The sequence below is a fragment of the Sinorhizobium meliloti genome (assembly GCF_017876815.1).
In the GTDB taxonomy this organism is placed as follows: domain Bacteria; phylum Pseudomonadota; class Alphaproteobacteria; order Rhizobiales; family Rhizobiaceae; genus Sinorhizobium; species Sinorhizobium meliloti.
The window spans coordinates 1,529,669-1,645,011 of the sequence record NZ_JAGIOS010000002.1; the positions used below are offsets into that span (position 1 = coordinate 1,529,669).

Annotated in this window: 94 protein-coding genes (2 of these 94 running past the window's edge); 59 read left to right on the plus strand and 35 right to left on the minus strand. The window is 62.3% G+C overall.

Annotated features, from left to right (window positions below; genetic code table 11):
* The 6 genes from JOH52_RS26065 to JOH52_RS26090 all read right to left on the minus strand — a co-directional run.
* Positions 1-1,356: the 5' portion of an FAD-binding oxidoreductase gene (locus tag JOH52_RS26065; RefSeq protein ID WP_017272316.1), read on the minus strand. The gene continues 15 nt to the left of window position 1, outside the view; only the first 1,356 of its 1,371 coding nucleotides appear in the window; it begins with the start codon at positions 1,354-1,356; its stop codon lies off the left edge, out of view.
* Positions 1,357-1,467: 111 nt separating this feature from the next.
* Positions 1,468-2,574, minus strand: coding sequence for a sulfate/molybdate ABC transporter ATP-binding protein (locus JOH52_RS26070; RefSeq protein ID WP_015008366.1), 1,107 nt, complete (start codon positions 2,572-2,574; stop codon positions 1,468-1,470).
* Positions 2,575-2,589: 15 nt separating this feature from the next.
* A complete protein-coding gene (gene cysW, locus JOH52_RS26075) occupies positions 2,590-3,465 on the minus strand; it encodes a sulfate ABC transporter permease subunit CysW (RefSeq protein ID WP_013850796.1) in 876 nt (291 codons plus the stop codon).
* The gene (gene cysT, locus JOH52_RS26080) at positions 3,455-4,321 is read right to left on the minus strand and encodes a sulfate ABC transporter permease subunit CysT (protein ID WP_015008365.1); all 867 of its coding nucleotides are present in this window, start codon (positions 4,319-4,321) and stop codon (positions 3,455-3,457) included. Before cysT ends, cysW begins: the two co-directional genes overlap by 11 nt.
* Complete coding sequence (locus tag JOH52_RS26085) at positions 4,318-5,343, minus strand: sulfate ABC transporter substrate-binding protein (protein WP_020479537.1); 1,026 nt, start codon at positions 5,341-5,343, stop codon at positions 4,318-4,320. The genes cysT and JOH52_RS26085 overlap by 4 nt, the downstream gene beginning before the upstream one ends.
* A 263-nt stretch (positions 5,344-5,606) precedes the next feature.
* A complete protein-coding gene (locus tag JOH52_RS26090; protein ID WP_017272314.1) occupies positions 5,607-6,665 on the minus strand; it encodes a D-TA family PLP-dependent enzyme in 1,059 nt (352 codons plus the stop codon).
* A gap of 158 nt (positions 6,666-6,823) precedes the next feature.
* Between JOH52_RS26090 and JOH52_RS26095 the strand changes: the two genes are divergently transcribed.
* From JOH52_RS26095 to JOH52_RS26120, 6 genes are all read left to right on the plus strand, one after another.
* Positions 6,824-7,666, plus strand: a complete 843-nt coding sequence (locus JOH52_RS26095; protein WP_017272313.1) for a transporter substrate-binding domain-containing protein — start codon at positions 6,824-6,826, stop codon at positions 7,664-7,666.
* A 62-nt stretch (positions 7,667-7,728) separates the two neighbouring features.
* Positions 7,729-8,391, plus strand: coding sequence for an amino acid ABC transporter permease (locus JOH52_RS26100; RefSeq protein ID WP_017272312.1), 663 nt, complete (start codon positions 7,729-7,731; stop codon positions 8,389-8,391).
* Between the two features lie 5 nt (positions 8,392-8,396).
* Complete coding sequence (locus JOH52_RS26105; protein WP_017272311.1) at positions 8,397-9,056, plus strand: amino acid ABC transporter permease; 660 nt, start codon at positions 8,397-8,399, stop codon at positions 9,054-9,056.
* Positions 9,057-9,070: 14 nt separating this feature from the next.
* Complete coding sequence (locus JOH52_RS26110; protein ID WP_020479536.1) at positions 9,071-9,838, plus strand: amino acid ABC transporter ATP-binding protein; 768 nt, start codon at positions 9,071-9,073, stop codon at positions 9,836-9,838.
* Positions 9,839-9,874: 36 nt separating this feature from the next.
* A complete protein-coding gene (locus tag JOH52_RS26115; RefSeq protein WP_017272309.1) occupies positions 9,875-10,258 on the plus strand; it encodes a RidA family protein in 384 nt (127 codons plus the stop codon).
* Positions 10,255-11,115, plus strand: a complete 861-nt coding sequence (locus JOH52_RS26120) for an IclR family transcriptional regulator (RefSeq protein WP_017272308.1) — start codon at positions 10,255-10,257, stop codon at positions 11,113-11,115. Before JOH52_RS26115 ends, JOH52_RS26120 begins: the two co-directional genes overlap by 4 nt.
* Positions 11,116-11,156: 41 nt before the next feature.
* On the opposite strand, the gene JOH52_RS26125 is transcribed toward JOH52_RS26120, so the two are convergent.
* The 6 genes from JOH52_RS26125 to JOH52_RS26150 all read right to left on the minus strand — a co-directional run bounded on the left by JOH52_RS26125 (position 11,157) and on the right by JOH52_RS26150 (position 17,405).
* Positions 11,157-12,239: an ABC transporter ATP-binding protein gene (locus JOH52_RS26125; RefSeq protein ID WP_088195183.1), complete on the minus strand. Its 1,083-nt coding sequence runs from the start codon at positions 12,237-12,239 to the stop codon at positions 11,157-11,159.
* Positions 12,236-13,177: a PfkB family carbohydrate kinase gene (locus JOH52_RS26130; RefSeq protein ID WP_017272306.1), complete on the minus strand. Its 942-nt coding sequence runs from the start codon at positions 13,175-13,177 to the stop codon at positions 12,236-12,238. The genes JOH52_RS26125 and JOH52_RS26130 overlap by 4 nt, the downstream gene beginning before the upstream one ends.
* Positions 13,174-14,199: an SIS domain-containing protein gene (locus tag JOH52_RS26135; RefSeq protein ID WP_017272305.1), complete on the minus strand. Its 1,026-nt coding sequence runs from the start codon at positions 14,197-14,199 to the stop codon at positions 13,174-13,176. The genes JOH52_RS26130 and JOH52_RS26135 overlap by 4 nt, the downstream gene beginning before the upstream one ends.
* Complete coding sequence (locus JOH52_RS26140) at positions 14,196-15,041, minus strand: carbohydrate ABC transporter permease (RefSeq protein WP_015243141.1); 846 nt, start codon at positions 15,039-15,041, stop codon at positions 14,196-14,198. The genes JOH52_RS26135 and JOH52_RS26140 overlap by 4 nt, the downstream gene beginning before the upstream one ends.
* The gene (locus JOH52_RS26145) at positions 15,041-15,922 is read right to left on the minus strand and encodes a carbohydrate ABC transporter permease (protein ID WP_015008353.1); all 882 of its coding nucleotides are present in this window, start codon (positions 15,920-15,922) and stop codon (positions 15,041-15,043) included. Before JOH52_RS26145 ends, JOH52_RS26140 begins: the two co-directional genes overlap by 1 nt.
* A gap of 244 nt (positions 15,923-16,166) precedes the next feature.
* Complete coding sequence (locus JOH52_RS26150; protein ID WP_003536038.1) at positions 16,167-17,405, minus strand: extracellular solute-binding protein; 1,239 nt, start codon at positions 17,403-17,405, stop codon at positions 16,167-16,169.
* 224 nt (positions 17,406-17,629) lie between these two features.
* On the opposite strand from JOH52_RS26150, the gene JOH52_RS26155 reads away from it, so the two are divergent.
* From JOH52_RS26155 to JOH52_RS26185, 7 genes are all read left to right on the plus strand, one after another.
* On the plus strand, positions 17,630-18,859 hold the full coding sequence (locus tag JOH52_RS26155) for an ROK family transcriptional regulator (protein WP_017272303.1): 1,230 nt from the start codon (positions 17,630-17,632) through the stop codon (positions 18,857-18,859).
* Between the two features lie 207 nt (positions 18,860-19,066).
* Positions 19,067-19,966 carry a sulfate adenylyltransferase subunit CysD gene (gene cysD / locus JOH52_RS26160; RefSeq protein WP_010967449.1) on the plus strand — a complete coding sequence of 300 codons (900 nt, stop codon included), beginning with the start codon at positions 19,067-19,069 and terminating at the stop codon, positions 19,964-19,966.
* On the plus strand, positions 19,966-21,867 hold the full coding sequence (gene nodQ, locus JOH52_RS26165) for a bifunctional sulfate adenylyltransferase/adenylyl-sulfate kinase NodQ (protein ID WP_088195185.1): 1,902 nt from the start codon (positions 19,966-19,968) through the stop codon (positions 21,865-21,867). Before cysD ends, nodQ begins: the two co-directional genes overlap by 1 nt.
* A complete protein-coding gene (gene cysQ / locus JOH52_RS26170) occupies positions 21,864-22,703 on the plus strand; it encodes a 3'(2'),5'-bisphosphate nucleotidase CysQ (RefSeq protein WP_088195186.1) in 840 nt (279 codons plus the stop codon). Before nodQ ends, cysQ begins: the two co-directional genes overlap by 4 nt.
* A gap of 46 nt (positions 22,704-22,749) precedes the next feature.
* Positions 22,750-23,490 (plus strand): PHP domain-containing protein, encoded by a 741-nt coding sequence (locus JOH52_RS26175; RefSeq protein WP_010975594.1) that lies wholly within the window; start codon positions 22,750-22,752, stop codon positions 23,488-23,490.
* Positions 23,487-24,479, plus strand: coding sequence for an ATP-grasp domain-containing protein (locus JOH52_RS26180; RefSeq protein WP_088195187.1), 993 nt, complete (start codon positions 23,487-23,489; stop codon positions 24,477-24,479). The genes JOH52_RS26175 and JOH52_RS26180 overlap by 4 nt, the downstream gene beginning before the upstream one ends.
* A 5-nt stretch (positions 24,480-24,484) precedes the next feature.
* On the plus strand, positions 24,485-25,420 hold the full coding sequence (locus JOH52_RS26185) for an NAD-dependent epimerase/dehydratase family protein (RefSeq protein WP_003536051.1): 936 nt from the start codon (positions 24,485-24,487) through the stop codon (positions 25,418-25,420).
* Between the two features lie 85 nt (positions 25,421-25,505).
* Here the strand turns inward: JOH52_RS26185 and JOH52_RS26190 are convergent, their stop codons facing one another.
* The 4 genes from JOH52_RS26190 to JOH52_RS26205 all read right to left on the minus strand — a co-directional run bounded on the left by JOH52_RS26190 (position 25,506) and on the right by JOH52_RS26205 (position 31,591).
* Positions 25,506-26,669, minus strand: coding sequence for a calcium-binding protein (locus JOH52_RS26190; protein WP_088195189.1), 1,164 nt, complete (start codon positions 26,667-26,669; stop codon positions 25,506-25,508).
* A 263-nt stretch (positions 26,670-26,932) separates the two neighbouring features.
* Entirely contained in the window at positions 26,933-28,015 is a 1,083-nt protein-coding gene (locus JOH52_RS26195) for a glycosyltransferase family 4 protein (protein ID WP_088195190.1), read from the minus strand.
* 68 nt (positions 28,016-28,083) lie between these two features.
* The gene (locus tag JOH52_RS26200) at positions 28,084-29,310 is read right to left on the minus strand and encodes a glycosyltransferase family 4 protein (protein WP_088195191.1); all 1,227 of its coding nucleotides are present in this window, start codon (positions 29,308-29,310) and stop codon (positions 28,084-28,086) included.
* A gap of 181 nt (positions 29,311-29,491) precedes the next feature.
* Entirely contained in the window at positions 29,492-31,591 is a 2,100-nt protein-coding gene (locus tag JOH52_RS26205; RefSeq protein WP_017272719.1) for a polysaccharide biosynthesis protein, read from the minus strand.
* A gap of 251 nt (positions 31,592-31,842) precedes the next feature.
* Here JOH52_RS26205 and JOH52_RS26210 point away from each other — a divergent pair, with 251 nt between their 5' ends.
* Positions 31,843-32,676, plus strand: a complete 834-nt coding sequence (locus tag JOH52_RS26210; RefSeq protein ID WP_013851057.1) for an IS5-like element ISRm4-1 family transposase — start codon at positions 31,843-31,845, stop codon at positions 32,674-32,676.
* A 233-nt stretch (positions 32,677-32,909) separates the two neighbouring features.
* Here JOH52_RS26210 and JOH52_RS26215 read toward each other — a convergent pair whose 3' ends face one another.
* Positions 32,910-33,848 carry a methionyl-tRNA formyltransferase gene (locus JOH52_RS26215; protein WP_088194930.1) on the minus strand — a complete coding sequence of 313 codons (939 nt, stop codon included), beginning with the start codon at positions 33,846-33,848 and terminating at the stop codon, positions 32,910-32,912.
* A gap of 425 nt (positions 33,849-34,273) precedes the next feature.
* Between JOH52_RS26215 and JOH52_RS26220 the strand changes: the two genes are divergently transcribed.
* The 3 genes from JOH52_RS26220 (at position 34,274) to JOH52_RS26230 (ending at position 37,641) form a co-directional block, all read left to right on the plus strand.
* On the plus strand, positions 34,274-35,146 hold the full coding sequence (locus tag JOH52_RS26220; RefSeq protein ID WP_017275913.1) for a hypothetical protein: 873 nt from the start codon (positions 34,274-34,276) through the stop codon (positions 35,144-35,146).
* Positions 35,147-35,213: 67 nt separating this feature from the next.
* Positions 35,214-36,152, plus strand: coding sequence for a sulfotransferase family protein (locus JOH52_RS26225; RefSeq protein ID WP_017272722.1), 939 nt, complete (start codon positions 35,214-35,216; stop codon positions 36,150-36,152).
* Positions 36,153-36,192: 40 nt separating this feature from the next.
* On the plus strand, positions 36,193-37,641 hold the full coding sequence (locus JOH52_RS26230) for a thrombospondin type 3 repeat-containing protein (protein ID WP_017275915.1): 1,449 nt from the start codon (positions 36,193-36,195) through the stop codon (positions 37,639-37,641).
* Between the two features lie 154 nt (positions 37,642-37,795).
* Here the strand turns inward: JOH52_RS26230 and JOH52_RS26235 are convergent, their stop codons facing one another.
* From JOH52_RS26235 to JOH52_RS26255, 5 genes are all read right to left on the minus strand, one after another.
* Positions 37,796-39,784, minus strand: coding sequence for a polysaccharide biosynthesis tyrosine autokinase (locus JOH52_RS26235; protein WP_088194931.1), 1,989 nt, complete (start codon positions 39,782-39,784; stop codon positions 37,796-37,798).
* Positions 39,785-40,097: 313 nt separating this feature from the next.
* Positions 40,098-41,390, minus strand: coding sequence for an O-antigen ligase family protein (locus JOH52_RS26240; RefSeq protein ID WP_010975606.1), 1,293 nt, complete (start codon positions 41,388-41,390; stop codon positions 40,098-40,100).
* A gap of 35 nt (positions 41,391-41,425) precedes the next feature.
* Complete coding sequence (locus tag JOH52_RS26245; RefSeq protein ID WP_017272661.1) at positions 41,426-42,664, minus strand: glycosyltransferase family 4 protein; 1,239 nt, start codon at positions 42,662-42,664, stop codon at positions 41,426-41,428.
* A gap of 61 nt (positions 42,665-42,725) precedes the next feature.
* Positions 42,726-43,565, minus strand: coding sequence for a sulfotransferase family protein (locus tag JOH52_RS26250; RefSeq protein ID WP_013850770.1), 840 nt, complete (start codon positions 43,563-43,565; stop codon positions 42,726-42,728).
* Between the two features lie 324 nt (positions 43,566-43,889).
* Positions 43,890-45,242, minus strand: coding sequence for a lipopolysaccharide biosynthesis protein (locus JOH52_RS26255; protein ID WP_040121020.1), 1,353 nt, complete (start codon positions 45,240-45,242; stop codon positions 43,890-43,892).
* Positions 45,243-45,661: 419 nt separating this feature from the next.
* Here JOH52_RS26255 and JOH52_RS26260 point away from each other — a divergent pair, with 419 nt between their 5' ends.
* The 4 genes from JOH52_RS26260 to JOH52_RS26275 all read left to right on the plus strand — a co-directional run bounded on the left by JOH52_RS26260 (position 45,662) and on the right by JOH52_RS26275 (position 49,653).
* Positions 45,662-46,912, plus strand: a complete 1,251-nt coding sequence (locus JOH52_RS26260) for a polysaccharide biosynthesis/export family protein (protein WP_013850768.1) — start codon at positions 45,662-45,664, stop codon at positions 46,910-46,912.
* A gap of 62 nt (positions 46,913-46,974) precedes the next feature.
* Positions 46,975-47,655, plus strand: coding sequence for a sugar transferase (locus tag JOH52_RS26265; protein WP_013850767.1), 681 nt, complete (start codon positions 46,975-46,977; stop codon positions 47,653-47,655).
* 52 nt (positions 47,656-47,707) lie between these two features.
* Complete coding sequence (locus JOH52_RS26270) at positions 47,708-48,394, plus strand: PIG-L deacetylase family protein (RefSeq protein WP_003531355.1); 687 nt, start codon at positions 47,708-47,710, stop codon at positions 48,392-48,394.
* Between the two features lie 68 nt (positions 48,395-48,462).
* Complete coding sequence (locus JOH52_RS26275; protein ID WP_013850766.1) at positions 48,463-49,653, plus strand: DegT/DnrJ/EryC1/StrS aminotransferase family protein; 1,191 nt, start codon at positions 48,463-48,465, stop codon at positions 49,651-49,653.
* A gap of 37 nt (positions 49,654-49,690) precedes the next feature.
* Here JOH52_RS26275 and JOH52_RS26280 read toward each other — a convergent pair whose 3' ends face one another.
* Positions 49,691-50,533 (minus strand): sulfotransferase domain-containing protein, encoded by an 843-nt coding sequence (locus JOH52_RS26280; RefSeq protein WP_017272364.1) that lies wholly within the window; start codon positions 50,531-50,533, stop codon positions 49,691-49,693.
* Between the two features lie 502 nt (positions 50,534-51,035).
* Here JOH52_RS26280 and JOH52_RS26285 point away from each other — a divergent pair.
* The 4 genes from JOH52_RS26285 to JOH52_RS26300 all read left to right on the plus strand — a co-directional run bounded on the left by JOH52_RS26285 (position 51,036) and on the right by JOH52_RS26300 (position 56,481).
* Entirely contained in the window at positions 51,036-52,217 is a 1,182-nt protein-coding gene (locus tag JOH52_RS26285) for a glycosyltransferase family 4 protein (RefSeq protein ID WP_013850764.1), read from the plus strand.
* A 201-nt stretch (positions 52,218-52,418) separates the two neighbouring features.
* A complete protein-coding gene (locus tag JOH52_RS26290) occupies positions 52,419-54,539 on the plus strand; it encodes a mechanosensitive ion channel family protein (RefSeq protein WP_164850056.1) in 2,121 nt (706 codons plus the stop codon).
* A 77-nt stretch (positions 54,540-54,616) separates the two neighbouring features.
* Entirely contained in the window at positions 54,617-55,714 is a 1,098-nt protein-coding gene (locus JOH52_RS26295; protein ID WP_017272025.1) for a glycosyltransferase family 4 protein, read from the plus strand.
* Complete coding sequence (locus JOH52_RS26300) at positions 55,711-56,481, plus strand: polysaccharide deacetylase family protein (protein WP_014527260.1); 771 nt, start codon at positions 55,711-55,713, stop codon at positions 56,479-56,481. The genes JOH52_RS26295 and JOH52_RS26300 overlap by 4 nt, the downstream gene beginning before the upstream one ends.
* On the opposite strand, the gene JOH52_RS26305 is transcribed toward JOH52_RS26300, so the two are convergent.
* Positions 56,468-57,298: an MBL fold metallo-hydrolase gene (locus JOH52_RS26305; RefSeq protein ID WP_010975618.1), complete on the minus strand. Its 831-nt coding sequence runs from the start codon at positions 57,296-57,298 to the stop codon at positions 56,468-56,470. The two genes, JOH52_RS26300 and JOH52_RS26305, sit on opposite strands and share 14 nt — an antisense overlap.
* Before the next feature lie 228 nt (positions 57,299-57,526).
* Here JOH52_RS26305 and JOH52_RS26310 point away from each other — a divergent pair, with 228 nt between their 5' ends.
* Entirely contained in the window at positions 57,527-58,729 is a 1,203-nt protein-coding gene (locus JOH52_RS26310; protein WP_014527259.1) for a DUF3095 domain-containing protein, read from the plus strand.
* Here JOH52_RS26310 and JOH52_RS26315 read toward each other — a convergent pair.
* A complete protein-coding gene (locus JOH52_RS26315) occupies positions 58,719-60,056 on the minus strand; it encodes a nucleotide sugar dehydrogenase (RefSeq protein WP_017272024.1) in 1,338 nt (445 codons plus the stop codon). The two genes, JOH52_RS26310 and JOH52_RS26315, sit on opposite strands and share 11 nt — an antisense overlap.
* Positions 60,057-60,503: 447 nt before the next feature.
* On the opposite strand from JOH52_RS26315, the gene JOH52_RS26320 reads away from it, so the two are divergent.
* The 9 genes from JOH52_RS26320 to JOH52_RS26360 all read left to right on the plus strand — a co-directional run bounded on the left by JOH52_RS26320 (position 60,504) and on the right by JOH52_RS26360 (position 72,833).
* A complete protein-coding gene (locus JOH52_RS26320) occupies positions 60,504-61,853 on the plus strand; it encodes an adenylate/guanylate cyclase domain-containing protein (protein WP_003531320.1) in 1,350 nt (449 codons plus the stop codon).
* Between the two features lie 8 nt (positions 61,854-61,861).
* Positions 61,862-62,830, plus strand: a complete 969-nt coding sequence (locus tag JOH52_RS26325) for a polysaccharide lyase family 20 protein (protein ID WP_013850756.1) — start codon at positions 61,862-61,864, stop codon at positions 62,828-62,830.
* 308 nt (positions 62,831-63,138) lie between these two features.
* Positions 63,139-65,031, plus strand: a complete 1,893-nt coding sequence (locus JOH52_RS26330) for an ABC transporter ATP-binding protein (RefSeq protein ID WP_003531316.1) — start codon at positions 63,139-63,141, stop codon at positions 65,029-65,031.
* Positions 65,028-66,929: an ABC transporter substrate-binding protein gene (locus JOH52_RS26335; RefSeq protein ID WP_010975625.1), complete on the plus strand. Its 1,902-nt coding sequence runs from the start codon at positions 65,028-65,030 to the stop codon at positions 66,927-66,929. Before JOH52_RS26330 ends, JOH52_RS26335 begins: the two co-directional genes overlap by 4 nt.
* Before the next feature lies 1 nt (position 66,930).
* Positions 66,931-67,929, plus strand: a complete 999-nt coding sequence (locus JOH52_RS26340; RefSeq protein ID WP_003531312.1) for an ABC transporter permease — start codon at positions 66,931-66,933, stop codon at positions 67,927-67,929.
* The gene (locus JOH52_RS26345) at positions 67,926-69,101 is read left to right on the plus strand and encodes an ABC transporter permease (RefSeq protein ID WP_013850755.1); all 1,176 of its coding nucleotides are present in this window, start codon (positions 67,926-67,928) and stop codon (positions 69,099-69,101) included. The genes JOH52_RS26340 and JOH52_RS26345 overlap by 4 nt, the downstream gene beginning before the upstream one ends.
* A 79-nt stretch (positions 69,102-69,180) precedes the next feature.
* Positions 69,181-70,395 (plus strand): glycosyltransferase family protein, encoded by a 1,215-nt coding sequence (locus JOH52_RS26350; RefSeq protein WP_017268316.1) that lies wholly within the window; start codon positions 69,181-69,183, stop codon positions 70,393-70,395.
* 6 nt (positions 70,396-70,401) lie between these two features.
* Positions 70,402-71,649, plus strand: a complete 1,248-nt coding sequence (locus tag JOH52_RS26355; protein WP_010975627.1) for a glycosyltransferase family 4 protein — start codon at positions 70,402-70,404, stop codon at positions 71,647-71,649.
* Complete coding sequence (locus JOH52_RS26360) at positions 71,631-72,833, plus strand: glycosyltransferase family protein (RefSeq protein ID WP_017272022.1); 1,203 nt, start codon at positions 71,631-71,633, stop codon at positions 72,831-72,833. The genes JOH52_RS26355 and JOH52_RS26360 overlap by 19 nt, the downstream gene beginning before the upstream one ends.
* Here the strand turns inward: JOH52_RS26360 and JOH52_RS26365 are convergent.
* Complete coding sequence (locus JOH52_RS26365; protein WP_013850753.1) at positions 72,811-73,485, minus strand: hypothetical protein; 675 nt, start codon at positions 73,483-73,485, stop codon at positions 72,811-72,813. The two genes, JOH52_RS26360 and JOH52_RS26365, sit on opposite strands and share 23 nt — an antisense overlap.
* Positions 73,486-73,760: 275 nt before the next feature.
* Here JOH52_RS26365 and JOH52_RS26370 point away from each other — a divergent pair, with 275 nt between their 5' ends.
* The 10 genes from JOH52_RS26370 (at position 73,761) to JOH52_RS26415 (ending at position 85,524) form a co-directional block, all read left to right on the plus strand.
* Entirely contained in the window at positions 73,761-76,472 is a 2,712-nt protein-coding gene (locus JOH52_RS26370; protein WP_014527254.1) for an ABC transporter ATP-binding protein, read from the plus strand.
* Positions 76,473-76,568: 96 nt separating this feature from the next.
* Entirely contained in the window at positions 76,569-77,033 is a 465-nt protein-coding gene (locus JOH52_RS26375; protein ID WP_003531302.1) for a cyclic nucleotide-binding domain-containing protein, read from the plus strand.
* 83 nt (positions 77,034-77,116) lie between these two features.
* On the plus strand, positions 77,117-77,866 hold the full coding sequence (locus JOH52_RS26380; RefSeq protein ID WP_010975632.1) for an FkbM family methyltransferase: 750 nt from the start codon (positions 77,117-77,119) through the stop codon (positions 77,864-77,866).
* Positions 77,867-78,013: 147 nt separating this feature from the next.
* Positions 78,014-79,084 carry a LacI family DNA-binding transcriptional regulator gene (locus tag JOH52_RS26385; protein ID WP_013850751.1) on the plus strand — a complete coding sequence of 357 codons (1,071 nt, stop codon included), beginning with the start codon at positions 78,014-78,016 and terminating at the stop codon, positions 79,082-79,084.
* Positions 79,081-80,103 carry an ABC transporter substrate-binding protein gene (locus tag JOH52_RS26390; RefSeq protein ID WP_017268319.1) on the plus strand — a complete coding sequence of 341 codons (1,023 nt, stop codon included), beginning with the start codon at positions 79,081-79,083 and terminating at the stop codon, positions 80,101-80,103. Before JOH52_RS26385 ends, JOH52_RS26390 begins: the two co-directional genes overlap by 4 nt.
* Positions 80,104-80,191: 88 nt before the next feature.
* The gene (locus JOH52_RS26395) at positions 80,192-81,019 is read left to right on the plus strand and encodes an ABC transporter permease (RefSeq protein ID WP_017272021.1); all 828 of its coding nucleotides are present in this window, start codon (positions 80,192-80,194) and stop codon (positions 81,017-81,019) included.
* The gene (locus tag JOH52_RS26400; RefSeq protein ID WP_003534075.1) at positions 81,016-81,795 is read left to right on the plus strand and encodes an ABC transporter permease; all 780 of its coding nucleotides are present in this window, start codon (positions 81,016-81,018) and stop codon (positions 81,793-81,795) included. The genes JOH52_RS26395 and JOH52_RS26400 overlap by 4 nt, the downstream gene beginning before the upstream one ends.
* Entirely contained in the window at positions 81,788-82,816 is a 1,029-nt protein-coding gene (locus tag JOH52_RS26405) for an ABC transporter ATP-binding protein (protein ID WP_003534073.1), read from the plus strand. Before JOH52_RS26400 ends, JOH52_RS26405 begins: the two co-directional genes overlap by 8 nt.
* Positions 82,817-82,822: 6 nt before the next feature.
* Positions 82,823-83,746 carry a nucleoside hydrolase gene (locus JOH52_RS26410; RefSeq protein WP_017272019.1) on the plus strand — a complete coding sequence of 308 codons (924 nt, stop codon included), beginning with the start codon at positions 82,823-82,825 and terminating at the stop codon, positions 83,744-83,746.
* Positions 83,743-85,524: an adenine deaminase gene (locus JOH52_RS26415; RefSeq protein ID WP_017272018.1), complete on the plus strand. Its 1,782-nt coding sequence runs from the start codon at positions 83,743-83,745 to the stop codon at positions 85,522-85,524. The genes JOH52_RS26410 and JOH52_RS26415 overlap by 4 nt, the downstream gene beginning before the upstream one ends.
* Before the next feature lie 6 nt (positions 85,525-85,530).
* Here JOH52_RS26415 and JOH52_RS26420 read toward each other — a convergent pair whose 3' ends face one another.
* On the minus strand, positions 85,531-86,700 hold the full coding sequence (locus tag JOH52_RS26420; protein ID WP_017272017.1) for a M20 aminoacylase family protein: 1,170 nt from the start codon (positions 86,698-86,700) through the stop codon (positions 85,531-85,533).
* 151 nt (positions 86,701-86,851) lie between these two features.
* Between JOH52_RS26420 and JOH52_RS26425 the strand changes: the two genes are divergently transcribed.
* The 3 genes from JOH52_RS26425 to JOH52_RS26435 all read left to right on the plus strand — a co-directional run bounded on the left by JOH52_RS26425 (position 86,852) and on the right by JOH52_RS26435 (position 89,815).
* The gene (locus tag JOH52_RS26425; RefSeq protein WP_015008325.1) at positions 86,852-87,562 is read left to right on the plus strand and encodes a phosphoribosyltransferase; all 711 of its coding nucleotides are present in this window, start codon (positions 86,852-86,854) and stop codon (positions 87,560-87,562) included.
* Between the two features lie 280 nt (positions 87,563-87,842).
* Entirely contained in the window at positions 87,843-89,135 is a 1,293-nt protein-coding gene (locus JOH52_RS26430) for an NCS2 family permease (RefSeq protein ID WP_014527246.1), read from the plus strand.
* Positions 89,136-89,407: 272 nt separating this feature from the next.
* The gene (locus JOH52_RS26435; RefSeq protein ID WP_014527245.1) at positions 89,408-89,815 is read left to right on the plus strand and encodes a DUF2442 domain-containing protein; all 408 of its coding nucleotides are present in this window, start codon (positions 89,408-89,410) and stop codon (positions 89,813-89,815) included.
* Between the two features lie 93 nt (positions 89,816-89,908).
* Here the strand turns inward: JOH52_RS26435 and alc are convergent, their stop codons facing one another.
* Positions 89,909-90,931, minus strand: coding sequence for an allantoicase (gene alc, locus JOH52_RS26440; protein ID WP_010975643.1), 1,023 nt, complete (start codon positions 90,929-90,931; stop codon positions 89,909-89,911).
* 9 nt (positions 90,932-90,940) lie between these two features.
* Positions 90,941-92,356, minus strand: coding sequence for an allantoinase PuuE (gene puuE, locus JOH52_RS26445; protein WP_017272016.1), 1,416 nt, complete (start codon positions 92,354-92,356; stop codon positions 90,941-90,943).
* Between the two features lie 167 nt (positions 92,357-92,523).
* Here puuE and uraH point away from each other — a divergent pair, with 167 nt between their 5' ends.
* Genes uraH through xdhC form a run of 4 tightly spaced genes read left to right on the plus strand, consistent with a single transcriptional unit; the run spans position 92,524 to position 97,622 of the window.
* Positions 92,524-92,895: a hydroxyisourate hydrolase gene (gene uraH / locus JOH52_RS26450; RefSeq protein ID WP_010975645.1), complete on the plus strand. Its 372-nt coding sequence runs from the start codon at positions 92,524-92,526 to the stop codon at positions 92,893-92,895.
* Positions 92,896-92,900: 5 nt separating this feature from the next.
* Positions 92,901-94,382, plus strand: a complete 1,482-nt coding sequence (gene xdhA, locus JOH52_RS26455) for a xanthine dehydrogenase small subunit (protein ID WP_014527242.1) — start codon at positions 92,901-92,903, stop codon at positions 94,380-94,382.
* 13 nt (positions 94,383-94,395) lie between these two features.
* On the plus strand, positions 94,396-96,729 hold the full coding sequence (gene xdhB, locus JOH52_RS26460) for a xanthine dehydrogenase molybdopterin binding subunit (RefSeq protein WP_017272015.1): 2,334 nt from the start codon (positions 94,396-94,398) through the stop codon (positions 96,727-96,729).
* Positions 96,730-96,764: 35 nt separating this feature from the next.
* The gene (xdhC, locus tag JOH52_RS26465) at positions 96,765-97,622 is read left to right on the plus strand and encodes a xanthine dehydrogenase accessory protein XdhC (RefSeq protein ID WP_013850744.1); all 858 of its coding nucleotides are present in this window, start codon (positions 96,765-96,767) and stop codon (positions 97,620-97,622) included.
* Here the strand turns inward: xdhC and JOH52_RS26470 are convergent.
* Complete coding sequence (locus JOH52_RS26470) at positions 97,612-98,004, minus strand: winged helix-turn-helix transcriptional regulator (RefSeq protein WP_014527240.1); 393 nt, start codon at positions 98,002-98,004, stop codon at positions 97,612-97,614. The two genes, xdhC and JOH52_RS26470, sit on opposite strands and share 11 nt — an antisense overlap.
* A 100-nt stretch (positions 98,005-98,104) precedes the next feature.
* On the opposite strand from JOH52_RS26470, the gene JOH52_RS26475 reads away from it, so the two are divergent.
* Entirely contained in the window at positions 98,105-99,085 is a 981-nt protein-coding gene (locus JOH52_RS26475) for a quinone oxidoreductase family protein (protein WP_017272014.1), read from the plus strand.
* Between the two features lie 11 nt (positions 99,086-99,096).
* On the opposite strand, the gene JOH52_RS26480 is transcribed toward JOH52_RS26475, so the two are convergent.
* Positions 99,097-100,044 (minus strand): LysR family transcriptional regulator, encoded by a 948-nt coding sequence (locus JOH52_RS26480; protein ID WP_010975651.1) that lies wholly within the window; start codon positions 100,042-100,044, stop codon positions 99,097-99,099.
* A gap of 149 nt (positions 100,045-100,193) precedes the next feature.
* Here JOH52_RS26480 and JOH52_RS26485 point away from each other — a divergent pair, with 149 nt between their 5' ends.
* The 3 genes from JOH52_RS26485 to JOH52_RS26495 all read left to right on the plus strand — a co-directional run bounded on the left by JOH52_RS26485 (position 100,194) and on the right by JOH52_RS26495 (position 104,202).
* Entirely contained in the window at positions 100,194-101,432 is a 1,239-nt protein-coding gene (locus JOH52_RS26485; RefSeq protein WP_017272013.1) for a urate hydroxylase PuuD, read from the plus strand.
* A complete protein-coding gene (gene guaD, locus JOH52_RS26490) occupies positions 101,429-102,772 on the plus strand; it encodes a guanine deaminase (RefSeq protein WP_017272012.1) in 1,344 nt (447 codons plus the stop codon). The genes JOH52_RS26485 and guaD overlap by 4 nt, the downstream gene beginning before the upstream one ends.
* 266 nt (positions 102,773-103,038) lie before the next feature.
* On the plus strand, positions 103,039-104,202 hold the full coding sequence (locus JOH52_RS26495; RefSeq protein ID WP_003537933.1) for an IS4-like element ISRm16 family transposase: 1,164 nt from the start codon (positions 103,039-103,041) through the stop codon (positions 104,200-104,202).
* Between the two features lie 90 nt (positions 104,203-104,292).
* Here the strand turns inward: JOH52_RS26495 and JOH52_RS26500 are convergent, their stop codons facing one another.
* Together JOH52_RS26500 and JOH52_RS26505 are read right to left on the minus strand one after the other, a co-directional pair.
* Positions 104,293-104,799, minus strand: coding sequence for an Hsp20/alpha crystallin family protein (locus JOH52_RS26500; protein ID WP_014527237.1), 507 nt, complete (start codon positions 104,797-104,799; stop codon positions 104,293-104,295).
* 123 nt (positions 104,800-104,922) lie between these two features.
* Positions 104,923-105,402: an Hsp20 family protein gene (locus JOH52_RS26505; RefSeq protein WP_013850739.1), complete on the minus strand. Its 480-nt coding sequence runs from the start codon at positions 105,400-105,402 to the stop codon at positions 104,923-104,925.
* Positions 105,403-105,777: 375 nt separating this feature from the next.
* Here JOH52_RS26505 and JOH52_RS26510 point away from each other — a divergent pair, with 375 nt between their 5' ends.
* Positions 105,778-106,083, plus strand: coding sequence for a DUF982 domain-containing protein (locus JOH52_RS26510; RefSeq protein ID WP_010975656.1), 306 nt, complete (start codon positions 105,778-105,780; stop codon positions 106,081-106,083).
* A gap of 39 nt (positions 106,084-106,122) precedes the next feature.
* Here JOH52_RS26510 and pbpC read toward each other — a convergent pair whose 3' ends face one another.
* Together pbpC and JOH52_RS26520 are read right to left on the minus strand one after the other, a co-directional pair.
* Entirely contained in the window at positions 106,123-108,264 is a 2,142-nt protein-coding gene (pbpC, locus tag JOH52_RS26515) for a penicillin-binding protein 1C (RefSeq protein WP_017271855.1), read from the minus strand.
* An 8-nt stretch (positions 108,265-108,272) separates the two neighbouring features.
* Positions 108,273-113,720, minus strand: a complete 5,448-nt coding sequence (locus tag JOH52_RS26520) for an alpha-2-macroglobulin family protein (protein ID WP_017271856.1) — start codon at positions 113,718-113,720, stop codon at positions 108,273-108,275.
* 241 nt (positions 113,721-113,961) lie between these two features.
* Here JOH52_RS26520 and JOH52_RS26525 point away from each other — a divergent pair, with 241 nt between their 5' ends.
* Entirely contained in the window at positions 113,962-114,753 is a 792-nt protein-coding gene (locus JOH52_RS26525) for a DeoR/GlpR family DNA-binding transcription regulator (protein ID WP_017271857.1), read from the plus strand.
* Positions 114,754-114,847: 94 nt separating this feature from the next.
* Positions 114,848-115,343 carry the 5' end (the start) of a deoxyribose-phosphate aldolase gene (deoC, locus tag JOH52_RS26530; RefSeq protein WP_017271858.1) on the plus strand. It continues 509 nt past the right edge of the window, so the window shows 496 of its 1,005 coding nt (coding positions 1-496); its start codon is at positions 114,848-114,850; its stop codon lies beyond the right edge, outside the window.

Here is a 115,343-nt window from a genome sequence, read left to right on the forward strand (position 1 = left end):
CACCTTGCCGGGATTGAGAATGCCGTTCGGGTCGAGCGCATTCTTGATGCGCCGCATGAGTTCGAGTTCCGCCGGACTGCGGGAGCGATCGAGAAAGTCGCGCTTCACGAGGCCGATCCCGTGCTCGGCCGATACCGAGCCGCTATAGATGCCGACCAGTCCGTAGACGACGGCGTCGACCGCGTGCGCCGTTTCCTCGGTTGCGCCCGGAACGGAAAAGGCGATGTGAAGGTTGCTGTCGCCGACATGGCCGAAGAACGACACGTGCGCTTCGGGGAACTTGGCCCGAAGCGCCTTGCCGCATTCGTCGGCGAAGCGGCCGATTTCGCCGATCGGCAGGCTGACATCGAAGTTGAGGAGCAGGGGCAGCCGGTCCAGCGCGTGGCCCTCGCGGATACGCCAGAAGGTTTGAACCTCCTTTTGCGATTGCGCGATCAGCGCGTCGTCGATCACGCCGTCCTCCAGGGCTCGCCCGAGAAACGCTTCGAACCGTTCGCGTTCCGCTTCATGGCCTTGCAGGTCCTCTTCCACGATGACTGCGAAAGCGGGAGTGGCTTCGAAGAGCCTGAGCCCTTCGGCCACACAATTGAAACGGAAATAGCTCTCCCATATTGCCTCATATGCGGAGAGGCCGGCGAGTTCCTTCTGTGCCCGCTTGAGCAGGGCGACGACATTCTCATAGCTGTCGAGCGCGCAGAGCGCCGTCAGCCGCCCGGCCGGTAGCGGGCGCAGGCGCAGCACCGCCCGCGTGATAATGCCGAGCGTGCCTTCCGAACCGATGAAGAGCTGCCGCAGGTCGTAGCCGGTGTTGTTCTTGATCATCTTGTTCATCGACGAAAGCACGGTTCCGTCGGCAAGAACGGCCTCGAGCCCCAGCACATTGTCGCGCGCCACACCGTTGCGGATGACCCGGATGCCGCCGGCATTCGTGGCCAGATTGCCGCCGACCTGGCAGGAGCCGCGGGCCCCTAGATCGATCGGCAACAGGAAACCCGCATCCTCGGCCGCGCGCTGGGCGACTTCGAGAGGTGTTCCGGCGAGAACCGTCATCGTACCCGCCGCAGCATCGATCTCCTCGATGCCGGAAAGTCTCTCCAGCGAAATGGCAACGTCGCCAGCGCACGGATTGGCGCCGCCGGCGAGCCCGGTCAAGCCGCCCTGCGGCACCACGGCCTGGCGATGCGCGTTGCAGATCCTCAGCGCGTCGGCGACCTCGGCAACGCTCGCCGGGCGAACGACCGCCAAAGGGAGAATCCGGCCCGTGAGGCTCGCATCACCGCGGTGACGTTCGGCGATCCGGTCGCCGGTGAGCACGGCATCGCCGAGTGCGCTCGTGAGATCATCGATAACAGACATGGAACGGTTTCTACCGCAGGATTCATTTGATCGGAACCGATTAATTCGGCAGATCAAAGCCCGGCGTGTAGACCGCGCGTAACCGCGCTTCCGCAGCCCAGGTTCACCGCCTCACGTGCCGGTGGCTGCGAGCACGGGCGCCTCCGCCTCTATCGGCGGTGCCGCCGCCTTCTGTCCCCCCTTGCGGAATAGCTTCCATCGCGTCGGCCGGAAGGCGATGCGCGTGTGGTCGGTGGAGGCGGCGCGTTCCGGCGGGAGTTCGATCTCGACCGGAGGGTGGGTACGTCCGAGATCGAGTTCCAGATGCCGGGTGCCAGCCACGCGCCGGCTGGCCGTGACCAGGCCGGCGAGGCAACCGCCGCAGCCGTCGATGAGTTCCACGTCGTGCGGGCGGAAATAGAGGGTTGCGGGGCCGTCCGGCTCGTTCCCGGCACGAAGGCCGATCGGGCGGTCCTCGTGCCAGATTTCACCATTGGCGAGGGTGACGTCGAGGCAGTTCGACTGGCCGATGAAGCCGTAGACGAAGGGCGAGACCGGATGGTCATAGATCTCGTCGGGCGTGCCGACCTGCTCGATCGCGCCCTTGCTCATCACGACGACGCGGTCGGCAAGCTCGAGTGCTTCCTCCTGGTCGTGGGTGACGAAGATCGTCGTGTGGCCGGTGCGGTCGTGGATTTCGCGCAGCCACCGCCTCAGCTCCTTGCGCACCTGCGCATCGAGCGCGCCGAAAGGCTCGTCGAGGAGCAGAACGTTGGGTTCGACGGCCATGGCGCGGGCGAGTGCGACGCGTTGGCGCTGCCCGCCGGAAAGCTGGGCCGGGTAGCGTTTCTCCAGCCCGGAGAGCTGCACCAGTTCCAGCAGGTCGAGCGCCCTGCGGCGGATGTCGGCAGCCGCCGGCCGCAGTTTGGCGGGCCGCACCTTCAGACCGAAGGCGACGTTGTCGAGCACCGTCATGTGGCGGAAAAGCGCGTAATGCTGGAAAACGAAGCCGATGTTGCGTTCCTGCACGGTCTTTTTCGACGCATCCTCGTCGCCGAAGAAAATCGTACCTTCGGTCGGGCTTTCGAGCCCGGCGACCAGCCTCAGCAGCGTGGTCTTGCCGGAGCCGGAGGGGCCGAGGAGCGCGATCAGTTCACCCGACCGGATGTCGAGGGAAACGTCTTCGAGTGCGGGAAAGCGGCCGAATTCCTTGCGTATGTTCTGGACGCGGACTTCCATGGAGGTCTGGACCTTTCAGTGCCTGCGGCTGGCAGCGATCTCGTCGCTGTAGCGAAGTTCAAGAGCAGTCTTCAAAACGAGCGTTACCAGCGCCAGGAGCGCGAGGAGCGCTGCCACCGCAAATGCGGCGACGAAATTATATTCATTATAGAGGATTTCGACCTGCAACGGCATGGTGTTCGTTTGGCCGCGAATATGGCCGGACACGACCGAGACCGCACCGAACTCGCCCATGGCGCGGGCATTGCAAAGAAGCACGCCGTAGAGCAGGCCCCATTTTATATTGGGAAGCGTCACATGCCAGAAGGTCTGCCAGCCGGTGGCCCCGAGCGAGAGTGCCGCTTCCTCGTCGGCCGTTCCCTGTTCCTGCATCAGCGGAATCAATTCACGCGCGACGAAGGGGAAGGTCACGAAGACGGTGGCGAGCACGAGGCCGGGAACGGCAAAGAGGATCTGGATGCCGTAGCTCTGCAGGATCGGTCCGAGCACGCTGTGGGAGCTGAAAAGCAGCACGAAAACGAGGCCGGAGATCACAGGCGAAACGGAGAAGGGAAGGTCGATCAGCGTCGTCAGGAACGCCTTGCCCTTGAACTCGAATTTCGCGATGGCCCAGGCAGCCGCCACCCCGAAGACGAGATTGAGCGGCACGGCGATCCCCGCGACGAGCAGTGTCAACCGGATTGCGGAAAAGGTCTCGGGATCGCCAAGCGCCGTGACGAACTCCATCGCTCCTTTGCGGAACGCCTCGATGAACACCGTGGCGAGCGGCAGAAGCAGGAAGAGCGCGACGAAACCGAGCGCTACGATGGTCAGGACCACGCGCGAAAGCCGCGTTTCCGACGTTGCGGCCGTCACAAGCGTATTAGAGGCGTAGCCGGCATCATGCGCCATAACCATATCTCCGTCTGCTCCACGCCTGGATCACATTGATGACCAGCAGCATCATGAAGGAAAGCAGGAGCATCACCGCGGCGATCGCAGTTGCTGCCGGATAGTTGAACTCCTCCAGGCGGATGACGATCAGAAGCGGCGCGATCTCCGAGACATAGGGTAGGTTGCCGGCGATGAAGATCACCGAACCATATTCGCCGACGCCGCGGGCAAAGGCGAGTGCGAAGCCGGTCAACCCGGCAGGCAGGAGACCGGGCAACAAGACCCGGCTGATCGTCTGGAAGCGGGTGGCGCCGAGGGTCGCAGCCGCCTCTTCGACTTCCTTGTCGATCTCTTCCATGATCGGCTGCACGGTACGCACGACGAAGGGCAAGCCGACGAAGATCAGCGCCACGACGATCCCGGCAGGGGTGAAGGCGATCTTGATGCCGAGCGGAGCGAGCAGCGAGCCGATCCAGCCGTTCGGCGCATAAAGCGTCGTCAGTGCAATGCCGGCGACCGCTGTCGGCAGGGCGAAGGGCAGATCGACCATGGCGTCGATCACGCGCTTGCCGGGGAAGCGATAGCGCACGAGAACCCAGGCGAGGAGCACGCCGAAGACGAGGTTGACGACGGCTGCGATGAAGGCCGTGCCGAAGCTGATCGTCAATGCGTTGACCGTGCGCTCGTCAAGCGCCAGCTCCATGAATTTCGACCATCCGAGGCCACTGGAGCGCCACAGCAGACCGGAGAGAGGAATGAGGACGATGATGGTGAGCCATGCCAGCGTGACGCCGAGCGCCAATCCGAAACCCGGAATGACGCTCGGCTGCCGGAACCGCCATCGCGTGCTGCTGCGAGCGGCCATGGATATCATTGCCCCGGTCTGTAGATCTGGTCGAAGACCCCGCCATCGCCGAAGAATTTCGGCTGAGCTTCCTTCCAGCCGCCGAAATCGTCGATCGATACGAGCTTCAATTCGGTGAAGCGCGCGGTGTCCTTGGGATCCGCCAGTTCAGGCTTGAACGGCCGGTAGTAGTGCTTGGCCGCGATCTTCTGCCCGACATCGCTGTAGAGATAGTCGAGATAGGCCTCGGCGACCTTGCGCGTGCCCTTGCTGTCGACGTTGCCATCGACCAGCGCAACGGGGGGCTCGGCCTTGATCGAGATCGACGGCGTGACGATGTCGAAATTATCGGGGCCCAGCTCTTCCAGTGACAGATAGGCTTCGTTCTCCCAGGCCAGCAACACATCGCCAAGGCCGCGCTGGACGAAGGTGGTCGTCGCGCCGCGCGCGCCGGTGTCGAGAACCGGCACATGCTTGAAGAGCTGCGCCACATATTCTTGCGCCTTCGCATCGTCTCCGTTATTGGCGGCACGTGCCCAGGCCCAGGCGGCCAGGAAATTCCAGCGAGCGCCGCCCGAAGTCTTCGGGTTGGGCGTGATCACCTGCACATCCTCCCTGACGAGATCGCCCCAATCCTTGATGCCTTTGGGGTTGCCCTTGCGGACGAGGAAGACGATGGTCGAGGTGTAGGGCGCGCTGTTGTTATCGAAGCGGGACTTCCAATCGACGGGGATCTTGCCGCTTTCCTTGGCGATCGCGTCGATATCCGCTTCGAGTGCCAGCGTCACGACGTCCGCCTCCAGGCCGTCGATGACCGAACGGGCCTGCTTGCCGGAACCGCCATGCGATGTCTGGATCGTCACGGTTTCGCCGGTGTCGGCCTGCCATTTTTCGGCAAAGGCCGCATTGAATTCCTTGTAAAGCTCCCGAGTCGGGTCGTAGGACACGTTCAGAATTGTCGTGTCCGCATGCGCGAGGCTAATCGAGCCAAGTTGCAGGCTTCCGACGATAAGCGCCAATTTCACTATTCCGGCAAGACTATTCGAGCTCATTTCGACCTCCATCTTTTGCCAGATAAAGCTACCGATTTGGTAGACTACGGCAACGCAAACTTATGATGCTTCGAGGTGGATTCTTGAAAAGTCCTATCAATATGCGAGCTGCTGAAAGAATGCCGTGCCTGTCATCGGTCTTGGGCCACATCGCCGATAAGATAGCACGACATTTTAGAAATGCACTGAAATAGTGGACTAATAGTTTTCGGCTGACGACAGGCCCTGAGCTCTCCCTTTGCGGCGTCGTGACCGGGCGCCGATCAGAGGACGCGGCCGCGGGCGACAACCGGCCATGTCCCTTTTGGCCCCCCGCTCTCGATGACGTGGACTGCGTCGACCATGTTGGTCACGACGCAGGCATGGTTCGGAACGATGCGGACCAGTTCGCCGACATGGAGACCGATCGGACCGTCCGAGACAAGGCGGCCATGCTCCTCGGAGAGCTGGTCGATACGTATGTCGTCGCGGCCGAGCACGTGGCCGTAGCCGGTGAGACCTAGCAGGTCGGATGTCAGGACCTTGCTGCCGGCGTCGATGATCGCCCGGTTTTCGCTGGGAACCGAGACCACGGTCGCGAGCACTGTGAGGGCACAGTCTTCCCATGATGCCACGCCACGGGCAACCAGCGACCGATCGTTGTAGATGTACGTGCCCGGCCTGTGCTCGCTTGCTATCGGCGCTTCGGCTGCCTGCATCATACCGGGCGTGCCCCCTGATGTAATGCACGGAACTTCGAGCCCCTCTGCCTCGATCAGCCGCTTCGCCTCGCTCATGAAGGCCTGGACGCGTGCGGCGCCATCGGCCGGCGGATAGGTCATCAATCCGCCGAAGCGCAGTCCCGGTGCCTCGGCGATGCGCCGGGCAAGGCGCGCCGCCTCGGACGGAGTCCCGACGCCGCAGCGATCTGCCCCGGTGTTGCATTCGACGAGCACGGTCAAGGGCTTACCGGCATCGGCGAAGAAAGCTGCGAGCCCGTCGACGACGGTCGCATTGTCCCCAACGACGCTGACCGTCACCCTCTCGTTGAGCCGCGCCAGCCGCGCGAGCTTCTCCTCGCCGAGGAGGTTGTAGGTGATCAGCACGTCCTTGATCCGGGCGCTGCCGTCGACCATCGCCTCCGCCTCCGTCACCTTCTGGCAGGTGATGCCGATCGCCCCTGCATCGAGCTGCAGCTCCGCCATCTGCGGAAGCTTGTGGGTCTTTATGTGCGGGCGCACGCGGATGCCGTGCCGGTCGGCATAGGCCTGAAACGCAACGACATTGCGACGGGCGATATCGAGATCGACCAGCACGGCGGGAGTTTCGATCGGCAGGGTCATGCGGGCGTTTCCTCAATGCGAATTGGATCGGCGGCGAATGTAGCCGATCCTGCTTGACAAGTAATGGCCCAAGGCATTTGATGGGTCAATCCGTTATTCAGGACGCATGTCCAATATACCGGAAATCTATGCGTGGGAACAAAAGGGGAGATCTTTCGATGATCAGCAAATTCACGGTCGCCGCGAGCTTCGTCGCCGCCGTGCTGGCGGCAATGCCGGCGCAAGCGCAACAGGCATCGAGCAAGCTCGACGAAGTTCTGAGCCGCGGCCATCTGATACTCGGTACCGGCAGCACAAACGCGCCGTGGCACTTCAAGAGCGCCGAAGACAAGCTCCAGGGTTTCGACGTCGACATGGGCCGTATCATCGCAAAGGCGCTGTTCGGCGATCCGGAGAAGATCGAGTTCGTCAACCAGTCGTCCGATGCCCGTATTCCGAACATCACCACCGGCAAGGTGGATATCACCTGCCAATTCATGACGGTTACCGGGGAACGCGCTCAGCAGATCGCCTTCACAATTCCCTATTACCGTGAAGGCGTCGGCCTAATGCTGAAGGCGGACGGCAAGTATGCCGATTATGACGGGCTGAAAGCTGCCGGCTCGTCGGTAAAGATTTCCGTGCTGCAGAACGTCTATGCCGAGGACATGGTCCATGCGGCCTTGCCGGAGGCGACGGTCGACCAGTACGAATCCGTCGACCTGATCTATCAGGCGCTCGAATCCGGACGCGCCGATGCCGCCGCCACCGACCAGTCCTCGCTCGCCTGGTACATGACCCAGAACTCCGGGCGCTACAAGGACGCAGGCTATGGCTGGAATCCGCAGACCTATGCTTGCGGCGTCCGGCGCGGTGATCAGGACTGGCTGAACTTCGTCAACACGGCGCTGCACGAAGCCATGACCGGTGTCGAATTCGATTTCTATGCCAAGTCGTTCAAGACCTGGTTCGGCAAGGACCTCACCCCGCCGCAGATCGGTTTCCCCATCGAGTACAAGTGAGCCCTGCCAATGGCGGCTCCGCCTGTTGGCGGAGCTGCCTGTACCATGAAACGGCTGCTTCCATGACATATTCCTTGAACTTCGCGGCTGTGTGGCGCTCGTTCGACCTACTTCTCGAAGGCCTGGCGCTCAGCCTCGGCCTGGCATTTGTCGCGATCCTCGCCGGTTGCGTGATCGGGCTGATCACGGCTTTTGGGCTCGTTTCCAGGAGGGCGTTGCTGCGCAAGCCTGCCGGGCTCTACGTCACCGTGATCCGCAACACGCCGGTCCTTGTCCTCGTCCTCTTCAGCTATTTCGCGCTCCCAGAGCTCGGGGTCCGGCTCGGCAAGATCGAGAGCTTCGTGGCGACGCTTGCAATGTATTCGGGGGCCTATCTTGCCGAAGTGTTTCGCGGCGGTCTCATCGCCATACCGCCGGGACAGCGGGAGGCGGGGCTCGCGATCGGGCTTACGGAGATGCAGATCCGCACGTCGATCATCATTCCGCTGATGCTGCGCAGCGTCCTGCCGTCGCTCGGCAGTACGATGATCTCGCTTTTCAAGGATACCTCGCTCGCCGCCGCGATCGCCGTTCCGGAACTCACCTTCGAGGCACGCAAGATCAACGTCGAGACCTTCCGCGTCATCGAGACCTGGATCGTTGCGAGCTGCCTCTATGTCGCAACCTGTTCGCTGCTGGCCGCGCTGATGCGCGCCGCCGAGCGGCGTCTTGCAGTGCCGAGGTGACCGTCATGGATTTCTCTTTTCTCGATCAGCTCTGGCTTGCCCGCATTCCGCTCCTAAAGGGGCTCGGCGTCTCCGTCTCGATATCGCTTCTCTCGATCGTCCTCGGCACCGTGCTGGGCGTTTTCGTCGGTCTGGCGCTCGTCTACGGATTTCGTCCCGTCAGGTGGATCGTGCGCGGTTACACCGATTTTATCCGCGGCACGCCGGTGCTCGTCCTGGTGCTCGCGAGCTACTACGTCCTGAGCACAATCGGCATCGATCTCGGGCCGTTCCAGGCCGGTGTTCTGGCGCTTGCCGTCTTCTGCAGCTCGCATGTAGGCGAACTGGTGCGCGGCGCGCTGCAATCGATCCCCAAGGGACAGACCGAAGCCGCCAAGGCGATCGGTTTGACCTTCGCGCAAACCTTCACCTATGTGCTCGGCCCGCAGGCGTTGCGGCAGGCACTTCCTGCCTGGGTCAACACTGCGGCCGAGATGGTCAAGGCATCGACGCTACTTTCGATCATCGGCGTGAGCGAGTTGCTGCTGCGGACGCAGGAGGTGATCTCCCGCACCTTCATGAGCCTCGAATTCTATTTCTTCGCGGGCTTTCTCTATTTCGTCATCAATTACGGCATCGAGCGCTTCGGCCGTTACGTCGAGCGCAAGACCGCCGTTCCATCGTGAGGCTTCGCAATCCGATGACCAATCTTCTCGAAATCCGCGATCTTCACAAACGCTACGGCACGGTCGAGGTGCTGAAGGGGGTCGATTGCTCGATGCGCCAGGGGGAGGTGATCAGCATCATCGGCTCCAGCGGCTCCGGCAAGACGACGATGCTTCGCTGCATCAACATGCTGGAGGAGTTTCAGGGCGGCACGATCGCCATCGACGGCCAGGAGATCGGCTACGAGACTGCAGGAGGCGCTCGCCGGCGCAAGCCTGAGCGGGAGATCGCCCGCCAGCGCGCGCTGACCGGCATGGCCTTCCAGCAGTTCAACCTGTTTCCGCACATGACCGCCGCCGCCAATGTCATGCTCGGGCTCGTCAAGGTGAAAAAGATGAGCCGCGACGAGGCGATGGTGCTTGCCGAGAAATGGCTCGATCGGGTCGGCCTGCTCTCGCGCAAAGATCATTATCCGGGGCAGCTTTCCGGCGGCCAGCAGCAACGCGTGGCGATCGCCCGTGCCATCGCCATGAATCCGAAGCTCATGCTCTTTGACGAGGTCACTTCGGCGCTCGATCCGGAGCTCGTCAACGAGGTACTGCAGGTCATCAAGGGGCTCGCCGAGGATGGGATGAGCATGCTGATCGTCACCCACGAGATGCGCTTCGCCTACGAGGTCTCGTCCCGGGTGATCTTCATGAACCAGGGGCGCATCGGCGAGGAGGGGGATCCGCGCGAGATGTTCCTGAAACCGAGGACCGAACGCCTGGCGGAGTTTCTGAAGACCTCGACGTTCAACTGAGCAACCAATGAATTTGAAGAAGAAGTGGAGTGAAGCGTGACGATCAAGCGTTATGGAACGGGCGAAACCGGTGCGGGCAAGCAGCACCTTCCATTTGCACGCGCCGTGGAGGCGAACGGGTGGCTCTATCTTTCCGGTCAGGTCGCCATGGAGGCGGGCGAGATCGTCGGCGGCGGGATCGTCGCGGAAAGCCGCAAGGCGATCGAGAACATGATCGCAATCCTGCACGAAGCCGGCTATGGGCTCGAAGATGTGGTGCGTGTCGGCGTCTGGCTCGACGACCCGCGTGACTTCTGGACCTTCAACGGCGTCTATGCGGAGTATTTCGGCGCCAACCCGCCGGCCCGCGCCTGCGTCCAGTCACGCATGATGGTCGACTGCAAGGTCGAAGTTGACTGCGTCGCCTACAAGGCTAAATGAGGTCAATTCTCAAGGACCGGAACGGAAGCGGCAAGGAGGGCGCGGTGGCGGAGGCGGAAGACACGATCAATCGCAGGGCAAGGGGTCTCGACCGGGCCTTCGAGATCCTCGATTTCCTGCGTTTGCAGCGTCAACCCTTGCGCCCCAACGAAATCGCGCAAGGGATCGGCGCGCCGCGGTCGTCGATCTATGAGCTCGTCAACCTGCTCGTCCGCCAGGGGATCATCGAATATCGCGGCGATGACGGCCGCGTCTTTCTCGGGCGCAAGCTCTATTTCCTCGGCGCGGCCTATGCCGAACAGTTCGACCTGATGCGCGAAAGCGAGCATCTTCTGGCGCGCATCGCCGAGGAGACGCGCGAGACGGCGCAGATGTGCCAGCTCGAAGGCAACAAATATGCCGTCGTTCTGATGAACGAGGGGAGCCGTCCGTTCCGCATCTCCACCAATATCGGCGAGCCCGTCGCCATTCCGTGGACCGCGTCCGGCCGTCTCCTCGTCGATCACATGAGCGACGAGGAAATACTGGCATTCATACCGCAGGAGGATTTCGTCCTGCCGGATGGCACGCGTCTCGAGCCCTCCGAATTCATCGCCCAGGTCCGCAATGCCAAGAAGGAAGGCTATTTCACCTTCAACAGCATCGTCGACAGCTTCACCCATTGCTTCGCCGTGCCGGTCTACGACGCCGAAGCGATCTGCATCGCGACGCTCTGCCTCGTTGCCCCGAAAGAGGACGGTCTGCGCAATCGAGACGCCTATCTTCGCGTGCTGATCGAGGGAGCTGGCGAGCTTTCCGAGAAGCTTGGCTATCGCAGCGACCGGAAGGCTTCGGCACGGGCGGCTGCCGGCCGGTGACAGGCGCCTCCGCTTCTGGTGGTGGTAGATCGTCCTTCTCTCTATTCCATTCTAAGCGAGCGGCCGCTTTCCGGATCGAACAGATGCAGGGCCGTCTCGTCGAAGGTGAAGGCTTGAGCCGATCCCATTCCAACTGCCGTGCGCGGCGGCAGGCAGGCAGTGATGCGCTGGCTGCCGACCGTGGCCGTGGTCACGAGTTCCGGCCCTGTGAGTTCCACCACCTCGACATGCGCAGTCAATCGCTGGCCCTCTGACCCGGCTGCGAGCCGCAATGCCTCCGGCCGAATGCCGACCTTCACGCGCCGTCCCGCCGAGGCGGCCCCGTTGAAGGCTGCCGGCAGGGGAAGCACCTCCTCGCAGCCCTCGAGCTTCAGGCCGCTTGCGGTCATCTCGGCATCGAGAATGTTCATCGGCGGCGAGCCGACGAAGCCGGCGACATAGAGCGTCGCGGGGCGATCGTAGACCTCTTCCGGCGTGGCGAGCTGCTCGATGCGGCCGTCGCGCATCACGGCGATGCGGCTTGCGAGCGTCATCGCCTCGATCTGGTCATGGGTCACATAGACGACCGTCGTTCTCAGCATCTGGTGCAGGCGTTTGAGTTCGGTGCGCATTTCCATCCGGAGCTTGGCGTCGAGGTTCGACAGCGGCTCGTCGAAGAGGAACACCTGGGGGTTGCGCACCAGGGCCCTGCCGATCGCGACGCGCTGACGCTGGCCGCCGGAAAGCTGGCTCGGCTTCCGGTCGAGCAGGTTCTCGATCTGCAGCAGCCTTGCGGTATCGCGCACCGCCTTGTCGCGCTCCGCCGGCGACACCCGGCGCATTTCGAGGCCGAAGCCGATGTTTCGGGCGACGCTCAGGTTCGGATAGAGCGCATAGGACTGAAACACCATCGCGATGTCGCGGTCCTTGGGATGGACCCCCAGGACCGAACGCTCGCCGATCAGGATGTCGCCGCTGCTCGGTTCGGCAAGCCCGGCAATGATGTTGAGCAGCGTGGACTTGCCGCAGCCGGAAGAACCGAGCAGCACGAGGAACTCGCCGCCTTCGAGCGCGATGTCGATTCCCTTCAGCGTTTCCACTTCGCCGTAGCGCTTGTGGACGTTGCGGATTTCGAGAGCGCTCATCGCCTGGATTCCTCGAGGAAGGCCGAAAGGGGCTTGCCGTAGCGGCGCGGAAGGGTGGAGATCGCCTCCGAGGCGATCATGACCCCGGTCTTGAGGCAGGCTTCGAGCGGCATTTCGGCGGCGAGTGCCGCCAGGAAGCCCGCATTGAAGACGTCGCCTGCACCGATCGTGTCGACGACCTGAACCTGCGGCGCCGGCACGGAAAAAGTTCCGCCGTCCCGATCGATGGCGAGCGCTCCATGGGGCCCGCGCTTGACGACGACGATGGCATCGGCAGGCATTTCGTCCTTCAGACTCAGCGCGGCTTCTGCCGGATCGGACAGACCCGTCAGCGTGGTCGTCTCTACCTCGTTGAAAAGGGCGCAATGACAGCGTTTCAGCCAGCCGAGCGTCCTGAGCCTGTTGGTCTCCGTCCAGCCATCGAGCGGCCACCCGGTGTCGAGTGCCACGGCGATCTCGTAGGCGTCCGCCCAGTCGAAAAGCGCGTCATAGGCAAGGGTAAGGGCATCGGTCAGGAAGGAACCGGAAAGCAGCGCATAGCCGCCTCGAAGTCGGTTGCCGTCGAGCATCGAGTGCACTTCCGGGAAGCTGAACAGCGGCAGATGGCCGCGCGTGGTGAAGAAGGTGCGTTCGCCATCCGGGTGGGTGATGCCCACCGAAAGCGTCGTGCCGGCCGCTTCCACCGGCCAGTTACGGGAACGCTCCCCGAAAGCCTCCTTCAGCCAGGTGCCGAACTGATCGTTGCCAACATTGGCGGCAATCACATAGTCCACGCCGAGCGAATCCCAGGCAAGAGCGTTGTTGCCGGCGCAGCCGCCGACGCGCAGTTCGTCATGGTCGACGATGGCCTCGGTGCCGGGTTTCGGCCAGGGTTCGGCCGGGCCGAGTATGAGATCGACGTTGACGTTGCCGATGGCTGCGAGCGGACGCATCGTCATTCGCTCCGGGTGACCTTGGTGGATCGCACCGGCGTGCCGGCGTTTTCGACGCGGGCGTCGGCAAAGGCGATCATCAGGGATTGCGCGACCGGAAGCATAGCGAGGATCGCGGCCATGCCCGCCGCCGGCTTGAAGCGGATCGTCGTGGCACCCGCGGCCGCAGGCTCGTCCGATGCGTCGAAGACGATAACCGGCGAGCGGGCTTCGGCTGCGGAGGTTGCCATGGCTCCGACGAGCTTGGCGGTCGGATCGGCGGCGCGGAACAGGACGACGCCGACAGAAGCCCCCAGCATTTCCATTGGGCCGTGGCGCAACTGCCCGCCCTCTAGCGAAAAGCAGGGAAGACGGGAGAGTTCCGTAAGCCCAAGGGCGATCGCTTCGGCGAGACCCTGCAGTTTGCGGCCGGAGGTGACGATCGCGCCGACATCGGCGAGAGCTGCAAGTGCCCCATCGATTACCGGCGCTTCGGGATCCCTGAGGGCGCGAAGTGCGTCGGCCGAGTCGGCGCCGAGGGCGGCGAGGACCGCCAGGTGCAGCGCAAAGGTGACCGTCAGGCTGCGCGTGGCCGCAAATGCCCGCTCCCTCCCGCCTGATCCGACGAGCGAAGGCACGGCCTTGGCCAGGAATGCGTCTTCCTCGAGCGTCAGCCCGAATGTCTCGCTTGTACCGCCGTCCGTTTCGCGGAACCAGCGCAGCACTTCCGCGCTTTCGCCTGATTGCGAAGTGACGAGGATGGTCTTGCCTTCGATCGAAAGCGGCTCACCGAGTTGTTCGGAAAGCGGCACGGCGACCGCCTCGATGCCAAGGGCGCGATAGAGCGGTTCGACGGCGCGGCCGACGGCGTGCGAGCCGCCCATGCCGAGAAGCAGAAGCCGGCCCGTCGACTTCAGCGATGCGGCGATCCGCTGCGCCGTGGCCGTCGCTCCCTCGTAGGAAGCGATCGCGTCGGCATGCTGGCGCGCCATCTCCCGGTCGATTGCAATGAGCCCCGCCGGGCGGTCCTTCGATATGCTCATGGTCATCCCTTGACGCCGCCGCTGGTGAGCCCGGAAATCAGGGCTCTCTGCATGATAAGGCCGATCAGCACCGGGGGCAGGGCGGCAAGGACCCCGGCGGTTGCGATCAGTCCGTAGTCGGAAACACGGCCGCCGGCGAGGTCGGCGATGGCGACCGTGAGGGTCTTGGCGCGCTGGTCGGAGGTGAAGAGCAGCGCGTAGAAGAATTCGTCCCAGGCGAGCAGGAAGGCGAAGAGCGCCGAGGTTGCCATGACAGGGGCGGCAAGCGGCAGCGTCAGTATCCTCAGGATCTGGTCCAGCCGCGCGCCGTCGATCATCGCCGCGCTCTCGATCTCCCGCGGTATCGAATCGAAGCCCGATTTCAGGAGCCAGGTCGTGAAAGGGGCGAGAATGGTGAGATAGACGAGCGCCAGGCCGAAGACGGAATTGAGCAGGCCGAAATAGGCAAGACCCATATAGAGTGGCACGGCCAGGGCGACAGGCGGCAGCATATAGGTGGCGATTACCGCGTAGAGCGACCAGGCGACGGCCGGCGTGCGCGACACGGCCCAGGCGGCCGGAACGGCGACCACCACAGCGGCAAGCGTCGCCATTCCGGCGACTTTGATGCTGTTCAGGAGCGAGGCGATGAAGGCCGCACCGGCACTGTTCTCGATAGCCGACAAAAGGGTCCGGTACCGCGAGAGGTCGATGTCGCTCGGCCACCAGGCAAGCGGCTTGGCACTGAGGTCCGCGGCAGGCGAAATGCTCATGATCAACAGCCAGGCGACAGGCGCGAGGATGACGACGGCGAGAAGCAGGGCACTCGCATGGATGAAGACGGAGAAGAGGGGGCTTTGGCGTTCCATCACGAAGCTCCGGCGGCCTTTCGGAGGAGCGCCGCGTATGCGGCGGCAAGAATTGTCACGAGCAGGGTGACGATGAGTGCCAGCGACGCGCCGGAACCAGCTCGCTGGAAGGAAAACGCTTCCTGATAGACGAGGATCGAGAGCGTGCGCGTGCTGTTCGCCGGTCCGCCGCGCGTCATCACCCAGATGATGTCGAAGACCTTGAATGCTTCGATGGTACGCAGTACCAGCGCCACCAGCAGCGGGCCGGCGAGATAGGGCATAATGACGAAGCGGAAACGGTTGAACGGACCGGCCCCATCGACGAGCGATGCAGCAGTGATGTCGCGCGGCACGGCCTGGAGCGCGGCGAGTGCGATCAGCGCCACCAGCGGGAAGTTCTTCCAGCAATCCGCGACGATCAGCGCGGCAAGCGCCGTTCCCGGCTCGCCGAGCCAGGAGCGATAGCTGTCAAGGAGGCCAAGCTGCGTCAGCGCGGCATTGAGCGCGCCGTATTCCGGATTGTAGATGAGGCGCCAGAGCGTCGCGTTGACCACCGTCGGCAGCGCCCACGGCAGGATCATCAATGCACGAAGCGCCGCTCGCCCGCGGAATTGCTGGTTGAGAAGGAGCGCGGCAAGGACCCCGAGCACCATTTCGGCGGCAACCGAAATGACTGCGAACCAGGTCGTGGTGACAAGTGCCCTCTGAAAATTCGATCCGCCCAGCATCTTGATGTAGTTGGCCGTTCCCACGAAACCGCCCTCGGTGCCGACGAGCTTCGCATCGGTGAAGGAGAGCCGAACGGTGTCGACCAGCGGCCAGCCGATGACGGCGGTCATCACCACGAGGAGCGGCAACATCAGAAGCCACGCGCGGGTCGAAATCCAGGTGCCGGTCATGAATGGAAACCTCTTCTTCGGTAGCGGCCGGCAATACTCACTCAAGGATCCTCATTCCTGTGCCTGTCACAGGAAACCAGCCAGCCCAAGTCCTTGGGCTGGAAAGCTCCCTTCCGCGCCGCAGACGCGGCGCTGCTGGATCCCTGTGACAAGCACAGGGATGAGGGAGGGAACGCGCCGCACCGACCAAGCGCGGGGACGCAGTGCCGGACGGTGAGCCCGTCCGGTACGGACCCGACCCGTCTTAGAGACCGCTATTCTCGGCGGCACTCTTCAAGGCATCTTCCGCAGAAGACTGGCCGAGCAGTGCTTCCTGGATCGCCTGCTGCAGGGCGGTCGAAAGCTCCTGATATTTCGGCGTCGTCGGGCGCGGATACATGGCGGCAAGTCCACGCTTGGCGGCGGCGATCAGCTCCTCCTGGCCCTTCGTCACATTCGGGTCCTCATAGGAAGAGGCCCAGATCGGGAGGCTCAGCTTGGCATAGGCGTTCTGCGTCTCCTGCGAGGTCATATGGACGATATATTTCCAGGCCTCTTCAGGGTGCTTGCTGGTCGCGGTGATGCCGAGCCCCATGGAGCCGTTGACGGCCGAAACCTCGCTCTTGCCGGCAGCGCCCGGAGCCGGAACGACGCCGACCTTGCCGGCCACCTTGCTCTCCTTGGGATCGTTGGCGAGATTGTACATGTAGGTCCAGTTGAGCGCGAAGGCGGCTTCGCCGTTCTGGAAAACCTTCCGTACATCCTCTTCGAGGAATTCCTTCGAGTTCGGGTTGGTGAGCCCCGACGTGTAGCTCGTCACCATGTAGTTCAGCGCATCGAGCCCGCCGCCGGTCGTGAAGGCCGGCTTGCCGCCGTCGAGGAATTTGCCGCCATAGGCGCTGACCAGCGTCGTGTAGTCGCAGATCGCCGCTTCCGCCTGAGACCAGCTCCAGGCGATCGGGCTTTCGAGCAACCCCTTGTCCTTGATCGCCTTGGCCTGCTCGGCAAGTTCCTCCCAGGTCTTCGGCGGTTGCTTGATACCGGCTTTCTCAAGGATTTCCTTGTTGTAGAAGAGATACTTCGTGTCGAGGATCCACGGCATTCCGTAACGTTTGCCGTCATATTCCACGGTCGTCCATGCTCCCGGCAGGACGCCTTTGTTCATCTCGTCCGTGACGCGGTCGGTCACGTCTAGGAGAACGTTGTTGGCCGCGTATTCGGCAGGCCAGATCACGTCGAAGAGGACGACGTCATAGCCGCCGCCGGAACCCTGGGCGAGCACCGTCTTGTCGTGCAGTCCCTCATAGGGAACGAATTCGAGATTGACCTTGATGTCCGGGTTGGCCTTGGCGAAAGCATCCGTCATAGCGCGGACATCGGCCTCGCTATAGGCGGCCTGCGCCATGAACAGCGCATTCAGCGTCGTTTCAGCCTGAGCATGACCGGTGAAGCCGGCCCCGATGAGCGTCGCGCCGATCAAAGCGTTGCGGGTGGATTTCAACATTGTCGCCTCCAGTAGCTGACCGTTGCAGTCTTCGCGGCGCGCCTGGCGCGCGCCGAACAGGAATTCCGCCGCTTCTCGCGGCCGCCTTCGACAAATCAAACCGGAGCGTTCGCGGGCATTTTCGGGCCGCTTTCGTTCCCCCGAGGTTCTTCGACCTCTTATTAAGTCAATTGTCTTGACTTATTTCTTGTTCAATAGTCCAGATGTGTCAAGAGGGTTTGTTCATGAACGAGATCCGCCCGATCCGGGCCAAGAGCGGCACCAATCAGGAGGGCGCGAGCGCACACAACCGCCGTGTCATGATCGACGCTCTGCGGCTGAACGGGCATCTGTCCCGGGCCGATCTGGCGCGTGCGACCGCACTCACCAAGCAGGCCGTTTCCAACATCATCGAGGAGCTCGAGAACGACGGGCTCGTGGCGTCGCTTGCCGCGGTGCGCAAGGGGCGGGGACAGCCATCGACGCCCTATCGGCTGGTACCGGAAGGCGCCTTTGCCATCGGCCTTCAGATCGACCGGCACGTGACGCGCACGGTCGCCGTCGACCTGATCGGCACAGTCCTCGCCCGCAACGAGGTGATCCTGCCGGCCGGCGGTCCTGAGACGGGTGTCGAGGCCATACTCACCCTGATCGACGAAACACGGCAGGAACTTTCGGCCATGGCACCGCAATCCAGGGACCGTCTGGTGGGTCTGGGTGTGGCGATGCCGGGCCCGTTCGGCGTCGACGCCGACGCCGACGATCCCTGGATGATGGCTGCCTGGCAGAGCTTTCCCTTGCTTGAAAGGCTCGCGGCCGGGACTGGTCTCGACGTGCGCCTCCAGAACGACGCGGCGGCGGCCGCGACCGCGGAAAAGATGGTCGGCGCTGCCCATGGAGTCGACCACGCCCTCTGCGTCTATCTCGGTTACGGTCTTGGAGCGGGACTGATCCTCAATGGCGAACTCTATCGTGGCGCGCATGGCAATGCCGGCGAGATCGGCATGATTTTGAGCAGGCCGCGTGGCGGCGCCGACGACGGGAGGGCACCGCTGGAGCACCGGATATCGATCGCCTCTCTGTGCAAGATTCTCGAGATCGATCCCGCCGATGGCGATCTCTACGGCCGCATCGACGCCGTCGCTCACTTGAAGGATCGTCGCGTAGCTGCCTGGATCGCAGAGGCGGCGTTCGAATTGCGGGCGACGATCCAGTTGCTCGAAACGGTTTTCGATCCGCAGATGATCATTCTATGCGGCGGCATGCCATCCGGGCTCGCTCGCCTTCTCATGGACGCTCTCCACCCGCTGCTGCCGTCGATCGCCGAGCGGCGGCAACGCAGCGCGCCGCGGCTGCAACTGGGTTTCACGGACCCGTGGGCGGTTGCGATCGGTGCCGCGGCCGAGCCGATCAGCCGGACCTTCGATCCGCGCTTTTCAGCGATCCTAAAGACGCGGGCCGCGGGGCCGCCCTGAGCGCTAACGGCGTGGCGAATCGCTCGCGAAAATACGGATTGTTATTCTTACTTGAAATATTGCCGATATAGCGCTTAAATGCGCACCAGTCGGCGGGATCACATTTAACTGCTGCATGATTATTTGATTGCGTCTGCAACATTTCGCAGGCGGCTACATTTTTATTTGCATACCATTTTTATTATCTAAAATCAGAGGGATTGCGATATGTCTCTTCCCCATCTTCGGCGGCTTGAAGCCGAAGCGATCCATGTCATTCGAGAAGTTGTTGCGACATTCTCCAATCCGGTCGTGCTTTACTCGATCGGCAAAGACTCCTCGGTACTGCTGCACCTGGCGATGAAGGCGTTCTACCCCGCCAAGCCGCCATTTCCATTCCTGCATGTAGATACCAAATGGAAGTTCCGGGAGATGATCGAGTTTCGCGACCGGATGGCGCGAGAGCTCGGCTTCGATCTCCTCGTCCACGTCAATCAGGACGGGGTCGAGCAGGGCATCGGGCCATTCACGCACGGTTCCAACGTGCACACCCATGTCATGAAGACGATGGGGCTCCGGCAGGCGCTCGAGAAATACGGTTTCGACGCGGCGCTCGCAGGCGCGCGGCGCGACGAGGAGAAGTCGCGCGCCAAGGAACGCATCTTCTCGATTCGCAGCGCCCAGCACGGCTGGGATCCGCAGCGCCAGCGGCCCGAGATGTGGAAGACTTACAATACGCGGGTCGGACAAGGCGAGACGATGCGAGTCTTCCCGCTTTCCAACTGGACCGAATTCGACATCTGGCAGTACATCCTGCGCGAGGAAATTCCGATCGTGCCGCTTTATTTCGCGGCCAGGCGCCCGGTCGTGAAGCGAGAGGGTATGCTGATCATGGTCGACGACGACCGCATGCCCATCCAACCCGAAGAGGAGGTTACCGAACAGCTCGTGCGTTTCCGCACGCTTGGCTGCTATCCGCTGACCGGGGCGGTCGAGTCCGACGCTGTCACCGTTCCCGAGATATTGCGGGAAATGCTGACGGTGCGCACGTCCGAACGGCAGAGCCGGCTGATCGACACGGATGAGGTCGGGGCGATGGAGAAAAAGAAGCGGGAGGGCTACTTCTGATGTCGTATGTTCAATCCATACCACCGCATGACATTGAAGCGCATCTGGCCGAGCACGACAACAAGTCGATCCTGAGATTCATCACTTGCGGCTCGGTCGACGACGGCAAATCGACCCTGATCGGGCGACTGCTTTACGATGCGAAGCTGGTCTTCGAAGACCAGCTCGCAAACCTCGGGCGGGTCGGCTCTCCCGGCACCGCCAACGGTAAGGAGATCGATCTCGCCTTGCTTCTCGACGGGCTTGAGGCCGAGCGCGAGCAGGGCATCACCATCGACGTGGCCTATCGCTACTTCGCCACGTCCAAACGCAAGTTCATCGTCGCCGATACGCCCGGCCACGAGGAATATACGCGCAACATGGTGACCGGCGCTTCTACGGCGGATCTCGCCATCATCCTCATCGACAGCCGGCAGGGCATTCTCCAGCAGACCCGGCGCCACTCCTATATCGCCTCACTCCTCGGCATCCGCCATGTCGTGCTGGCCGTCAACAAGATCGATCTGGTTGATTATCAACAACAGGTGTACGAGGAAATCGTCGCCGACTACATGGCTTTCGCCAAAGAGCTCGGTTTTGCCAGCATACGGCCAATCCCGATCTCGGCGCGAGACGGCGACAACGTCATCTCGGCTTCCACCAATACGCCCTGGTACAGAGGGGCGGCGCTGCTCGAATATCTGGAAACGGTCGAACTCGAGCCAACGGACGAGGCAAGGCCTTTCCGCTTCCCGGTTCAGATGGTCATGCGGCCGAACGCGGATTTTCGCGGCTATGCCGGGCAGATCTCCTGCGGGAGGATTTCCGTGGGCGATCCGGTCGCCGTCGCGAAGACCGGGCAGCGCACATCGGTCAAGGCGATCGTGACCTTTGACGGGGAGCTTGCGACGGCAGAGGAAGGCGAAGCGGTGACACTGGTCCTCTCTGACGAGGTGGATGCGTCCCGCGGCAATATGCTCGTCGCCCCCGGTGCCCGGCCCTTCGTGGCGGACCAGTTCCAGGCGCATGTGATCTGGTTCGATGCGAACCCGATGATGCCGGGACGAAGCTATATCCTGCGCACGGAGACCGACAGCGTCAGCGCGACGGTCACCACGCTCAAGCACCAGGTCAACATCAACAGCTTCATCCGTGAGGCGGCGAAGTCGCTGCAGATGAATGAAGTGGGTGTCTGCAACATCTCGACACAGGCGCCGATCGCCTTCGACGCCTACAAGGACAACCGGGCGACGGGCAATTTCATCATCGTCGACCGGGTGACGAATGCCACGGTTGGTGCGGGGTTGATCGATTTTCCGCTCCGGCGCGCAGACAACGTCCACTGGCATGCGCTCGAGGTTAACAAGAGCGCGCGCAGCGCCATGAAAAATCAGCTCCCTGCAGTTCTCTGGTTCACCGGGCTTTCCGGCTCCGGAAAATCGACCATCGCGAACGAGCTCGACAGGATCCTCCACGCTCAGGGCAAGCATACCTACCTGCTCGACGGCGACAATGTGCGTCACGGCCTTAACCGGGACCTCGGCTTTACCGAGGAGGACCGGGTAGAGAACATCCGCCGCGTGGCGGAGGTGGCCAAGCTCATGGCCGATGCCGGTCTGATCGTTCTCGTCTCCTTCATCTCGCCGTTCCGAGACGAGCGGCGGATGGCGCGGGAATTGATGGCGGAGGGCGAGTTCATCGAGATATTCGTCGACACGCCGCTCGACGAGTGTGCGCGCCGCGATCCGAAGGGGCTCTACGAGAAGGCGCTCGCCGGCAAGATCGCGAACTTCACCGGCGTATCCTCGCCCTATGAGGCCCCGGAAAATCCGGAACTCCATATACGCACCGTCGGCCATGAACCGACCGACCTGGCGCTCGCGATCGAGGAATTCCTTGACCGCAGGATGGAGGACAAATGACGCCCCTTTGCAAAATGCTGGAGCGCATAGCGCTCGATGCGGGAGCGGCAATTCTCGAGGTCTACGACGCCGGTCCCCAAGTCTGCTACAAGGACGATCACTCGCCCGTCACCGAAGCCGACGAGCGGGCCGAAGCGATCATTCTCGAGAGACTTGCGGCGGCGTTTCCGCACATCCCCGTGGTTGCCGAGGAGTCTGTTTCCTCGGGCCGCGTTCCGGATATCAGCGGCGGCACGTTCTTTCTCGTCGATCCGCTCGACGGCACGAAGGAATTCATCAATCGCCGAAACGACTTCACCGTCAACATTGCCCTCATCGAGGGCAATGTGCCGGTTGCCGGCATCGTCTATGCACCCGCGCAGCGCTGCGCCTATGTCGCCGACGGCGGCAGGGCGGAAAAGCTTCTGCTCGATCCGGCATGGGCACTCGAACACCGGCAGTCGATCCGCGTGAGGATGCGGGGTGTGGAACTGACGGCGGTTGCCAGCCGCTCGCACAACAGTTCCGAGACCGAGGCCTTCCTCAACGGCCACGGCGTCATGAACTACGCTTCCGTGGGCTCGTCGCTGAAATTCTGCCTGCTGGCTGAGGGCAAGGCGGACGTCTATCCGCGGTTCGGCCGCACGATGGAGTGGGATACGGCCGCCGGCGACGCGGTGCTGAAAGCTGCCGGCGGATCGGTCGTCCGCTTGGACGGCTCGCGCCTCCTCTACGGCAAGACGGTGCAGGAGGAGGACAGCGCCTTCGCAAACCCGCACTTCATCGCCTGGGCGGATATGTCCTCGCTCCACCTGTCCGGCGCCGAGGGTCTTCAGCCTGCTTACGCGCTGTCGTGAACAGTGAGATGTCCGCCGCAGCTTTTGTCAAAGGGCCGAGTGACGCATGAATGGACAGGAGAAGATACGTGCTGGCAGGCCTGTGTTCTGCCGCTATCGGGACATCAGCCGAGAGCAACTGAACGTGGAGTTCCAGGTTCACACGAGTTGGACCGACGGGCAGGCGACTGCGCTTGAAATCCTGCAAACGGCCAGTGAACGCGGTCTCGCAGAGCTGGCTTTCACGGAGCACGTACGCGAAGACACGTCATGGTTTCCTGAGTTCAGAGACGAGATCCGCTCCGCTGCGCGTGGTTTTGATCATATGAGCGTCTATGTCGGCTGCGAGACGAAAGCGATGGATGACGACGGCAGGCTGGATGTGTCGCAGGACGTGCTGGACGGATGCGATATCGTTCTCGGCGTCGTTCACAGGCTCCCGGACGGACGCGGCGGCTATCTGGATTTCAAGCGGCTTTCCTATGAAGAGACCGCCGGGATCGAGTTTCGCCTGTCGATGGGAATGGTCAAAAACGCGCCCATCGACGTCCTGGCGCATCCGGGCGGCATGAGCCTGAGGCGGCACGGGCGTTTTCCGGAAACCTATTTCAGGGACTTGATGAGAGCGACCGTCGAACGGCGGATCGCGATCGAGATCAACTCCTCCTACCTCGTCGACATGCCGGCGTTTCTGGCCCTGTGCGAGGAGGTCAATCCGTTCGTTTCGATCGGTTCCGATGCGCACCGGTTGAGCGAACTGGGCCATTGCAGAGATCAGCTAATCGAATTGGGAGCAGGGCGGTCATGAAGGTCTTTATCACCGGGGCAGGTGCCCTGCTCGGGCAAGGCATCATTCGCGCTCTACGGCGCTCGACCTTGAACGCGAGGATAATCGTGGGAGACCCAAGTCCGCTCTCGGCCGGGCTTTACTGGGGGGATGCCGCCTATCTCGTGCCGATGGCCAAGGACCCTTCATATCTGGACCGGCTTGGCGAACTCCTGCATGCCGAACGGCCCGACATCCTCATTCCGGGAACCGACGTGGAACTTCCGATCCTCGCGGCGAACAGGAACGCGATCGAGAGAACCTACGGAACCAAGGTGATCATCAGTTCGCCGCGGGTGGTGTCGATCGCCAACGACAAGTGGCTGACCTCCGAGTTCTTTCGCGAGCGCGGCCTGGGATATGTTCCCTCCTGTCTGCCGGGCGATGAAGACGCTCTGATTCAGGAATGCGGATTTCCGCTCGTCATCAAACCGAGAGTCGGGGCACGTTCGATCGGCTTCAGCGTCGTTCGCAACCGCGAGCAGTTGGCGCGCGCAATTGAGGAGCAGCCCGGGATCGTGATCCAGAAACATGTCGGCTCCGAAACGAGCGAGTACACCGCCGGCACGCTGACCTTCAACGGGAAGTGCCGTGCGACGATCGTCATGCGCCGGGACCTTCGGGACGGCAATACCTACAGGGCATTTGCAGAGCCTTTCCCCGCACTGAACAAGGCCATGGCAGAAGCTGCCGATGCCCTCGGTGCCTATGGTCCGGCGAACTTCCAGTTCCGTCTGGACGACGGTGTCCCCCGCATCTTCGAGATCAATGCGCGGTTCTCCGGAACCACGGCGGTCAGGATCCATGCGGGCTTCAACGAGGTGGAGATGTGCATCCGCCATCTTCTCTTCGACGAGCCGATCGAGCAGCCGCAGATCACGCCGGTGACGATATTGCGGCACTGGTCTGAAACCGTGGTGAGCCCCGGCGACCTGGTCACTGCGCCCGCGAAACTCGACGAGACGGTGTGAGGAAGATGCGGCTGGTGGTTACCGGCGCGACCGGCTTCATCGGTGCCAGATTGATCGATCGTGCCCTGTCGAGAGGGTACGAGGTCACTGCACTTGCGCGCGATCCGGAGCGGGCCGCAGCCAGAATCGGCGCGCGTCTCGGCGTCGAGAAATGGTCGATCGGCGATCCTCTCCCGCCGCTAGGTCAATCCGATGCCGTTCTTCATCTTGCCGCCTACATTCCCGCCGATCTCAGCGATGCGCGTCAGGCCGCCCGATGCTTCGAGATCAACACGAACGGGGCCATCCAGATCGCGATGGAAGCGGCATCGCAGGGCGTGAAGCGTTTTGTCCTGTTCGGATCCGCGCAGGTCTATGCTCCCGGCACGGAGCCCGCTTCGGAAGCGAGCCCGGCCTATCCCGTGCACCGGGCGAGCTACTATCTGGCGAGCAAGCTCGCGGCCGAAATCTGTGTGCTGGCCTTCGGCAAATCCAGCGCCATGCCGGTCACGGTGCTCCGCCTCGCATCGGTGTACGGTCCCGGCATGCACGATACCGGAATGGTGCCCACCTTCGTACGAACACTCGGAAGCGGGCGTTCCCTCGTCATTCAGGACGGGGGGCGATACAGTGTCGACCTAGTCTATGTCGACGATGTCGTGACGCTGGCGCTGCAGGCGGTGGAGACAGCCGAAGGCGGCGTATTCAATGCGGGGAGCGGGCGTGCTTGCACGTCGCTGGAAGCCGCCCAGATCGTCGCCGATGCAGTCGGGGCAGAACGGCACCTCATTGCCGTGGAGGGCGACAGCACCGATGCGGCGCCGCGCGGTTTCAGGGTCCTCAACGTTTCCAAGGCCGCAAACGAACTGAGCTACGCGCCGCTCTCCTTCCGGGAAGGGATCGAAGCATGGAAATCGATGACGGGCCTGACGGATTTTCAGGACGGGAGCGTGAACGCGTAGTAGGCTTCGAAACAGGCAATTGGTTCGAAGCGCAGCGACGCGCGTCCATAGACGCGCTGCGCTGCGCCGACGCTTCCTTCACCGATCAGGCGAAAAGGAAATCGCTGCTCGAAAAGTTCGCGGCGCTAAGGGTGCCGTTGGGATCGTCCAGCAGAATGGAGAAGGCTTTGCCGGAGGAGTCGTAGCCTTTTACCAGCACGTCGCCGCCCGTGGCATCATAGGCGTAGACGGTGCCTGCAGCGCCTGAGCTGGAGTATTGCTTAATCCCGAGCTTCTCTATGACGAGGAAATCGACGCCATCCTGGAAATCCATGACGGTATCCTGACCACTGAGCACCGGGGCACCTTTGAAGACGAAACGATCGGAATCGGCTCCGCCCCATAGAATATCGGTTCCCGCCTCGCCGATGAGGACATCCCGGCCGGCGTCGCCGCGCAGGGTATCGTTGCCGTCGCCGCCGAAAATGCGATCGTAGTTGTTGCCGCCGCTCAAGGAATCGTTGCCGGCTTCGCCGTACAGCATGTCGTCACCGTCATCCCCGAAGACCCGATCGTCGCCGGCACCGACGACGATCTTGTCATTGCCGATGCCGCCGTGGGCCTCGTCGATGCCGCCCTCGGAATCCAGCACGTCATTACCGTCGCCACCGTCGAGATAGTTGTTCCCGTCGCCGCCATCGACGATGTCGTTGCCGATGCCGCCATAAACCCAATCATTGCCGGATTGGCCCTTGAGAGCGTCATTGCCGTCTTCACCATATATCCTGTCGTGGCCGGCGCCGCCGGCGACCGCTTGCTGCGTGACCTGCCCGGTTGCGGGATTTACCCGGTTGTTGAAGCCGTCGTCTCCCGAACCGGCATAGATGATGTCGTCGCCATCCCCTGCGTCGATGTATTCTTCGCCTGCGCCGCCAAAAATCTTGTCGTGGCCCCGGCCGCCCAGGATCTGGTCATGGCCGTCGCCGCCATCGAGAATGTCGCTGCCGTCACCGCCGTCTAAGATGTCGTTCCCTAGTCCGCCCTTCAGCGTGTCATGGCCAAGGCCGCCGTCGAACCGGTCGTTACCCGCGCCACCTTCGGCATAGTCGTCGCCGAGCCCGCCGACGATGAAGTCATTGCCATCGCCGCCAAAAAGCTTGTCATTGCCCTCGGCGCCATCGAGATAGTCGTCGCCCGCGTAGCCCCAGAGCTCATCGTCGCTCAGAGCGCCGCGGATCGTGTCGGAAAGATTGGTTCCCTTCAGAATCATTTTGATTTCCTCTAGCTGTAGGCCGGAGGGCGGGTAAATTGAGAATAGGGCGCAAAGTGATCCTCAGCCTATAGTCGCTTGCCGCCACCAGGAATTAATTCACTTTCAAATAAAAACTATATATACTACTTATCTTAGAAACCATCAATTACTTTCAACTGAACAGGAAAGTTTGGGAAAGTCACATGTGGTTGTATGATGCAACCGAAAAGCACCATATGTTGGACAGGGTTGCATCAATTAGTTGTGGGCAATTCATTCATTTAAGCCATTAGGAATTCCGAATATTTGGTGGTCACTGCAGCAATCGCATACTCATTCTCGATGCGTTCCCGCGCCGTGCGCGCATAGCGCGCATACTCCGCCTCCGGCAGGTCGAGAAAGGCGCGCATTGCATCGGCGAGCGCTTGGGGATCGCGCGCCGGTACGGCGATACCGGCCTTTCCGGCGACCGCGGCTGCGTCACCGACATCCGTCGTGACGATCGGCTTGCCGAAACTCATGGCCTCCGCGATGACGTTCGGGAAACCTTCGGTCCGCGATGAGAGGACCAAGAGATCGATGCCTTGATAGAATTCAGGCATGTCGCTGACCTCCCCCCGGAGATCGACGGCGTGGGCCGGAAGACCGGCTTGTGCCATCAGCTCGATGACCGCCGGGTTGTCACGGACGAGTCCGTTGCCGGCTGCGGAAAAGACCGCCTGCGGGTGGGTCTTCACCACCTGAGCGGCCGCCTTGAAGAAAGTTCCGTGATCTTTCTGCGGGTGGAAGCGGCCCACAATACCTATTCGCCGAGCCGTTCGCGGTTCGGGAGCCGCGAGCTGCGGAAGGTCAAAGCCATTGGGAATGACGACCGCGTTCCGGTTTGCATAGCCGTACGCGCGATGCAGATCGAGCGCGCGGGCGCTGTTGTAGATGATGCCGCTCGGCCGCTGCGACAACAGTTTCGCGGCCGCAATCGCGACGCGGGAACTGCGCGTAAGGGAAGCGGGATCGTCCAGAGACTGGCGCACGTTCCAGAAAACCGGCGCCCGATGCCGCGCCATGCCCGCCGCCAGGGTGCCGGCGACCATCGCGTGGTACATCCAGCAGAGGATCACGTCAGGCTGCTCCTTCCGGATCAGTCGGGCAAGCCGCAGGATCGCGCCGGGAAGCGCCGCGAGCGAAGCCGCTCCTAACGGGACATAGGCGACCCTCGGATTGTCGGCGAGGCGACGGTTCCGCTCGGAAACGCCGATGAGAGAGACCACGACGATGCGCTCGTCCGTCGCACCGCGCAGCAGCCGCGCCAGCATCGTTTCGGCGCCGGCGCTCGCGGTGAAATTGGTGATGACATGCATTATCATCGCAGCGACCCATGTCTGCCGCTCCGGCGACGTTCTCGGTGGCTGATCTGCGGCACGATGAAAATCCCTCACTCGGCCAGGTGCATGCCGGCAAACAGCATCCTGTTGATCATGTGGACGTCAAACTTGGTTTCCGCGAGCTCTCGCGACCGCGTTCCCATTTTCTCTGACAGGTCCGGGTCCTGCGCAAAGGCGACCATGGCGTCGGCGAGCGCGGCGACGTCGCGCGGCTTCACGACCATACCATTGGTTCCCGGCTGCACGGTGTCTCGGCAGCCCGGCAAATCCGTCGTGATCACTGGCCGTCCCGTCGCCAGGGCCTCGAGAATGCTCCGCGGAATTCCTTCGCGGTAATAGGAAGGCAGAACGAAAACACTACACGCCGCGAGATAAGGCCGCACGTCCACTGTCGTGCCAAGGTAGTCGAGTATTCCCTCGCGTACCCAGCCGTCGATTTCCTCGCGGGAAATCGCCGTCGGGTTGCTGTCGAAATGGCCGAGCAGCTGAAATCTGGCATGCGGGAAAGAGCGACGCACGATCCGTGCGGCTTCGACATATTCGACGACGCCCTTGTCGCGCAGCAGCCGGGCGACCATCAGGAAAGTCGGCCCGCCGCGAGGCGGCTTCGAGAATTCGAAATGGTCGAGATCGACGCCCGATCCGGAGATCATCGTAGGCGAGAGGCCGGCCTGCAACATTCGGTAGCGGCGAATGTCGTCGTCGTCCGCGTCGTTGTAGACGAAGACGACGCGGGCGCCCCGCAGCGCAGTACGGTATAGGCGGACGCACAGGTGGCGGATTGCCCGCGCCTTGAGCGAAGCACCGGCGGCCTCCGAGAATATATGGCCGAGCCCCGTGACGAGAAAGCAGCGCTCCTTTATCCCGAGCGTCCTGGCCGCGATCCCGGCATAGATGATCGGCTTCATGGTATAGGGAAGGACGACGTCAGGCTGCAGCCGTGCGAAGTGTCGCCGCAGCGTGCACAAGGTCCGCAGATCCTCCAGCGGGTTGAGCCCGGTGCGCGCCATGGGGATCTGGATGAAGCGCACGCCGATGCATGCAAGCTCCTGCTCGACCCGGGCGTCGTGTTCGGGTGCGAAGGCTATGACATCGTGCCCGGCGGCGACCAACCGCTTCAGCAGCTCGAGCCGAAAGATCACGAGAGATGCCGTTAGGCTGGCGACGACGGCAATAACGCGCTTCTGCCGAGACGGGCGCGCCACTCCGCCGTGTTTTGCCAAATGGTCCGTAAAGTGCTCGGCTTCGGTGCGAGAAACCTTTTCAACAAGATTCACTGCTCGTCTCCCGGGATCGGCTCCACCGTCGAGCGGTGGTATTCAACGTTCAATTTCTCACTGCGTCGGCTGTATACGCGGGCCGCGCGGGGGGCGCCGACTGGTCTGCTGCAATATCGGCGCGCGGCACGGCTTCCGATCGGCGGGCTTTCGCAGGCGGCCGCACCGATCGTGTAGGTCGTCACCTTCCGGGCAGGCGGAACTCCGCGCGGTAGCCGCGTGGTGATTTCGCTTCCTTGGCCTTGATCCGGCTCTTCGGCCGCAACGGTGTGCGTTTGCTCGCGGCCGCCATCTTGCGATCCGCCTCGTGCTCATATCGAGGAAGCAATTCGCGCATGACCGCCACGACGCTGGCCTCGTTCCCCCGTTCCGAATGGCGCTGCAGGCGCGCGAAAGCGTCCCTCAGCGTCGGCAGCGGAATGGGTTCGGGGACCGCTCCGAGGACGCCTGGGACCGGCGAGCTCGTGCGCTTGTCGGTCTCGTCGAAAAGCTCCTCGAAGAGCTTTTCGCCCGGCCGGCAGCCGATGATCTTGATTTCGATCTCCTGGTCCGGCGTGAAGCCGGCAAGCCGGATCATCCGGCGGGCGATATCGATGATCTTGATCGGTTCACCCATGTCCAGCACGAAGATCTCGCCCTGGCCGAGCTGCTTTTCGAAGCCGTAGGCGGAAGCCTGCAGGGTGAGTTCCACCGCCTCGCGGATCGTCATGAAGAACCGAGTCATATTCGCGTCGGTCACGGTCAGGGGGCCGCCCCGGGCCAATTGACGCTTGAAGAGCGGAATCAGCGAACCGCTGGAACCCAGCACGTTGCCGAAGCGGACGGTCATGAAGCGCGGGCCGAGGCCTGTTTCGAGCCCGTTCAGGTCGAGCGCCTGACAGTAGAGCTCGGCAAGACGCTTCGTCGCGCCCATGACGCTCGTCGAGTTGACGACCTTGTCGGTCGACACCTGGACCATCGCGAGCGTGCCGTATTTCTTGGCGGCGTTGGCGACATTCATGGTGCCGACGACATTGGTGAGTACGCCCTCGCAAGGATTCATCTGGACCATCGGCACATGTTTCAAAGCCGCGGCGTGAAAGACGAGCTCAGGCCGGTGCCGCTCGAATATCTCCTCGACCCGCTGACTGCGGCGGACGCTGCAAAGATAGCTCCACCGCGGAAGTTCGGGGAAGCTTTCCGTGAGCGTCATGTCGATTGCGTAGAGATTGTATTCCGTGTTGTCGATCAGGACGATCTCCGCCGGTTCGCAGGCGGCGACCTGGGCCGTCAACTCGCTGCCGATCGAGCCGCCGGCTCCGGTGATGAGCACCCGGCGCCCGCGAACGAGGCGACCGATCGCCTCCCGGTCGAGCGCTGCCTGCGGCCGTTCCAGGAGGTCGGTCAATTCGATCGAGCGCAGCTCGTACGGGTTGTCACCCTTGGCGCGCTTCAGCTCCGTCATCTGCGACAGGCGCGAAACGGCAATGCCTAGTCTTTCGGCCGATCTCAAAAGGCCGTCGGATGCCTCCTCTCCAAAGGCCGCGGGGGCCTCGGTGAAGACGATGTGACGCGGCTGCTTGCCCTGTTGCTGCAACTCTGCAACCACCCGCTCGAAGTCTTGAATACGGCCGGCGATCGGCACGCCGCGCAGGCTCATGCCGGTTTGATCCTCACTCCTGTCGAGGCATGCGACGGGCGTATAGGTCGCGTTGGGATCGCGTGCGAGAGCCCGAAGGTAAAGGTCGGCGGCATCGCTCGCGCCGATGAGCAGCAGCGGAATTCGCTTATCGTCCTGTGCGTCCTTGCTGCGCCCGGACTTGAAAACGGGCCGCCTCAGAGCGAGTTCCTCAGCACGGAAGCTCAGCCGCGCAGCTGCCAGGAAGGCGATGAGCAGGAGCGACTGCATCGGGACGACGGTGCGCGGGATGTCGGTGAGCCTGGTCGAGAAAAACAGCAGCGAGACGAGCAGCAGCGAGGTCAGCAACACCGCCCGCAAAATGATGAAAAGGTCGGAAATGGACCCATATTTCCAATTTCGGCTGTAGAGGCCGGAGAGGGGGAAAACGAGTGCGCATATGGTGAGGTATTGCGCACCCGACCATAGCAGCACCGAGGCGGTCTCTGGTCGTGCGGAAAGTTCTTCGACGCCGTAGCGTAGCAATAATGCCATCGCGAGCGCGACGCCGACCGATGCCAGGTCGGTGAGATAGAGGGCAGGATATTTCTGAACGCTGCGGACCGCTCCCCTTATCCGCCTGAAGCCGATATCGAGGGCGGCTCCGCAGATCGCCCAGAACATTCTGGCCGGTGCTCTGCTGCCCCCCTCTCTTCCCAAAATAGTCGGTAACGCCAGGAAATGATTACGAACTGCCTTCGCGGCGGCGTGTATACGCTGCATGACGGCCCCTTCCAATACTTTTAAGCCCTACAGCTCCGCCGAACGACGAACGCACGACCCCCCAAAGCTCTTAGAGGCTGCCTCAAAAAGAATTGAGTGATTTCAGCCAGTTGTGATTCCGTCGGATTTGCAAAGATTCGATGGAGATCACGATGGCCTGGACTGAAACCACCCGGCGCAATTATGTCCGGCGGACGAGCGGATATGCAAGCGATGTCACGGATCGCGAATGGGATTTTGTTGCACCGTTCATGCCTGCGCCACGGCGTCTGGGTCGTCCGCGCAAGACTGATTTGCGCGATGTTTTAAACGCCCTTCTCTATATCGCTTCGACAGGCTGCCAGTGGCGGATGCTGCCGAAGGACTTTCCGCCCTGTTCGACGGTGCAGCGATATTTCTATGAATGGCGGGCAATGGGTCTTTGGCCACGGATCAACCATCACCTCGTCATGGAGGCGCGGGAATTGGAGGGGAAAGAAGCCTCGCCGACAGCGGGCGCGATCGACAGCCAAAGCGTTAAAACGACGGAAAGCGGCGGTATCCGTGGCTTTGATGCAGGCAAGAAGATTAAGGGCCGCAAGCGCCACATCATTGTCGACACGCTCGGGCTGATGGTCGGCCTCATGGTGCACAGCGCCGATATTCAGGATCGCGACGGCGCTCCCGATCTCCTGAAATCCATCAAAAACCGGTGGCCGTGGTTGCTTCATGTCTTCGCTGATGGCGGCTATGCGGGCGACAAGCTCAAAAAGCGGCTGCAGAAAATCGGGAAATGGACACTCGAAATCATCAAACGTTCCGACAAGGCCAAGGGTTTTGAAATCCTGCCGCGCCGCTGGGTCGTCGAGCGGACCTTCGCCTGGCTGGGTCGATGCCGCAGACTGGCCAAGGACTTCGAAAAATCCGTCGCTTCAGCAGAAGCGTGGATCACCATCGCTCACATCCGCATGCTCACCAGACGCCTTGCAAGATATGGATATCGTTGAAACCTTTTCGAGTCCGACTCTTATGGTGGCTAAGAACAGTGCGTCTGTTGTGTGTCTATTCGACCTGCTCGAAAGGCTAGATAAAATGAATTCAACAAAAATAGGCGTTCGCGATCATTCCAACCGCAACGCAAAATTCCTTGGCATATTCGAATACCGTAATAAAAAAGCACGTCTTTAGTGGGTTGTAAACAGTTTTCCAGTATTGGCCCAATTATAGTTTTCTACTGTTCTTATGTATTTTGCGTAGAAGCCTGAACCAGGTCAGACCCGCCGAGCTTGCCGTGATTCGGAGGCCGCCTGTCAGAGGCCCATGCCCATGCGTATGCCTCGATGCATTCCCCGTCACCGCAAAGCACGATGAACCCGCGCTCAGTATGCGCCTGAATCTGCCCTTTCAGGCCGATATATTGCCTGGAATTTTCGACCGGGGTTGCCGCATCAATGCGTATTTTCTGGCCTTTGTAGAATGTAAAGGCGCCCGGATAGGGATCTCCGACCGCGCGGATCAGCCGCAAGATGGATGCGGCCGGGTCATGCCAATCGATCCGGCCGTCCTCCGCGGTGCGCTTCGCGCAATAGCTCGCCTCCGCCTCGTTCTGTTCCGTACGCGCCGCGTTTCCGGCTTCGACCTGTGCCGCCGCCTCGACAACCATCTCAGCTAGGTTTTCGGTGTGCTTTGTATAAAGACTGCGCGCTGTCTCGTCCGGGGCAACGGGAAATTGCCGCTGTAACAGGATCGGTCCCGAGTCGATGCCGTCGTCCAGCCAGAAAAGGGTCGAGCCAGTTCGTTCCTCACCCCGGAGGATGGTCCAGGGGATGACGCCGCGGCCCCGCAGACGCGGCAAGGCTGCCGGATGAAAACCAACGGTGCCCGCGCGCGCGATCTCCCGGAACGCCTGCCGGCAGACCTGCGACCAGCCTATGACGAGTGACAAATCCGGGGCGGCTGCTGCAACGGCCTCCAGCGTCGCCTGGGAATTTATGTCCGTCGTGTAATGGATCGCGCTTCCGGCCGCCCGGCCTATTTCCCCGAGGCCCACGAAATCGGAATGGCGCCCGGCTGCTTCGGGCGGCAGCGTTATTACAAGCACCGGAGTGCGCTTTGCCCTTATCAGCGCGTTCAAGGCGATTTTGGAACTCTCGACGGCGCCGACGAATACGATGCGCATGGTCACACCATAAAGCTGAATGTGAAATGAGTGACTGCCGGCGAGCCGACGGCATATAAATGCAAGAACAGTATCAGCCTATCGAACACAACTAAGGTGCGGAAGTCCAGTGCGGGATGAGGAAAACTGCGTGGGATTTCCGGGCCGCATTCCGGTCACGTCGTGTTTTAGGGCCGACCCGACCTAAAATCATCGTGATCTAACGCCGAAAATACGGCACCACCAGCTAACGTTGCAAATTGATGCGCCTCGGAAATTATGATAGGTCTTGCCTGAGCGGATGATGCCGCCAGTCATTAGATTAGATTTTTGAATAGTAACAACGCATATTAAGACGCCACGTCGTGGCAATTTTTTAAGAGGGCGACTCCCGCCCTGCAACGGAACGGTATTTCAAGTTCTGAAAAATATTCGCTTTTGGTTGAATGGATACGGATTCTCACGCCATGACCGTAAGTGCCAAGAAATTTTATTCATTGAATTCAAACACGATTGACCTGGTATCGGAATCAGCTTTTTTCGCCCGGTTGAAGATGCGCAATGGCACCTTCAAACTGACTCAGCCGTCCCGATTTCGGGAGTTGGAGGTCGCGTTCCGGCCGTTCATCGCGAAGCGCGCGACATCGCTCCATGACATCCTGGATGTGGGCGTCTCCACCGGATTGACGACGGTGGAACTGTCCAAGTTCCTCGAAAGTTGCGGCGCCACGGTCCACATTACAGCGACCGATCTCTTTGTAGAGGCCCACATCGTCGAATTTGCTCCCGGGGTCACGGTCTTTTGCGATCCGGAAGGCTGGCCGCTACAATATGATCTGCGCGGCGTCGCTGTTCGTCCTTGGATCAGAAGGCTGGACTATGTGACGCTCGCATTTGCCCCGCTCGTGTTGGCGCGTGTCCTGTTGCAACCGCGCCTGCGCGCCCGTGTACGGGCAGGCAAGAGCAGGCAGGTGCAGATGATCACGCGATCCTTACCCGAGAACGGCAAAATAAACTTCGTCGAAGACGATATTATGAGCCGGTCGCAGCACCTGGCCGGCCGGTTCGATCTCGTGAGAGCCGCAAACATTTTAAATACGAACTACTTCTCGCTGGACCAGATCCGGATCGCAATCGAAAACATCCACTCCTATCTCCGCGGCCCGGGCGCCTTGGTCGTGGTGACCCGTACGAACCGCGCGCAGGAAAACGCCGGAACCTTGTTCGAACTCAAGGAGGATGGTTCGTTCGCCGCGCTGGAGCGCGTCGGGGGCGGATCGGAGATCGAAAAGCTTCTGCTGGATTTCCGTGCATCGTGAGGCGGAGCCATACACGGCCGGAATGGAACGTCGCGGTCTCCCGAAGCGGAAATCAAACTTCTAGAGAATGGAAGGCTTCATGATGCCCTCGCAACCAGTTCGCATCGCTTATATCGCAGGTTACGGACGCAGCGGGTCGACCATACTCGACATTGCGCTGGGGCAGCATGCTGCCGTGGTGGGAGCCGGAGAGATAACGTCGCTCACACGTCACGTCTGGCGTCACAACGAATATTGTGCATGCGGCAATGCAATTCGCGACTGCTCCTTCTGGAGCTCGGTCCGCAGGGAGTGGTCCGACGGCCAGGATCCCGGGCTGATGGAGGAGTATTGCGCCCTTCAGCAAAAGTTCGAAGGGCTGTCGATGATGACGAGACTGCTCAGCGGCATGGGTCTCGGAAAACAATTTTCTCTGTATATACTTCATACGAAGCGCCTGTTCAGCGCAATGCAGTCATGTTCGGGCCGGCAGGTGATCGTCGATTCCTCGAAGCTGCCGGGGAGAGCGATGGCCGTTGCGCAGATCCCCGGGATCGACATGCGCGTCATTCATCTGGTGCGTGACGGGCGCGGTGTAGCCTGGTCGTTGCTGAAGGGTTACGAGCGCGATGCCAAATCGGGCTTGCAGAAGGAAATCAAGCCGAAATCGGTATTCAGGACAGCCTTGCGCTGGAGCATGGTCAATCTTGCGGTTGAATATCTCTCGCGAAAATTGGGCTCTGAAAAGGTCATGCGTGTCAGATACGAGGATTTCGCCTCTGACCCTGTTGCCGTTATGCAGCAAATCGGGACGTTCCTCGAGCTTGACCTGAGTCAGGTGGGTACATCGCTGCAGAATGGCGAGGCCATGGGGCCGGGACATCAGGTGGCTGGCAATCGGCTGCGCATGAACGCATCGATCGCGCTCAACAAGGACGAAACGTGGCGAACACGGATGCCGGCCCGTCAGCAGGTTTCCTTCCAGCGGCTGGGCGGCTGGATGCTCCGACGCTACGGCTATCTGTGAAGGTCGGTGTCATATTTCTGCAGGATGGCGGCACAAGAGCATGACGGTAATCTACCACTCGCGTGATGTGAGGGCATTTGGTTTCACGATAGCGCGTTGCCTGATATTGGCGGGGTTGGTCTGCGGATCATGGGTCGGCCTCTCGCGGCAAGCTCTGGCGCAGGCAGCACTGGCCGAGCCTCTTTCACCCAAGCTTCCAGACGGCAGACAACGCGCCTTTCCCACGGCCGAAGGCTTCGGCGCCGGCTCTCTTGGAGGCCGGGGGGGTAAGGTGATCTATGTCGTCAACACGGACGAGTCAGGGCAGGGCTCCTTGCGTGCGTGCATCGAGGCATCCGGACCGCGCATTTGTATTTTCCGCACGGGCGGCACCATTGTTCTTCGCGAAAGATCGCTGGTCGTTCGACATCCATTCCTGACGATTGCCGGAGAGACGGCGCCGGGCGGCGGGATTGCCATCCGGAACGGTGAGACGCAAACTCGCCCTTCGATCGAAATCGTGACCAATGACGTGATCATCAGGCACATTCGTCTTCGCCCCGGTCCGCATGCCGTGAAGGCTTGTTGTTCCGGAGGCCTCGGAATGTACTCCAGCTCGGCGAAGGACATCATGCTCGATCATATCTCCGCCAGCTGGGGATCAGACGAGACGATCGATTCGGAAGACGCGAGCAACTTCACCTGGCAGTGGGGTATTACGAGCGAACCGCTGCTGCGGGGCGGCCCCGGGAAAGACAAGCGTGCGCGCAACATGTTGTTCACGAAGGGCGGCAACGTCTCCGTGCATCACTCTCTCTTCGCTTTCGGCCAGTTCAGAAATCCGCTGATAAAGATGAAGATTCCCGGCGCCGTCGCCGATGTCGTGAACAACGTGTTTTTCTCGCCGAAGTGGCAATATGTCCTAAGCTTCGGCGATGAATGGGCGCGGATCCAGGCTAATGTGGTCGGCAACTACAAGATCGCGGGGGAAAAGCTGCGAAACGACCATTTGGTTCATCTCTTCGAAGAAAGCGGACGCGGGCACGCGATCTATTTGAAGGACAATTACGACGAACCATATCGCACTGGCGCCAGCGAGGATGACACCCTCGTTCTGGCCGAGAAACAAAGAAGGTTCGTTTCAGTGTCGGCATTCGATGCACCGGCGGTCCGCGCTTCTGCGCCCGAAATTGCTTACGAGGACGTCCTGGCAGGTGCGGGTGCGACGAAGCCTCGGCGCGACGCCGTCGATCGCCGCATCACCGAGGCGGTCAGAAATCGCAGCGGACGGCTGCTCGTGAACGATCCGCAGGACGTCGGCGGTTGGCCGCAACTCGATGCCGGGGTGCCGTACCCGGACAGCGACATGGACGGTATCTCGGATGACTGGGAGGTCGAAAGCGGCACCGATCCGGCAGATGCCAGCGATGGGCGACAGGACTTGGATGGCGACGGATGGACAAATCTCGAAGCGTTTCTCCATTTCATGGCGGGCGATACCGCGGATTAAGTCCCGTTGAGATTTGGATATCCGCCGCGGCTTGCTTGACTTCCTCATCCCTGTGCTCGTCACAGGTATCCGGCCAGACCAAGTCCGTTTGTCACAGAGATCCAGCAGCGCCGCGTCTGCGGCGCGGGAAGAGTTTCTTTCACCCTATGGTGTTCTAAGCGACATTCGACGGGCGCGTGATCGAAGGTCTCGCCGCGGGAGCATGAAGCGTGTTGACGTCCGCGTCCGCCCGTTCGGGGAATGCTCCATTGCCGCGGACGCGATGCCAGCGGCCAGCCGGGATGCGCTTGGACGTGATGACGAAGCCGCCATAGTGGTGGCGCCTGTGGATTTCCGGATTGACCTGATTGATCACTGTGCCGATCAGATGCGCATGGTTCATCCGGAGCTGTGCAGCGGCTTCCAGCAACTGCTCTTCAGTCGTTTTACCCCAATTGGCTATAAGGACCACGCCATCGACAAAGGGTGCCAGCCAAGTCGCATCGCCGGAGGCGAGCACAGGCGGAGCATGCAGCACGATGAAGTCGTATCCACTTTGCTTGAGGTCCATGATGAGTTCGCAGAGCTTGTCAGAGTCCAGCGATCTGAATGGCTCCATCATCACATGCGTCGCGTCGATGAACCCGAAACCGGGCAAGGTCGGGATGGACTGCACGATCTCGCCAATGACCGCTTGATTTCTGAGATAGCGTTCGATTGGTTCCGGTGAACGTTCGATGCTTTTCAGATAGGGAACGTTGTGGCGATTGAAATCGAGATTGACGAAGGCGGTAGGGCGGCCATCCGCTGCTGCGGCTGTCGCGATGCCCCAAGCTGTCGACGCGTTTGCGATGTTGTGAACGCAGGAGGTGACCATCACGATGCGCCGCAGTTGCTTTGCGTCGGAATAGCGACCGGCCATATAGACCGCCCGCTCCGCTTCGGCGGACGTGAAATTGCTCCAGTCCGGAATGCACGAGGATCGCTTCGCGCCCGGAGAGGTGAGATGCTTCGGAATCTTCGGTACATAGCCAAGATTCGGGATCCGCAGCAGTTGCGCCGCGCGCTGTCCGCTACGGACACGGGTGTCGGTCGTTTCCAGCAGGAGCGCGAGCACGCAGGCCAGCAGCGTGGAGCCGGCGAATGCGGCCGGAATGATAAGTCCGGGCTTAGGAAACGACGGTGAATTGGGGAGTTCCGCTGTCGATACAATTCGTGCGCTGGGTTTCAGGGACTCGGCTTCGAGATCGGACAGAATACGCTGAACTTCATCCTCGATCATGCTGCGGATGCCTGCTATCTGCGAATCCGCATCGATCATCTGAGGATGATTCTTGCCGTATTTGGCAGCGAGTTCGGCCTTGCTCTGCAGCAACCGGGCCTCTTCGTTCCGCAACGTGATAAGAAGCGGCTGCGTCATGCTCTGCCGAAGAAAAGCCACTGCACCGCCGGTGTTGAGTGCGCGTTCCTTGTCCGCGACCCGCTCGTCCTGCTTGAATTCGAGCGAAGCTTCGACATAGAGGGTGGCGATCGTGTTTGCGATTTCCTGGGCGAGTTTCGGATTCTGGTTGGTTACGACAAGCCGCACGGCGAGGCTTTCGCCGGTCCGGCTCACCTCGAACTGGGACAACAGCGCGGAGATCGCGTGATCCCGTTGCGTCCTCACATCCGGTACGACCCGAACGGTTGTCGAAGAACTGCCAATACCGATGAATTCCTTGATGTCGTCAACCAGGCCCTGGTCGCCCGACTTGTCCCCGCCCGGCGCATAAGGATTGAAACTGGGATCACCGATGAGGTTCAACCGGTCCACGATGCGGCCGGCGAACTTGCGCGACTGCAACACGTCCATCTCGGTTTCCGCCGCCGAACGGTCGCGGTCGATGGATGTCAGAGCTGCATCGGTGGCAAATGGCCGGACATCTTTGCGCTCCAGCACCACTTCCGAGCTAGCGGTATAAGTTTTGGGGAGCGAAAAAGAAGCAACTGCAGACAGCAATGTGCAGCCGATGATGATTGATGCAAGAAACCAGAACCGCCTCTTGACCACGGCCCAAAGGTCAAAGAGGCCGACCGTAGCCCCGCTCTGCTGAACGGCAAAATCAATGGTTTCTCGGTGATGAGCGCGGGCAGATAGGCTGCCATCGGGAACGAATGTCGTCATGGAAACCTGCTAATATTAAAAAATTTTCTATATTTTGTTACGTTAGTAAAATATTGAATAAGGCGCAATGAATTAGTTCAATGCTACCCAGATCTACTTCGGCTGCACAAGCACGTTGTCTTTAACCAGCGCCCTCGGGCATGCCGCGGCGCAGATGAAGTCGCAGGTACTATGTCAATACGCCCGCATCAAAAACGAAGGGCGTCACGATCTTGACAATACCCCGGATTTCGCGGCACGGCCAGCAAAAATCGAGACCTGAATGTTCTCGGTTGCAGACGGCGCCCGTTGCTTGGGACGTCGCTTGCACGGTTCACGAGATTTGAACCTTGGTTGATCCAGCACCTCTCAGCTGCGTAAGGCCTAGTCCGAAACACAGAAGAATCGGCATGGTCCAATATCGCGCATACATATGCGGATTGAAGAGGGCGATTACCAGGAAGACCAGGATTGTCGTCACCACCGCCGCGAGCGCGCGTTTGTCTCCGCCAACCTTCAAGATCGCGAGCGCCAGCAGCATGCCGACGCCGGAAAACATCAACCAGCCGACAAGCGCGAGCAATCCACCCTCGACCCAGAGGAGAAGATAAATATTGTGAACCGGGGCGCTTTGAACGCTTCTCTCACGGAATTGATCCGCACCGAGCCCCACGAGCCGGATCTGTTCCTCCGAGATTATATGAGCCGCTTCCTCCATCAGCGCGGCTCTGGAGAGGAACGTCCCCGCTTCGGATATGTCACCGGAGGACAACGCGCCCAAAACCCGCGTCTGGAATGTCTTTGGCAGCATCTCCTTATTGCCGAATAGTGCCGCGCCGCCAACGACGATGCCGGCGCCAAGCGCCAGTCGCAAGAGCAGCCGCGGCGTCGAAATCATCGCAATGAAGACGGCAAGACATAGCGCGGTTGAAAACAGGCCGCTGTTCGAACTTGTCAGGACGACCGTGACGATGACGATAACGAGGGCGGGCAAAGCGAGGTATGATTTCACGCGGCCCGAAGACCAGAAGAACAGCAGAATCGGCAGCGTAAGGGCGTTTATCGCCGCGGCAAGGTTCGGATTTCGCAACACGGTAGCCAGGCGCTTCCCGCCGGTCACGACGCCTTTACCTTCTCCGGGCACATACCCGACAGTATAGAACGTGATGATACCGTGAATGTCGATGAGAATGACGCTGACCAGGAAGATGCCGGCCAGCCGATAGGCTTCCCTCGGGTCCTCACGGATGAGGATGACCATCAAGATCAGATAAGCGAAGAGATATTGCCCCATCACGATCAGTCCGCGCTGAGGACTGCCGTGGAACAGGCTGCCGAGCATGATCCCGATGAACAACAGCGTGAAAGCGCAGAGCCATATCGACGTCGTCTGTTCGAGCGGCCTGCTCCTGATACGCCCGGTGATCAAAAGAAGGAACAGGCTCAAGCAAAAGAAGAAATCGCTGAATGTGAAGAAAAGTTCGGAAAACCGTAATGTCGCGTAGGGCGCCAGGAAGACGGCCAAATAGACGACGGCACGTTCGATCGCCGCAAGGCGAAGGTTTGTTCTGCTGGGCTGACTAGCAAAACGAAGTTGATGTGCCGTTGTCATACCGGTTTCTGACACGATTGCCTCACACCGTTATCTATTCCAAGTTTTGCTCATCCCGCTCTTGCGGAGCGCTGCATGGCGGCCATGCCGCCTGTGAGCTCTTCGTAGACCGATGTAATCGCATGAACGTGGCGCTCGAAACTGAAACGGGCACGTACTTCGCTGCGCGCCGTTTCCACGATGCGATCGCGAAGCGCGGCATCGCTGAATAGTTTGAGGCAAGCCCTGGCGAATTCATCCGGATCGTCGGCGCGCACGAGCATGCCGGTCCGGCCATCTTCAACCACTTCCGGATTTCCGCCGGAGTCGGCCGCGACGACCGGCGTACCGAGCAGCATCGCTTCGACAAGGGTTCTTCCGAGCGGTTCGCTGACCGCCGTCACCAGCAAAGCGTCCAGCCCTGCGATCCACGGCTCGCCCGGATAACGAAAGCCCATGAAGTGAATGCAATCGGCAACTCCGAGCGCCTGGGCGCGCGATTTTGCGGCCTCGTCAAGACCGTTGAGCGCATTGCCGAAAAATAGGCCGGCAACCTTGGTCTCAGGCGACAGGCGCTTCAGCGCGGCAACCGCTTCGACAAACAGGATCGGCCGCTTGCGGTCCACCAGGGTCCCGACATAACCGAGAAGCTTCGTCTCCGGCGAACACCCAATCGCGGCCAGCACGTTGTTGCGGGCTTCCTCGCGCTCGAACCCCGCCATCTTCGTGACGTCGAAGGGGCTGTGCACGACGCTGCATTTGCTCGCGGCCGAGAAGATCCCCGGGCGGGGCGATGCGAATTTCGACACGGCCACCAATCGGTTTGGAAGCCATGGCGCCACGCGGCGCAGACCGAACGAAGTCGCGTCGCCGCGATGATGCCAGAGATGCTTCGCCCCTGCGACGCGCGCAGCGAGACCCCAGATGAGATGTGTGCGGCCATCATTCGTGTGTACGATCGAGGCATTGCTCGCTCGCAGGAATCGGACGAGCGCAGGAAGTGTGCGCATGACATTAACGACTGCGGCGCCATTGCGCGGAGCCGCTCGCGCCAGGCGGTTCAGAACCGGAGCGGCGACAAAGTCGACGCCCTCGCGGCGAAACAAATCCGCGACCGGTCCATCGGTATCGTGCAGGACGACTAGCGGCACGAAGCGCGACCTGGGGAGATTCCGTATCAGGCCGAGCGAGGACATGTGGCTCCCGCCGACGAGATCTCCAATGAAGGGGAGGCACACAATCACCTGATGACCGCCGGCTATGTTGGGCGTTTCCGGTTGGCGAAGATCAACTGCTGCAGAAGACGTCATTACCTTAGATCCCAAAGGAACTGATGAAAGACCCGGTGACCTGGCAAAGCCGGGCCAGAGGTCATTTCTCGGGGCTTCTGTTCCTCAGCCAGTCCGTCAGATCCCTTCCGACGAGGGCGCCGAGTTTTTCCGTTTCAGGCGCGAAGTAATCGGTCATCCGCGCGCGCAGGTCATGGCTGAGCGGTGCGTATTGAAGCTCGCCGGCAATCAGCGAGCGCAGTTTCTTGAAGCCGGTATTCTGCCGGAATGGAGCAGCCACCGGCTTCAAGGGACGCAGGAGCCGGCGCAGGGTCGGATTGACGACCGGTTCCGATTTGTCCTTCACCTTTTTTGCAAGCGGCTTCAGCGGAACATCGGCTTCGAGCCCGAGGAAGCCGCGAACGCGGGCGAGTTGGGCGCGGGCGTCGATCTTCAGGTCCTCGTAGAGGAGGACCAGAATCTGCTCCGCGGGGAAGCGGTCGAGATAACCCTGCAACTGCTGATAATAAAGACCGCCGTTCAGGAAGCGCCCGCCGGCCCCTTGACGTGGGTCGAGGTACTGGGCGATGTCGCGCCCGACCTCGGCTCGGCGATAAAGCATGCAATAGTCGGAATAGGCCCGGTCCACCGGATTGCGAAGCTGCGCTATCAGGCGGGCCTCGGGCAGCTTTTCCTTTATTCTTTCTGCCGCTTCCGGCACATCCATGTAGGAGTTGGATTTTTCGCCATGCAGCAGCCGGTGCTCCTGGTCCGCGAAATGTTCCAGATACCATTCGTCGCCGCGCTCGTAATAGCGGCTGAAATAGTGCAGTTCCGGATCGGGCATGAATATGCCCGGGTCCTGCTGCAGCGATTGCTGAAGCCACGTCGTCGCGCTTTTCGTCGCTCCGATTATCAGAAAATCGATATCCCGCATTTCCATCTTTGGCCCTCTCTCGATCGCCTCACGGACGATTGCACCGAAACGATCGGTTCGCCGCCCCGCAACGGGCTTTTGTTCCTGGGTCAAACAGTGCTTCCGAAATTCGCTAACGTGAACGAGGTGCCGCTACGGCCGGCCGACGGTATGAATGTACAGGTTGAGGTTCCGCAGCGAAGCAGCACAATTTGCGCGAAGAATCCGGAAAAGGCGACCTCAGTTTAAGTGTTAATCCTGGCAATAGTTGAAATAAATAAAATCTGGTGGCGAATTTCACAGAAAAACAGGCTGGAGGCAAGATGCATCTTTGATTTTGCCTTTCAAGTCTCACGGCGCAGGGGTTCGGCGGTAGCTCAGCATCATCGTCGACAGCCAGATCGACGCCATGACGATGTGGGCGACGTTCGCCCCCATCGCGCCTATGACCGGAATGAGGGCGAATGCGGTGGCATGAAAGCCGATCGCAGCGATCGTGACGCTGCGCAGTATTTCGTTTTCGCGTCCCATCGCGAGAAGTGCCGAGCGGATGACGGCGCCGCACAGGGTCATGGTCACTGCGACCGACTGCACGACGACGAGGGGACCCGCGGCTGCGAAATCCGGCCCGGCGGCCCAGGTCAGCAGCGGGCCGATCACGAGGTAGAGACCACCGATCAGAAGCAGCCCGAACCCCAGAAGCAATCCCTGCATCTGTGCGACCGCGCGGTGGAAGGCGCTAAGCGCCTTGGTAGCCCATGCCCGAGCGAGCTCCGGATAGAGGACCGCCTGAACCTGCACGCCGGCCTGCTGCGCGATGCGGCCGATGCGTTTGGCGATGTGATACAATCCGGCGGAGGTCGGATCGGCAAGATAGCCGACGAGGAGCGTGTCGAGCTCATTGGCGCTTGAACGAATGGTGAGCGAGAGGTTCGCCGAGATCGCGAATTTCCACAGACCCGGAAACCGCTTGGTAATGCCGTGAAGCGGAGCGCTCATCAGGCCCGAAAGGACGCCCTGCCGGCGCAGTTCGGCCAGCGAAAAAAGCACCAGGACGACGGTGCCGATGATCTGGGCCGACATCCAGATCAGCGCGAATTCGAACAGGCCTGCGCCGGTGGCGACGCCGATGGCGCAAAGAACGACTCTCAGCACGCTCGTGACCACCTGGCCATAGGCGATCGCCATAAAGCGCCCGTATAGGCGCAGCACGGCGGTCGGCATGCCGGAGACCTGGAACGGCAGGACCGTGCAGTAGAGGATGGCAAGGTCCGCCCCGTCTCCCGATATGCCAAGCCAGGGCGCGGCCACCAGAATGAGCAGGACGGCAACCAGCCATCCCACCAGTGCCGCGGAGATATCGAGCAGCAGGCCGAACTTGAGCAAGGCCCGAAGTTCGGTCGCATCGTCGGCGTTCTCCGCGAGCGAATGCGCGCCGTACTTGATCAGTGGCTGCCACGACTGGAAGCTGACGATCCGCTCGACCGCGCGTGTGTAGGAGAAGCATAGCGCGAGAATGCCGTAGCCTGCCGGACCGAGTGCCCTGGCTGTGAGCGCAAAGCCGATAAGGCCGATGACCGAGCTCAAAATGTTTCCCGTGAGCAGGTGCGCAATGCTTTGCAGGCGCTCCAGCAGCGTTTTCTCGCGACTGAGAATTTGCCGCAAGCTGCCGATTTTCTTGAGAAGCTTCTTTCGGAACGCCACTGGAACCGCCTATGTTTTAAGAGATAAGTTAAAAGGTATATGCAAATGCTGTGTGCGGAGCCGGTAGTCGTACGCCGCTCAGGGCGGACCGTCCGCCATGATTTCTCGTATAGGCTTAAGTGAATCTCGTCAGAGGAAGAGCCGGCGAAAACCGTGCAGACAAGCTCGCAAGGCGTCCGCATTTGTCGCAAGGTGAGTCGCCCTTTCCCCCGCCAACGCTCCTCTAAAAATGCAATAAGTTTCTGCAACCGTTTGAAATATTATAAACTTTTCATCCATGAGAGGGATGGCTCAAGGATCAAAGCCAACAATGAGGCTGCGAATATTTAAAAACCTTTGACGTGATAGCGCGTCGAAGAATATAGTCGCCCAATATTTTTTGGTAGAGTTTTCTTTATTCCTTTTTTGGAGGCTGTGAGATGGGGATTTCACCGGCCGTTTATAGGACCATTTTGCCCCGTTGGAAGCTTGGGGCGTTCCTGCTGATGGTTCTTTGGACGCTTGCGTTCCCGATGATTACGTCTATGCCCGCTCAGGCCGGTGACTACCGGCTCAACTCGGGAGATGTTCTGACCTTCGACTTCCTTGACGATGCCGAGCTGCCGGTTACCGCGACCGTGTCGGGCGCCGGCGTGGCGCAATTTCCACTCATCGGCGGGGTCGAGGTCGTCGGGCTCACGGTGCCGGAAGCACTGGCGAAGCTCCGTGGCGAGTACCGCAGGCGCGACGTTCTCGTCGATCCGAAAATCTCTCTCGATATTTCGACTTTTCGGCCGATTTTCGTGCTCGGAGAGGTCAAGACTCCGGGCTCGTTTCCTTTCTACAGCGGGCTGACCGTCGAGCAGGCCATCGGTCTGGCCGGGGGCATGCAGGTCGCTGCAGCGAGCGCATCCGACCGGATCGTCGCACGCGCCCGTCTGCGTGCGGAGGCAGAGGCCGCCAACGCCGAGATCATCCACGAGGCCATCTATGCGGCGAGGCTCGTGGCTCAGTTGAAATCCAGCGACAAGATTGACCTCGCCGATGTGCCTGAGGTGGCACGCGACTATGTGACCGGCGTGCCCCTCGATGGCGTGATAGAGCTCGAAGAAAAGATTCTGAAGGCGGACCTCGCCGCAAACAAGTCGCAAGCGCAGATCCTGGCCGAGGGCATAACCCAGTCCGAAGGCGGCATCGAGATACTGAACCAACTCATCCTGCAGCAAAAGGACGTGGTCCAGAACAGCAAGGAAGATGTGGAGCGTATCGCTACCTTGCGCAAGCGCGGGCTGAACACCGAGAGCGATCTTTCCCGCGCGGAGAACAGTGCTTCGGCCGAACAGGCTCAGCTTCTCGAGACCTTCGCCACACTTGCGCGATCGCGCCAGGAGTTGAGCGGGTTGAAGCTGCAGCTGGCAAAGCTTGCAGCCGACCGTGAGAAGGACATACTGACGCAGCTTCAAGCGCGTGAGATCGCTATCAAAAAGCTGATTTCTGGAAAGCACTCCGCCGAAGAGCAAATACTCCTCATGGCGGCGGTGGCCGAAGACGAGTCCAAGAAAAATCAGATTTCATATACCTATGAGATTCGGCGGAATCCGGTCGGCGGTACGCCGGCCAGCATAAAGGCGTCCACCCTGACTGAACTCGTTCCGGGCGACGTGCTCATGGTGTCAATTGCCGGAATGTAAGACTTAAATTCAGAGATTTTGAAAACACGCTCTATGCGCTTCTGCGCCAAGGGAATATTGAGTTGAAAACCTATAGAGAACCTGCGGCCGTCAGCTTCGGCTTGCCTGCCTCCTTGGGATTTTACCGTCTCAAGCGTTTCCTCGATTGCCTGTTTGCCGGAACCGTTTTCGTCCTGTGCCTGCCGCTGATGGTGGTCACGGCAGTGGTTGTTTGGGCTACCCTCGGCTTGCCGCTGTTCTTCACCCAGGCGCGCGCCGGTGCGGGGATGCGCGTCTTTACCGTTGCCAAATTCCGCACGATGACGGATGCGCGGGCACCTGACGGCACGCTTTTGCCGGATGCGTTGCGGCAGACCGCCGCGACCGCTCTGTTGCGGCGGCTGCGCTTCGATGAACTGCCGCAACTCATTGCGGTGCTTTCCGGCGACATGTCGATGGTAGGTCCGCGCCCGCTTCCCTTGGCGACCGTCGCCGGCTTCGGCGAACTAGGCCGCATGCGCTGCCGCATCGCCCCGGGAATGACCGGCTGGGCACAGGTAAACGGCAATACGCGGCTTTCGGACGAGGAGAAGATCGCTCTCGACCTCTGGTATGTCGCACATACCAGCCTCTGGCTCGATGCGCGGATCCTCCTGTTGACCCTGAAAACGCTGGTCACCGGTGAGCGGGTTCATGCGCGGCATCTGCAAGAGGCCAGGGAGTTTCTTTCGCGCCGCCTTGGCGCAGAGACGCCGAAGGCGTGATGCGGCGGATGAGCGCGCGCCAAGGCGGCAATATTTTTGATCAGGAGGTTTCATGGGTGGCGGGCAGATATCTTTCGGGCGCACTCTGGTCGTGGCGCCGCATCCCGATGACGAGGTGCTCGGCGCAGGCGGGACGATCGCGCGGCTCGCGGCCGAAGGTGAAGAGGTCTTCGTCGCGGTCGTGACGGAGGGAAAGCCTCCCGCCTTCGATCCGGAGGCAACTGCCCGGATACAGGCAGAAGCGAGGCAAGCGCACCGCGCCTTGGGCGTCACGGAAACCATATGGCTCCGGCTGCCGGCAGCACAGCTTGCGGAAACGGCGCATGCGACCGTCAATGCCGCCTTGCTCGAACTCGTTCACCGGCTGTCGCCGCAAACCGTCTTATTGCCCTTCGTGGGCGACATGCACATGGACCATCAGTTGACCTTCACGTCAGCGCTGGTCGCCTGCCGGCCGCACCAGGCGGAATTCCCAAAGCTCGTTCTCGCCTACGAGACCCTGTCAGAGACAAATTGGAATGCGCCCTATCTGTCTCCGGCGTTCGTGCCGAACGTCTTCGTCGATATCAGCGAGCATCTCGAGGCAAAGCTCAAGGCGATGGAGTTGTTTGCTTCCCAGGTGCGCCAGCCGCCGCATGAGCGCTCGATCGCGACCCTCAGGGCGCTGGCGACCTTGCGCGGGGCGACCGTGATGCGGCAAGCGGCGGAAGCTTTCGTATTGGTCCGGCACGTCGTCTAGGTTGAGGGACGGCGTCGCACGGAATTACTCACTATTGCCACAAGACCCAATTCAAATCGGAGGGACAGATGGGACGCTGGCCGGTTTACGACGAGGAGCAGATCGAGGATGTCGTGTCGGTCCTCAGATCTGGCGAGGTGAATGCCTGGACGGGACCGCACGTCCGCAACTTCGAGGCTGCCTATGAGCGCTTTCTCGGCGTAAAATATGCGGTGGCTCTCGCCAACGGAACGGTGGCGCTGGACCTCGCGCTCTTCGCGCTCGGACTTGAGCCGGGCGATGAGGTCATCGTGACGCCGCGCAGTTTCATTGCCTCGGCCTCAACGGTGCCGATGGCGGGTGGAGTTGCGGTTTTCGCCGACGTCGATCGCGACAGCCAAAACATCACCGCGGAAACCATAAGGGCGAAGCTGACGCCGAGGACCAAGGGCGTCATCGTCGTGCATCTGGCCGGCTGGCCCTGCGACATGCCCGCCATAATGGCGCTTGCCCGCGAAAAGGGGCTGTGGGTGATAGAGGATTGCGCTCAGGCGCACGGCGCCGAAATCGACGGCCGGCCGGTCGGCAGTTTCGGTGACATAGCGGCTTTTTCCTTCTGTCAGGACAAGATCATCACCACTGGAGGCGAGGGCGGGCTCGTGGCGATGAACGACGACGAGCTCTGGAAAAAGGCCTGGAGCCGCAAGGACCATGGCAAGTCGTATGACGCCGTCTACAACAAAGAGCACCCTCCGGGTTTCAGGTGGCTGCATGAGTCCATCGGCACCAACTGGCGCATGATGTCGATCCAGGCGGTCATGGGATCGCGTCAGTTGCAGCGCCTGACGGAATGGCGCAGCATAAGAGCGCACAATGCGGCTATTATCGCCAGAGCGGCCGAGGAGATCGAGGCTTTGCGCACGCCCTTGCCGCCCCGTGGGATTCAGCACGCGTGGTACAGGTTCTATACGTTTCTTCGGCCGGAGCGCCTGCGGCCCGACTGGAGCCGGGACCGGATCATTGCCGAAATCAACGGCGCCGGCGTCGCATGCTTCAGCGGCAGTTGCTCGGAAATCTACTTGGAAAAAGCCTTTACGGACATCGGTATGGCCCCGGCCCAGAGATTGCCCGACGCGCGCGAGCTCGGCGAGACGAGCCTGGCCTTCCTGGTCGACCCCGCGCTCGATACGGCGGCAATGGAGAAGGCGGCGCATGTCCTGCGGGAGGTGTTTGCAAGGGCCAGCATCGGCAGGCCAGCCCTCGATGCCGCGCGGCGTTAGAGCAGTTCCATCCGGAACTAGGCGCGCAGGTGCGGGTTCAGACGTTCAATCCCGTGTGGCCGACGAGACGTTTGGCGGAGACCGTCAGGTCGGCCGCGCACAAACCCTCGACCTCTGCGACCTGCGCCTCGTCCAGATAGTCCCTGAACCCACCTGCCTTACCACGGCGCATGCGCAGGCTTTCCACGTCGTTCCGATCGTAGTCATGAGCCGGAATGCCTTCTACCCGCTCCCTGTCCTGCATGGCCTCGAACCGGCCGGCCTCGACCGCTGCCCGGAGCGCCGTTCGATCGACCGGACAGCGGAGAAATTCCAGCACCGCCTCGGTTTGTCCTTCCGTGTCGGCGGAGAGGCCCTCGTAGCTCAGAACGAAGTGCGCGCGGTTGGACAGGCCGGCTGCCCAGCGATTGAGATAACCGATCATCTTGGGCATACCCTGGTCACGGTCCTTTATGAACTCCGTAAGGGTGCCGGCGAAACGGTGTTTGTGCCGGGTCGCATGGAAATAGGCCGACACGATCACGTCGCGCGGGTCTCTTACCATCATGATGACCGGACGCCTGAGGAACAGGCTGGCGCGATAGTCCAGGTGGCTGACGAGGATCGTCGGAATTGCGTCTTGCGCCTCGCGGAAGCGGTAACCCGGCATTCCGCGCACCGGGTCGAGATCGAAATTCGGTACGATCGAGAACATGTTATGAAGGTCTATCGGTTCCGGCACGCGCGCGATCGTCGCGAGATAGTGGGAAAGAACGTACCGAAACCAGGTGCGGCCCGATTTTGGATAGGAGATCAGGAAACTGTCGGCTTGAGCGGCATAAGTGGTAAGCCGTACCCGCTTCTCCACCCGACGCCATGCCCGCCTGAGAATACTTGCCATCGTCTGTCCCTCAAATTGAGATCACCGGCGCGAAGTGCACGCATGGGTAAACGTTGTTTTGGTTCGCTGATCGTGCAGAATAGAACAATATGTCGTTTCAGGAATAGTTCTACATTCCATTTCATGAAAGGATTTGGAATGAAAAAAGAAATTCTTTGCGTGTGCAGTGGTCGCGCGACTTGTGTGGTATTGATTCTTTGAATTAATTAATTAAGCTTACGGTTCCGGGTCGGCCGGCGGCTGGCAATTTCAGGCATTCGTTTTAGCAATTTGAATATGAAATGAAAAACAAGCATTCTGTCAATAACGTGCTTGCATACGGCGTGAGGCGCGCCCGGTAACATTCCAATCGGCATTGGTGAAGATCGTGGTGTTTTGCATCGCGAAGACGGAATGGAGGCACCAGATGATGTCCCTTGGGCGAAGAGAAACCGTTGCTGCGGCGGCAGCCACTACTCCTGTCCGTGACGCTCGCCGGGCTTCAGGGGAGGGGTATCTCGAAATGAACGACAGTTCGAATTCCCCGGCGTCGAATATATCCGGAGCGCGTGTGACGATCGTCCTGCCGGGCCTCGGCGCCGGCGGCACCGAGCACGTGGTGAACCTGGTTGCCAACCATTGGGTTCGGCGCGGCTGCAAAGTGACGATCATCACCCTCGAACCGCCGGATGCGAAGCCCTATTACGCGTTGGATCCAAAGATCTCAATCGAGCGCCTCGGTTTGCCGCCGCAAAGGGCTGGGAAGATCGAGGCGGGCCTGCTTGTGCTCAAGAGAATCTATCGCTTGCGCTCCGCCATTCGCCGCTCGCAGCCCGATTTCGTGTTGAGCTTTCTGACCCGAACGAACGTGCTGACGCTGCTGGCGACGATCGGGCTGCAGGCTCCGGTGATCGTGTCCGAGCGCAACAATCCGGCGCTGCAACCTTTCGGCCCAGTCTGGAAATGGGTTCAGCGCCGCCTATATCCGCGCGCGTTCGGTCTCGTGACGATGACCAAGGGCGCGCTCGACTATTTTCCAGAGAAGATGCGCAGTAGGGGGTGGGTGGTCGCCAACGCCGTCGACCTGCCCGGCGAGTGGCAGAAAAGACGCGGCAACAATATCTTGGCCGCGGTTGGCCGGCTCACGCGTCAGAAGGGCTTCGATCTCCTGATCGAGGCCTTTGCGCGGATTGCCACGAGGCACCCCGAATGGAAGCTCGTCATCTGGGGCGAGGGCGATGACAGGAAATCGCTCGAGGCACTGCGGGACGCGCTGGATCTGAGGGACAGGGTTGAGTTGCCGGGCGTGACCCAAAGGCCGGGGCTGTGGGTGGAGACGGCCGACGTCTTCGTATTGTCGTCCCGTTACGAGGGATGGGGCATCGTCTTGCTCGAGGCCATGGCTGCAGGGCTCCCCGTGGTTTCCTTTGCATGCGAGTGGGGCCCCTCGGACATGGTGAAGCATGGTGAGGATGGGATCCTCGTTCCCAGTAACGATGTGGATGCGCTTGCCGAGGCACTGTCCAGGATGCTCGGTGACGGTGAGCTCAGGAGCCGTCTTGCTGCAAATGCCGAGGCGAGCGCCAAGAGATACTTGCCGGAGCGCATACTTTCGCAATGGGACGCAGTCGCGTCGTCGGCCCTGAAACACTCGGCCCGCGAACATGCCAGGACGGTGTCGGCCGCCGAACCCGGTTCGGCTTGAGCCGAACCATAATCCGGAGAGATTTGCGCCGGCCTACAGCGCCGCGCGTCTTATCGGACGCGCAAAGGTCGCCGTGGCTGGCGCTCCGGCGCGAGGCCGCGATCCATGCATCCTTCGGAGTGCACGGGATTGCCTTGTGACGCGTATGTGTTGATATGCCACTATCATCGCCGAGTGGTCTGGCGATCAGGGGGCTATCGCATGGGTGCAGGTGTAGGGCGCGTCACAGCAGTCTTTATCTTTTTTCTCCAACTGATCTCTGCTCCTGCGGCTTTCTCGGCGGCTCAAGAGCCGGGGGCAGCGCCTCCGGCCAAGGTGCAGCAGCTTTTTCAGTTGTTGGATGATCCCGAGGTCCGTCACTGGATCGAGACCAGGCCGGGAATCGAGACCAGGCAGGCGTCCCCCGCGCCCGTCGCCGTCACACCGCCCCAGAGCTTCGCTTCACGCTGGATTGCCGAGGTCAGGAGACACCTTACCGCGCTTCTGAACGCCGCGCCGCGTGTGTTGCCCGAATGGCAGGCGGCGAGAGACCGCGTGTCCGGCGACATGCAGAGCCAGGGAAGGTTGCCGATCATCTGGGCTTTTGCCCTAGTTCTGCTGATCGGCTACGGCGCCGAGTTCCTTCTGCGCCGTCTCCTGCGACGCAGTGCCAGCCGCAACAACGCGCAATCAGGAAGCGGGCTGGCGGCCTTCGTACGCATCGCGCCGCTTATCGCCTTCGCCATCGCTGCCATTGCTGCTTTCGTGATCGCCGATTGGCCGAGCAACCTCGGGGCAGCGGTCGCGCCGCTTCTGATCGCCTGGATCGTGGCTCGTCTTTTGATCGCGATCGCATCGGCCGTATTGACGCCGGCTATCTCCGGGCGCGCGGCCACGGATCAGGCGAGGTCGTATGTATCGCTTACTCCGCATAGTGCCCGTTACTGGCTTAGGCGGTCCGTGCTCTTCATCTGTACCGTCGCTTTCGTATGGGCCATCGGCGATATGATGCGGGCGCTTGCCTTTCCCGAAGACGTGCGCAACCTCACGGGCGCGGTCCTGGGGCTTGTCGTTCTCGGACTGGCGATCGACACGACGTTGCGCCGGCCGGTTGCCGAGATGGCGCCCGCGCGCCGCATCCTGCGCAATGCCTTGATCGTTTCCTTCCTAATCTTGCTCTGGTTCTTCTGGGTTGCAGGCATGGAAGTGCTGTTCTGGCTCGGCGTCTATGTCCTTGGTCTCCCGCCTCTGCTGCGCTTCACCAGCGCCGCTACCAGAACGATGCTGGATGCTGCCGCGGCGGAGGACTTCCGCGTCCTGCGCAATGTTCTGATCGAGCGAGGGGCGAGGCTCGTGATCATCGCGCTCGCTGCCGTATGGCTTGCCATGGCCTTTCGCATCAACGGCGCGCAGATGATGCAGGACGACGCCTTCAACCGCATCTTCCGCGGCGTGCTGGCCGGCATCGTCATACTGCTTGCGGCCGATCTCGTCTGGCAGCTTGCCAAGGAATCCATCAATGTGCGCATGGCGCGCGCCAGCCTGACCGTGCAGGATTCCGCCGAGCTCGCGCGCAATACGCGCCTGCGCACGCTGCTGCCGATCCTGCGCAATTTTCTCGCGGCCTTCATCGCGGTCGTCGCCGGCATGATGGTGCTTTCGGGCCTCGGCGTCGAGGTCGGCCCGCTGATCGCCGGTGCCGGCGTCTTTGGTGTCGCCATCGGTTTCGGCTCACAGACCCTGGTCAAGGATATCCTCAGTGGCGTGTTCTACATGATGGACGATGCCTTTCGGGTCGGCGAATACATCCAAAGCGGCAGCTACAAAGGCACAGTGGAATCCTTCAGCATCCGTTCGGTGAAGCTTCGGCATCACCGCGGACCGGTGTTCACCGTTCCTTTCGGCTCGCTCGGCGCTGTCCAGAACATGAGCCGCGACTGGGTTATCGACAAGTTCATGATCAACGTCTCCTACGATGCCGACGTTGCCAAGGTGAAGAAGGTCGTCAAGGGCATAGGCGCCGCGCTCCTCGACGATCCCGAACTCGGGCCGCTGATCATAGAAACGGTGAAGATGAAGGGCGTCGAGCAGTTCGGCGACTATGGCATCACCTTAAGTTTCGCCATGACGACGAAGCCCGGACACCAGACCCAGATCAGGCGCCGGGCCCAGGCCATGATCAAGGATGCCTTCGCGGCCAACAGCATCCACTTTGCCTCGCCGACCGTGCAGGTCGCCGGTGATGAAGCGCAAGCGACAGCGGCCGCCGCCGCGACACGCGACGCAATCGCCAAGAAGAACGCGGCGCTCGCCCAGGGCGGCGGGGAGGCAGCGGCGGAATAGTCGGGGCATTGCAGCCGCACGTCGTCGGGCTGCGGGCCTGTTGACATCGGGACGGGAGGCGGGATAGCTCGCGCCGAATGAAGATCGCCTTTCATGCACCGCTGAAATCGCCTGACCACCCTGTCCCTTCCGGCGACAGGCAGATGGCACGCATGCTGATCGAAGCGCTACGGGTGGCAGGTCACGACGTCGGCATCGCCTCGGAACTGCGCACCTTCTCGCGTGAAGCCTCGGATGCGGCATTTTCGGCGTTGCGCAAGGAGGCCGAGCGGGAGATCGCCCGGATTCGGCGGCTCTGGCAGTCGAAAGGCCCGCCCGACCTGTGGTTTTGCTACCACCCTTACTACAAGGCTCCGGATCTCATCGGTCCCGCGCTCTCGGCGGACTTCTCCATTCCATACGTTACCGCCGAGAGTTCTTATTCCTTTCGGCGCAACTTGGGTGCATGGAAACTGGCGCAAGATGAGGTCGCCGCCGGTGCAAGGCAGGCTGCGGTCAACATCTGTTTCACCCATCGTGACCGCGAGGGTCTCGAAGAGGCGATACCGGAAGTGCGCTCTGCGCTGCTCGCCCCTTTCATCGATGTGTCGCCGTTTCGCGACCTGCGAAGAACAGAGGCCGGCGGGAACCGGCTGTTCGCCGTCGCGATGATGCGTACGGGCGACAAGATGGATAGCTATCGCATGCTTGCCCGCGCGCTCGCCCTCGTCGCCGATGTGCCCTGGACGCTTACGGTGGTGGGCGACGGCCCTGCACGGGCTGACGTATCGGAAGCCTTCTCGGCCTTTCCCGCAGGACGGCTGGATTGGCTTGGCGAGAGGCCGCCTCAGGCGATTCCGGAGATTCTCGCGGGCGGCGACCTCTATGTCTGGCCGGGCTGCGGGGAGGCCTACGGACTATCCTATCTGGAGGCGCAGGCTGCCGGCCTCCCTGTCGTCGCGCAGCACACGGCAGGTGTTCCAGAAGTCGTACGAAACGGCGAAACGGGATATCTGACGACGGCCGGGGACATCGACGCGCTGGCGGCAGCGCTGCGACACTTCCTCGTGGACGGGACCTTACGCAGGCAATTTGGCGAGCGCGCGCGGCGTTTCGTTTTCGAGCAGCGCTCGCTTCCCGCCGCCGCCGCACGTCTCTCCGGAATCTTCGCCGAGTTCGTTGGGAGTGCGAAATGACGATGGCATCGATCTGGCAAACGCTTGCCAACAGGCTCGATCGCCTGCAGGAGACAGGCGGATCGATCGACTTCTGGCTGCGGGACGACGATGCCGTCGAGCCGACGGCGGCCCTTCACCGACTGCTCGACCTTACCGACCGCTTTTCGGTGCCGGTGAGCTTGGCCGTCATACCGGCACATACCGACGAGCGCCTCTCGCGCTGCCTCGCCGGCCGTCCGCATGTCGATGTTGCTGTCCACGGGTGGTCCCATCAAAACCATGCCCCTGTGACTGAAAAACGCCAGGAACTGGGAGGACACAGGTCGCGCGAGATGGTTGCGGCCGACTTGCGCGCCGGTTGGGCACGCCTGCGCGCGCTTTATCCCACCGCTATGGTGCCGCTCCTCGTTCCGCCATGGAACCGGATCGATCCGGGGCTGGTCGCCGGATTGCACGAGATCGGGTTTAGGGCCCTTTCGGTTTTCGGACCGGAGGAGGGGGCAAAATCCGCCGCATTACGCGTTCCCGGGCTGCAGCTCATAAATGCCCATGTGGATGTGATGGACTGGCACGGCACCCGCGGCTGTCGCCCTTATGGCGAGATCCTTCGCGACATCGATAGCCGACTGGATGAAATCGAGAAGGGCGGCGGGACGGTGGGAATTCTCACCCACCACCTCGTTCACGACGAGAGCGTATGGGAATTCCTCTCCGGACTTTTCGACGTCACCGCCTCGCACGCGGCCTGCCGCTGGCGCAGGGTCGCCGATCTTATAGATCGATGACCTGACGGTCGCACGCGGCGAAGGCGCCCGAGAAGAAAGCCTGGACTTCCTGTTCCATTGCGGCGAGTGCGGCGTCGGTGCGCGACGGATCGTGGTGGAACATGGCGAGGCGCGTGACGCCTGCGGCTTTGGCGAGCTGCGATCCATGCATCCCGGTCGAGTGTCCGTAGCCGCGAAAGGTTGGCATTTCGCTTTCCAGGTAGGTGCAGTCATAGATCATGAGATCGGCTCCGGCGATGAAATCGAGGAGCACGGGGTCGAGAATGCCGGGTTCGTGTTCCGTGTCGTAGACGAGCGCGACCGCCCTCCCGCCCCATTCGATACGGTAGCCGACGCATCCCCCGGGATGCACGAGGCTCATGGTGCGAATGGAAACGTCCTTTCGCGGCGACAGTGTTTCACCCGGACGGAAATCGACTGTGTCGAGGCTCGCCTGACAGATGCCCGTTCCGACCGGGAACCATGGCGGCCTCATGAACTCGTTGATCATTTCGGCCGTGGACATCGTGCCGTGGAGATGGCCGGACCAGAAACGGACGGCGGAGCTGCAGCGGTAGATCGGCTTGAAATAGGGCAGGCCGATGATGTGATCGTAATGGGTGTGGGTGAAGAAAACGTCGAACTCGGAGACACCTTCGGACATCAGCGACAGCCCGGCCTCGCGCAGCCCCGATCCCGCATCGAAGATCAGCACCTCTTTTCCGCACCGAATTTCGATGCAGGGCGTATTTCCTCCGTAGTGCAGGAACTGCTCGCCGGATACCGGCAAGCTGCCTCTTACGCCCCAAAACTTCACTCGAAATGTATCGTCCTGCATTCCGTTCCGGCTTTATCCTGCCTGCCGTAGCACTTTGCCCGGGCGTAGTGATTAGACAAGCACAAATCATGAGGGTCCTGCAATGCCATTGGCGCCATCGCGCACGGATTGCATGGCGAGAAGAGAAATCTATTCATCGAAGCGAAGGTGCTTTATCCATCGTAATCGGGTGAAAATCGCTCCAGCCTGGAATCAGCGACAGATGTCACCTCTAGGAGTTTGGCAACGATGGTGCAGCCGGCCGACAGGGAATTCTACGCGGGCCTTCCTCTTTTCGAGGCATTCGAAGGTGTCGCCGACGAGGCCAACTACCGGCCCTTGCCCGACGGCTGGTGGCTCGCCGTTGCCGATATCGTCAATTCGACGGGAGCGATCGCCGAAGGGCGATACAAGAGCGTGAACATGGCGGGCGCGAGCGTCATCTCGGCGCTCATGAACGGCCTCGACGAGAGAAACCTCGCATTCGTCTTCGGCGGCGACGGAGCGCTCGCCGCCGTGCCCGGAACGCTGGCGGCAAAAGCAAGGGACGTGCTCGCAGCGGCGAAGACATGGGTGGCGGAGGAGCTGGGCCTCGAGCTTCGCGCCGCGATCGTCCCGGTTTCCGACGTGCGCGCCAGCGGGTTCGACATGCGTGTCGCGCGCTTCAAGGCGAGCGAGGAAGTCTCTTACGCTATGTTTTCCGGCGGCGGCGCCAGTTGGGCGGAAGCGGAAATGAAGGCGGGCCGCTACCAGATCGAGGCCGCGCCGCCGGGCACGAGACCCGACCTGACCGGATTGTCATGCCGCTGGAACCCGATCGTCTCGCATCACGGAGCGATCGTCTCCATCATCGCGGTTCCGGGAGAGCGCGGCATCGGCCCGGAATACCAGGCGCTGATCGGCGACATCGTGGCCTTGGCCGAGGGGGAGGAGCGAGGCGGGCACCCGGTACCGGAAAAGGGACCCGAGCCGCACCTTTCCGTGCGCGGCATTACGGCGGAATCGCGCGCCGTCGCGCCGAGGGGCCGCCGCTTCCTGACCTGGTCCTTCGTCGCCGCGCAGAGCCTTGCACTGTTTCTCTGTTTCAGGCTCGGCATCAATTTCGGACCGTTTGACGTCAAGCGATATGCGAGAGACCTCGCCAGCAATTCGGACTTCCGCAAGTTCGACGACGCGCTGAAGATGACGATCGACGTCAGTCTCGATCGGCTGGGCCGTATCGAGGAGCGGCTGAAGCAGGGCGCAGCGGCGGGCATATGCCGCTACGGGCTGCACCGGCAGGATTCGGCGCTGATGACGTGTATCGTTCCGACCCCGATGAGCAGAGACCATATGCACTTCATCGACGGTGCCGCCGGCGGCTACGCGGTGGCCGCCCGGAACCTGAAGGCCGCTCTTTCCGGAGAGGACCTTTTGCGGACCGGGGATATTTCCCCTGCGGTCAAGCCTTGACGATGTGCTCGGCAGCAAGCCCGAGGCGCGCGAAGACGTTACGCGTGTCGACGATCAGCGGCGACCAGTCGGCAAGCGCGGCATAGTCGACGGCGTCGTGGTCGGTCGCGATAAGAACGGCATCGAAGCCGCGAACCGTCGCTTCGTCGAAGACGACCGACCGCCGGCCCTTCAAGGCCATGTGTTCGCGCGTCGAGGGGATTTCTTCCACATGGGGGTCGTAGAAGGCGGCCTTGCCGCCGCGCTCCTCGATGAGTTCTATCAGCTTCAGGGAGGGGCTTTCGCGAATGTCCGGAACATTCTTCTTGTAGGCGAGGCCGATGACGAGGACCGCCGAGCGGCTGAGCGCCTTGCCCTCCCGCCGGTCGAGCGCCTCGGCGAGCCTTGCCATGACGTGACGGGGCATTGCCGAATTGATCTCGCCGGCGAGCTCGATGAAGCGCGTCGGTAGCTCGTACTCCCGGGATTTCCATGTCAGATAAAAGGGATCGATGGGAATGCAGTGACCACCGAGCCCAGGCCCCGGATAGAAGGGCATGTAGCCGAAGGGCTTCGTCTTGGCGGCATCGATCACCTCCCAGACGTCGATGCCCATCGCCTCGTAGACGACCTTGAGTTCGTTGACGAGGGCGATGTTCACGGCGCGGAAGATATTCTCGGTCAGTTTTACCGCCTCTGCGGTCGCGTTGGACGAGACCGGAACCACCGTCGTGACCACGGCGGCATAGAACCGCTCCATCAGCCCTGCGGCCATTGGGCCGTCTCCGGCCACGACCTTGGGAATGCTCGTGGTCTCGTAGGCGCGATTGCCCGGGTCTTCGCGTTCCGGCGAGAATCCGATGAAGAAGTCGGTGCCGGATTTGAGCCCCGTTTCCTCCAGGATGGAGCGCACGATACCGTCGGTGGTGCCGGGATAGGTGGTCGACTCCAGAACGACGAGCTGGCCCGGCCGCAAGCAGGCGGCGATCGCGCGCGACGTATTCTCCACGAAAGAGAGGTCGGGATCGCGGTGCCTGGTGAGCGGCGTCGGCACGCAGATGATGATGACGTCGCAAAATCCAAGGTCCGAAAAGTCGGTCGTGGAGCGGAACCGCCCGGCGCCGGCTTCGCGCGCAAGCGCCTCGTCCGAAACCGCTTCGATATAGGAGCTCCCGGCGTCGAGCGCGACGATCTTGCCCGGGTCGATGTCGAAACCGGTGACATGGAAGCCGGAGCGCGCGACTGCAACGGCAAGCGGCAGGCCGACATAGCCGAGGCCGATGACGCCGACGCGAGCGGTGCGGCCGGAGATCGATTCGAGCAGCCTGTCGTGATGCGGAGAGGTCAAGATTGGCGTCCAGTTCTGTTGCCGGGAGGGCCGCTTCAGCGATCCGGCTGCGGAGCCCGGTGTCGTTTTGTTGGCGGGAAAGCCACCGCAAGTCAAGCGCGGCGCGCCGTCAGCGGCGCCGCACGCCTCACGGCCTGCGTCGTTTTGTCTGGCCGGGCAGGCATGCGGTCGTGAGGGACCCCGGCAATTTCAGGGTGCAATGCGCAGGGCTGTTGCGTGTACGATCCGGCAACGATCAAAAATCGCTCGTGGTCTCTGGAAAAAGTCCTCCGCGGTGAATATCTGCAGGGGCGCAGCGGTGACCCGATCGCTGCACGAACGGCCGCGGGAGGCGGCGGGAGCCTTCTTTCACCGACGGGTACCCACTTCAGTGCTGCCGCGAGCGAGCGATCGCTGCTCCGCGGTCGGCGCTGGTGGCGACCGTTGCCGCGACGATGAGGATATGGCATGAGCCCGATCAACGACAATGTTTCCGAAATCCTCCTGGACAAGGTCGCTGACTGGCTCATGCGAACCTCGCTCAGCGACGAAACGCTTGAAACCATCGTGCGCGGTTTCTGCGAACGGTTGGCGGCGGCGGGCCTGCCGCTCATGCGCGTTCATCTGTCTTTCTCGATGCTTCATCCGCTTTACGACGCCCTCGGCTTTACCTGGTGGCGAGGTCAGGGTGTCGAGGTGAGTGGTCTGCGTCATGAGGAACTGGCGCTCAATCCCGAGCGATTCCTGCACAGTCCGTATTATTACCTGCTCAGCAACAATCTCGACCATGTCAGGCGTCGGATCGATCCCGCCTTGCCCTCGGAGTTTCCGATTTTCGACGAGCTGAAGGAGCAGGGAGCGACCGACTACATAGCCTTCATGCAACCTCTTGGAGCCGAATCCGAACACGGAATGGTCGGCTCGTGGACGACGGACCGTCAGGGCGGCTTTAGCGACGACGTCATTGCGGCGCTCCTCAGACTTCAGAACCACCTGGCGATCGCCGCCAAAGTGGCCGTGCTCGGCAAGCTCGCCGACAATATGTTGACCACCTATCTTGGCGCCAATGCCGGGCGCCGCGTAATGAGCGGCCAGGTCCGGCGCGGCGACGGCGAGACGGTTCGCGCAGTTCTCGTCATGGCGGATATGCGCCAGTCGACGATGCTTGCCGAAAAGGAAGGCCGGCAGGCCTATATCGAGTCGTTGAACGGATTCTTCGACGCGATCGCCACGCCCTTCAACCGCAACGGCGGACAGATCCTGAGCTTCATCGGCGACGGCTTCATCGGCGTCTACCCCTGCGGCCGACACAAGGAGCCGTCGGAGATGGCCAGCCGCGAGGCGTTCGCCGCCGTGGGCGCGGCGACGGCGCGCATGGCCGCCCTCAACGCGGAACGCAAGAGGCAGGGCCGCGACCCTATCGGCTACGGCATCGCCCTGCATGTCGGAAACGTCATGTTCGGCAATGTCGGCCTGCGCGACCGGCTGACCTTCTCGGTGTTCGGCTCCGCGGTGAACGAGGTTCAGCGGCTGCAGAACCTGACGAAGAAATATGCCCACAGCGTCGTCGCGAGCGAGGCCTTCGTGAATTATTGCGGCGGGGAATGGCAAACGCTCGGGCAGGAGAAACTGCGCGGGGTTCGCCAGAAGTTCACGGTCCTCTACCCGCGGGATACCGCCCTTGCTGCAATTGCGCAGGAGCGGGCATATGATGCAACCGAGGATGGACTTTCCGAGGCGGAGCATGTCATGTTGCTCTACCGCAACAAGAAGCGGCCGCCTGGCCCGCGCGGTCTGATCGACAAGATGCTTCAATGAGGGGACCGATGTTTCGAATAGCTCTGCTGGCGGCGGCGATTGCCTTGCCGAGTCTCACCTATGCCCAGTCGGCGGACGAGCCGCCAATTTATGAACGGAGATTGTTCGACGGTTTCGAGGGTACGGATTTCGCGCCCGAAGGGGGACTCTACTACCGCGAGAATTTCGAGCAGAGCGCCGGCAGATACGAGTTCCAGAGCGCCGTCAAGCGCACCGGCAATGGTGGGCTGAAGCTCAGCATCGTGCCGAATTGCCCTGCGGATCACGACGGCTGCAGCGAACGCGCGGAGATCTGGGAAAAGACCGAGCTGCGGGTGCCCTACGACAAAGGGGTCTGGTACGGCTTCTCGGTAAAGTTCGCCGATCCGGTGCCGAGCGACGACCACCGCTATCTCATCGCGCAGTGGAAGCGAGAGATCGATCCCGGTGCCGAGGGCGACTTCAGCCCCTTCCTGGCGCTGCGCATGAATTCTGGAAAGCTCTTCGCCACGGTCGAAACCAACCATCTGCCTCCGGTCTCCGCCGGCCTTGATGGCGTACCGGCGCGTTGCGCCCCAGGCCAGGCGCCGGTCTGGCTCCGTCCGGAAGTCAACCAGATGCGCATGCTGGTGGCGACCGACGGCAACTGGAAGCCGGAAGACGGCAACCTCTTCAATGCATGCACGGACGGGATCACAATCACCAACCATGGCAATCCCCTGCCGGATCCGAGGTCCGGCTGGATCGATTTCGTCGTCTTCACGAAGCCCGGTCCCGACGGCTCGGGCCACATAGTGCTCTTTGCCAACGGCCAGCCGATCATCACCGTCAAGGGCCATGTAGGCCATGCGGACAAGGGCCTCGGTGAGAACCAGTACTTCAAGTTCGGACCTTATCGGGCCGCCGACACGACCGATTGGACGCTCTATTACGACGATTTCCGGCGTTCCCCGCGCTGCGAGGACGTCCTGACCAACGGCAGCTGCCCGTTCTCGTAAGGCCGTTTCGACGCGTCCACACCTTTCCGGTGGCATGCTGGACAGCCCGTTTAACCTAGGCTACTGTTTTTGAGTGGCAAAAAGTTACAGTGCGTCCGGCGGGGCGGGCAACTTCGCTGTAAGCAATTGCATGTTCCCGTTGATCCTAGCTGATTAAAGGGCAAAAACATGCGGCGCTAAAAGGGTGGAGCGAGCTTTGCGCGCCTGATCAGACGCGCGGCGCTGCGGGAAGTGGCTGCATGATTTTATTTTGGGGGCGGCCTCGAGTTGGGATTGTGCAGGAGGGGTATTGAGGGAAGCGTGCTGCGATGACGTCAGGAGCGGACCTGCTGCGAGTTGAGGGTCTGCGGATCACATTCTCGGTGCTGGGCGGCGAGGTTGAAGCCGTTCGAGGCGCGAATTTCAGAATTCTGCCCGGAAGGGTGACCGCGCTCGTCGGGGAGTCCGGCTCCGGCAAGTCGGCGATCAGCCAGGCGATCATGGGCATCCTGCCGAGCGTGGCAAGCGTCGGCGGCCGGGTGTTGTTCAACGATCCCGAAGCCGAGGCAAACCCCGTCGACCTGCTTTCGCTTGACAGGGACGGGCGCGACATCCAGGAGATCCGCGGCGCACGCATCAGCAAGATCTTCCAGGAACCGATGACATCGCTGTCGCCGCTTCACACGATCGGCAACCAGATCTCCGAAGTGCTGAAGATCCATACGGATGCCGACAAGGCTGGGCGCCGCGAGAGGACGGAGGAACTGCTCGGCTATGTCGGGTTTTCCGATCCGAAGCGGGCATACGACATGTATCCCTTCGAACTTTCCGGCGGCATGCGACAGCGCGCGATGATCGCCATGGCGCTGATCTGCCGTCCGGCCCTGCTCATCGCGGACGAACCGACGACGGCACTCGACGTGACGGTTCAGGCGCAGATATTGCAGCTCCTGCGCGAGCTTCAAAGCAAGCTCAACATGGCCATGCTTCTGATCACCCACGATCTCGGGGTCGTTGCCAACATGGCCGACGAGGTGGTCGTTATCTACCATGGCGAGATCGTCGAGGCCGGACCTGTGGATGCGATCTTCCGCAATCCTCGGCACCCCTATCTCAAGGGTTTGATGGCTGCCGTGCCGCACTTCGACATGAAACCGGGCGAGCGGCTGAAGGCGCTGCGCGAGGTGCCGGTCAAGGCCGGCGCGATCGTCGGCGACCGGGAAGTCAAGAAAGCGGCGGGTCCCAATGTCCTCGTGTCCGTCCGCAACCTTTCAAAGACGTTCTCCACGCGCAGCTCCGGCTGGTTCGGCAGCGGCACGGCATATCGGCATCGCGCTGTCGACAATGTCAGCTTCGACATCCGCCGCGGTGAATGCCTCGGGCTCGTCGGTGAAAGCGGCTGCGGCAAGACGACCGTAAGCAAGATCCTGATGCGGGCGGTGACGCCTGACAAGGGGACGATCACATTCGACGACGGGGAGGGTGCGCTCGACGTCCTGAAGCTCGACGGCGGGGAACTCAAGACGTTGCGGGCCAAGATCCAGATGGTCTTCCAGGATCCCGTCTCGTCTCTTTCGCCGCGCATGACCGTGAAGAACATCCTCAGCGAGCCGCTGGAGATTCACGGACGAGGGACGCCGAAATCGCGTGAGGAACACGTTCGCTCCCTTTTGCAGGCGGTCGGTCTCGACCAGCGCTTCATCAATCGCTATCCCCACAGCTTCTCCGGCGGCCAAAGGCAGCGCATCGGGATCGCCCGGGCGCTCGCGCTCGTGCCGCAGCTTCTCATCTGCGATGAACCCGTTTCTGCGCTCGATGTTTCGGTGCAGGCACAGATCCTGAACCTTCTCAAGGACTTGCAGAAAGAGCTCGGCCTGACGATGCTGTTCATCTCGCACAACCTCGCGGTCGTCGACTACATGGCCGACCGGATCGCGGTCATGTGCGCAGGCCGGATCGTGGAGCTGGCGCCGCGTGAGGTGCTGATGCGCAATCCGGTCCACCCGTACACGAGGTCGCTCCTCGCCGCCGTTCCCTATCCCGATCTCGACCGTAAGCTCGACTTCGATTCCCTTCAGGCGAGCGGCGGATCGGACCAGCAGCGCTGGGGTGCGCAATTCTCCGACGGCGGCGAGAACGGTGCTCTTATTCCCGCCGATCTCGGCGGCGGGCATTATGTCCTCGCCCGCAGATCGGTGGATGCCAGGGAGTTACGCCGATGATCACCCGAAGAACTGCGCTTGGCATTCTCGCTTCGGCTGCATTTCCGAAAGCGATGCTCGCGGCCGCGGGCGGAACCGACGCGCTCGCCACCCTCGTTCAGGAAGGCAAGCTTCCGCCGGTCGGCGAACGATTGCCGAAGACGCCGCGGGTGATCGATGTCGCGGCGATGGGACGCAAGCCCGGCCGACACGGCGGCACGATCCGCAGCCTGATCGGCAGTGCGAAGGACATTCGCCTGATGACGATCTACGGCTATACCCGCCTGGTCGGCTACGACGAGAAGCTCAATCTCCAGCCCGACATTCTCGAAAGCTACGAGACGGTCGAGGATCGTATCTTCACCTTCCATCTGCGCGAGGGCCACAAGTGGTCGGACGGCACGCCGTTGACGGCCGAGGACTTCCGCTACTGCTTCGAAGACGTGCTCCTCAACGAGGATCTGTCCCCGGCCGGCCTGCCGCCCGCGATGGTCATGGACGGACAGGCGGCTAAGTTCGAAATCGTCGACGAGCGAACGGTTCGCTATTCCTGGCCGATGCCGAACCCGGTTTTCCTGCAGGAACTCGCCGCGCCGCAGCCGCTGGTCGTCGTCATGCCTTCGGCCTATCTCAAGCAGTTCCACACGAAATATCAGGATGAGGACAAGCTGAAAGCGTTCCTGAAGGAGCAGCGGGTCAAAAGGTGGAGCCAGCTCCACATGCGCATGGCGCGCTCCTACCGGCCCGAAAATCCGGATCTGCCGACCCTCGACCCGTGGCGCAACACCACGCCCCTGCCGGCCGAACAGTTCGTCTTCGAACGCAACCCCTACTACCACCGGGTGGACGAAAACGGCTTGCAATTGCCTTATATCGACCGATTCGTGCTCAGCGTCAGTTCGTCCTCACTCATTCCGGCAAAGACCGGCACGGGCGAAAGCGACCTGCAGGCATATGGGATCGATTTCGTCGACTATACCTATCTCAAAGATGCGGAGAAGCGGCACCCGGTCGAGGTGAAGCTCTGGAAAAAGACTTCGGGATCACGCCTGGCGCTGCTGCCGAACCTCAACTCTGCCGACCCGGTGTGGCGGCCGCTGCTCAGGGACGTGCGCGTCCGTCGTGCGCTGTCGCTTGCAATCGACCGTCGCGAGATCAACATGGCGGCCTTTTATGGGCTGACGAAGGAAAGCGCCGACACGGTGCTGCCTGAAAGTCCTCTCTTCCGGCCCGAATTCGCAAGTGCCTGGATCGCCCATGATCCGGACCAGGCGAACGCACTGCTCGACGCGGCTGGGCTGGCCAAGCGCGGCAGCGACGGGATCCGTATTCTTCCCGACGGCCGAAAGGCGCAGATCGTGGTGGAGACGGCCGGCGAAAGCACGCTCGATACCGATGTGCTTCAGCTCATAACCGATTACTGGCGCGAGGTCGGCATTTCGCTCTTCATTCGCACCTCGCAGCGGGATACCTTCCGCAGCCGCGCGGTCGGCGGCGAGATAATCATGTCGATGTGGTTCGGCCTCGACAACGGCGTGCCGACCGCGGACATGAGCCCCGGTCAGCTTGCACCGACCACGGACGACCAGCTGCAGTGGCCCGTCTGGGGATTGAACTATATGTCGCATGGCGAAATGGGCGAGGCGCCCGACCTTCCCCCGGTCGTCGAGCTCCTGGACCTGCTAAAGCGCTGGAGGCATTCCGCGGACGATGCCGAGCGTGCGGACATCTGGAGACAGATGTTGTCCATCTACACGGACCAGGTCTTCTCGATCGGGTTGGTCAACAGCTCGCTGCAGCCGATCCTCGTCACGAAGAAGCTGCGCAATTTCCCCGATGAGGGGCTGTACGGTTTCGACCCGACGAGCTACCTCGGCGCCTACAAGCCCGACACCTTCTGGCTGGAACAGGACGACTGAGATGCTGCGGTACATTCTCTGGCGCATCGCAGTCATGGTCCCGACGCTTCTCATCATCTCGGCGCTCGTGTTCGCCATCATCGAGCTGCCCCCCGGCGACTATTTCGAAAGCTACATCGCCGAGATCAGGGCGCAGGGCGAAGGCGTCAATATGGAACAGATCGAGGCGCTGCGTAAGCAGTATGGCTTCGACCAGCCGCCGATCCTGCGCTATGTCCACTGGGTCGCGGGGATGCTCCAGGGCGATTTCGGCTATTCCTTCGAATATGAATTGCCGGTGAGCGAGGTCGTCGGCGAGCGCCTGTGGCTCACGGTCCTGGTCTCCTTCGTCACCATCATCTTCACCTGGGTCATCGCCTTTCCGATTGGCCTCTATGCCGCCACGCACCAGTACAGCTGGGGCGATTACGGCCTGTCGCTGATCGGACTCATCGGCATCGCGATCCCGAATTTCATGCTGGCCCTCGTCCTCATGTATTTCGCCAATATCTGGTTCGGAACCTCGATCGGCCATTTGATGGACCAGAAGTATCTTTCCGAGCCGATGAGCTGGGAAAAGGCGAAGTCGATACTGGAGCATATCTGGATCCCGGTCATCATCGTCGGCGCGGCCGGTACTGCCGGCATGATCCGGCGCCTCAGGGCCAATCTGCTCGACGAGCTCCAGAAGCAATATGTCGTGACCGCCCGCGCCAAGGGGCTTTCGCCCACGCGGACCCTGCTCAAATATCCGCTGCGCATGGCGCTCAATTTCTTCATTTCGGACATCGGCTCGATCCTGCCGGCGATCATTTCGGGCGCGGAAATCACGGCAATCGTGCTGTCCCTCGAAACCACCGGACCGATGCTGATCAAGGCACTGCAGAGCCAGGACATGTATCTAGCCGGTTCGTTCCTGATGTTCCTCGCGTTCCTCACGGTGATCGGAGTGCTGGTTTCCGATCTGGCGCTCGCCGTCCTCGATCCTCGAATTCGTCTGCAAGGCAGGAGCACAAAGTGACGTCACCGATCCCGGCGCCCGGCGAGCCCCTTCCGCACTACGTTTCGACCGCGCCCTTCGACCCGTATTCCGTGGAGGTCATGACCGAGGAGCAGGTGCGGGTGAACCAGGCATCACAGCTGCGCCTGATGTGGTGGAAGTTCAAGCGCCACAAGGTCGCGCTCGCCTCGGGCATCTTCCTCGCGGTGCTCTACGGCATGATCCTGATCTGCGAGTTTCTCGCGCCCTACGACCTGCACACGCGCAATGTCGATTTCATCTATGCGCCGCCGCAGAGGATTCACTTTTTCCACGAGGGTGAATTCGTCGGCCCCTTCGTCTACGGCCGGACGATGACGCTGGACATGGACACGCTGAAGCGCAACTACGCGGACGATACGTCGAAGGTCGAGCCGATCCGGTTCTTCTGCCGCGGCGACGACTACCGTTTTTGGGGTTTGTTCGAAAGCAATCTGCATCTGGTTTGCCCGGCGGAGGGAGGGCAGCTTTTCCTCCTGGGCACGGACCGTCTCGGCCGCGACGTGCTGTCGCGGATCATCTACGGCGCGCGGATATCGCTGACGATCGGACTTCTCGGCATCACCGTCAGCTTCGTTCTCGGCATCGTCATCGGCGGGCTTGCCGGATATCATGGCGGGATCTTCGACCTTGTGGTCCAGAGACTGATCGAAGTCCTGCAGTCGATACCGAGCATTCCGCTCTGGCTTTCTCTGGCGGCGATCATGCCGGCGACATGGAGCCCGCTTCTCATCTATCTGGGTATAACGGTCATCCTAGGCCTTCTCGACTGGACCGGCCTTGCGCGCGCCGTGCGCTCGAAGCTGCTCGCGCTCAGGGAGGAAGACTATGTCCTTGCGGCGCAGCTGATGGGCGCCAGAAGCGGACGCATCATAGGGCGACACCTCGTTCCGGGCTTCATGTCCCATCTCATCGCAACGGCAACGATCTCCATACCCGGCATGATCCTCGGAGAAACGGCGTTGAGCTTCCTCGGCCTCGGCCTGCGCCCTCCGATAACCAGCTGGGGAATCCTGCTCACCGAGGCAAAGAGCGTCAGCGTCATTGCCTTCTATCCTTGGCTGCTTTTCCCCACGATCCCGGTCATTCTTGTGATATTGGCGTTCAACTTCCTGGGAGACGGGTTGCGCGACGCCGCCGATCCCTACAAATAAGCCCCGGTATCGCTGTTGGCTGCAAGCGATCGCTGCAATAGACTTCGACGTTTCTATCTTTGAGCGAAAGGTTTTTCGTATGACACGGCGCTTCGAGGATGCCCGCATCCTCATGTACAGCCACGATACCTTCGGGCTCGGCCATCTCAGACGTTGTCGCGCCATCGCCCATGCACTGGTGGAAGATTACAGCGGACTGCAGATCCTGATCATCTCCGGTGCGACCATCGCCGGCGCCTTCGATTATCGCGCGCGCGTCGACTTCGTGAAGATCCCGAGCGTCATAAAGCTCCGAAACGGCGAATATACCTCGCTGGACCGTCACATCGAGTTGCACGAGACCTTGAAAATGCGGCAGTCGATCATCCGTTCGACAGCGGAAACCTTCCGGCCGGATATTTTCGTCGTCGACAAGGAGCCGATGGGTCTGCGCGGCGAGGTAGAGGATACGCTCGCCTACCTGAAGACGCACGGCACCAGGCTGGTGCTTGGTCTGAGGGAAATCATGGACGCGCCGTACCTCCTTGAAGAGGAATGGAAGCGACGCGACACGATGCGCAAGATCGAGCAGTTCTACGATTCGATCTGGGTCTACGGACCGCCGGACTTCTACGATCCGCTGGTCGGGCTCGACGTGCCCGTTGCCGTGCGCGACCGCATGAACTTCGTCGGATTCCTGCAAAGAAGCGTTCCCAACGACGCACTGCCCGGCCATAAGCCGGAAGGCGACTACATACTGGTCACCACCGGCGGCGGTGGTGACGGAGCGGACCTCATCCATGACGTGATCCACGCCTATCAGGAGGATCCCGAACTCACGCATAACGCGCTCGTCGTCCTCGGCCCCTACATGCCGGCAAAGCAGCGCAACAAGCTGATCAAGAAGGGAAGCAAGATCCCATTCATCAAGATAATCGAGTTCGACAATCGCATGGAGGAACTGATAGCCGGCGCCAGGGGCGTGGTGTCGATGGGCGGCTACAACACCTATTGCGAGATACTCTCTTTCGACAAGCCCGCCCTGATCGTGCCGCGCCTTCAGCCACGCGAAGAACAATTGATCCGCGCCCAGCGTGCCTCGGCACTCGGGCTCGTCGACATGCTGCTTCCTCAGGAAGCGGAGGAGCCGTTGCGCCTTGCTGCGGCCCTGAAGGCGCTGCCGCAGCGCGCGCCTCCGTCGCTCCGCGCCAATGGCCTGAGGCTGGAAGGCCTCGTCCACATATCCGAGATCGTCGGCGAATGGCTCGATCATAGATCGAAAGAGCATTTGGCCGTCGTGAAAAGATCGAACTGAAGACACGTGTCGCCGAAACCGAAGATCGCCGTCGTGCTGAAGGGTTATCCACGCCTTTCGGAAACGTTTATCGCGCAGGAACTGCTGGGCCTCGAAAGAGCAGGGCATGAGCTCGTCCTCGTCGCCCTGCGCCGTCCGACCGACAGGAAACGCCATCCCGTCCATGACGAAATACGCGCGGCCGTCCATTACCTGCCTGAATATCTGCATGAGGAGCCCTTGCGCGTTTTCCGAGCGCTGGTGAAGACCGTCCCGAAGCCCGGCTTCCGGCGGGTGCTCGGGTCGTTCCTCCGAGACCTCGCGCGCGACGTTTCACGCAACCGCTTCCGCCGTCTTGGTCAGGCGCTGGTGCTCGTCACCGAATGGCCGGAAGACGCCGCGTGGCTGCATGCCCACTTCATTCACACGCCGGCCTCGGTAACGGACTATGCCAGCATAATCACCGGCATACCCTGGACCTGCTCTGCCCATGCAAAGGACATCTGGACCTCTAAGGATTGGGAGCTTTCGGGCAAGCTCGACCGGGCCCGCTGGACGGTGACCTGCACCCGAAGCGGCTATGAGCACCTGCGGGACCTGTCGAAGGACCAGACCCGGGTCCATCTGAGCTATCACGGCCTCGATCTCGATCGTTTCCCGGCCTTCGAAGGCGAGCATTCCCGGCGCGACGGCGCGGATCCCGACGATCCGGTGCGCATCGTCAGCGTCGGGCGCGCCGTTCCCAAGAAGGGATATGACGTCCTCCTGAAGGCGCTGTCGTTGTTGCCTGCGGATATCAACTGGCGCTTCGAGCATATCGGTGCGGGAGAGCTCACCGGCGGGCTCCAGGCGCTTGCCGCAAAGCTTGGCATCGAGGATCGCATCCGCTGGCACGGGGCACTCGATCAGAAGGATGTTTTGGGCCGCTACCGTGGGGCCGACATCTTCGCACTGGCGTGCCGGGTGGCGGCCGATGGTGACCGCGACGGCCTGCCGAATGTGCTCGTGGAGGCGTCGAGCCAGCGGCTTGCCTGTATATCGACCGCAGTCTCCGGCATTCCTGAACTTCTTGAAGATGGCAAAAACGGCCTGGTGGTGCCGCCGGAAAGCCCGGAGCCTCTTGCCGCGGCACTGGAGCGGCTGATCCGCGACCCGGAGCTCCGCCGGCGGCTTGGCGCCGCGGGGGAACGGCGCGTGCGCAGCGAGTTCGACCACCACTCCAGCGTCCGTCAGCTGGTCGGGCTCTTCGAAAGCGAATGGAGAAGAAGTCCTTGAGCAGGCCTCGCGTCTTTTTCTATGTGCAGCATCTTCTCGGTATCGGGCATCTGGCGCGCGCGAGCCGCATTGCCGGAGCGCTGGTCGAGCGGGATTTCGAGGTCACGATGGTGACCGGCGGCACGCCGGTGCCGGGCTTTCCGGGGGAAGGTGTGCAGACCGTCGCACTGCCGACGGTGACTGCCGGCGACAAGGGGTTTTCCGGGCTTGTCGACGGCGACGGAAACCCGGTCACGGCCGCTTTTCAGGAGCACCGACGGGATCTGCTCGTCGAGGCGTTCCGCCGCACGGAACCGGAGGTCGTCATCATCGAGGCCTTCCCCTTCGGGCGTCGGCAGATGCGGTTCGAACTGCTGCCGCTGCTCGCTGAAATTGCGGCGAGCAGCCGGCCGCCGCTCGTGACGACGTCGCTGCGCGACATTCTGCAGGAGAGGGTCAAGCCCGGGAGGGCCGAGGAGACTGTCGAACTCGTCAAGAACCATTTCGACCTCGTACTCGTTCACGGTGACCCCGGATTCGCCCGTATCGAGGAGACATTTCCCCTTGCCGACGAAGTCCGCGACAAGGTCGTCTATACGGGCCTCGTCGCCCCGCCGCCGCCAAATGAGGCGGCGGAGAAGTTCGACATCGTCGTTTCGGCGGGCGGAGGCGCGGTCGGCAGGGAGCTGATCGGCGCGGCGCTCGAGGCCGCGAAGCTTCTGCCGAATGCACTTCGCTGGTGTCTGATAACCGGCCCGAACCTGCCGCAGGCGGATTTCGACACATTCGCGGCCGCGGCTCCAGAGGGCGTCAGCCTCTTTCGTTTCCGGCGGGATTTCGGTGGCTTGCTCGGCGGTGCCCGCCTTTCCGTCTCGCAGGCCGGCTACAACACCGTGTGCGACATTCTGCGTGCCGGATGCGCGTGCCTCCTCATCCCCTTTACCGCGGGTGGCGAGACCGAACAGAGCACGCGGGCGGCACGGCTCGAACAGCTCGATCTCGCCGGCGTGCTGCCGGAGGAGGGGATCACGCCTGAGCTTCTGGCCGCGAAGGTGAGCTTCATGCTTGCCCGGCCAAGACCGGCCATCCCGCCGCTCGACCTCGACGGAGCCGCCGGGACGGCGAGGATCATCGGCGAGCGGCTTTCGTCGAGACAGTCCTTTCCTCACCCAGCTCCAGGTCTTAGACCGACCCGATCAGCATGAAGCGCGTGTATCTTTTTGTCGGCAGCGCTCCCGCGAAGTCGATCCGCGCGAGACGCGCCTGCGCTTGAAATTCTTCAAGCGACCTGACGCAGCTTATGTGGGTGGGTTCGCTGAAATAATCGTTCGATTGCAGGAGGACGCGCGTGCCGGGCGAAAGCAGGTCCAGCCAGTTCCGCAGTTCGCCGATGTGTTCGCAGCTCGTGTTGATCAGCAGATCCGCATTCAGGGCGCGATAGTCGAGCGTGTGCATATCGGCCGTCATCGCATGGAATCTGTCGCCGAAGGCTGCGTTGAGCGTGCGCGCCACCGGCTCAACCGCGGGATCGATGTCACAACTCACGGCGAATTCGATGTCGAAGCGCGAATCTTCGAGCAGCATGGCCGACAGAACGCCGTACCAGCCGCCGAGCACGATGATCCGACGACAGTCTGCGCCGATGCTCTCGAAGAGCTTGTCGCGGGCCCACATCTTGCAGTCGACCTGCTTGTGGTTGAAGGCATTGGCAATGTTGGCTTGCGGATGCTTCGCGATGACCCTGGCTATGCCGCCGACGAGCCTGCTGCCGGAATAGGCAGCCAGCCCCCGGGCAAGGTCATGGGCGTTTTCGCGCCAATCTTCGAGAAGGCGGGGAGAGTGGCTGGCATGCGTCATGCGGCTGTTGTAAGCTCACGGTCAAGTGAGCGCAAGGCGCCGGAGGTGGGCCGCAGGAGTGGAGGCAAGAGGCCTGCGTAGATGAGGCGGTACTGCATATCAGTCGGAGGCTTGACATGGCGCATCGCTCTGCTCTCATGCCGGGTAGTCACGATTTCGTGGAGGTAGCGCAGGCCCATTGACGATCAGGCGGACCGGCACCAAGTGCGGCGCTGTAGTCCGCCGGCAGAACAGCCGTGCGATCCCGAATTTCAGATAGGTCTCTTTACCGGCACATGGAACCACGTCTTTCCCGCTACATCTGGACTCACACCCGCAAGCAGCAACTCTGGATATTGCTGGTCGTGGCGCTGTCGATGGTTCCCTATTTCCTGTCCTTCGATCTGCCGAAGCAGATCGTCAACGGACCGATTCAGGGTGCAGGTTTCGACGGCCCCGAGGCGACCCAACCGTTCCTGCCGATTTCCTTCGACCTGCCGTTCTTCGGTGAGGTCAACCTCTTCTCGGGTTTCGATCTCGGCAGGGAAGGCATGCTGCTGGCCTTGAGTCTGGTGTTCCTGCTGCTCGTGATCATCAACGGGCTCTTCAAGTTCTATATCAATACCTACAAGGGCCGGCTCGGCGAGCGGCTTCTGCGGCGAATCCGCTTCGAGCTCGTCGACCGGGTCTTGCGCTTCCCCCCCGGCTATCTCAAGCGCGTGAAGCCGGCCGAAATCTCGACCATGATCAAGGACGAGGTGGAGCCGATGGGCGGCTTCACCGGAGACGCCTTCGTGCAGCCCGCCCTTCTCGGTGGGCAGGCGCTGACGGCGCTGATCTTCATCCTCCTCCAGAGCTTCTGGTTGGGTATCATCGCAGCCTCGATCGTCGCCGTTCAGGCGGTCATTATCCCGCGCATGCGCAGGCGACTGCTGGTGCTCGGCCGCGAGCGTCAGTTGACGGCGCGTGAGCTGTCGGGCCGCGTCAGCGAGATCGTCGACGGCATCGGCACGATCCGCGCCCACGATACCTCCAATTTCGAGCGGGCCGACATTGCCGCGCGGCTCGGCCGGATATTCAAGATCCGCTACGACCTCTATCAGTGGAAGTTTCTGGTCAAGTTCCTGAACAACTTCCTGGCCCAGGTGACGCCGTTCCTGTTCTATTCGATCGGCGGATATTTTGCGCTTCAGGGCCGGCTCGACATCGGCCAGCTTGTCGCGGTCATCGGCGCCTACAAGGATCTTCCGGGCCCCTTGAAGGAATTGATCGATTGGGACCAGGCGCGCCAGGATGTGCAGGTCAAATATGCCCAGGTTGTCGAACAGTTCAGCGTCGAACCTCTGATCGACCCCAAGGTGCAGGCAATCTCCGTCGACCCGGCAACGCCGCTGACGGGAGCGCTGGCTGCCGTCAACCTTTCGGTGGCCGACGACGGTGGCTCGAAAGTCGTGGAGCATGTCTCGCTGCAGATCCAGCCCGGCGAGACGGTCGCGATTACCGGCGGCACGTCCGGGGGTGGCGAGGCGCTGGCCGAGGCTTTCGGCCGGCTGACCTGGCCCGCAACCGGCCGGATCGTCATAGGCGACGCCGATATACACGATTTGCCCGAATCGGTGGTGGGCAGGCGAATATCCTACGCCTCCTCCGACGTCTTCGCCTTCCAGGGCAGCCTCGGCGACAATCTGCTCTACGGGCTCAAGCATGCTCCGTTGACCGAGGTCGTCTATGAGGGCGACAGGGAAGCCCACCGCAGGTGGGAGCTTGTGGAGGCCAAGCTCGCCGGCAATCCGCATTACGATCTGAACAGCGACTGGATCGATTATCAGGCCGCGGGCGCGACCGGGCCGGACGACCTCTTCGCGAAGATCAGGGCCGTGCTGGACGTCGTTCTGTTGAGCAATGACGTCCTGGCTCTTGCTGTCCGCTCGACCATCCATCCGACCGAGCACGTGGCTTTCGCCGGCGAGATCGTGGCGATGCGCAGCGCGCTTCGCCAGCGGCTCGAGGCCGAGAAGCTCAGCGATCTCGTCGTCTTCTTCGAACCGGGCTCCTACAATGTCGAGGCAACGGTCGGGGAGAACCTGCTCTTCGGCACGGTCACCGACAGCAACCGCTGGGAGACGGCGCTCGAGAACCATCCTTTCTTCAAGACCGTTTTAAAGCGGGCAGGCCTGCACGAGACCTTCTACGAGATGGGGCTCGAAATCGCCGAGAACGTCGTGGAACTGTTCCGCGACTTGCCGCCCGACCACCCGTTCTTCCAGCAGCTCACCTTCATGACGGCCGAGGAAATCCCTGCCTACGAAGCGCTTCTTCAGAAGGTAAGGGGAAAGCCGCTCGAGGAGGTGTCCGAGGATGATGCCATCAGGATCATCCGCCTTTGCTTCGGCTATATCGAGCCGCGGCATCGTTTCGGTCTCCTGACGGACGAGCTCATGCAGAAGATCGTCGAGGCGCGGCGGGAGTTCAGCGACGGCCTCCCGGCCGATCTCGTCGGCATCATCGAGCATTACCAACCGGACCGCTACATGGCCTCGGCGACAATCCTGGACAACGTGCTCTTCGGCCGCATCGGGCACAAGCACACGGATGGCTCCGAGCGGATACGTGCGATCGTGCGCGATCTGTTCGAGTCGCTCGGGCTCTATAACAAGGTGCTCGTGTTCGGGCTGGATTTCGACGTCGGCGCCGGCGGCAAGCGGTTGACGTCCGGCCAGCGCCAGAAGCTCAATCTGGCGCGTGCCCTGATCCGGGTCTCGGATTTCTACGTGTTCAACCAGCCGCTTCTGGCGCTCGACCAGCGCACGCAGGACCAGATCACCCGCAAAGCCTTCGCCTTCTTGCGGGACGGCGAGCGCAAGCCCGCCATATTGTGGGTCCTTGCCAACCAGGACCTGGCGGAACTCTTCGACCGCGTCGCGCATTTCGAAAACGGGCGGTTGGCGCGCGACGAACCGGTGGAAACGCATGCAAGAGACAGCGACTACAAGGAACTGGCATCTTGATGTAATATTGTTGTCAGGAGGCAAGCATATGTTCCCGCCGGCACGGGATAGGACCTGTTTGCACCAACCGCGACGCATTCGGAGAACCGGACTGTTATGCTCCTAAAAGATGAAGTGGAAATGCTGCGCCGGATAACGCTGTTTTCCGGACTTCCGCCTGCCAAGCTCAAGCTTCTGGCTTTCACCTCCGACCGGGTGATGTACAGCATGGGAGAAGATCTGTTTCATCAGGGGGATATCGGCGACGCGGCCTATGTGATCCTTTCGGGTAATGCGGATGTGCTCGTTTCGACGCCGAACGGACAGCTGAAAGTCGCCGAAGTGGAGCAGAATTCGATCGTCGGCGAGATCGCCATCCTCTGCAACACGCCGCGTACGGCAACGGTCAAGACGACCACCCCACTCGAAGCTCTGCGGATCCGGAAGGATGATTTCCTCAAACTGTTGGCTGATTTCCCGGAGATGGCAGTCGAGATCATGCGGGTGCTGGCCGACCGCCTCAGCCAGACGACTTCCGAGTTGACGGAGGCGCGCAGCCGCGCCCAGAGGGCAGAGGCCTGAGCCTCGTTCACCCGTTTCCCCCTCCGCGACGTCCCCGGAAAAACCGGTTTCCACTTCGCTTGAAAATGCTCTAGAGAAGCGCGATGCGCGCGATAACCTATTTCCAGAGAACCGTTTATTTCCCAGACAAGCCGGAAAAGGCGCGCTTCTTCAGCCGGTTGCAGTCCGGCCAGTGGGAGCCCGGTACTTTTCGCAACATCGCGCGCTTCGTCGACGGCAAAACGACCTATATCGACATTGGCGGCTGGATCGGGGTCACGCCCTACTGGGCGGCACAGGCTGCCGATAATGTCATTGTCGTCGAACCTGATCCGGTCTGTTTCGGCATTCTCACCGAAATGAAAGGCGCAAACACCGGGGAAGTGAAACTCGTCAATGCGGCCCTTTCGCAAGACGAACGTCTCGTTCTCAATTCCGTGGGCGGCGGCTTCGGGAGTTCGGAAACGTCGGCGCTGATCGCCGACGACACCGGCATGACGATCGAGGCCAAGACGATCACAATTCCCGAGCTTCAGGCGATGGCGAGGACCGAACGTCTCTGCCTCAAGATCGATATCGAAGGCTACGAATACAAGGTTCTCGACCAGTTTCGGGCGATCGACCGGAAGAGGACCGCCGGCGTGCTGCTCGCGGTGCACCCGCAGATCCTGGCCGCTTCGCTCTCCGGGCCTGCCGTTCTGCGCGTAATCAGGACTGCGTCGGCAACCTTCCGCCTGATACGAAGCCTGCGTGGCTTTCGATTGGAGAACCCGTCGGCGCTCTGGGGAGCGATCCGCAAATCGGTTTCCAAAGGCGAGATCAGGGGCTTCGACCTGCTCTTCGTTGCGCGTTGAGGACAACGCCCGGGTACGCTTCATCCACAGGTGAGCGATCTCTGCGGCCAGTTATTAGGTTCGACTCAAAAAAGATTCGACAGGCACGATCGGCTGATATATCGCAGCTTAATCGTTTAATCATCCGATGCGGCGGAAGATAAGGCCTTGGCACGTTCCGGACCCAAACTGACGAGGATAGCCACGGCACTTGGCGTCTCCGCGGCGACGGTCTCCAACGCGCTCTCCGGCAAAGGGCGCGTCTCCGCCGAGCTTGCCGAGAAAATCCGCTCGGTTGCGGCCGAGATCGGATATGTTCCGAGCCAGGCGGGAAGGGCGCTCAGGACCGGCAAGAGCGCGGTCATCGGGCTGGTTCTGCCTGACATCAGCAATCCGCTCTTTCCCCAGATCGCACAGGCGATCGAGTTTGCGGCATCTTCTGCCGGTTACGGCGTGCTGATCGCAGACTCCCGCGGCGACGTCGCCGTCCAGACGAGGGCGATCGAACGCCTCATCGAGCGGGGCGTCGACGGCATGGTCATCGTGCCGCGGCGGGGAACCCGCATTGCCGATGTCGGTTGCCCGGTCGCTGTGGTGGACACGCCCTCGACACCCGGCAACACGGTGGCGGCGGACCATTGGGACGGCGGAAGGCAGATCGCCGAGCATCTCGTCGGACTCGGTCACAGGCGCTTGCTGATCCTAGGCAACAATCCCGCCTCCAACGTGCAGAACGACCGGATCGGCGGGCTTCGCTCGGCCATGCGCGAAGGCGCGCAGGCGGAGACGCTGTGGATCGAACGGCTGGAGCAGGTACACGGCAAGGGCTGCTCGCTCGGGCTCGCCGGGAAGGTGGCGGAAGGCGTGACGGCCTTTGCGGCCGTCTCCGACCTGCAGGCGCTGCGCGCGCTCACGGAACTGCAACGGGCCGGCATCCATGTCCCGGAACAGGCGAGCGTCACCGGGTTCGACGACCTGATCTGGTCACCGGTGGTGACGCCGGCGCTGACCACGATTCGGATGGATATGGCGCGCATCGCGACGCTCGCGGTCGAGGCGCTGGTGCAGGCGATCGGCGCCGGCGAAGCCGAATTTCCATCCCACGGCACGCCCGTTGCCGCCACCATTTCGAAAGTGCCCATGCAACTCGTCGTCCGCCAGTCCACGGCGACGCCACCATCAAACGTGCAGCCAGCCCCCAACGTAAAGCCACCCAGCGAAGGAGAACCGCAGTCATGAAGAAAATCCTCATCGCCTCGACCGCGCTCCTCTTGATCGGCGCCCATGGCGCATCCGCTCAGGAGAAGACCCTGACCATCTCCGTCTACGGCTTCGCCCAGGACGCGTTCAAGGAGCTGGTCTATGATTCATTCGAAGCCAAGTGCGGCTGCAAGCTCGTCGTCGAAACGGGCAACAGCGTCGAACGCCTTGCCAAGATGGAGGCAAACAAGGCCAATCCGGTCGTGGACATGGCGGTGGTTTCCATGGCGGACGCGCTTTCCGCTACAAGGGCCGGCCTGATCGACAAGATCGATACTTCGAAGCTCAGCAATTTCGACAAGCTCTACGACATCGCCAAGGACCCGAACGGCGACGGCATGAGCATCGGCTACACTTTCTACGCCACCTCGATCGTCTATCGTTCCGACAAGGTGGAAGTCACGTCCTGGGCCGATCTACTCGGCGACAAGCTAGCCGGCCATGTGGCTCTCCCGAACGTCACGACCAACCAGGGTCCGCCGACGCTCTACATGATCGGTGAAGCGCTCGGCCAGAATACGCCGGACCTCAAGGCCGCGATCGCCGCAGTCGGCGAAAAGAAGGACGATATCGTCACCTTCTACGTCAAATCCTCGCAGCTCGTGCAGTTAATGCAGCAGGAAGAAATCTGGGCGGCGCCGATCGGCCGGTTCTCCTGGGAAGGTTTCACCAAGATGGATCTGCCGATCAAGTGGGCGACCCCGAAGGAGGGCCAGACCGGCGGCATGAACGTCATGGTTCTGGCCAAGGGCTCGAAGAACCAGGATCTCGCGCTTCAGTTCATGGACTTCTGGTTGTCGACGGAAATCCAGACGGCGCTCGCCGAAAAGCTGGTCGACAGCCCCGCCAACAAGGAAGTGAAGGTCTCGCCGGAGATCGCCGAGAACCTCACCTACGGCGAAGAAACGGTCAAGAACCTGAAGCTCATCCCGTCGGCAGTGGCACTCGACAATCGGGAAGCGTGGCTTTCCGAGTGGAACGCCAAGGTCGGCCAGTAAGAGCCTGGCTCTTGCCTTGCGCGACGCCAGATCCTGCCGGCGTCGCGCCACGTATCCAACGGCGGCACTGCCGCGGAAAGGCGTAGAGATGTTCCACAACCGGGCCGAGGCGCTGGCACTTGCCTTGCCGGCGGCCGTGTTCGCCGCCGTCGTCTTTCTGGCGCCGGTTGTCATCCTGCTTGCCGAAGGCTTCCGCAATGTCGATGGCTGGTCGGTATCCGCCTATACCGGGTTCCTATCCGATCCGCTCAACCGGACGGTGTTCCTGCGCACGCTGCGGCTCGGCGCGGCGGTAACCGTGGTCGCTGCCGTCATCGGCTATGCCGCTGCCTTCGCCATCGTCAACCTGCCGCCGAAAGGCAAGGGCCGGATGATCGGCCTCGTGGTGCTGCCGCTGATGATATCGCCGGTTGCGCGCACCTATGCGTGGATCGTCATTCTGGGGAGGACCGGGATCGTCAACCAGGCATTGACGAGCGTCGGCCTGACCGACGAGCCGGTGCGCTTCCTGTTCACGGAGACGGCGGTCTTCGTCGGGCTCCTGCAGCTCTTTCTGCCGCTGATGATCCTGGCTCTGATCAGTGCGCTCGAAAACATGCCGAAGGACGCGATCCCCGCAGCGCGGGTACTCGGCGCCAATTGGTTTCAGGTCTTCTGGAAGGTCATTTTGCCGCTCACCAGGGAAGGTCTTGTGATCGGCGGAACGCTCGTCTTCACCGGCTCCCTGACAGCCTATATCACCCCGGCGATCCTCGGGGGCTCCAAGGTCCTGATGCTGGAAACGCTTCTTTATCAGCGTGTGACCGTCGCCAATGATTTCGTCTCCGCAAGCGTCATCGCCTTCATCCTGATCGTCATGAGCTTCGCGGCCAATCTTCTCTTGAAGCGGCTCGCGACCGCGAGGAGCAAGCGATGAATTCCCGTCTTTTCCCCGTAACGGTGCTCGTACTCGTCACCGCGTTCCTGATCGGCCCCTTCTTCATCATCGTCGCGGCATCCCTGTCGGGGGGCGAGACGCTTGCCTTTCCGCCGCAAGGCCTTTCGCTGAAATGGGTCGCAAAGGTCTTCGAGGTCGAGAGCTTCCGCGAGAGCTTCGCCATGTCGATGCTGCTTGCCATCGGCGGGACGGCTGCCGCCCTTGCCCTCGGCATCCCGGCATCCTACGCGCTTTCGCGTTACCGGCTGCCCTTCGGCGAAACGGTCCGCACCGTCGTCTCCCTGCCGATCATCGTGCCCGGCATCATCGTCGGCCTGGCGCTGCTACGCTATCTCGTCGTTCCCTTCGGGTTCAATATCACGCTGGCGCTCTTCCTTGCACACACGGCGCTCGTGTTGCCCTATGCGGTGCGCGTCGTCTCGGCGAGCCTCAACAATCTGCGCTCCGATATCGAGGAGGCCGCGGTGCTGCTCGGCTCGTCACGCGCCGGCGCCTTTTTCCGGGTGGTCATGCCGAACATCCGCAGCGGCATTCTCGCCGCCTTCATTCTCGGCTTCGTCACCAGCTTCAATCAGGTGCCGGTTTCGTTGTTCCTGTCCGGCCCGGGCGTGCGCACGCTGCCGATCGACATGCTCTCCTACATGGAGATCACCTATGACCCGTCGGTCGCGGCCCTGTCGGCGCTGCTCGCCTTCATGTCCATCGGCATCGTCTTCCTCGCCGAGCGTTTTCTAGGATTTTCCCGCTATGTCTGATCCCGCCTTCCTCAGCCTCGAAAAATTGACGCTCGCCTATGGCGACACCGTCGCCGTGAAGGATCTCGACCTGTCGATCCGAAAAGGCGAATTGGTTGCGTTTCTCGGGCCTTCGGGCTGCGGCAAGACCACGACGATGCGCTCCATCGCCGGCCTGCTGAAGCCGCAATCGGGCCGTATCAGCCTCGACGGCGCCGACATTACCCGCGTTGCCGCGAACAGGCGTTCCGTCGGTCTTGTCTTCCAGTCCTATGCGCTTTTCCCGCATCTCACCGTCTTCGAGAATGTCGCCTTCGGTCTTCGGCTGAAGGGCCTCTCCGGAGCGGAGCTCGAATCCCGCGTCGGGACCGGCCTGAAATCCGTCGGATTGACGAGCTTTGCCGACCGGAAGCCGGCCGAGCTTTCCGGCGGTCAGCAGCAGCGCGTAGCACTTGCCCGCTCGATGGTGATGGAGCCGAAGGTGCTTCTTCTCGACGAGCCGCTTTCCAACCTCGACGCGCGTCTGAGGCTCGAGATGCGCACGGAACTGCAGCGGGTCCAGAGGGAAACCGGCGTCACGATGATCTTCGTCACCCATGATCAGGGCGAGGCGCTGTCGCTGGCCGACCGCATCGTGGTGATGCTGAACGGCGCGATCGAGCAGATCGGCACGCCGGAAGAGATCTATAACCGGCCCGCCTCGGCCTTCGTGGCCGATTTCGTCGGCTTCGAGAACATCTTTGCCGTCGAGAACGGCAAATTGCGCGCCGGAAACGGCCCGATCGAGCTTCCCGGGCCTTTGCCGCACGATGCGGCGGGGCTTGCCTGGCGTCCGCGCATGGTGACCCTGGGATCAGGTCCTTTCCAGGGCACCGTGCGCGGGGCCTCTTTTTCCGGCAGCACGCGGGAATACCTGCTCGATACGCCGCTCGGTGCGCTGAAGGCCGAAGTGGATGCGGCCGTGCCCGCGCATGCCGCAGGCACCACGCTCGCCTTCGATCTGCCGGTCGAAAAGGCCGCGAAGCTGGAAAGGTTCAATTGATCCGCAATGGGCATCTGGATCGACACCGATATGGGCTTCGACGACATCGCCGCGATGCTCGTCGTCCTTCACGCCGGTGAGGCCCTCGACGGCGTCTCGCTGGTCTTCGGCAATGTGCCGCTCGAACAGGTGAGGCGCAACGCCGCGGCAGCAGCGCACGCCTTCGGCTGGACCTTTCCGATCCATCGGGGACGGGCGCTCCCCGTGCTCGGAAAGCTCGAGACGGCGGAGTGTATCCTCGGACAGACCGGCATGCCGACGTCGGGGCTGAGCCTCCCCGATGCACCCGCCCTGCCGGATAGCGATGCGTTCCCTGCGCTCTGCGGCTGGCTGGAGGACGGCGAAGGTCCGCATCGTATCCTGGCGCTCGGGCCGCTTACCAATATCGCTGCCCTTGCCCTGGCACGCCCCGACCTCGCCGCGCGGATCGACGAGCTCACCTGGATGGGCGGCGGTGTTTCCAGCGGCAATCATACGGCGTCCGCCGAGTTCAACGCCTTTGCCGATCCGGAAGCGCTCGCCATCGTGTTTGCCCACGGCGTGCCGTTCAGGATGGTCGATCTCGACCTCTGCCGGAAGGTCATCGCTTATCCGGACGATGTGGAGGCGATACGCACCGCAGGTGGCGCAAAGGCCGCGCTGCTTGCCGATCTTCTCGCCGGCTACGTCGCGATCGGCACGAGCCGTGGACGGACCGGCATGGCGATCTACGATCCCTGCGCAGCCGTTGCGCTGGTCGATGGAGACGCTGTGTCGTTTCGCCCGGCGCGCATCGACGTCGAGCTTGCCGGAGCCTTGACGCGCGGCCGGACGGTGGTCGAGACCCGGGGGAGCCACGCGACATTCAACGCCCAATATGCGGTGGACGTCGACGCGGAACGTGCCCGCCGGCACCTGCTCGGTGCGCTCGCCAAGGAAGCCGCCAGATGACGGTACTGCAGCAACCCTCCGACCTCGACGACGCCTGCTGGCGGGCGCGCGCAGTTGCCGCCGCACGCGGTGATGCGCGCTTCGATGTGCTCGTGGCCGGCGGCACGGTCGTGGATGTCGCGACAGGCGAATGCCGCGCGGCGGATGTCGGGATCGTCGGTGCCCTGATCGCGAGCGTCCATGCACCCGGGTCGCGCAGCGACGCGGACACGGTCATCGATGCGGCGGGAGCCTACATTTCGCCCGGCCTTATCGACACGCATATGCATGTCGAAAGCTCGATGGTGACGCCCGCGGTCTACGCTGCCGCCGTGGTGCCGCGCGGCGTGACGACCGTCGTCTGGGACCCGCACGAATTCGGCAATGTGAGCGGACTTGCCGGCGTGCGCTGGGCCGTCGACGCAATGGGCGGTCTACCCTTGCGCGCCGTGGTGCTGGCGCCGTCCTGCGTGCCCTCCGCTCCCGGCCTGGAGCTCGCCGGCGCGGATTTCGACGCCGAAGCCGTTGCGGAAATGCTGTCCTGGCCGGAGATCGGCGGGATCGCCGAGGTCATGAACATGCGCGGCGTCATCGACGGCGATCCGCGCATGACTGCGATCGTCGAGGCGGGACTGAAGGCGGGCAAACCGGTCAACGGGCATGCGCGCGGCCTGAAGGGAGCCGATCTGCAGGCCTTCGTAACGGCCGGCGTCAGCTCCGATCACGAGCTCGTTTCGGGTGACGACCTCATCGCCAAACTTCGCGCCGGCCTGACCATCGAGCTGCGCGGCTCGCACGATCATCTTCTTCCCGAGTTCGTGACAGCGCTCGGTACTCTGGGCCATCTGCCGCAGACGGTCACGCTGTGTACCGACGACGTTTTCCCGGACGATCTTCACCGCGACGGCGGCCTCGACGACGTGGTCCGCCGCCTCGTACGCTACGGGCTCAAGGCCGAGTGGGCGCTGCAGGCGGCAACCCTGAACGCCGCCCGGCGGCTCGGAAGGGCCGATCTCGGCCTGATCGCACCGGGTCGCCGTGCCGACATCGTCCTCTTCGAGGACATTCGCGATTTCCGAGCGCTCCATGTGCTGGCGAACGGCAGGCTGGTGGCGAGCGGCGGCGGGATGCTTCAGGCGCCCGTCGCGGCCGATGTCTCGCCCCTGCGCCACACGATGAAGATCGAACCGCTGACAGAGGACGACTTTCGCATCGCTGCCACGGGCAGCACGGCCCGCGTCGTGACGATCGACCGGCCGCGCTTCACCCGATGGGGCGAGGCGGGAGCCGAGGTTTCGGACGGATATCTGGTGCCGCCTGATGGCACGACGCTGATTGCCGTCGCCCATCGGCATGGCCGCGCCGACAGCCGACCGCGGGTCGGTTTGCTTGAAGGCTGGGGCGAGTGGCGCGGCGCCTTTGCGACAACCGTTTCGCATGACAGCCACAATCTGACGGTCTTCGGCAGCAGCCCGCGCGACATGACGGTTGCGGCCAATGCGGTGATCGAAGCCGGCGGCGGAATGGCGGTCGTTGCCGAAGGCAAGGTCGAGGCGCTGCTGCCTCTGCCGCTATGCGGGCTTGTCTCCGATGCGCCGCTTGCCGAGGTCGCAGCGGGTTTCGCGGCCATTCGCGAGGCTGCCGGCAGAATCGTAGAGTGGCAGCCTCCCTATCTCGTGTTCAAGGCCTGCTTCGGGGCGACGCTCGCCTGCAATGCCGGGCCGCACCAGACGGATCGCGGCATTGCCGACGTAGCGACCGGCAAGCTGCTGGAAAGCCCGGTCCTGGAGACCTTCTGACGCTCTTCAGGCCTTGAGTTCCTGCTCCACCAGCGCGGTCCAGAAGGCAGCCCCGGGGCCGATCGCCGCGTCGTTGAAGTCGTAGGCGCTGTTATGGTGCAGCGCGCCGTCGACGGCGGGACCATTCCCGAGCCAGACATAGCAGCCGGGCGCCTCCAGCGCGAAGAAGGCAAAGTCGTCGCCGGCGGTCGAGGGTGGGAAGCTGGTCAGCGCCTTCTCACCGAAGACGGACCGGGCGGCCGAAAGGGCGCGTGCCGTCGCGTCGGGATCGTTGACGACCGGGGGAATACGCCGCTCGAAGCGATAATCGGCCTCGATGCCGTACATCGCCGCGGTCCCCAGCGCCAACCGGCCGATCTCTTCTTCCAACTGGTCGCGCACATGCGGCGTATAGGCACGCGCCGTGCCGCCGATCTCGACCGTGTCCGGAATGACGTTCAGCGCCTTGGGGTCGCCTGCTTGCAGCGCGCAGGCGCTGACGACCGCCGGCTGCAGCGGGTCGACGACCCGGCCGACGACGGTTTGCAGGGAAGCGAGGAATGTCCCCGCCGCCGTGATCGGATCGCGGCCGAGATGCGGCTTGGCGCCGTGCGTCCCGACTCCGCGGAAGGTGAGGCGCCAGCTGTCCGAGGAGGCAAGCTGCGGCCCCGCCACGACGGCCATCTCGTCCACTGCAAGCCCCGGCATGTTGTGCAGTCCATAGACCGCGTCGCAAGGGAAAAGATCGAAAAGCCCGTCCTCCACCATGCGCCTGGCGCCGCCGCGGCCTTCCTCGGCGGGCTGGAAGATGAAATGGACCGTTCCTGAGAAGTTGCGCGTCGCCGCAAGGTGGCGCGCCGCGCCGAGCAGCATCGTCGTATGGCCGTCATGGCCGCAGGCATGCATCTTCCCCGCTACCGTGGATTTGTAGGGCCGGTCGGCGAGTTCCGGCATGGCGAGCGCATCCATGTCGGCGCGCAGGCCGATCGCGCGCGTGCCGTTGCCGACCTGCAGCGTGCCAACGACGCCTGTCTTGCCGAGGCCGCGGTGGATCCTGAGGCCTGCTTCTTCGAGGATTCTCGCCACAAGATCGCTCGTCCGCTCTTCCTCGAAACCGAGTTCGGGATGAGCATGCAGGTCGCGGCGAAAGGCCGTGAGAAAGGTCAGATCGTCGGCAATCCCGGGGGGCACGCGCATCGGCAGGCATTCCTTGAGCAGTCTGGAAAGAGCCTGAATTCCCCAGCTTTGGTTGCTGGGACGTGCCCTTTCGGTTTGATCGAAGCGGCAATGGGTATAGACGAAAAACTTAGGGATCAGAACCTTTTACTAAGTCGAATGGACGCCAGGCATGACTGAAACGAAACCGATGGAGCCGCACGATTACTGGCAGGAGGTCTTTCCACCCGGCAGCTTTGTCGGAGACGGCGGCTTCCGCACCTTTTTTCCAGCCACTCTCGCGGACGGACGCCAAATCCTCCTGCCGATCCGGCCGCTTTCGGACGGCAGACATGCGCTCGCCTCGCTGATCATCAATCAGGCGAGCTTCGAGGTGGAGGACGCGCTCGCTGAGGAACTGGCCGCCCGACTGGCGCCCTTCCGACCGGAAATCGTCGCGGGTCTTCCGACACTCGGCCTGACGCTCGCCGCAGCCCTTGCCCGCAAGCTCGGCCACAAGCGCTATGTGCCGCTCGGAACCTCGCGAAAATTCTGGTACGTCGACGATCTCTCCGTTCCCCTGTCGTCCATCACGACGCCCGGTCAGAAAAAGCGGCTCTATGTCGATCCCCGCATGCTGCCGCTGTTGCGGGGCCGGCGAGTCGTGCTGATCGACGATGTGATATCGAGCGGAGCCTCGATCCTTGCCGGCCTGTCGCTGATGGCGGCCTGCGGCATCGAGCCGGTCGCGATCGGTGCCGCCATGTTGCAGTCGGAACGGTGGCGCCAGCCGCTCGCCGAACTCTCTCCGCAATGGCCGGATCGGACTGTAGGAGTCTTCGCGACGCCGATGCTCGTCCGGGCCGACGACGGTGCCTGGACCGCGTCCGATTCTCGGATCTAGCATCGCCGGCGCCCGAAGGAATGCCCCCGGAATTCGCTGGAAAACTTGAAAGTCTTTCGCGCTCGGCGTCGAAATCGGTGGCTAGCGGTCATGCGCGCGAAAACGCACAATCGGGTGCTTGCGATGGCGACCCATCCGGCGAGGCCGCACGGCCTGGATCATACACCCTGAAGGTATCGGGGCGCGCGATCAAATTGCAATGGCCGGGCTCTTGGAGGAGCAACACACCCGGTCTCTGTCGTTCGGCTGCGTCGAGATGACGTCTGCCAAGGGAGGAAAAATGTTTGAACGACTCTTCAAGCTTAAGGAGCACGGCACGACCGTTCGCACGGAAGTGATCGCCGGCGTCACGACGTTCCTTACGATGTCCTACATCATCTTCGTCAATCCTGACATTCTGTCGACCACGGGCATGGACCGCAACGCGATTTTCGTCGCGACCTGTCTTGCGGCCGCTCTGGGCTCCGCCGTCATGGCGCTTGTCGCCAATTGGCCGATCGGCATGGCGCCGGGCATGGGCCTCAACGCATTCTTCGCCTTCACGGTCGTGGCCGCCCTCGGCTTCACCTGGCAGCAGGCGCTCGGCGCGGTCTTCATCTCCGGCATCATCTTCCTGTTCTTGACTGTCACGGGGGTTCGAAGTTGGCTGATCGCTGGGATCCCGCATTCGCTTCGCAGCGCGATTGCGACCGGTATCGGCCTGTTCCTGGGCATCATCGCCCTGAAAAACGCCGGCATCGTCGTCGACAACCCGGCGACGCTGGTCGGCCTCGGCGATCTCAAGCAGACCGGACCGCTGCTCGCGATCCTCGGCTTCTTCGTCATCGCCGTGCTCGACGCGCTCAATGTCCGCGGATCCATCCTCATCGGCATCCTGGTGGTAACGGTTCTGTCGATGTTCCTCGGCGTATCGGAATTCCAGGGCATCGTCTCTGCGCCTCCGAGCATTGCGCCGACCTTCCTCCAGCTCGACATCATGGGCGCCCTGCATGGCGGTCTCGTCCACGTCATTCTAGTCTTCGTGCTGGTCGAGGTCTTCGACGCGACCGGCACGCTGATCGGTGTCGCCAAGCGCGCGAAACTGGTGGAAGAGGGCAAGCCCAGCCGTCTCGGGCGTGCATTGCTTGCCGACAGCTCGGCCATCGTCGCCGGCTCGCTGATGGGCACCAGCAGCACGACCGCCTATGTCGAAAGCGCCTCGGGCGTGCAGGCGGGCGGGCGCACCGGTCTAACGGCGCTGACGATCTCGGTGCTGTTCCTCGCCGCGCTCTTCATCTCGCCGCTTGCCGCCGCCGTCCCGTCCTATGCGACCGCGCCGGCACTGCTTTACGTTGCCGGTCTGATGATGCGTGAGCTCACCGAGATCGAATGGGACGACCTGACGGAGGCGGCACCCGCGGCGCTAACCGCTATCGCCATGCCCTTCACCTATTCGATCGCCAACGGTCTCGCCTTCGGCTTCGTAAGCTACGTGGTCCTCAAGGTCTGCACCGGCAAGTGGAACGTCATCCACCCGGCGACCCAGCTCGTCGCGGCACTGTTCATCGTCCGCTTCGCATTCTTCGCCGAGTGACCGAACAGGGTTGGGGAGGGTCGCGACCGGCGCGGCCCCTCCAACCCGCCACGCTCTTTGGCAAGCCGACGAACCTCTGGCGTTCTTGCCGGCCCAAAGACATACTCCTCGACTTCGCGGCGCTTGCGGGACAGCGTTGGACTTGAGTAACCCATCGTGATAGGTTACTAGCGCGGTCTGGGCTGATGGCATGAAGCGGGGCGATGTGCGCCGGGCGGTGCAGATCGTCAACGAACGGCAACAGCAATTCCTCGGCAGATGGAGGGAGATTCATGGCTGAACTGACGGGCACCCAGATCGACGCAGCTTTGGAAAGCGGCCGGATAGCGCGAGAGACAGAGCCGCGTGCTGCATCTGCGCGCTATGACGAGCGAAGCGGCCGCATTGTCGTGGAGTTGATCAATGGCTGCACGTTCGCCTTTCCGCCACGCCTGGCGCAGGGACTGGAAGATGGAAGCAGCGATCAGCTCGCCGCAGTCGAGATCCTTGGGGAAGGTTATGGCCTGCATTGGGAAGCCTTGGACGTCGATCTTTCGATTCCGGGCCTTTTGGCCGGCATATTCGGCACCAAGGCTTATATGGCACGAAGGGCAGGGCAAGCGACATCGCCGGCGAAGGCAGCAGCCGCGCGTGCTAATGGTGCCAAGGGCGGGCGGCCGCGCAAAGCGGCCCGCGGCTAGAGCGGATGAGAAAAGTGTGCGCGGTTCTTCGCCGGAATCCCGCTCTAACCTATTGGAATCGGTCGCGTTCATTCAGGTCGACCAGACCCGAAGTCATCGTGATCTGGGGTCAGCGACCCGGCCGTAAATGCGCAGCCGGCTGACGCCGCCATCCGGGTAGATGTTCAGGCGCACATGCGTGACCGGATCGGCATGTCTGAGCATATCGGACCCATACTCATGGACGCTGTCGGCCGAAAGCTTCCGGTGCGGCAGAAGCTCGTTCCAGAACATCGCGGAGGAGGCAACGAGCATGTCGCACTCGGCAGTCATGCCTCCGAGGTCAGCCGCCTGTAGCGAGCAAGCATCCGGATAGTTGCCTTTGAAATGCGCGGTATCGACGAGGATCCGTTCGACGTGCCCGCGTGCGGCAAGCTTGACGATGATCCAGTCGTAGCCCGGTTCGCGCCGCCTGCGCGTTTCCCAGCCGTCGCCCATATTCGCGCCCCGCCCTGGGGCAATGAGGCGCTCGTGGCCGTAATGGCCGTTGGAGAAGGCGACGATCCGACCGCCGAGCAGGCAGGACGCAAGATCGATCGTCTCGTTCGCCATAGCCTTGAGATCGAGTGCCGGAGTGCCGTAGACCCGAAGCCGGGCGATACCTCCATCCGGATGGATGCGCAGCCGGATATGGCTGTAGACCGCGTCGGAGTGCGCGGCGAAGAAGTGATGTGCATTCGGTCCGAGGCCGGTGACCGGCAGCAGTTGGACCCACTCGGTCGCCTCGTCCGGATCTTCTGCCGAATGACAGGCTTCTATCGAGCAGGCGCTCGGATAATTGCCGGTGAAGTGCGACGTGTCGACGTCGAAGCCGGCAATCCGCCCTTTCGCGGCGAGCGCGATAACCGCGTAGTCGTGGCCGGCGCCGCGGCGGCGGCGGGTTTCCCAGCCGTCCATCCATTTGCCGTGATCGTCGTAAAGGCCGGGGTGGAATGCGGCCGGTTCGTCCTTTAGCATACGCTCCAGCGGGCCGAAGAATTCGTCCGTCGCAAAGAGCGCCCGGGCGCCAAGGCCTGCGGAAGCGAGGTTGATTGTCCCGCCCGCAAAGCCGGGCAGGACTTCGCCGGCACGCGTCATGGCGCCGCCTCAGTCCGGCAGCGTGTCGCGCAGCCGCAGGAGCGCGATCCGCTCCACCTGGCGGCACGCGGTGACGAATTCCGTCTCCCGATCGTTGCCGATACGGTTCTCGAAGGCGGCAAGGATCTCGTCCTTGCTGCGCCCCTTGACGGCCAGGATGAAGGGGAAGCCGAACTTCTCGACATAGGCATTGTTGAGGGTCGTGAAACGCTCGCGCTCCTGATCCGTCAGTGCGTCGAGGCCCGCCGAGGCTTGTTCCGAAGTCGAGCTCTCGGTCAGGCGTTTCGCCTGGGCGAGCTTGCCGGAAAGATCGGGGTGGGCGGTGAGGACGGCAAGCCGTTCCTCTTCGCTTGCCTCGCGAAAGACCGCGCAGAGCGCCGCGTGCAGTCCCGTCGCCGTATCGTTGGCCGGGCCGAGTTCGCCTGCAAAGGCGCGTCTGGCGATCCAGTCCGAGTGCTCGAATACCCCTCCGAAGCGATCGATGAAGGCATCCTTCGAAAGCCGCGAGGGACGGTCTTCGTTCGGCTGGAACGGATAGGTCTCTGCCCAGTAACGGGCAATGTCGATGCGGCGGGCGAGCCAGACCTTCTCGTGGCTCTGCACATAGTCGAGGAAGCGGGCCAGTGCGGCGGCGCGGCCGGGCCGGCCGACGAGACGGCAGTGAAGGCCGATGCTCATCATCTTCGGCGCGCCGGCAGTTCCCTCGGCGTAGAGAACGTCGAAACTGTCCTTCAGATAGCTGAAGAACTGGTCGCCGCTGTTGAAGCCCTGTGGCGTTGCGAAGCGCATGTCGTTGGCGTCGAGGGTATAGGGGATGACGAGCTGGTGCCGGCCGGCATGTTCATGCCAATAGGGCAGGTCGTCCGCATAGGCGTCGGAGACGTAGTCGAAGCCGCCGGCCTCGGTCACGAGATCGAGCGTGTTCACGGAGCAGCGGCCGGTGTACCAGCCGGTCGGCCGTTCTCCGGTTACGATCGTGTGGAGGCGGATCGCCTCGGCGATCTCGGCGCGTTCGCGCTCGGCGTCGAAATCCTTGTGCTCGATCCATTTGAGGCCGTGGGAGGCGATCTCCCAGCCGGCGTCCTGCATGGCGGCCACCTGGGCGGGCGATCGCTTGAGGGCCGTGGCGACGCCGTAGACGGTGGCCGGTATTTGCCGGTCGGTGAACAACCGGTGCAGCCGCCAGAATCCGGCGCGCGCCCCGTATTCGTAGATCGATTCCATGTTCCAGTGGCGCTGGGCGGGCCAGGCCTGAGCGCCGACGATTTCCGAGAGGAAGGCCTCGGACGCCGCGTCGCCGTGAAGCACGCAGTTCTCTCCGCCCTCCTCGTAATTGATCACGAATTGAACGGCGATCCGGGCGCCATCGGGCCAGGCGATACGCGGGTTCGGACCATGGCCCAGGAGATCGCGGGGATATCTCATAGCAGCAGCTCCTCCAGAGATTGTCTCGTCGCCCAATTCGTAGCGAGAATTCCGCCCCGCCATTCCCCCCGAAAAATTTGAAAGTCTCGAAGGTTGAACCCGCTACACAAGGGCGCCCGCGCTTCGGATACTCTATCCTCGATGCTGACTTTCGGAGGAGCGACAGAATGCAAGTTCAAGACGGAACGCCCGGGCGTCTGACGACCCACGTGCTGGACACGGCGAGCGGGAGACCGGCAAGCAATCTGCGCATCGACCTCTACCGGATTGAAGGTGAACGGCCGGAGCTTCTCTCGTCGACCCGCACCAACGATGACGGGCGCTGCGATGCGCCGCTTCTCAACGGCTCCACGATGGAAACCGGCACCTACGAACTGCGCTTTCACGCCGGCGAATATCTCGGCACTGCGGCCGAGCGCGGCGCGAACCCGTTTCTCGACGTGATTCCGATCCGCTTCGGGATCGCCGACCGGGCCGCGCATTATCACGTGCCGCTCCTGCTTTCGCCCTACGGCTATTCCACCTATCGCGGGAGCTGACGGCAATGACGACCGAAATCCGCAATACGATCCGTTTCCTTTTGAATGACCGGCCCGTCGAGCTTGCCGATGTCTCGCCGGTGCAGACGCTGCTGGACTTTCTGCGCATCGACCGGAGTCTGCGCGGCACGAAGGAAGGCTGCGCGGAAGGCGACTGCGGCGCCTGCACCGTGCTTGTCGGCCGGCTTCTCGACGGCAAGCTCAAATACGAATCGGTCAACGCCTGCATCCGCTTCGTGGCCTCGCTTGACGGCTGCCATGTGGTGACGGTCGAAGCGCTTGCGCAGCCGAACGGGCCGCTGCATCCCGTGCAGCAGGCGATGGTCGACACGCACGCCTCGCAGTGCGGCTTCTGCACACCCGGTTTCGTGATGTCGCTCTACGGCCTCTGGATGACGAATGCGAAGCCGAGCGTTCAGGAAATCGAGAAGGCGCTGCAGGGCAATCTCTGTCGCTGCACCGGTTATGCGGCGATCATTCGGGCGGCCGAAGCGATTGCATCGGTCGGCGAGCTCGGCAAGGACCCGCTGATCGTGGAACGCGAGGAGATCACGCGGCAGCTGGAGGCGCTTCGGGACGGCTGCCGCGTCGAGATCGGCGGCGAAGACGAGCGCGTCGTGCTTCCGGCCTCGCTGGACGATTTCGCTGCGGTTCTCGAGGCGAACCCCAAGGCGACGATCGTCGCCGGTTCGACCGATGTCGGGCTCTGGGTCACGAAGTTCATGCGCGACATCGCGCCGGTCGTCCATCTCTCGCATCTGGAAGAACTGCGGCGGATTTCCATCGCGCCGGACGGTATCACCCTTGCCGCCGGCGTAAGCTACACGGAGGCCTATCCGGTCATCGTCCGGAACTTCCCGCAATTGCGCGAGCTCTGGGACCGCATCGGCGGCGAGCAGGTGCGCAACATGGGCACGGTCGGGGGCAATATCGCCAACGGTTCGCCGATCGGCGACACGCCGCCGGCGCTGATCGCACTTGGCGCTTCGGTGACCCTGCGCAAGGGAACAAGCCGCCGCACGCTGCCTCTGGAAGCCTTCTTTATCGAATACGGAAAACAGGATCGCGAACCCGGCGAATTCGTCGAGACTGTCCGGATTCCCTTCCTGGACGAGACCGAGCGCTTCGCTGTCTACAAGATCACGAAACGCTTCGATGAAGATATTTCCGCAGTCTGCGGCGCGTTCCGCGTGAAGCTCGACGGTGACGGCAAGGTTGCCGACGTCGCTATCGCTTTTGGCGGCATGGCGGGCACGCCGAAGCGCGCGTCGAATGTGGAGGCCGCTCTCAAGGGCGCGCAATGGAACGACGCTGCCATCGAGGCTGGCGTGGCGGCCTTCGAGCGGGATTTCACGCCGCTCACCGACTGGCGCGCCTCTTCTGAATATCGGATGCTCGTTGCCAGGAATCTCCTGCGGCGGTTCCATCTGGAAACGCAGGAAACGCGCAATATCCGGATCGACCGCACGGTCGCGGTGGCTATGTAGAGAGGGTGGACCCATGAATGTGATGCAGCCCGTCGATCGCGTCCGCGGCGCCGTCCACGACAAGGAACGCCACGAATCCGGTCACAAGCATGTTTCCGGAACCGCCGAGTATATAGACGATATTCCCGAGCCCGCCGGTACGCTTCACGGCTATCTGGGGCTGTCGCAGCGCGCGCATGCCGAAATCCTGTCGGTGGATTTCGAGGCGGTGCGTAACAGTCCGGGTGTCGTGGGAGTGCTCACGGCGGAGGACATACCCGGCGAAAACGATATCAGCCCGGCGCACAAGCACGACGATCCGGTCTTCGCGGCCGGCAAGGTCGAGTTCCACGGCCAGCCGATCTTCGCGGTCATCGCCACCTCGCGCGAGGCCGCCCGGCGCGCGGCCGGCAAGGTAAAGATCGATTATCGCGATCTGCCGCATGTGACGGATGTTCTCGAAGCGGCCGCCGCGAACTATCCGCTGGTGATCGATCCCCTGAAGCTCGAGCGTGGCGACATCGATGCCGGCTTTGCCAAGGCGAAAAACACCGTTTCGGGCGAGATGCGCATCGGGGGCCAGGATCACTTCTATCTCGAAGGCCAGATCTCCTTCGCCATTCCCGGCGAAGATGATGAAGTCACCGTCTTCTCCTCGACCCAGCATCCCAGCGAGACGCAGCTCATGGTCGCCCATGTGCTGGGCGTGCCGTCGAATGCCGTGACTGTCAACGTCCGGCGCATGGGCGGCGGCTTCGGCGGCAAGGAGACGCAGGCAAATCTTTTCGCCGCGGTTGCGGCAGTGGCGGCGAGGAAATACCGCCGCGCGATCAAGGTGCGCCCCGACCGCGACGACGACATGACGGCGACGGGCAAGCGCCACGACTTCCACGTCGACTACAAGGTCGGCTTCGACGACGATGGCCGCATCGAGGCGGTGGACGCCGTCTTCGCCGCCCGCTGCGGCTTCTCGGCCGACCTTTCCGGACCGGTGACCGATCGCGCGCTCTTCCACGCCGACAACTGCTATTTCTACCCGAATGTCCGGCTGCGCTCGCGCCCGCTGAAGACCAACACGGTCTCGAACACCGCGTTCCGGGGGTTCGGCGGACCGCAGGGCATGGTCGGCGGCGAGCGGATGATCGAAGACGTCGCCTATGCGCTCGGCAAGGACCCGCTGGAAATCCGCAAGCTCAATTTCTACGGCGGCGAGGGGCGCAACCTGACGCCGTACCACCAAACGGTGGAAGACAACATCATCGGCCGGATCATCGAGGAGCTCGAGGTTTCGTCCGACTATGCCGCCCGGCGGCAGGCGGCCATCGCCTTCAACCGCGAGAGCCCCGTCATCAAGCGCGGTATCGCGCTGACGCCGGTGAAATTCGGCATCTCTTTCACCAAGACGGAATATAACCAGGCCGGCGCCCTGGTCCATGTCTATACGGACGGTTCGATCCAGCTGAACCACGGCGGCACGGAGATGGGGCAGGGGCTCTACACCAAGGTGGCGCAGGTCGTGGCGGACGAGTTCCAGGTAGATCTCGACCATATAAAGGTGACGGCGACCTCGACCGGCAAGGTGCCGAACACCTCGGCGACGGCCGCTTCGTCCGGTTCGGACCTCAACGGCATGGCGGCCGCCAATGCCTGCCAGCAGATCAAGGAGCGGCTCGTGCGCTTCGCGGCCGAGCGCTACGGCGTCGGCGAAGCTGATATCGCCTTCGAGCCCAACACGGTCCGGATCGGCGCCGAGCGCATCGCCTTTGCCGATCTTATCAAGGCGGCTTATGCCGCGCGCGTGCAGCTTTCGGCGGCCGGATTCTACAAGACCCCGAAGATCCACTGGAGCCGCGCCGAGGGGCGGGGGCGTCCGTTCTATTATTTCGCCTACGGCGCCTCGTGCTCCGAGGTCAGCGTCGACACGCTGACCGGCGAATACCAGGTCGAGCGGACCGATATCATCCACGATGTCGGCAAGTCGCTGAACCCGGCGCTCGACCTCGGTCAGGTCGAGGGTGCCTTCGTCCAGGGCATGGGCTGGCTGACGACGGAGGAACTCTGGTGGGATGCCAAGGGCCGGCTGAGGACGCATGCGCCCTCCACCTACAAGATCCCGCTCGCGTCCGATCGCCCGCGCGTCTTCAACGTGCGTCTGGCCGAATGGTCCATCAACAGGGAGGAGACGATCCGGCGCTCGAAGGCGGTCGGGGAACCTCCCTTCATGCTGGGGATTTCGGTTCTGGAGGCGATATCCATGGCGGCGGCGAGCGTCGCGGATTATCGTATTCCGCCGCGTATCGATGCCCCGGCAACGCCGGAGCGCGTGCTGATGGCGGTCGAGCGCCTGCGCGCCGCCCGGGCCGGGTAGGGACGATCGCGCGGCGAAGATAGTGGATGACTGAGATGGCGCGCAGAGAGGACATACGGGATTTCCTGAGCCGTGGAACGGCCTGCGTGCTTGTCGAGGTGGCGAGCGCGGCAGGCTCGACGCCGCGCGATGCGGATGCCTGGATGCTCGTCTCAAAAGATCGCACCTTCTCCACGATCGGTGGCGGACAGCTCGAATTCATGGCGATCGACCACGCGCGCAAGCTCGTTCAAGGGGCGAACGCGGATCTCCGATTGGCGATCCCCCTCGGCCCGGAGATCGGCCAATGCTGCGGCGGTCATGTCGCGCTTTCTTTCAAAAAGGTCGATGCGGACACGCGTGCGGCACTTATCGAACGCAGCGACGATGAGATCGCGCATCGGCCGCATGTCTATATCTTCGGCGCCGGCCACGTCGGCAACGCGCTCGCAATGGCGCTGTCGCACGTGCCGCTCAGGACCGTTCTCGTCGACACGCGCGAGCACGAACTCTCGGCCGCCGACGTGCCGGGTATCGAGACCTGCCTGACCGCAATGCCCGAAGCCATCGTGCGCGACGCGCCGCCGGACAGCGCCTTCGTCGTCCTCACCCACGATCACGCACTCGACTTCCTGATCGCGACTGAGGCGCTCGGGCGCGAAGACGCCAGTTACGTCGGCATGATAGGCTCGAAGACAAAACGCGCGACTTTCAAGAACTGGCTGTCGCGAGAGGTCGATCGTCCTGAGCTTTTCGGGAGGCTCGTCTGCCCGATCGGCGGTACGGCGGTGAAGGACAAGCGGCCGCCGGTGATCGCAGCGCTTGCCGCGGCCGAGATACTGACTGCGGCGCTGAACCGCCATCTGCAGCCTCGCGCGCCCACCCCGAAGAGCCGGAGATCGATCAAGGCATAGCCCGGTTGTCGCCCTTTCGCGGGCGGATCACGCAGTCTGCCACGTGATCGACCTCGTTCAGTTCGGCGGCGTGGCGCTGACCCCACTCGCAAAGTGCCAGCAGGACGGGCTCGAGGCTGACGCCGAGCGTCGTCGCCGAATATTCGACGCGCGGCGGTATCTCGCGGAAAATCTCCCTGTGTACGAGGCCATGCTCCTCCATTTCGCGGAGCTGCTGGATCAGCACTTTCTGGCTGACGGCGGGTATCAGCCTTCGCAACTCGGACAGCCGCTTCGGCCTATCGAACAGATGGTAGAGGACGATGGCTTTCCAGCGTCCGGAAATCACTTTGAGTGCGCGCTCGGAGGGCAGCACCGGCAATTTCTTTATGATCTCAGCCATGGTTACCCATCGGTCAGTATGGAACGAAAGAGTGTGTAGATGCGGTCTGAAGACTAGCCCTAAATAGCCGCGCAAACCAACAGTTTCGAGGCAAGTTCTTATGAAGGCCATTGAGTTCCGCCGCTTCGGGTCGCCAGACGTGCTCCAAAGCGTCGATGTCGCTACACCGAGTCCGGGAAGGGGCGAGGCGCTCGTCCGCGTGGGCGCCGTTGGCGTCAACTATTTCGAGGTTCTGATGCGGCAGGATCGCTACGCGGTCACGCCCGAACTGCCGATGATCCCAGGTGTGGAGGTCGCCGGCGTCGTCGTAGCGGTCGGGGAGGAACTTTCCCAGGATATCATCGGCAGTCGTGTCGCGGTCCCGATGTTCGCTCATGGGCGGGGTACCGGCGGATATGCCGAATATGTATCGGTCGATGCCGCGATGCTGGTACCGATCCCGGACGGACTGTCCTTCGAAGCCGCTGTTGCCCTGATGGTGCAGGGCCTCACGGCTCTTTATCTCGTCCGGCAAAGCTCGCTGCAGAACAAAACGCTGCTGATCAGCGCTGCGGCAGGCGGTGTGGGTTCATTGCTCGTGCAATTGGCAAGGGACGGCGGCGCGCGGACGATTGTAGCGGTTGCAAGTTCGCAGAAAAAGCTCGACTCCGCCCGTTGGCTCGGTGCTCACCTCGGCATCAACTATGCGGCGCCTGATTGGACGGCAACGCTCAGGGAGGCTTTGAACGGTGGCGGGGTCGACATTCTTTACGATTTCGTCGGCGGCGAATTTACCCACGCTGCGATCGATCTGCTGGTACCGGCGGGAGAGCTGGTTTTCGGCGCCCTCGGCAGGTTTGCGTTGAGCGGCCGGCAAGTAGAATCGATGTTCGCACTGAACCAATCCCTGCGCGGCTTCGCCTTACTGCCGCTCTTGAACCTCGCCGGATTGAAGGCGGACCTCACCGAGCTTTTCACCCGGGCGCAAGAGGGCGCCTTGACGGTCGCGATCGACAGTCGCTTTTCGCTTGATCGGGCCGCGGACGCACACCGGGCTATCGAGAGCCGCCGAACGATCGGTAAGGTCGTGCTTGTGCCCTGAGGGCGCTTCGCTCAAGCGCTGGAACGCTCCTGCACTTCGGCAGACTCGGCCAGCATCTTGCCGATCAGCCGCTGACAGCGCTCGGCCATGAAGTCGATCATCAACCGCACCTTCGGATCCTGGAAGCGCTTGTGAGGGTAGATCGCCGCGAGCTGTGCACCGAGCGGTGGCGTCTCTTCGAGCACCGGGACGAGCAAGCCCTCGTCGATATGCTGTTTCACCTCGAAGAGCGGCTTGTTGACGATGCCGCGTCCGTCGAGCGCCCACTGGGTTAGCACGTCGCCATCATCCGAATCATAAGGGCCGCCGACCTCGAACTTGCGGACGCCATCCGGCGTCTGCAAGGTCCAGTAATACTCCTTCGACCCGGGATAGCGCAGCAGAAGACAGTCGTGGCTATGGCTGAGGAGGTCGTCCGGCGACGAAGGGATGCCGCGCCTTTCGAAATAGCGCGGCGACCCACAGAGCACGCGGTCGCAGTTCATGATGCCGCGCATGCGCAGGTTCGAATCCTCGAGTATGCCGAGCTTGAAGGCGATGTCGACGCCCTCGGCAAGGATGTCGACATTATGATCGGAGAGGCGCAACCGCACCTCGATATCCGGATAGCGGTCGTGAAACTCCGGTATGCCGGGCGCGATCAGCCGCCGCCCGATGCCGAGCGGGGCGGTGATCTTCAGCGCTCCCTTCGGATTTCTTGAAAGATCGGCAATGGCGCTCTCCGCCTCGTTGACCGCCTCGAGGATCTTTACCGCGCCTTCGTAGAAGACCCGTCCGTGCTCGGTCGGCGTCAGTTTTCTGGTGGTGCGGTTGAACAGGCGCACGCCCATATGCCGCTCCAACTCCTTGATTCTGTTGCTGGCAACGGCCGGCGTGACGCGTTGATCGCGGCCCGCTGCCGATAGTGTTCCAAGTTCCACGACGCGCACGAACACACGCACATTATCGAGATAGGACATGCTTCCGCCTCTGCTCTTCCGGCGCGAACGTAGCGCTCCGGCCTCTCTTCGATTTTATAGTTTTTTTTGAAAGAGTTGGTGCGATGGCGCCGTTCCCGCCTCCCCAAGCAATGACACATAATGAACGCGAGAGAAATGGGGAGAACTCAATGTACGAGTATGCCATCGCCTGGGATTGGCTGACATTTGCGGTCAGATGGCTGCATGTCATCACCGGCATCGCCTGGATCGGCTCATCCTTTTACTTCGTCGCGCTCGACCTGGGGCTGAAGCAGCGTCCGGGCATGCCGGTCGGCGCCTATGGCGAAGAATGGCAGGTGCATGGCGGCGGCTTCTACCACATCCAGAAATATCTGGTTGCGCCGGAAAACATGCCGGAGCACCTGATCTGGTTCAAATGGGAGTCCTACGTCACCTGGCTCTCGGGTTTCGGCATGCTTGCGCTCGTCTATTATGCCGGCGCGGACCTCTACCTCATCGATCCGAACGTGCTCGACGTCTCGAAGCCGATGGCAATCGCCATCTCGCTGGCTTCGCTTGGCTTCGGCTGGCTTGCCTATGACATGATCTGCCGTTCGCCGTTCGGCAACGACAATACGCGGCTGATGGTGCTGCTCTATTTCATCCTCGTCATCGTCGCGTGGGGCTACACCCAACTCTTCACGGGCCGGGCCGCCTATCTGCATCTCGGCGCCTTCACGGCGACCATCATGTCGGCCAATGTGTTCTTCATCATCATCCCGAACCAGAAAAAGGTTGTTGCCGACCTGATCGCAGGTCGCACGCCCGATCCTGCGCTCGGAAAGCAGGCGAAGCAGCGTTCGACGCACAACAACTATCTGACGCTGCCCGTGCTGTTCCTGATGCTGTCGAACCATTATCCACTCGCCTTCGGGACGCAGTATAACTGGATCATCGCCTCGCTGGTCTTCCTCATGGGCGTCACGATCCGCCACTGGTTCAACACCCGCCACGCCAACAAGGGCAGCCCGACCTGGACCTGGCTCGCGACGGTGCTTCTGTTCATCGCCATCATGTGGCTCTCCACCGTGCCCAAGGTCCTCTCCGACGGCGGAGAGGCCAGGGCTTCGACGGCCGCCGAGGCCGTCGTCGCGCCACCGGACTTCTCCAAAGTGCGCGACACCGTGCTTGGCCGCTGTTCCATGTGCCATGCGCGCGAGCCGGGATGGGAAGGCATAATCGTGCCGCCGAAGGGCGTCGTTCTCGAAGCCGATGGCGACATCGTCGCGCATGCCCGCGAAATCTACCTGCAGGCGGGGCGCTCGCATGCCATGCCGCCCGCCAATGTCACGGGCATTACCGAGGAGGAACGCCAGCTTATCGCCAGCTGGTACGAGACGACCGTAACGGAAGGAAAAGTCCAATGAGCGATCAATTGATCCGCGGCCGCGTGCTGACTTTCGTCAAGGAGCCCGCGAGCGTCGACGATGCCGGCTCCTATCGTTTCTTCGAGGACGGCGCCGTTTTCGTGAGCAAAGGCCAGATCGCCGGCGTCGGTCCTTACGGCGACGTGGCGAAACAAGCGGGGCCCAGCGTAAAGATCGCCGATCATCGGCCGCATCTGGTAATGCCCGGTTTCATCGATACGCACCTGCATTTCCCGCAGACACAGGCGATCGCCTCCTACGGTGCGCAGCTCCTCGAATGGCTGAACACCTACATCTTCGTCGAGGAGCAGAAGTTTAAGGCGCCCGAGCACGCGGCCTTCATTGCCGACCGCTTCATGGACGAACTCCTGTCCAACGGCACAACGACGGCGGCCGCCTATTGCTCGGTGCATCCGGAAAGCGTCGATGCATTCTTTACGGCAGCCGAAGAGCGCAACATGCTGATGATCGGCGGCAAGGTGATGATGGACCGCAACGCGCCCGACGCGTTGCGGGACACGCCCGAAAAGGGCTATGACGAGACGAAGGCGCTTATCGCCAAGTGGCATGGCCGCGGCCGCGCGCATTATGCGATCAGCCCGCGTTTTGCGATCACCTCGACGCCGGAGCAGATGGAGGTGAGCCGCGTGCTCGCTGCCGAGCATCCGGATTGCTACGTTCAGACCCACCTGTCCGAAAACCGCGACGAGATCGCTTTCGCCACTTCGCTCTATCCGGAAGCGAAGGACTATACCGACATTTATGCACGCTACGAGCTTCTCGGCCGCAAGACTCTGCTCGGCCATTGCATCCATCTGAGCGACCGCGAAATATCTGTCCTCGCAAAAACCGGGGCGGTCGGCGTCTTCTGCCCGACCTCGAACCTCTTCCTCGGCAGCGGCCTCTTCGATCGCGACCGTTTCGACAGGCTTGGCGCGCGCCACGCGGTCGCGACCGATGTCGGCGGCGGGACGAGTTTCTCGATGCTAGAAACGATGGACGAGGCTTACAAGGTTCTGCACCTGCAGGGCCAGCGGCTCTCCCCGCTCAACTCCTTCTACATGCTGACGCTCGGCAACGCGCGCGCGCTCGACCTCGAACATCGGATCGGCTCGCTGCACGCCGGCGCGGATGCGGACATCGTCGTCCTCGACAGCCGCGCCAAGCCGGCCATGGAGCTCAGGATGCAGGTTGCCTCGACGCTTGCCGAAGAGCTTTTCGTTCTGCAGACGATGGGCGACGATCGCTCGGTGGCTGAGGTATATGTTGCGGGCAAGCCGATGAAGAGCGGGCGGCGGGAGACGAAGGCCGAGGCCGTCAGGGTACTGGCAATGGCTTAGCTAAAAGTACGATCAAAGGAAACGTGCAGTAGCATCCGGCTGCGAACACCTTCGCCCCATTTAGATGGGGAGAAGGGACAAGCGGCAGCCTCCGTGAGCTTTCGCGAGGGACGCGAAAGGGTGCCCGCCAGTCCCTTCGCCCCGCCCGCGGCAGGGCTGTCCGGGGAAAGTTCCGGGTGAATCGAAATGTCGCAGGCGCATGCCCCGTCAGACGGCGTTTTTCCGTCTATTTTCTGGTTGTCGAGACTCAGAAAAGGAGACGGAGCATGCGGTTCACCCCTAGCATTTTCGCCCAGCTGCTGAAAGCGATTGATCGCCGCAGCTTTCAGGCGATTGTGGATCGTCATGCCGGGGATGCCTACGACAAGTGCTTTACCAGCTGGGATCATCTGGTGGCACTGATCTATGCCCAGTTGAGCGCCACGACCAGCCTGCGCGGGTTGGAGGCGAGCTTCAACGCCAACAGTCAGCATCATTACCATCTCGGCAGTGGCCGGCTGATGCGCTCGACGCTGTCGGACGCCAACCGCCGCCGCCCGGTCGCCGTCTTCGCCGAGACCTTCGCGCTTCTGGCCGGTCAGCTCGACCGGCAGACGCGCCGGGAGGGCACCAAGATGCTGCGGCTGATCGATTCGACCCCGATACCGCTGGGTAAGCTGTACGATTGGGCCAAGTCGAACGGCCGCATCCGCGGCATGAAGCTGCATGTCGTCTATGATCCCAAGGCCGATTGTCCAGGCATCCTCGACATCACCGACGCCAACGTCAACGACGCCCAGATCGGCCGCACGATCACCATCGAAAAGGGCGCAACCTATGTCTTCGACAAGGGCTACTGCCATTACGGCTGGTGGACGGCGATCGCCGAAGCCGGCGCCAGTTTCGTCACCCGGCCGAAGACCAACATGGGACTGGCTTTGGTCGCTGAACGCCCCGTTGAGCAACCTCAAGGCGATGGCTTCCTGGTCCTCGAAGACAGCCAGGTCAGCCTCGCCAGCAAGGGCGATTCCAAGCTGCCGATCGGCTTGCGCCGGGTAATCGTCAAGCGCCAGGACGGCGATACGATCACGCTTCTGACCAACGACCTCGAGCGCTCCGCCGTCGAGATCGGCCAGCTCTATAAGGATCGCTGGCAGATCGAGCTTCTGTTCCGCTGGATCAAACAGCACCTCAAGATCCGCAAGTTCCTCGGCAACAACGACAACGCCATCCGCCTGCAGATCTTCGCCGCGATGATCGCCTATGCACTGTTGCGCATCGCCGCCCGCCTCGCCCGCGTCCCTCTACCGATCCTGCGCTTCACCGACCTCGTCACCCAGTGCCTGTTCCAGCGCAAAAGCATCGCCGAAATCCACAAGCCGCCGCAGGTCAATCCAAGCCGACCAAAACCCCGGACCATCCCAAACCAAATGGTCTTCCGCTATGCATGAATTTTCCCCGGACAGCCCTGCGCCCGCGGGGAGAAGGTGCCGGCAGGCGGATGAGGGGCGTTCGCCCACGGCGGGGACCGCAACAGGCTACTACCGCCCGTTGATCGCAATGCGCTTGGCTTTCGACTGGGCCTGCTCCGTCTTCGGCAGAGTAACGGTCAGGACGCCATTGCGGAAGGTCGCATTCACCTTGCTTTCGTCCACCTCGTATCCGAGCGCAATGCGTCGCTCGAAGCGCCCGTAATATCGCTCCGAGAACTGGTTTTCCTGGTCCTCGGTCTCTGCCCGTTTTTCGCCTCGCAGCGACAACACGCCGTCGGACAAGGACAGTTCGACGTCCTTTTCATCGAGACCCGGCAGTTCCGCGGTCACCTTGATTTCCTTATCCCGGTCGGAGACCTCGACGCTCGGCCAGCCACCTGCAAAACCCGAAAAGCCGCTGATGGGCAGGCGGGTTTCGAAGCTGCGAAAAGCGTCGTCGAACAGGCGGTTCATTTCCCTGTGGAGCGCCAGGAAGGGATTTCGGTCGTTGTCACGATAGGAAGCCGGCACCTGGCCCTGCGCACGGCCCCATGGGATGAGATCACGTACATTCATCGGTCCGTTCCTTTCTTTGCAGTGGAGCGGGAGGTGCGCAATTTCCGGCGCTTTCCCGCTCCAATCCGCCGAGAACCGAGGCGTCGGCGGACGCCGGCGCTTCGGTGCGGTATGCATGTGCGGCTACGCTGCGTGCTTTTCGCCTTCGATCTGTTTCGAGGCTTCGCCGGCTGGCAATGCTTCTGCCTGATGTATCTCAATCCGACGCGGCTTCATCTGCTCGGGAAGCTCACGGACGAGGTCGATCTTGAGCAGGCCGTTGGCGAGGTTGGCGCCAGTGACCGTTACGAAGTCGGCGAGCTGGAAGCGACGCTCGAAATTGCGTGCGGCAATACCGCGGTAGAGATATTCGGTGTCGTCTTCTCCGGCTTTCGCACCGGTGACGGTCAGCATCTGCTGCTCGTGCGTGATGGTGATCTCGTCCGGGGCGAAGCCCGCTACCGACATTGCGATCCGGTACTGGTTCTCGCCGACCCGCACGATGTCGTAGGGCGGCCAGTTGTCGTTGGGCGCCAGGCGACTTGCGGAATCCAAGAGGTCGAACAGATGTTCGAAGCCAACGCTGGAGCGCGACAGCGGCGAGAAATCGAAGCTTGTTCTCATAGCCATATCCTCCTTGAGCAACATGGACGATGAGGAGCGCCGAAGAGAACGGAGCTCCTCGACTGCGAGCCCCTTACAGGCGGCTCTCGCACCCGATTTAGTCATTCGAAGCCGGGTTTCAAGGGCTCCCGAACATCGATTTTCGTTCCTTTGCCCGCCCCCCCGGCGACCGCGAAAACTGGCCGATCGAAAGAGGGCCTAAGCCACTGATCGGGGTTCTTGAATTTACCTTTTCCGCTCCAATATCTGTTCAGCGCGATACGTTTTCGAGACGCGTAGAGATCAATATGGCACCCCGCAGCGCTGCATGGTTCGTTCGACCCGTGGGAGTGCAGCGGGCGTGCAATTCATTGACGTCATAGGAAAGGAGGAAAAATGCTTCTCAATGAGATCCCCTGGACGATCCCTCTCACCGTGCGCCTTTCCAACGGTCTGACGCACACTTTTGCCTCCGTTTACGAGGCCCTCGACTTCCTGGAAAACGAGTGGCCGCTCAGGAAGGGCGAGCGCTACGAACGGGCGGTGCGGACCTGTCGGCGGGCGTTGAACCGGATGACGCCGGCGGCAGTGGCACGGGAAGCCTTCATCGCCGCTTGCCTTGAGGCGGGCATGCCGCTCGTCATGGCGCCTCCGGCCCGCGAGCCGCAAGGCGATACCGTCAAGGCCGCGCACACGGCGTGAAGGGGGGGACCGGCGGTCGGGTGGAGCGTCCATATCGTTTCACTGGACGAAGACGCGAACGCTGGCGGCACGCCCCAGCGCATCGATGACCGTGAGCGTCGAGTAGCCGCCGCCATCGGGCTGCCATTGACTGACGCGCCGTCGGGCCACGTCGGGCAGCGGACGGCCATTGGCAAGCCAGCGGAAGGGCGCCCGGCCGCCCTGGAGCTTCAGCGTCAAGGGCGTGATCACGCCGTCCCCTTGCGCGCCAAGCTCGACGCGGGCGCCTTCGGGCGGGAACACGATCTGCGGCGCCGCTTCACGGACCGAGGCCGAGAGCAGCCCGTTCGCGGTGACCGAGAAGCGTCGCTGGCTGATCGGCAGATCAGCCTGGACAAGCCGGACGGCGCCCGCGGGCGGGCCGGGCAGGGGTGTGATGGCGATCCCCGCCTTGGCGAATCCTTCGAACAGAATCGGCGCCGCCGCACCGTAACCGGTCAAGCCGGGCACCGCGCCATTGTCGGGCCTGCCCACCCAGACACCGAGCACATAGCGGCCGTCGAAGCCTACGGACCAGGCGTCGCGATAGCCGTAGCTGGTGCCGGTCTTGTAGGCGATGCCGTGCCGGCGGCTTCCCGCCGGTGGAAGCACGTCCGAGAGTATGTCGGCGACATGCCAGGCGGCGACCGTCGACAGCAGCGGCTCGCCGTCGGTGGGACCGGGGACGCCTTCGATGCCGTCGCCGAGGCGCACCGGCCACCCCTGGTTCGCAAGGCCCGCATAGAGCTGCACCAGCTCGCGAAGCGTGATGCCGACGCCGCCGAGGCCGATCGCAAGCCCCGGTGCCTCGTGCGACGGCAATTTCGGCCTGACGTCGGCGCGCCGGAAGCGCACCATCAGGCGCGACGGACCGACGGCATCGAGCAGGCGGATCGCCGGCACGTTCAGAGACAGTTGCAGCGCCTGGCGCACGGTGACGTCGCCCTGATAATTCATGTCGAAATTGCGCGGCCGATAGCCGAAAAAGTCCGCCGGCCGGTCTTCGATGATCGTCTCCTGGCTGACGAGACCCTCCTCGAAGGCAAGACCGTAGACGAAGGGTTTCAGCGTCGATCCGGGGGAGCGGGTGATCCGCGACATGTCGATCCAGCCCGAGCGGCTTGCGTCGAAATAGTCGGCCGAGCCAACCTCGCCGACGATCTCGCCGGTCCTGATATCGGCCATGACCATGGCGACCGACACTTTGGGACCGAGCCTTGCAGCACCTTCACGTGCGACGCCTTCGAGGCTGCGTTGGATATTGCGGCTAAGCGTCGTCGGATGCCGGCGCCCCGCCGGATCCTTCCGTCGCGCCGTCTCGGCGAGATGGGCAGCATGGGCGGGAAGCTGCAGGCGCCGCGTCGGTATGGCGGTCATCGCCGCCCGCTCCGCTTCGCCCTCACCGATGACCCTGGCGACGGCGGCGCGGGCGAGCACGCGTTTGCGGGCCGCTTCGGCGGCGGCAAGATTGCGGTCGGGCCGGCGCTTTTCCGGCAGTTGTGGCAGCGCGACGAGCAGTGCTGCCTCTCCCGCCGAGAGGCGGCGCGGCTCCTTGCCGAACCAGGCGAGGCTTGCCGCGCGCACGCCCTCGAGATTGCCGCCATAGGGCGCATGGGTCAGATAGAGATCGAGAATCTCGTCCTTGCCGAGGCGCCGTTCGATCTGGATAGCGCGCGCCGCCTGCAGGAGCTTCGCCCCCAGCGTCCGCCGCTCGCGCGGCTCAATAAGCCTCGCCACCTGCATGGAAAGCGTCGATGCGCCGGAGACTATACGGCCGTTGGTGACGAATTGCAGCGCGGCACGAGCGAGCGCCAACGGGTCGACCCCGTGATGTTCGCGAAAGCGCTGGTCCTCATAGGCGATCAGCATCTCGATGAAGCGCGGGTCGACGTCCTGCGCGGTCGTCTTCAGCCGCCACAGTCCATCCTTGGCCGCGAAGGCGCGCAGGAGGCGGCCGTCTCTGTCGAGAACTTCGGCCGAGACCGTATCGGCCTCGGAGAGGGGCGGCGGAAAGGTCCTGTCGGCCCATTCGAGGGTGAAGACTGCGAGTGCGGACAGGATCAGGGCGAGGGATAACGCGACGATCGCCCGGCCGCGTCCGGATGGGAGGCGTGGGGCCGGCACAATGCCGTTGCGGTACGACTTTCGCCGAGAGAACATCATCCTGCGTCCTACTGGGCTGCCTGCACCTCCATGCGGCCCGTCGCCGTGCGCGCCGAGAATTGCGGCCGGTACATGTCCTCGACGTTCGCGGCCGGATGGTCGTAGGTGCCGGGCGTCACCGCGCGCACGACATAGGCGAGCGTGATCTCGCGGTTGTCGCCCGTCGAACGGTCGAAGGCGGCCACGAAGCGGTCGCTGCGGAATTCTGTATGGGCGGCCTGGACTTCGCCGATCCATTCGAAATTCGAGAGCTGGGCGCTGTCGACGAGGCTTGGATTGTCGATCTCGAAACCGGCGGGCAAGAGATCGGTGATGAGCACCCGGGACGGCCAGTCGTTGGTCTCGGTCACCTTCAGCACCACGACATAGCGCTCGTTCTGCCGGGCCTCGCTGACATTAGCCGCCGTTCCGTCGAGCGTGTAATAGCTCCGCTCGATGGTGAAGCCTTCGCCGCCGGCCGAGAGCGACTGCGCCGGCGCCGCCACCGTCGTGACCACGGCGGAGACCGCGTCGGTGCCTTCGTTGCGGATAACGACCGGATGCTCGATCAGCGCGTCGCCGGTCATGCGGGCGGCGTAACTGCCCGTGCGCGCTGCGCCGTTGACCTCGATCCTCATGTCCTCGTCGCCCCCCTGGATCGCGCGTGCGGCAAGGAGCATCCAGGATTGTTCCTGGGTGCTCGTGTATCTAGCCTGCTGCCACTCCCGGGCAACGACCCTGGATAGCTCGGGAATGATCGGCGGCACGGGCCGGCTCTCGGCTGCCAGCGCCAGCACGGCCGCGCCGTCGCGAAGCGAAGAGCCGTAGTCGGAGCGGGCGAGGCTGACATTGACGAGCCCGGTCGACATATTGGCCGCGGCCGCGAAGATATCCTGCGAGCGCCGGGCATCGCCATAGAGCGCGAGCGCCGCGGCGATATGGGCCTTGGCGAGCGGGGTCGGGAAATCGCCGAGCATCGCGTCCGCATAATAGCGCAGATCGCTGATAGCGGCCTTGCGGTTGCGCGCAAGGACATAAAGCGCATAGGCGATCTCGTTGCCGCGGTCCTTGACGTTGGTCTCGTAGCTCAGCGCGTTCTGCAGGTTTTCGAGTGCCTGCACCATCGATTGTTCCGGCACGTCGAATTTCTGTTCCCGCGCCCGGGTAAGGAAATCGGTGACGTATGCATCGAGCCAGAGATCGCCGGAGCCGGGGCTCCAAAGGCCGAAACTGCCGGCGGAGGATTGATATGCAAGGACCCGATAGATCGCCTCCTGCACGCGCTTCTTCACACCTTCGTCGTCTCCAAGCCCGGCTTGCTTGGCAAGCTCGCTGAGATAGAGCAAGGGCAAGGCGCGGCTCGTCGTCTGCTCGGCGCAGCCGTAGGGATAGCGGTCGAGCGTCATCAGAAGCGCCGGGATGTCGAAGGCGGCCGAGCGCGTGATGTTGAGGCTGACAGAGGCGCCCTGCAGCAGGCTGTCGGCGAGCAATTGCTCGTCCACCGTAAGGCTGCTGCCCGCGGCGACATTGACGACATGACGCTGTGTGACCGGAAGGGCAGCCGGGCGGACAGGAATGTTCAGCGTCTGCTCCAGCGACAGGCCCGCGGCATTCGAGAGCCTTACGGTGACGAGACCGTCTCCCGAATACTGTCCGGCGAGCGGCAGAGTCAGAGCGGATTTGCCGCTGGCGTCGAGGTTCACCATTTCGGCCGCTGTCTGTTCGACGGTGACCGGGCCGTTGGTCGTGACCTGCAGTTGATAATCGCCCGCCGGCCCGTCGGCGTTGGCGATATCGAGCCGCAATTCGGCCCGGTCTCCCGGCGCCAGGAACTTCGGCAGGCTCGCAGTCACGACGACCGGATCGCGGATGACCACGTCCTTGACCGCGTGGCCGACGCCGGATTTCGTCCAGGCGACCGCCATAATCCGCGCCGTTCCGTTGAATTGCGGAATGTCGAAGCGCATGTTCGCCATGCCTTCGGCGTCGAGCTTGATGGCGCCCGAGAAGAAGGCGACGAGCTTTTCGGTCGGGGGGCTGCCCTGGAGCGGCATTTGTCCGCCGTCGCCGCCCGTGCGCAGCCGGCCGGTCGCGCCGAGCGAGCCGTCGATCAATCGTCCGTAGAGATCGCGCATCTCGAGGCCGAGCCGCCTCTGACCGAAATACCATCCGTCGGGGTCCGGAGCTTCGTAGCGCGTCAGGTTCAGGATGCCGACATCGACAGCGGCAACCGTGACATAGGCATCTTCAGTGGTGCCGGCGCCCCGTACCTGAAGGCCGATATCGAGCGGCCGGCGCGGCTCGGTTTTCTCGGGCGCGTCCAAGCTGACGGCGAGCTTTCGGTCCGCCGGATCGACGGCGAGCCACTTGATACCGATCGCCCGCATGGGCATGCGGCTCTCCTGGGCTTCGCCCGGGCGGTAAAGCGTCGCGGTGACATAGGCGCCGGTACCCCAGTCGGCCGTCACCGGCAGTTCCACCTCGCCACCGGTTTCGGCAATGGCCGCGGTCTTCGTCGTCACCAGGGTTTCCGTGCCGACAGTCACCAGCAGTTCGCCGGCAAAGCGCGGCGAGACCTTGAGCTTCGCCGTCTCCCCGACCGCGTAGTTCTCCTTGTCGAGAGCGATCTCTAGCCCGTCCGGGGTCTCCGTGGAGGTGGCCTCGACATACCAGCCCGCATCGAACTCAACGCTCGAAGCCGGCCCGTCAAGGGCCGCCGCCTCGATCTCCAGCCGATAACGGCCCCAGCCGACCGGGACCGAAATTTCGGCGCCGTCCTCCGTCACGTCGGCCGAGCCGCTCGCGACCTGTTTGGTGGAGATGACCGGCTCGTATTTCCAGGCGGTGCCGTCGCGATACCACTGGTAATTCCGTTCGACGCTGATCAGCTTCCAGGGGAGACCCGGCATCGCGGTCCTGGTGCCGTCCGCGTCGACGGCGATGACGTGGAATTTCCCGACCGAGTTTTCGGCGAGGTCGCCGGAGAACTCCGGCTTGATGCCGATTATCGGTCCCTCGGGTTTCACCGGAAGGGTCAATGTGCGCTCGATCGCGCGGCCGTCGGCCTCGCGCATGCGAACGGTCACATTGGCGTTGAGCAGCTGCGTCGTTCCGGGAACTTCGGCGAGATCGACATTGAAAACCGACTTGCCGTTTTCATCGAGCGGCTCCAGCCCCTCCAGCGGCAGGCGCGTGTCCTCGCTTGCCTCTTCGTCGGCGAGGCCGAAGAAATAGCCATTGAACGCTTCGCTCCGGCGTGTCGGCCTCACGGCAATTTCGCCTTCGAGCGTCAGGCCCGCGGCCGGTGCGCCGTAGAGATAGCGTCCGTCGACGGCGATTTCGATCGGGGTGCCGACCTCGATCGCCTTTGCTTCGCTCGTCAGGTCGAACTCGGTGCGGTCCGGTACGAAGTCGTCGACGAGGAACTGCTTCTCGGCGATCGCAGAGCCCTTTGGATCGGTGAAGATCTGCATCGTCCAGGTGCCGCGCATCGCATTTTCAGGGACCGGCAGATCGAGCGTATGCCCGCCGAGCTTGCCGCCGTCGCTGACGAGGCGGCGGTCCTCGACGCCGTCCGGGCGCAGGAAAACGAAGGTCAGCGGCAACTTTTCGATCGCGGCACCGTTGACGTCGCGGGTGAGCGCTGCGGCATGAACGGTTTCGCCCGCGCGATAGATGCCGCGTTCCGTCCAGGCGAAGACGTCGATCGCACCCGGTGCGGCGCGGCCGGTAACGCCTCGGTCGGAAAGGTCGAAGCCGGCGCGCGTCATGTCGAGGAACACGTAGTCGTCGCTACCCTTTCGGGCGGTGATCGCCGCCGGCGTCATGCTGGCCGTGCCGCGGATCAGCCCGGCGGAAAAGGTTGCGCGTCCTTCCGCATCGGTCGTCGCCGTCCCGAGCACCTCATTGTTCTTCGCGACCAGCTGCAATTCGACCTCTGCAAGAGGCTTGGCGCTCGCAAGCGAACGCGCGAAGACGGTAAGCCCATCCGTGCCTGCAAAGGTCGACATGCCGATGTCGGAAACGACGAACCATTGCGTGGCGCGCGCATCCCAATCCTGTGCAAGTCCGGTTCCGGAGCTCGCCGTCAGCACGTAGACGCCGGGCTTGCGCAGCGGCAGAGCCTCGTCGACCGGAAAGCTCGTCACCACTTCCTTGTTCAGCTCGGTCTCGATTTCGATGCTGCCCTGCCAGACCAGCTCGCCGCTCTCGTCCTTGATGCGCTCCTCGCTGTAGCCGTCGATCTGGGTCAGGAACTGGGAGCTCGTGAGCAGCGAAGAGATGTTGCGGTCGCCGATACGGTAGAGCTTGAGCTTGGCACTTTCCGTGTTGACCGAGACGATCGGAATGCCGCGACGTGCAGTCGAGGGCAGAACGAAGCTGTCGCCGGTGAAGCGGACCATCGGCGCGCGGTCCTTTACGTAGACGTCGAGGCTGACGGGCGCCTCGATGACTTCCTTGACGGAGGAGGGCAGGCCCTGCCTCAGCACGAGTTTGTAACGCTGGCCATGCGCCAGGCCTTCGACGCAGATTTCGCTGCCCTTGGCCTCCACCGCCTTCGGCGCGGCGCCATCGAGCGTCACGAAGGGGGAATAATCTGGGCCGTTCTTCAGAAGCGGCTCGGAGAATTGCACGCAGGCGCGGGGGCTGGCGCTGTCTGCATCGACCGTGTGGCCGGTGACCCGAAAACCTTGCCGCGCCTTGAGATCGAGATAAGCCGTCTCGACCGTCTTTGCCTGCACGAGCTCGAGGCTGGCTTTGTAGGACTGAAGCGCGGCGCGATAGTTCTGCAGCTTGTCGAGTGCCTGGGCGAGAATGGCCAGCGCATGCGCGCGACTTTGCGTGGTCCGCGTCAGTTGATAGCCGTTGAGCGCGGCAAGGGCGGCTTCGCTCGCCATATCCGTGCCGGCGTCAAACCGGTTGGCGGCCTCAGCCGTCTCCAGCCACAGCGCACCGTCTTTCGGCGTTATTGCAAGCGCGCCGCGGAAGGCCTTGAGAGAGGCGACGAAGTTGCCGGCCGTCAACTCGCTGCGCGCCGTCTCGATGAGGCCGTTGACTCCGAACCCCTGCTGGTCGTCGGCCAGAACGAGATTCGCCTTCACATCGCGCGCCTGCTGCAGGAGATCATCCGAGACGAAATCGAGGCGCGGCGGTGCCCCGATGTCGGCTTCGCCGGCGGCGGTTTCGGCGACCTTGCCGGCGATGGCCCCCGGGAACGTATTCAACTGGTTGAAGTCGGACTTGAGGAAGCACCACTTCACCTTTGGATTGTAGGTGAAGGCCCTGCAGGAGCGGTCGGCAATGCAGGCACTCTGGCATTGGTCGAGCGATACGTTCTGCTCGGTGCGCAGATCGAAGCCGAAATAGTCGGCATCGTTGGTAATCTCGATCCGGCGTTCGGGCTCGGCCGCTGCGACCGGCATTCCCAGGGAAACGAGTGTGAAAAGAAGGGTGGAAAGACCGAGAAACGCGCGCATAGACAAAAGTCCCCCCGACGCTGGCCGCTTCGATTGTACATCACTTTTTCAACCTTCGCTGGGCGTTGTCAATCGAGGAAACGGCGAGTTCAGGGACAACCCGGCCCTGAAGCACGAGCCCACAAGCCAGCTCGTACGGCCAGCTTTGCCCCAGCGGATCGCTTGCGGGCCGAGGCGATCTTGTGATATTTCTCACAGATTAACATTGCGCAAAATGCTTTCTTTATAATTTGGAAGAGCCATGGCCAGCCGCAGGGAAACACGCATTGCCACCTTGTCCGACGCGCTTTCGGCGCGGCGGGTCGTGCACCTGAAAGAGGCGGCGGCGCTGCTAGGCGTATCGGAAATGACCGTCCGCCGTGATGTCGCCGACAACCCTGGACTGTTCGGATATCTGGGCGGGCATATCGTACCGGCCGCCGAGATCGAAGGTGATGCGCCCTACGAGCTTGCCCGCGCGGCCGACATTCACGCCGGCGCCAAGCGGCAGGCTTGCATTCATGCCGCCCGGCACATTCGCCCCGATGAGACGATTTTCATCGATTGTGGTACGACGCTGGAATACCTGGTCGAGCTGATACCGGACGATTACTCAATCACGGCGATATGTTATTCCATGAACACGGCCGAAAGGCTGACGCGGAAAACAAATCTCCGCATGGTAATGCTGGGCGGCGTCTATCACCCGTCGTCGGCTTCCTTTTCCGGCGCGCCTGGAATCGCGACCCTCGACCAGCTCGGCATCAATGTCGCCTTTCTTTCGGCGGCCGGAATCGACCCGGCTAGGGGAGCGACCTGCGTCCATTTCCACGAGGTGCCGGTCAAGCAAAAGGTAATTTCGCTGGCGCGCGAGAATTACCTCGTCGCCGACAGCAGCAAGCTCGGCAAGCTGAAGGCGGCTTTCTTTGCTCCGCCCAGTGCTTTCCGGTCGCTTATCACAGAAGACGGCGAAACCGCGTTGGCCGCCGATTTGATGCCTGTGCCGGGAATGTATGAGAGCGGACAACCCCGCCTTGACAGGCGGCGGAAATGATGAAAGTTTAACAAATATCTTGTTAGTAAACTAACATTCTGTTGTTCGCTCTTTGAAGCGCGCCGCCGGTGGTCCGGGAAGAGGGAGAAATCGGTTGGAAGACCTTGCTCTGAAAAGCGCGGCGGTGCACCCCGCCGGCGCGGGCCATAACTGGCCGCGCAATGACGGTGTAGAGCTCGACCTATCCTGGGTGCTCGATCAGCGCGTTAATCTCTCTGCGGCAGAGCGCCGCGTTCAGACGCTGCCTGGCCGGCGCACCGTCAAGAAGGACGCGCAGGCCGCCTGGCTCTTGAAAGCCGTCACCTGCATCGATCTCACGACGCTCAACGGCGACGATACGACCGAGCGCGTCAAACGCCTCTGCGCCAAGGCGCGCCAGCCGGTGCGTCAGGACATTCTCGACGCGCTCGGCATGGGCGATCGAGGCATCACGACCGGGGCGATCTGTGTCTATCATCGCTTCGTTTCGACCGCGGTGGAGGCCCTGGAGGGTTCCGGCATTCCCGTGGCGGCAGTGTCCACGGGCTTTCCGGCCGGTCTCGTCCCGCACGACGTGAAGCTCAGGGAAATCAAGGCCTCGGTTGCGGATG

Excerpts from the sequence above, each read along its gene's own strand:
- JOH52_RS26110 (WP_020479536.1), top strand. The coding sequence starts at position 9,071 with ATGACCAATCTTCTCGAAATCCGCGATCTTCACAAACGCTACGGCACG.
- JOH52_RS26370 (WP_014527254.1), top strand. The coding sequence starts at position 73,761 with ATGGAACCACGTCTTTCCCGCTACATCTGGACTCACACCCGCAAGCAG.
- JOH52_RS26220 (WP_017275913.1), top strand. The coding sequence starts at position 34,274 with ATGGATACGGATTCTCACGCCATGACCGTAAGTGCCAAGAAATTTTAT.
- cysT (WP_015008365.1), bottom strand. The coding sequence starts at position 4,321 with ATGATATCCATGGCCGCTCGCAGCAGCACGCGATGGCGGTTCCGGCAG.
- JOH52_RS26275 (WP_013850766.1), top strand. The coding sequence starts at position 48,463 with ATGGGACGCTGGCCGGTTTACGACGAGGAGCAGATCGAGGATGTCGTG.
- JOH52_RS26470 (WP_014527240.1), bottom strand. The coding sequence starts at position 98,004 with ATGGCTGAGATCATAAAGAAATTGCCGGTGCTGCCCTCCGAGCGCGCA.
- JOH52_RS26520 (WP_017271856.1), bottom strand. The coding sequence starts at position 113,720 with ATGCGCGCGTTTCTCGGTCTTTCCACCCTTCTTTTCACACTCGTTTCC.
- JOH52_RS26360 (WP_017272022.1), top strand. The coding sequence starts at position 71,631 with ATGGAGAAGAAGTCCTTGAGCAGGCCTCGCGTCTTTTTCTATGTGCAG.
- JOH52_RS26435 (WP_014527245.1), top strand. The coding sequence starts at position 89,408 with ATGGCTGAACTGACGGGCACCCAGATCGACGCAGCTTTGGAAAGCGGC.
- JOH52_RS26215 (WP_088194930.1), bottom strand. The coding sequence starts at position 33,848 with ATGCGCATCGTATTCGTCGGCGCCGTCGAGAGTTCCAAAATCGCCTTG.
- JOH52_RS26070 (WP_015008366.1), bottom strand. The coding sequence starts at position 2,574 with ATGGAAGTCCGCGTCCAGAACATACGCAAGGAATTCGGCCGCTTTCCC.
- JOH52_RS26280 (WP_017272364.1), bottom strand. The coding sequence starts at position 50,533 with ATGGCAAGTATTCTCAGGCGGGCATGGCGTCGGGTGGAGAAGCGGGTA.
- nodQ (WP_088195185.1), top strand. The coding sequence starts at position 19,966 with ATGTCGTATGTTCAATCCATACCACCGCATGACATTGAAGCGCATCTG.
- JOH52_RS26300 (WP_014527260.1), top strand. The coding sequence starts at position 55,711 with ATGACGATGGCATCGATCTGGCAAACGCTTGCCAACAGGCTCGATCGC.
- JOH52_RS26405 (WP_003534073.1), top strand. The coding sequence starts at position 81,788 with ATGTCTGATCCCGCCTTCCTCAGCCTCGAAAAATTGACGCTCGCCTAT.
- JOH52_RS26365 (WP_013850753.1), bottom strand. The coding sequence starts at position 73,485 with ATGACGCATGCCAGCCACTCTCCCCGCCTTCTCGAAGATTGGCGCGAA.
- JOH52_RS26100 (WP_017272312.1), top strand. The coding sequence starts at position 7,729 with ATGACATATTCCTTGAACTTCGCGGCTGTGTGGCGCTCGTTCGACCTA.
- JOH52_RS26480 (WP_010975651.1), bottom strand. The coding sequence starts at position 100,044 with ATGTCCTATCTCGATAATGTGCGTGTGTTCGTGCGCGTCGTGGAACTT.
- JOH52_RS26380 (WP_010975632.1), top strand. The coding sequence starts at position 77,117 with ATGCGCGCGATAACCTATTTCCAGAGAACCGTTTATTTCCCAGACAAG.
- JOH52_RS26525 (WP_017271857.1), top strand. The coding sequence starts at position 113,962 with ATGGCCAGCCGCAGGGAAACACGCATTGCCACCTTGTCCGACGCGCTT.
- xdhB (WP_017272015.1), top strand. The coding sequence starts at position 94,396 with ATGAATGTGATGCAGCCCGTCGATCGCGTCCGCGGCGCCGTCCACGAC.
- JOH52_RS26145 (WP_015008353.1), bottom strand. The coding sequence starts at position 15,922 with ATGACCGGCACCTGGATTTCGACCCGCGCGTGGCTTCTGATGTTGCCG.
- JOH52_RS26140 (WP_015243141.1), bottom strand. The coding sequence starts at position 15,041 with ATGGAACGCCAAAGCCCCCTCTTCTCCGTCTTCATCCATGCGAGTGCC.
- JOH52_RS26260 (WP_013850768.1), top strand. The coding sequence starts at position 45,662 with ATGGGGATTTCACCGGCCGTTTATAGGACCATTTTGCCCCGTTGGAAG.
- JOH52_RS26395 (WP_017272021.1), top strand. The coding sequence starts at position 80,192 with ATGTTCCACAACCGGGCCGAGGCGCTGGCACTTGCCTTGCCGGCGGCC.
- JOH52_RS26425 (WP_015008325.1), top strand. The coding sequence starts at position 86,852 with ATGACTGAAACGAAACCGATGGAGCCGCACGATTACTGGCAGGAGGTC.
- JOH52_RS26330 (WP_003531316.1), top strand. The coding sequence starts at position 63,139 with ATGACGTCAGGAGCGGACCTGCTGCGAGTTGAGGGTCTGCGGATCACA.
- guaD (WP_017272012.1), top strand. The coding sequence starts at position 101,429 with ATGAGCGATCAATTGATCCGCGGCCGCGTGCTGACTTTCGTCAAGGAG.
- JOH52_RS26135 (WP_017272305.1), bottom strand. The coding sequence starts at position 14,199 with ATGACCATGAGCATATCGAAGGACCGCCCGGCGGGGCTCATTGCAATC.
- JOH52_RS26175 (WP_010975594.1), top strand. The coding sequence starts at position 22,750 with ATGAATGGACAGGAGAAGATACGTGCTGGCAGGCCTGTGTTCTGCCGC.
- JOH52_RS26305 (WP_010975618.1), bottom strand. The coding sequence starts at position 57,298 with ATGCAGGACGATACATTTCGAGTGAAGTTTTGGGGCGTAAGAGGCAGC.
- JOH52_RS26340 (WP_003531312.1), top strand. The coding sequence starts at position 66,931 with ATGCTGCGGTACATTCTCTGGCGCATCGCAGTCATGGTCCCGACGCTT.
- xdhA (WP_014527242.1), top strand. The coding sequence starts at position 92,901 with ATGACGACCGAAATCCGCAATACGATCCGTTTCCTTTTGAATGACCGG.
- JOH52_RS26495 (WP_003537933.1), top strand. The coding sequence starts at position 103,039 with ATGCGGTTCACCCCTAGCATTTTCGCCCAGCTGCTGAAAGCGATTGAT.
- JOH52_RS26475 (WP_017272014.1), top strand. The coding sequence starts at position 98,105 with ATGAAGGCCATTGAGTTCCGCCGCTTCGGGTCGCCAGACGTGCTCCAA.
- cysW (WP_013850796.1), bottom strand. The coding sequence starts at position 3,465 with ATGGCGCATGATGCCGGCTACGCCTCTAATACGCTTGTGACGGCCGCA.
- JOH52_RS26485 (WP_017272013.1), top strand. The coding sequence starts at position 100,194 with ATGTACGAGTATGCCATCGCCTGGGATTGGCTGACATTTGCGGTCAGA.
- JOH52_RS26390 (WP_017268319.1), top strand. The coding sequence starts at position 79,081 with ATGAAGAAAATCCTCATCGCCTCGACCGCGCTCCTCTTGATCGGCGCC.
- cysQ (WP_088195186.1), top strand. The coding sequence starts at position 21,864 with ATGACGCCCCTTTGCAAAATGCTGGAGCGCATAGCGCTCGATGCGGGA.
- JOH52_RS26230 (WP_017275915.1), top strand. The coding sequence starts at position 36,193 with ATGACGGTAATCTACCACTCGCGTGATGTGAGGGCATTTGGTTTCACG.
- uraH (WP_010975645.1), top strand. The coding sequence starts at position 92,524 with ATGCAAGTTCAAGACGGAACGCCCGGGCGTCTGACGACCCACGTGCTG.
- JOH52_RS26410 (WP_017272019.1), top strand. The coding sequence starts at position 82,823 with ATGGGCATCTGGATCGACACCGATATGGGCTTCGACGACATCGCCGCG.
- JOH52_RS26185 (WP_003536051.1), top strand. The coding sequence starts at position 24,485 with ATGCGGCTGGTGGTTACCGGCGCGACCGGCTTCATCGGTGCCAGATTG.
- alc (WP_010975643.1), bottom strand. The coding sequence starts at position 90,931 with ATGACGCGTGCCGGCGAAGTCCTGCCCGGCTTTGCGGGCGGGACAATC.
- JOH52_RS26500 (WP_014527237.1), bottom strand. The coding sequence starts at position 104,799 with ATGAATGTACGTGATCTCATCCCATGGGGCCGTGCGCAGGGCCAGGTG.
- JOH52_RS26150 (WP_003536038.1), bottom strand. The coding sequence starts at position 17,405 with ATGTTGAAATCCACCCGCAACGCTTTGATCGGCGCGACGCTCATCGGG.
- JOH52_RS26155 (WP_017272303.1), top strand. The coding sequence starts at position 17,630 with ATGAACGAGATCCGCCCGATCCGGGCCAAGAGCGGCACCAATCAGGAG.
- JOH52_RS26210 (WP_013851057.1), top strand. The coding sequence starts at position 31,843 with ATGGCCTGGACTGAAACCACCCGGCGCAATTATGTCCGGCGGACGAGC.
- JOH52_RS26180 (WP_088195187.1), top strand. The coding sequence starts at position 23,487 with ATGAAGGTCTTTATCACCGGGGCAGGTGCCCTGCTCGGGCAAGGCATC.
- xdhC (WP_013850744.1), top strand. The coding sequence starts at position 96,765 with ATGGCGCGCAGAGAGGACATACGGGATTTCCTGAGCCGTGGAACGGCC.
- JOH52_RS26235 (WP_088194931.1), bottom strand. The coding sequence starts at position 39,784 with ATGACGACATTCGTTCCCGATGGCAGCCTATCTGCCCGCGCTCATCAC.
- JOH52_RS26290 (WP_164850056.1), top strand. The coding sequence starts at position 52,419 with ATGGGTGCAGGTGTAGGGCGCGTCACAGCAGTCTTTATCTTTTTTCTC.
- JOH52_RS26245 (WP_017272661.1), bottom strand. The coding sequence starts at position 42,664 with ATGACGTCTTCTGCAGCAGTTGATCTTCGCCAACCGGAAACGCCCAAC.
- JOH52_RS26130 (WP_017272306.1), bottom strand. The coding sequence starts at position 13,177 with ATGACGATGCGTCCGCTCGCAGCCATCGGCAACGTCAACGTCGATCTC.
- JOH52_RS26420 (WP_017272017.1), bottom strand. The coding sequence starts at position 86,700 with ATGCGCGTGCCCCCCGGGATTGCCGACGATCTGACCTTTCTCACGGCC.
- JOH52_RS26285 (WP_013850764.1), top strand. The coding sequence starts at position 51,036 with ATGAACGACAGTTCGAATTCCCCGGCGTCGAATATATCCGGAGCGCGT.
- JOH52_RS26120 (WP_017272308.1), top strand. The coding sequence starts at position 10,255 with ATGAGGTCAATTCTCAAGGACCGGAACGGAAGCGGCAAGGAGGGCGCG.
- JOH52_RS26105 (WP_017272311.1), top strand. The coding sequence starts at position 8,397 with ATGGATTTCTCTTTTCTCGATCAGCTCTGGCTTGCCCGCATTCCGCTC.
- JOH52_RS26225 (WP_017272722.1), top strand. The coding sequence starts at position 35,214 with ATGGAAGGCTTCATGATGCCCTCGCAACCAGTTCGCATCGCTTATATC.
- JOH52_RS26350 (WP_017268316.1), top strand. The coding sequence starts at position 69,181 with ATGACACGGCGCTTCGAGGATGCCCGCATCCTCATGTACAGCCACGAT.
- JOH52_RS26270 (WP_003531355.1), top strand. The coding sequence starts at position 47,708 with ATGGGTGGCGGGCAGATATCTTTCGGGCGCACTCTGGTCGTGGCGCCG.
- JOH52_RS26125 (WP_088195183.1), bottom strand. The coding sequence starts at position 12,239 with ATGAGCGCTCTCGAAATCCGCAACGTCCACAAGCGCTACGGCGAAGTG.
- JOH52_RS26295 (WP_017272025.1), top strand. The coding sequence starts at position 54,617 with ATGAAGATCGCCTTTCATGCACCGCTGAAATCGCCTGACCACCCTGTC.
- JOH52_RS26190 (WP_088195189.1), bottom strand. The coding sequence starts at position 26,669 with ATGATTCTGAAGGGAACCAATCTTTCCGACACGATCCGCGGCGCTCTG.
- JOH52_RS26090 (WP_017272314.1), bottom strand. The coding sequence starts at position 6,665 with ATGACCCTGCCGATCGAAACTCCCGCCGTGCTGGTCGATCTCGATATC.
- JOH52_RS26375 (WP_003531302.1), top strand. The coding sequence starts at position 76,569 with ATGCTCCTAAAAGATGAAGTGGAAATGCTGCGCCGGATAACGCTGTTT.
- JOH52_RS26320 (WP_003531320.1), top strand. The coding sequence starts at position 60,504 with ATGAGCCCGATCAACGACAATGTTTCCGAAATCCTCCTGGACAAGGTC.
- JOH52_RS26085 (WP_020479537.1), bottom strand. The coding sequence starts at position 5,343 with ATGAGCTCGAATAGTCTTGCCGGAATAGTGAAATTGGCGCTTATCGTC.
- JOH52_RS26310 (WP_014527259.1), top strand. The coding sequence starts at position 57,527 with ATGGTGCAGCCGGCCGACAGGGAATTCTACGCGGGCCTTCCTCTTTTC.
- JOH52_RS26325 (WP_013850756.1), top strand. The coding sequence starts at position 61,862 with ATGTTTCGAATAGCTCTGCTGGCGGCGGCGATTGCCTTGCCGAGTCTC.
- puuE (WP_017272016.1), bottom strand. The coding sequence starts at position 92,356 with ATGAGATATCCCCGCGATCTCCTGGGCCATGGTCCGAACCCGCGTATC.
- pbpC (WP_017271855.1), bottom strand. The coding sequence starts at position 108,264 with ATGATGTTCTCTCGGCGAAAGTCGTACCGCAACGGCATTGTGCCGGCC.
- JOH52_RS26250 (WP_013850770.1), bottom strand. The coding sequence starts at position 43,565 with ATGGAAATGCGGGATATCGATTTTCTGATAATCGGAGCGACGAAAAGC.
- JOH52_RS26430 (WP_014527246.1), top strand. The coding sequence starts at position 87,843 with ATGTTTGAACGACTCTTCAAGCTTAAGGAGCACGGCACGACCGTTCGC.
- JOH52_RS26415 (WP_017272018.1), top strand. The coding sequence starts at position 83,743 with ATGACGGTACTGCAGCAACCCTCCGACCTCGACGACGCCTGCTGGCGG.
- JOH52_RS26205 (WP_017272719.1), bottom strand. The coding sequence starts at position 31,591 with ATGTTCTGGGCGATCTGCGGAGCCGCCCTCGATATCGGCTTCAGGCGG.
- cysD (WP_010967449.1), top strand. The coding sequence starts at position 19,067 with ATGTCTCTTCCCCATCTTCGGCGGCTTGAAGCCGAAGCGATCCATGTC.
- JOH52_RS26195 (WP_088195190.1), bottom strand. The coding sequence starts at position 28,015 with ATGATAATGCATGTCATCACCAATTTCACCGCGAGCGCCGGCGCCGAA.
- JOH52_RS26400 (WP_003534075.1), top strand. The coding sequence starts at position 81,016 with ATGAATTCCCGTCTTTTCCCCGTAACGGTGCTCGTACTCGTCACCGCG.
- JOH52_RS26335 (WP_010975625.1), top strand. The coding sequence starts at position 65,028 with ATGATCACCCGAAGAACTGCGCTTGGCATTCTCGCTTCGGCTGCATTT.
- JOH52_RS26510 (WP_010975656.1), top strand. The coding sequence starts at position 105,778 with ATGCTTCTCAATGAGATCCCCTGGACGATCCCTCTCACCGTGCGCCTT.
- JOH52_RS26505 (WP_013850739.1), bottom strand. The coding sequence starts at position 105,402 with ATGAGAACAAGCTTCGATTTCTCGCCGCTGTCGCGCTCCAGCGTTGGC.
- JOH52_RS26095 (WP_017272313.1), top strand. The coding sequence starts at position 6,824 with ATGATCAGCAAATTCACGGTCGCCGCGAGCTTCGTCGCCGCCGTGCTG.